The organism is Labedaea rhizosphaerae (assembly GCF_004362825.1).
Taxonomy (GTDB): Bacteria; Actinomycetota; Actinomycetes; order Mycobacteriales; family Pseudonocardiaceae; genus Labedaea; species Labedaea rhizosphaerae.
Genome location: NZ_SNXZ01000001.1, coordinates 1765101 through 1879294 on the forward strand (window position 1 = coordinate 1765101; position 114194 = coordinate 1879294).

Sequence of the window (114194 nt, forward strand, 5' to 3'; positions counted from 1 at the left end):
CGACGTGGCGATCGATGGCCAGAACGTGAACGTGAAGGGCCCCAAGGGGACCCTCTCGCTGACGGTGGCGGAGCCGATCATCGTCGAGCGCGCCGAGGACGGCACGCTCGCGGTGAAGCGGCCCGACGACGAGCGGCGCAACCGCGCGCTGCACGGGCTGACCCGGACGCTGGTGAACAACCTCGTCGTCGGGGTCACCGACGGCTACACCAAGAAGCTCGAGATCCACGGCGTCGGTTACCGCGTCCAGCTCAAGGGCTCGGACCTCGAGTTCTCCCTGGGCTACAGCCACCCCGTGAAGGTGTCCGCCCCGGAGGGCATCACCTTCACCGTCGAGACCCCGACCCGGTTCTCCGTGGCGGGCATCGACAAGCAGCAGGTCGGCGAGGTCGCCGCGAACATCCGCAAGCTGCGCAAGCCCGACCCGTACAAGGGCAAGGGCGTGCGGTACGAGGGTGAGAAGATCCGCCGCAAGGTCGGAAAGACGGGTAAGTGACATGAGCGAGACGCAGACAAAGCGCAAGCCCGTCGGCAAGGACATCTCCACCCGGCGCCGGATCTCCAAGGCGCGCAGGCACTTCCGGCTCCGCAAGAAGATCAGCGGCGCCCCCGAGCGTCCGCGCCTTGTGGTCAACCGCTCGTCGCGGCACATCGTGGCGCAGCTGGTCGACGACCTCGCCGGGCACACGCTGGCTTCGGCCTCCAGCCTGGAGGCGGACGTCCGGGCGGTCGACGGCGACAAGAAGGCCAAGGCCGCGAAGGTCGGCGAGCTGCTGGCCGCACGGGCCAAGGACGCCGGTGTCAGCAAGGTCGTGTTCGACCGCGGTGGTCACGACTACCACGGCCGCATCGCGGCGCTGGCCGACGCCGCCCGGGAAGCCGGGCTGGAGTTCTGATGATGATCGACAATGAGGGAAGGATCGCCTGATGCCGGGACGTACGCGGCAATTCGGCGGCGGCAACCAGGGCGGCGGCCAGGGTGGTGACCGCGACAACCGCGGTGACCGCCGTGGTGGCGGCCGGGACCGTCGCGACGGTGGCCGTGGCGGGGCGGCCCAGGACAAGACCCCGCACCTCGAGCGCGTTGTTGCCATCAACCGCGTCGCCAAGGTCGTGAAGGGTGGTCGTCGCTTCAGCTTCACCGCCCTCGTGGTCGTCGGTGACGGCGACGGCATGGTCGGCGTCGGCTACGGCAAGGCCAAGGAGGTGCCCGCCGCGATCGCGAAGGGCGTCGAGGAGGCCAAGAAGAGCTTCTTCCGCGTCCCGCGGATCGGCGGCACCATCCCGCACCCGATCCAGGGTGAGGAGGCGGCCGGCGTCGTGCTGCTGCGCCCGGCGTCCGCCGGTACCGGTGTGATCGCCGGTGGCCCGGTGCGTGCCGTGCTGGAGTGCGCGGGCGTGCACGACGTGCTGTCCAAGTCGCTCGGCAGTGACAACGCCATCAACATCGTGCACGCGACGGTGGCTGCGCTGAAGGGTCTGCAGCGTCCCGAGGAGGTGGCGGCCCGCCGTGGCCTGCCGCTGGAGGACGTTGCCCCGGCAGGCATGCTCCGCGCGCGGGCACAGGCTGCCAAGGGAGCGTGATCGTCGTGGCACAGCTCAAGGTCACCCAGGTCAAGAGCACCATCGGTACCAAGCGCAACCACCGTGAGTCGCTGCGCACCCTCGGACTGCGCAAGATCCGGCAGTCGACGGTGCGCGAGGACACTCCCCAGGTGCGTGGCCTGATCCACACGGTTCGCCACCTGGTGACTGTGGAGGAGGTCGACTGATGACCATCAAGGTTCACCACCTGCGTCCGGCCCCCGGCGCCAAGACCGCGAAGACCCGCGTGGGTCGCGGTGAGGGCTCCAAGGGCAAGACGGCGGGCCGTGGCACCAAGGGCACCCGCGCCCGCAAGGGCGTGCCGGCTGCCTTCGAAGGTGGCCAGATGCCCATCCACATGCGGCTGCCGAAGCTGCGTGGCTTCAAGAACCGCTTCCGCACCGAGTACCAGGTCGTGAACGTGGGCGACGTGGCGCAGTCCTTCCCGGACGGCGGCACGGTCGGCATCGCGGACCTGGTGCACGCCGGCCTGGTCCGCAAGGGCTCGCTGGTGAAGGTCCTCGGCAACGGTGACGTCAACGGCGTCAAGCTGGACGTCACCGCGGACAAGTTCTCGGGCAGCGCGGTGGAGAAGCTCACCGCCGCCGGTGGCACCGCCACCACCGTCTGAACAAACGCACACGGCAAGGGCCGGGACGCTGACCGCGTCCCGGCCCTTGCCGTGTCGGCACAAGCCCGCTGCCGCGCACAACTCGCCGACAACGCCCCCACAAGCCAACGGCGCGATCTCGCCCTTGCTCCCAGCTTCACGCGCCCGTCAACGCCGCAGCCCGTCACGGCTGCCGGCGAGCCGCTGTCGGCGTCCCGGTGCTATCTGGATGGGTTGTCGGGGGTGGTCCCTATCCTTGCCGCACCGATCGGCAGAGAGGACCGCACGTGGGTGGCATCGGCGTTCACTTCGCTCTCACGGCCGAGCAGGCCACGGCCCTGCTCGAGGCCGACGACCCGGCCGCGCTCATGGACCTCGTCGGCGCCATCGAGGAGTCCGCGGACGACGCCGAGCACCTGTCCACGGACAAGGCCTGGGACGCCATCCACCGGTGCCTGTCCGACGGCACGCTCACCCTCGACGCGGGCGAGTACCCCTTGTCCCACACCGTGCTCGGTGGCGAGCCGCTCGACGCGGGGGACGACTACTTCGTCAGCCACCTGACCCCCGAGCAGGTCAAGGACGTCGCCGTCGCGCTCGGGCCGGTGGCCGAGGACTGGCTGCGCGAGCGGTTCTTCGCCCTCGACCCCGAGGACTACGACGGCGCTCGTGACGACGAGGACTTCGCCTACACGTGGTCGAACTTCACCGAGGTCCGCGACTTCTTCACCCGCGCGGCGGGCAACGGCCGCGCGGTGATCTTCACCGTCGAGGCCTGAAGGCCCTCACCGGTAGGCGGCGAGCACCTTCTCCGGCATGGGCAGCGGCGAACCCGTCTCCAGCAACGTCTTCAGGTTGGCCAGGATGAAGTACCAGCCCGAGCTCGCCCCCTCGCCGGCGCCGGTGTGCGTCACCGTCAGGCGCACGACGTCGCCCTGCGCGGTCAGTTCGAACGTCACGGCCGACTCCGGGCGCCCGTAGCTCAGCCGCCGCGGCTCGTCCGCGGCGAGCACCCGGCCCCAGTCTTCGCCGCCCTCGTCGTAGTCGTGCTCGAAGCGCACCGGCGAGCCGGTGGCCCAGTCCGACGTGATCCGCCTGCCGTTCCAGTAGCGGGTGGTGAACTCGGGCGTGGTGAGCGCCGCCCACAGCTTCTCCGGCGTCGTCTCGATGTAGGTGACGTAGACGAACGTGTCCGTCATGGCTTGTCCTCCAAGGCTTTCTTGAGCAGGGCCAGCGCCTCGAGCCGGTCGCGCTCGTAGTGGACGATCCAGCGTTCCTGGATCTCGTTGATGGGCACGGGGTTCAGGTAGTGCCGGTGCTCGCGACCTTGGGGCACAACGGTTACCAGTCCGGCGCCCTGCAGCACGGCGAGGTGCTTGGCCACGGCCTGCCTGCTCATGCCCGTGCCCGCGCACAGGCGCACCAGCGTCTGGCCGCCTTCCTCGCGCAACCGGTCGAGGATCCGCCTGCGCGTGGCGTCGGCGAGCGCTTTGAACACGGCGTCCAGGTCGTCGGGCACGAGACCAGATTGGCAACCAAAAGGTTCCCTGTCAATCCCGCCATGTCTTCCGCCATACCGGGGTGCCGAAGCCGTATGGGTGTGCTGTTAGAGTCGTGAGCACGCTTCGGGCTCAACGCTGCCCGAGGCGTTCCTGGCTTGTCGTTGCACGGCGATCCAGGTGTGTGTTCCCTGCCGGTTACCCGCCGGCCCAGCCGTTCACCGGTGCGAGTGCCGGTGACGCCGAGGAGGTCCTTGCGTGCTCAGCGCTTTCCGCTCGGCTCTCGCGACGCCGGACCTGCGCCGCAAGATCCTTTTCACGCTCGGCATCGTCATCGCCTACCGGATCGGCGCCACCCTGCCGTCGCCCGGCGTGTCGTACCCGAACGTGCAGAAGTGTGTCGCCGACTTCGAGAACCAGGGCGTCTACCAGCTCCTGAGCCTGTTCAGCGGCGGTGCGCTGCTGAAGCTCTCGGTGTTCGCGCTCGGGATCATGCCCTACATCACCGCGAGCATCATCATCCAGTTGCTGACGGTGGTCATCCCGCGCTTCGAGCAGCTGAAGAAGGAAGGCCAGTCCGGTCAGAACAAGCTGACGCAGTACACCCGCTACCTCACGGTGGCGCTGGCGATCCTGCAGGCGACCGGCATCGTGGCCATGGCCGACCGCGGGCAGCTCTTCGGCAACTGCGCGGAGAAGGTCATCCCGGACAGCACCGTCTGGACCCTCGCCATCGTGGTCATCGTGATGACCGCGGGCACCTCGCTGATCATGTGGCTCGGTGAGCTCATCACCGAGCGCGGCATCGGCAACGGCATGTCCCTGCTGATCTTCGTCAACATCGCCGCACGCATCCCGGCCGAGGGTGGCAACATCCTCAGCAGCCACGGTGGCGTCGTGTTCGGTGTCATCTGCGTGGTCGGCCTGGTGATCATCGCCAGCGTCATCTTCGTGGAGCAGGGCCAGCGCCGGATCCCGGTGCAGTACGCCAAGCGCATGATCGGCCGCCGCATGTACGGCGGCACCTCGACCTACCTGCCGCTCAAGGTGAACCAGGCCGGCGTCATCCCGGTCATCTTCGCCTCGTCGCTGCTCTACCTGCCCGACCTGATCTCGCGGTTGGTGGGCAACGGCTCCGCAGGCTGGCAACGCTTCATCGCGACGTACCTGGTCGACCAGGGCAACCCGGTCCACATCCTCGCGTACTTCGCCTTGATCATCTTCTTCACGTACTTCTACATCACGATCACGTTCAACGTGAACGAGCGTGCCGACGAGATGAAGAAGTTCGGTGGCTTCATCCCCGGTATCCGGCCTGGCAGGCCCACGTCCGAGTACCTCAGCCACGTGCTGAGCCGGATCACCCTGCCCGGCTCGATCTACCTGGGCATTGTGGCGATTCTCCCGAACTTCTTCCTGTCGCTGACGGGATCTGGTCAGAATCAGAACTTCCCGTTCGGTGGCACGGCGGTGCTGATCATGGTTGGCGTCGGTCTTGACACCGTGAAGCAGATCGAGAGCCAGCTGATGCAGCGAAACTACGAAGGATTCCTCAGGTGACGCGTGTTGTTCTCGTCGGCCCGCCCGGCGCGGGCAAGGGCACCCAGGCCGCAGCCCTGAGCAAGCAGCTCGGCGTCCCGCACATCTCGACCGGGGACCTCTTCCGCGCGCACATCGCGCAGGAGACCCCACTCGGGCTGGACGTCAAGCGCTACCTCGACGAGGGCAAGCTCGTCCCCGACTCGGTGACCAACGAGATGGTCCGCGAGCGACTGGCCGAGTCCGACGCGGCCGACGGCTTCCTGCTCGACGGCTTCCCGCGCAACGTGGGCCAGGCCGACGTGCTGGGCGACATGCTGGCCGAGGCCGACACCAGGCTCGACGCGGTCGTGGAGTTCCGGGTGGACGAGGACGTCGTGGTCGAGCGCCTGCTCGCCCGCGGCCGCGCCGACGACACCGAGGACGTGATCCGGCACCGCCAGCACGTCTACCGCGACGAGACCGCACCGCTGCTCGCGTACTACCAGGACCTGCTGGTCACGGTGGACGCGGTCGGCAAGGTCGACGAGATCACCGAGCGGGTGCTGTCCTCGCTGCGTGCCCGGGCGTGAACAATGCGCTCCAACTCGGTATCGCCCGGATGCGGGCACGCATGATCGAGGTCAAGACCCAGGGCGAGCTCACCGCCATGCGGGCCGCCGGTGTCGTTGTCGCCAACGCGCTGGCCGCGGTCCGCGAGGCGGTGAAGCCCGGCGTCAGCACCCAGGAGCTCGACGAGATCGCCGAGCAGGTGATCCGGGACGCGGGCGCGATCCCGTCATTCAAGGGCTACAACGGCTTCCCGGCGAGCATCTGCGCGTCGGTGAACGACCAGATCGTGCACGGGATCCCCAGCGCGAACCAGGTGCTGGCCGAGGCCGACCTGATCTCCGTGGACTGCGGTGCCATCCTCGACGGCTGGCACGGCGACTCAGCGGTCACGCTCGCGGTCGGCACGGTCCCCGAGGCCGACGTCAAGCTGTCGGAGGCCACGCGGGCGGCCATGCTCGCGGGCATCGAGGCCGTGCGCCCGGGGGCCCGCCTCACCGACATCTCGCACGCGATCGAGTTGTCCGTGCACGCGTCGGAGAAGGCCCACGGCACGACCTACGGCATCGTCCGCGAGTACGGCGGCCACGGCATCGGCACCAAGATGCACATGGAGCCGTTCCTGCCCAACTACGGCAAGCCGGGCAAGGGCCCGCGGCTGAAGGTCGGCATGGCCATCGCGATCGAGCCGATGCTCACCCGCGGTACCGAGGACACGGTCGAGCTCGAGGACGGCTGGACGGTCGTCACCGGCGACGGTTCGCGGGCCGCGCACTGGGAGCACTCGGTGGCCGTGACCGAGGACGGTCCCTGGGTGCTCACCGCGCCCGAAGGCGAGTAGCGCCGACCCTGTCGGCCACCGGTTGACCGGTGGGATCATGGACCCGTGAGCGAGCAGCTCAGCAGGGTCACCCAGCCGGTCGCCAGGAGCGCCGAGCCCGCGCTCTGGCGCCAGCCGGCGTTCCTGATCATCGTCATCGCGGGCTGCTTCCACCTGTTCCGCGGGGCGGCGGTCGACGGCGTGGTCTTCCTGCTGCTCGCCGTCGGGCTCGTCGTGACCCGCCACCGGGCCATGCCGGTCGCGGCACCACCCACCACCCGCGCCAACACCTACGCCGTGGTCGGCGTCGTGCTGGGGTGCGCGCTCTACGGCTGGGTCGTCGGGCACTGGACCCCGAACACGCTGCCGGTCCAGCTGGCCGTGGCCGTGCCAGGCTTGATGGTCATGCCGTTCGCGTGGCGGGTGCCGGACGTCTCCCGCACGCTGCCGGACCGTGCCTGGCTGTGGGCGGTCGTCGGTGTGCTGGTCTGCCTGTGGGAGCTGACCTCGTTCCTGTTCCAGTCCGACCCGGCGGTGGGCACCTACGAGCACCCCACGCTCTCGGTGGTCCTCGACCCGCTGTTCGCCACGGCGAGCCTGCGCAGCGTGCTGGTCGGCGTCTGGCTGGCCCTGGGGATCGCCTTGTTCCGGCTCATCCGGGGCCGCCGCACATGAACGGCCACCTCAGCCACGTCGTCACCGTCTCGGTCTTCGCGGCCCTGGGCTTGGCGCTGGTGCTCATGGCGCTGCTCGCCCACCGGCGGTCGTCGAAGCTGCCGACCATCGGCCAGCTGGTCCGGGCGGCCCTGGGGCGCCGATCGGTGCAGGTCCTGCTGGTCCTGGCCTGGTGGTGGGTCGGCTGGCACTTCTTCGCCGCTGGTGGTTGACCCGAGGGGTTGACGCCGGGGTTGACCCCCCGAAACGCCCGGGCGCGGGGGCGCGTACACTTGACCAGTGGCGCAGACGTCTGCGCTCGTTCCGCTGTGCTCTACGTCTGTTTCATCGGCGCACGTGTCGCGGCGGGCCTGCTCGAATCCTAGAGCAACAACTGCAAAGCAACACTGTCACGAAACGCGGAGGACATGGGCAAGAAAGACGGGGCAATCGAGGTCGAAGGTCGCGTGGTCGAGCCGCTCCCCAACGCGATGTTCCGCGTCGAGTTGGAGAACGGGCACAAGGTACTCGCCCACATCAGCGGCAAGATGCGTCAGCACTACATCCGCATCCTGCCTGAGGATCGGGTGGTCGTGGAGTTGTCGCCGTACGACCTGACCCGCGGCCGCATCGTCTACCGCTACAAGTGACCGAATCCGGCCCACCCCGGGTCGGCAATGAGGAGAGACGTGAAGGTCAAGCCGAGCGTCAAGAAGATCTGCGACAAGTGCAAGGTGATCCGCCGTCACGGGCGGGTCATGGTGATCTGCGAGAACCTGCGCCACAAGCAGCGCCAGGGCTGATCTGATCACCGCGCTCGTCGCCGGCGACGCCAGCAACAAAAGAAGCACTTCCCGTACCTGCCGGGCCACTGGGGCCCGGTTCGCGCCCGGACTCCAGGCCGGGTCCCGAGACATCAGAGTCGGCTCGGGGCGGACGGGGAGCAGACCTGGGGACAACTTTGAGGAGACAACGCCGACATGGCACGACTCGTAGGCGTCGACCTCCCCCGCGAAAAGCGGCTGGAGATCGCGTTGACCTACATCTTCGGCATCGGGCGTACCCGGTCGAAGGAAATCATCAACGCCACTTCGATCAGCGCCGACGTCCGGGTCAAGGACCTCACGGACGACGACCTGACCAAGCTGCGTGACTACATCGAGGAACACTTCAAGATCGAGGGTGACCTGCGCCGCGAGGTGCAGGCCGACATCCGCCGCAAGATCGAGATCGGCTGCTACGAGGGCCTGCGCTGGCGTCGTGGTCTGCCGGTGCGCGGTCAGCGCACCAAGACCAACGCGCGCACCCGCAAGGGTCCGAAGAAGACGGTCGCCGGCAAGAAGAAGGCCGGCAAGAAGTGAGCAAGAGCTGCGGAACGGTGGTTGCCGTCACTACTCAGCGACGGCGTGGGCGGTCCTTCGTGGCCATGCCCGTCGCCTCCAGGGTTTCTCGTCCGCAGGCCCTGCGCGACCTCTACACCGACGCCGGGACGGTCATCCGGCGTGCCGCTGCAGCTGAAGCTGCCAATGCCGAAGCCCACTCTCGGTCGAAGTAGGAGACACCCGAAGACATGCCCCCGAAGTCACGCACCGGCGCCGGAGTCAAGAAGGTCCGGCGCAAGGAAAAGAAGAACATCGCGCACGGTCACGCGCACATCAAGAGCACCTTCAACAACACGATCGTGTCGATCACCGACCCCACGGGTGCGGTGATCGCCTGGGCCTCCTCCGGCCACGTCGGGTTCAAGGGCTCGCGCAAGTCGACCCCGTTCGCCGCGCAGATGGCCGCCGAGAGCGCGGCCCGCAAGGCCGCGGAGCACGGCATGAAGAAGGTCGACGTGTTCGTGAAGGGCCCCGGCTCCGGCCGGGAGACCGCGATCCGCTCGCTGTCGGCCGCCGGCCTCGAGGTCGGCACCATCCAGGACGTGACCCCGCAGCCTCACAACGGCTGCCGCCCGCCCAAGCGGCGCCGGGTCTGAGGAACGGGGAGGAGTAAGAACAGATGGCTCGTTACACCGGCCCCGCGACGCGCATCTCGCGTCGCCTCAAGGTCGACCTCGTCGGCGGCGACCAGGCCTTCGAGCGCCGTCCGTACCCGCCCGGCCAGCACGGCCGCGGCCGGATCAAGGAGAGCGAGTACCTGCTTCAGCTTCAGGAGAAGCAGAAGGCTCGCTACACCTACGGCGTGCTCGAGCGCCAGTTCCGCAAGTACTACCAGGAGGCCGCGCGCCAGCAGGGCAAGACCGGTGAGGTCCTGCTCCGCCTGCTCGAGTGCCGCCTGGACAACGTGGTCTACCGCGCTGGTCTGGCCCGCACCCGGCGCCAGGCGCGCCAGCTGGTCAGCCACGGTCACTTCATCGTGAACGGCCACAAGGTCAACATCCCGAGCTACCAGGTGTCGCAGTACGACATCATCGACGTCAAGCCGAAGTCGATGAACACGCTGCCGTTCGTGGTCGCCAAGGAGAGCGTCGGCGACCGCCCGGTGCCGGGCTGGCTGCAGGTCGTTCCGTCGACCCTGCGGATCCTCGTGCACCAGAAGCCCGAGCGTGCGCAGATCGATGTTCCGGTCCAGGAACAGCTGATCGTCGAGTACTACTCCAAGTGAGTAAACCGGCCTGGGTGTCCATTGCGGACACCCAGGCCGGACCACCCGCGGCGTCAAATAGCGGTCGCCGCAGGACCCGAAGGAAGAAACTGTGCTCATTTCTCAGCGCCCAACGCTGACCGAGGACGCCGTCAACGAGACCCGCTCGCGGTTCGTCATCGAGCCCCTCGAGCCCGGCTTCGGTTACACGCTGGGCAACTCGCTTCGCCGGACGCTGCTGTCGTCCATCCCGGGCGCCGCGGTGACCAGCATCCGCATCGACGGCGTGCTGCACGAGTTCACCACCGTGCCGGGCGTGAAGGAAGACGTCACCGACATCATCCTGAACCTCAAGGAGCTGGTCGTCAGCTCCGAGGAGGACGAGCCGGTCACCATGTACCTGCGCAAGCAGGGCCCCGGTGAGGTCACCGCGGGCGACATCGTGCCCCCGGCCGGCGTCACGGTGCACAACCCCGACCTGCACATCGCCACCCTGAACGGTAAGGGCAAGCTGGAGATCGAGCTCGTCGTCGAGCGCGGTCGCGGCTACGTCCCCGCCGTGCAGAACAAGCAGGCGGGCGCCGAGATCGGCCGGATCCCGGTCGACTCGATCTACTCGCCCGTGCTGAAGGTGACCTACAAGGTCGAGGCCACCCGTGTCGAGCAGCGCACCGACTTCGACAAGCTGATCCTGGACGTCGAGACCAAGCCGTCGATCACGCCGCGCGACGCCGTCGCGTCGTCGGGCAAGACGCTGGTCGAGCTGTTCGGGCTCGCCCGCGAGCTGAACGTGGACGCCGAGGGCATCGAGATCGGCCCGTCGCCGCAGGAGGCGGACACCATCGCCGCCTACGCGATGCCGATCGAGGACCTCGACCTCACCGTCCGCTCGTACAACTGCCTCAAGCGCGAGGGCATCCACACCGTGGGTGAGCTCGTCTCCCGCAGCGAGGCGGACCTGCTGGACATCCGCAACTTCGGTGCGAAGTCGATCGACGAGGTCAAGATGAAGCTCGTCGGCCTCGGCCTCGCGCTCAAGGACAGCCCGCCCGGGTTCGACCCGACCGCGGCCGCGTCCGACTACCCGAGCGAGGGCTGGTCCGACGCGGGCGATGGCGGCCACGACGACGGCCAGGACTACGCAGAGACGGAGCAGCTCTGACGTTCCGAGTGGACGTCGGTGAGCCTGCTTCCCACACGAGGAGCAACGAATGCCCACCCCAACCAAGGGTGCCCGGCTCGGCGGGTCCCCTGCGCACGAGCGGTTGCTGCTGGCGAATCTCGCCACGCAGTTGTTCGAGCACAACCGCATCAAGACCACCGAGGCCAAGGCGAAGCGGCTCCGCCCCTACGCGGAGAAGCTGATCACCAAGGCCAAGAACGCGGTGGCGGCGCAGGCGCAGTACGAGAAGGACACGCCGGAGGCCGACCGGACGGACAAGCGCGGCAACGCGAAGGTGGCCCCGGCCAACCTGCACAACCGCCGTGAGATCCAGAAGGTCATCCGCGACAAGGACATCGTCCACAAGCTGATCGCGGAGATCGCGCCCCAGTTCGCCGAGCGCGAGGGTGGCTACACCCGCATCGTGAAGACGGTGCCGCGCAAGGGTGACAACGCCGCCATGGCGATCATCGAGCTGGTCGCGGAGCAGACCGTGACGAGCGAGGCCAACCGGGCTCGCAAGACCCGGTTCGCGAAGGACGAGAAGGCGAAGGCCGCGGCCACCGAGGCTCCGGCCGAGGCTGCCGACGAGAAGGCTTCGGACGAGGCGCCGTACGGCGAGGGCAGCCACGCCCCGCTCGAGGACGTCAACGAGGCGCCCGAGGGCTTCCCGGTCAAGGGCAACGCCGACTCGATGCTGTACCACACGCCGGACAGCCGGTACTACGAGCAGACCGAGGCCGAGGTGTGGTTCGCCACCGCCGAAGCCGCGGAGGCTGCCGGGTTCAAGCTGCCCGCGTCGCAGCAGGAGGACAAGGACGAGGAGTCGTCGGAGGACGAGTCCTGACGTCTGGTCGTTCCACGAAAGAGCCCGCCGCCCCGATCCGGGACGGCGGGCTCGTCCGCGTCCGGCTGGACATCGCCTACGACGGCACGGACTTCTCCGGCTGGGCGCGCCAACCCGAACAGCGCACGGTGTGTGCGGTCCTCGAGGACACGATGTCCTTGGTGCTGCGCCACGACGTGCGCCTGACGGTCGCCGGGCGCACCGACGCGGGCGTGCACGCCACCGGTCAGGTGGCGCACGCCGACCTCCCGTCCACTGTGGACCCGGACGAGCTGGTCCGGCGCCTGGCCCGCGCCCTGCCCGGCGACGTCCGCGTGTCGTCCGCGCGCGTGGTGCCGGCTGCCTTCGACGCCCGCTTCGCCGCGTTGCGCCGGCACTACCGCTACCTCGTGTGCGACACGCCGTGGGCCCTGGACCCGTTGCGGCGCAACCACATCCTGGCCTGGCACCGGCCCCTGGACCTCGACGCCCTCAACGACGCGGCCGCGTTGCTGCTGGGCGAGCACGACTTCGCCGCGTACTGCAAGCGCCGCGAGGGCGCCACGACCATCCGCGAGCTGCAGCGCCTCGAGTGGAGCCGGGCGGACGACGGCGTGCTGACCGCCCACGTGTCCGCCGACGCGTTCTGCCACTCGATGGTGCGCAGCCTGGTCGGCGCGCTGCTGGCCGTCGGTGAGGGCCGCAAGGCCGCCGAATGGCCGGGAAACCTGCTGTCCCAACGCGAACGCGTCAGTTCGGTCAGCGTCGCCCCCGCGCACGGTCTGACCCTGGTCCGGGTCGACTACCCGGCCGACGAGGACCTGGCCGCCCGCGCCGAGCTCACCAGGGCCGTGCGCACCCTGTCCTGACCCGCGCCGTCCTGACCCGCGCCGTCCTGACCCGCGCCGTCCTGACCTGGGCCGCGGGCAAGAGAAGACCCGCCCGCACCGGCAAGAGAAACCGGCTCGGGCGGGTCGTCTCCGCCAACGTCAGTCCCGGCGGACGGGACCCAGGATCTGCTGCTCCTTGGGCCTGGTGACCAGCCGCAACGGGCGCCACAGGTTGCGGCCCAAGGCCACCACCTGCTCGTCGGTGAGCGTGGTGAGCTGGTGCACCATCGGCGGCGGGAGCCGCCAGATGCGGGCCGCGAGCTGCGCCTGGCCGACCGGCAACCGCTGCAGCAGGACCAGATCCGCCGCGTTGGCCGTCGCACCGGCCTGGGGGTGCAGGTACGGCAGCACGTACACCGTGGTCTGCCAGGGCGAACGGGGCGGGAACAGCTCCTGTGGGGTCGGGCCGCCGTCGTGCACGACCATCAGCGGGCCGTCCTCGGACGGACGGGGCAGCTCCACGGGCGTCAGCCTGCGGATCTGCACGACCGGCGCCGGTCGACCGTCCGGGCCGTTGCCCGCGGACTTCTGCAGCACCTGCCACGCGTCCGGGCGCCCGGTGGCGACGACCACCCACGCACCGACCGCCATGGCCCGCAACGCCACCTGGCGCGCCATGTACAGCCCGCCGACCAGCACGATCCTGGTCGGCGCCGGCCGCAGCGCGGAGATGGTCAGCGGCTCGCCCTGCAGGCCCTGGCCCAGCACCATGCCACCGCGGTCGCTCGACGCGCTGACCGCGTCGAGCATCGAGGCCTGCATGGTGAACTCGGGCGCCAGCCCGCGCCCACCACGGGCATCGAGGGTCCTGCTTGCGCCACTCATGACGTCGCTCCCAGCGGCAGCGTCGCGGCCAGCCCCGGCACCTGCAGCCCGCGCAACGGCGTCAGCGTGACGCCGAGCCGGTCGGAGATGGTGTTGAGCTGCCCGTCGGCGTGTTCCAGCTCGTTCGGGTTGCGTGCGCTCACGCGGACCAGGCCACGCAGGCCGACCTGGCCGTCCTCGGTGCCCGGCGAGATCGCCAGCGACACCGTCGCGGACAGCGCCCGCACCCCGGTCAGGGCGTTCAGGGTGCCGGTCATCCGGCCCTTGGGCCAGCCGGTGATCGCGTAACTCGCGTGCCCGATGCCGGCGGCGTTCACGCCGGTCCACTTCTCGCGCAGGCTGATCGGCCGGTTCGCCCCGGCCACCGCGGTCAGCTCGGCGGCCGCGATACCGGCCTTGAGCAGCTCGTCCGGGTCCAGCGGCCGGGTCGGCACGCCACGCGACTCGAGCGCGTTGCGCACGCGGGAGAGCGCACCGATCAACGCGCGGTGGGCGCCGACGACGCCACCACCGCGTTCGCGGACCGCCTCCGGGCAGCGCTGCGGGTCCAGCCGGACGGCCACCCACGTGGTGCGCCGCGCCGCCGCTGGCAGCGGGCCGAGCACCTCCATGTACGACGACAACGCGGGCGAGCTCTGCGGCAGGGCCGCGCTACCCGGGTAGCAGTGCCACAGCACCTGGATCGCGTCCAGCACCACGCCGCGGTCCTCCAGGCACGGCGCCAGCGCGGCCAGCGGCAGGTTCGGCGCGCCGCCGACCTGGGTGACCAGCGGCGGCGTCGGGTCGACCAGCAGCACGGCGGTCCACTTGCTGTCGTGCCACGCCAGGCCGAGCGGGCGGTGTTCGTGGTCCACGCCGTGCGCGACGACCAGGTCGGGCACGGCCAGGCGCAGCAGGTTCACCCGCGGGTCGTCCGGACCGGTCACCGTGGCGCCGTCGGACTCGTCGTCCAGCGGCTGCTCGGGCGCCGGGCGCGGCGGCTTGGTCACCCGTGCGTGCGAACGGAACATGTACCGCGTCGTGAGGCCGACCCACTGGGTGAACCAGCGGCCACGCCAGCGCAGCAGCGCGATGACCAGGCCGACCACGGCGACGCCCAGCGCGACGTACTTGAGCTTGACGTCGTAGGTCATCAGGCCGAGCCCGATGGCGAACGCCAGCTCGAACACCACCAGGTTGGACACCGGCAGCAGCCCGAGGCTCGCGCCGCTGGTGCGCCTGCGCACGCTGATCGGCGGCGGGGGCGGGGCGGTGGGCGGGACCGCCGGGCGTCCCGGGGGCGGGGTCGGCGGACCGCCGGGTGGGCCGGGCGGCCGGCCGCCACCAGCGGGCGGCTGGCCACGTCCGGGTGGTCCTGGTGGCCTGGGTGGGGGTGACCCTCCTGGCGGCGTCCCCCGACGTGGTGGTGTGCTCACGGACATCCGCTCGATCTCATCCCCTCGTCGGTACCTGGCCGTGCGATCGGGCCGGTTGGTCGAGAACCCACATCCCGGTCACCCGGTCCCGCTATCCTGCGGAACCGTACCGCGAGCGGGAGAGGCGCAGGTCGAGAATGCCGTCAACACCGACTACCAAGTCGCAAGTCCAGGCGTACAAATTCGTGCTGCGCCGGATGCAGTCCGCGCTGGTCCGCAGGGACGCGGTCATGCTGCACGACCCGATGCGCACCCACACCAGAGCGACCGTCGTCGGCATCTGCCTGGCCGCGGTCGGGCTCGTCGGCTTCCTCGTCTGGGGCCTGCTGAGCTCCTCACCGACGCTGCCGAGCCAGAACGGCATCGTGATCAGCAAGGAGTCCGGCACGGTCTACGTGCTGCTGAACAACCCGCGCAAGCTGATCCCGACCTTCAACCTCGCGTCCGCCCGGCTGCTGCTGCTCGCCCAGACCCAGCAGGCCGGCGGCGGGGCGCAACCGCAGCAGCAGAACGCGGCCACGACGGAGGTGGCCGAGCCGACCGTGGTCTCCGACAAGGACCTGCAGGACGTGCCCAAGGGCCGGCTGATGGGCATCCAGGACGGCCCGCAGCTGCTGCCCGGCCCCGACCAGCGGATCAGCGACGACTGGGCGGTCTGCGACGCCTACCAGCTCGACCACGGGCTCAACGACCCGGCGCAGAACCACGTGGTCAAGACCACGGTGCTGGCCGGCGTCCACGACCTGGGTGAACCCCTTGGCGACAACCGCGGGCTGCTGGTCCAGAGCGACCACGGCGAGAACTACCTGATCTACCACCTCACCACCACGGCGAACGAGCAGCTGACCGACACCGTCCGGGCCAAGGTCAACCTTAACGAACGGGCCGTGATCAACGCGTTCAACCTGTCGAACGCGAGCGGGCGTCCGCGCCACATCACCACGGCGCTGCTCAACGCGATCCCCGAGGTGCCCCCGCTGACCGCGCCGCAGCTGGCGGGCAAGGGCGAGCAGCCCACGCAGCGGGTCCACGACTTCACCGTCGGCACGGTGTTCGCGGTCCAGGACACGTCGAGCGGGCGCGTCGAAGAGGACTACTACGTCCAGGAGAAGGACGGCATCCAGCAGATCAAGTCGACCACCGCCCAGCTCATCCGGTTCAGCGGCTCGGAAACCCCGCCGACCATGGCCACGGTCCGGCCCGACGAGACCAACGGCATCAACCGGGTCTCGCACGTCAACGAGCTGAACATCCCCGCGACCGCGCCCGAGGTGCTGGACCAGAACTCGTTCCCGGTGGCCTGCCTGGGCTGGAACCGGCCCAACGCGCAGACCGACGGCCACACCACCGTCTACGTGAACAAGGAAAGCAACGGGGTGCCGATCCCCAAGGACAAGGTGCCGCCGGGTTACCTGGGCGTGCCGATCAGCTCGCCCAGCGCGGACCACCTCAGGGTCGACTACTTCTACATGCCGCCGGGGCGGGCGGCCGTGGTCCGGGGCGCCTCGTCGGCGCGGGACTACGGGAGCGGGCCCATCTACCTGGTGTCCGACCGCGGGGTGAAGTTCGGCGTGCCGGACGCGGGCACCGCGGCGGCCCTCGGCCTCAGCGACCAGCACCCCGCGCCGATCTCCATCGTCCGGTTGCTGCCCGACGGCGCCGGGCTGAACACCAGGGCAGTGCTGCAGAGCTACGACACCGTCCCGGTCGGGCCCGGCACCTACGAGACGCCGAACCCGTCGTCGGCGCCGAACTCCCCGCAGAGCGGCGGGGACCAGAGCGGCGGGCAGCCGGGCGGCTGAGGACGGAACCGGTGACGGGCGCCTACCGTCGTAGGTGACGGCGAGGGGAGAGTGCTGTGTCCGCGATGGAGGTCGACCCGGACCGGGTCTCGGCTTATGCGAAGACGACCGGCAAGGCCGCGACCGACCTGTCCGGCGCGCAGGAGAAGCTCACCAGCACGCACCTGAGCGGTGCGGCGTTCGGCGAGCTCGGTCGCACGCTGCGCACCAGCGAGGCGTACAGCAAGGCGTCCGGCACGTTGCTGAGCCAGCTGAACCGGGCCGTCGCGGCGCTGAGTTCCGCGTCCGAGGGCCTGGACAAGGTCGCCGACGCCCACCGCGGTTCCGACGAGGACGCCGCGAAGCACATCTCGCGCGCGCACGACCGCTGAGCGCGCCAGGAGGCAGTGTCATGCACCCCAGGAGCACGCCCGACCCGATCGACACCGACGCCGACGCGGTGTTCGCCCGGGTGATGGCCGAGCAACCGGAACCCGCGGCCGTGCCCAGCACGCCGTCACCGAACGCGGTGCTGGCCAAGGCGCCGGACGTCGCCGGTCCGCGGGTCCCCGACCCGGCCGGCGGCCCGCAGGGCCACGGCGGTCCGGACGGCAAGGACATCGAGAACGGCGTCGCGGGCTACCTGGACTACCTCTCGAACCTGGCCGAGCAGCTGGGCGTGCCCGACCCGGTCGAGGAGTACTTCGCGCCGGTGGTCGGCCGGTGGAGCGAGCTGCACAACGAGGCCGAGCGCTGGCGGGCGGCCGCGAAGACCGCTGACGAGGCGACCACCTCGCTGACCAAGCCGCTGGGCAGCCTGGACTCGGCGTGGCGCGGCAAGGACGCCGACGCGTTCGTGCAGTACATGAGCACCATGGGCCTGGCGGGCAACGACCTGTCCGACGCGATGGGCGGCATGGCGAAGGCGCTGGACAAGACCGCGAACAGCGTGCGGGAGATCGTCCAGCAGCTCGCGGGCATGCTCAGCGACACGGCCGAGACGACGTCGCAGGCCATGACCATGCCGGCCAAGGGCGACCACCGGGTGCGCATGCACCTCGAGGAGGCGCGCCGGCCCACCAAGGACCTGTTCGACCTGGTGCGGCAGGTGCTGGAAGCGTTCGTGAAGCTGTGCGAGGGCGTCGAGGGCGGCAAGTCCTTCGACAAGATCGAGATGAAGCACACCTTCCCCGAGCAGAACTTCCAGTTCCCCGACCAGCGCGTCGAGTCGCCGAAGCTGAAGAACACCGACACGGGCACGCACGCGTCGGGCACGGACGACGACGCGCAGGACAAGCAGTCGTCCGGCACCGCGTCCGGCGGTGGTTCCGGCTCCGGTGGTGGTGCGCACGCCGTCGGTGGTGGTGGTGGTGGTGGTGGCGGTGGCGGTAGCGCCGGTTCGTCCGGCGGGGCGCGGGCCGGTGGCTCGGCCGCGGCCGAGAAGCCGCAGCCCGGCGGGTACGTCGCGGCCGACGAGCACGTGTCCAACGGTGGCCAGCAGGCCGCGGCCGCCGCTTCGGCCGGCACCGGCGGCGCCCAGGGCGGGCAAGGCGGGCAGCGCGGCGGTGGCGGCTTCGGCGGCATGCCGCTGATGGGCGGCATGGGCGGCGGTGGTCAGGGCGGCGACCAGGAGCACAAGCGCAGTGCCCGGGTGGTCGGCGACCCGGCCGACATCTTCGGCCGGCCGACCAAGACGTCCCCGTCGGTCATCGGCGACGAGGAGTAGGGCTCAGCGGGCGGTCGCGACGGGCCGCCGGTTGCGGCGCACGGTGTGCACCGCGAACAACGTGATCAGCAGCAACCCGATCCCGCCGCCGGTCCCGGCCAGCGCCACCTGCATCGGCGCCCAGTCCCGCCGTTGCGCGAGCGGCAACTGCGGTCCCGGGTCTCTCGCCTTGGCCGGCGCAATGCCGTCCTCTTCCGGGATGTACGTGGTCAGCGCGGCCACCGGGTCGACCATCCCGTAGCCGACCACGTCGTCGCGCCCGCCCGGTGCGGCCGGGTGCTGCGCGGTGTGGATCAGCCGGTTCATCACCTGGCGGGCCTTGAGCTTGGGGTATCGGGCCCGCACGAGCGCGGCCACGCCGGCCACGTACGGCGCCGCGAAGCTGGTGCCGTCGATGTCCTGCCGCTTGGCCTTGTCGAAGGACGTCTGGTTGGCCAGGCCGGTGCCGGTCGGGTTCAGCGAGGTGATCTTCGTGCCCGGGGCCGCCAGCGTGACCCACGGGCCGTGCACGGAGAAGGTCGCCGGGTCACCGTTCTCGTCCATGGCGGCCACCGAGATCACGTCGTCGGCGAACCACGGCGGCAGCACGATGGTGTCCGGCTTGCTCGGGTCGGGGCCGTTGTTCTGGTCGGGGCAGGCCGCCTCGTTGAGGTTGCCGGCCGACGCCACGACCACGACGTCGTGCTCCACGGCGTAGTGCAGCGCCGCCTGCAGCTCCCGCTCGTTGTCGGAGATCACCCCGCGGTTCGCCTGACGGCAGCTGTCCACCGACATGTTGATCACGCCGACGTGCCGGTCCGTCGCGCGCCGCACAGCCTGGGCGAGGGTATCCAGCGTGCCGGCCTTGCGGGTGTCGTTGCCGCTCTGGCCGCTGTTCTTGTCCGGGCCTTTGTACAGCCCGCTGGACTGCCGGATGCTGATGATCCTCGCCTCGGGCGCGACGCCGATGAAGCCGATCCGCTGGTCGTGCGGATCGCCGGCGATGAGGCCGGCCACCTCGGTGCCGTGCCCGTCGCAGTCCTCGAGGCCGTTGTCCTTCTGGACGACGTAGTCGCCGCCGCCGATCAGCCGGTCGCCGAGGTACGGGTGCGGGTGCACGCCCGTGTCGATCACTGCGACGGTCACGCCCTTGCCCCGGGTGAACTTCTGGGCCTCCTCGACCCGCAGCCACTGCTGGCCCCACGCCTTGTCGTGCAACACGATGTTGCCGTCGTCGAGTGACCCCACGCAGGAGGTGCTGCCCAGCGTGTACGTCTCGTCCGGCTGCCCGCGGTCCTTCGGCAGGTACTTCATCTCGACCGGCGGCGGCTTGGCCCCCGCCCGGTTCGGATCGGCCTGCGTGGTGGCGGTCGTCGTGGTTTCACCCGGCTCGGCCGCCGCGGTGGTCACGGCGGGCACGGTCAGGGCGAGCAGCACACAGGTGCCGATCGCGCCGATGCGGAACGTCGGTCGTGCGGCCAACTCTTCTCGTCCCCCAGAGAATCGCCGTCAGGTGCGGTGCGCGGGTTTCGGTCCCTTGTTGCGGCGCACGGTGTGCACCACGAACATCGTTGCGAACAGCAGCCCGATGCCGCCGCCGGTGCCCAGCAACGCCACCTGCATCGGCGCCCAGTCCGGCTCCTGGGCCGGCGGCAGGCCGCCGGGCAGCTTGATCGCCTTCGCCGGCGCGACGCCGTCCTCTTCCGGGATGTACGTGGTCAGCGCGGCCACCGGGTCGATCATCCCGTAGCCCACGACGTTGTCCCGCCCGCCGGGCGTCGCCGGGTGCTGCGCGGTCTGCTCGATGCGCCGCATCACCTGCCGGGCGTTGAGCGTCTTGTACTTCTGCCGCACGAGCGCGGCCAGGCCGGACACGTACGGCGCGGCGAAGCTGGTGCCCTGGATCGGCGACAGCTGCCCGTTGATCACCGTGCGGTTGGCCAGGCCGTCGGTGGCCGGGTCGAGGGAGATGATGTCGGTGCCGGGCGCGGCCACGGTCACCCACGGGCCCTGCACGGAGAAGTCGGCGGGGTCGCCGTTCTCGTCCACGGCGGCCACGGACATCACGTAGTCGGCGAACCACGGCGGCGTGACGATCGTGCTCGGCCGCTGCGGGTCCGGGCCGTTGTTCTGCGACGGGCAGTTGTTCTGGTTGAGGTTGCCCGCGGACGAGACCAGGACGACGTCCTTGACATCCACCGCGTAGCGCAGCGCGGCCTGCAGCGTCTGCTCCGGCGCCGTGATCGGGCCGGCCGGGCGGCAGCTGTCCACCGACATGTTGATCACCTTGGCGCCGGCGTCGGACGCCCGCCGGATGGCCATGGCCAGCGTGGTCAGGTTGCCCGCCGGGACGTCTTTGGGATCCGGGTCGTCGGCCGTCGCCTTGGGTTTGCCCGTGTAGTTGGCGCTGGACTGGCGGATGCTGACGATCGTCGCGTCCGGCGCGACCCCCTTGAAGCCGATCTTCGACGGCGTCTTGGCCGCGATGATCCCGGCCACCTCGGTGCCGTGCCCGTCGCAGTCCTCGAGGCCGTTGCGCTTCTGGTCGACGTAGTCGCCGCCACCGCTGAGCCGGTCACCCAGGTAGGGGTGCGGGTGCACGCCGGTGTCGATGACCGCGACCTTCACGTCCTTGCCGGTGGCGAACTTCTGGGCTTCGGTGATGCGCAGCCGGTCCTGGCCCTTGGACTTGTAGAGCAGCTGGATGTTCTGCCCGAGCGACTTCACGCACTCGGTCTTCAGCTGGTAGGTCAGGTCCGGCTTGCCGGTGTCGTTGGGCGGCTGGGTGCCTGGCGGCAGCGGCGGCGGCGTGGCGTAGCCGGGCTCGGCGGCGTCGGTGGACGTCGCCGGCTGGGCCACCACCACGCCAGGCGTGACCAACAGGAGTCCGACAGCGGTGAGGAAAGCGGCGGCGCGCGTGGTCGAGGGCAGCATCGCCATCAGCTGGGGAAGATGTTGGCGTGGCGCAGGGCCATGTACAGGTTCATGACCGCGAGCGCGAGCGGCAGCACCAGCGCGATGCACATGGCCTCCAGGATCTCCACCGTGCGCCGCAGCGGCGGGGAGAACCGTTGTTCGGGGAACACCACGCCGAGCACCATCGAGCCCGCCGCGATCAGCACGAGCACGGCGAAGACCCACAGCAGCTTCTCGAACGCGTCGGCCCGCATCAGCCAGTCGACCAGGATGCCCGCCGCGGCAAGGATTCCCGCCGAGAGCAGTGCGACCGCCTGCGCGCCGTTGGCGTAGCTGCGCCCGCGCAGCAGCAGCACCGCGGTGGCCACGATCGACAGCAGCAGGTTCCAGATGCTGGAGTACGCGGAGATCTCGATGACCGACAGCGCGGCGACGAGCCCGGCGCCGACGATCATGCCGGTCATGTACTCGTGGGCCAGGCCCGCGCGCCGCTCGATCGACTCGTAGTCCGGGAAGCCGGTGTCCTCCTTGAGGTCCTCGGCACTGCCCGGCACGTTCGGCAGCGGCAGCTTGGCCAGCTGGATGGTCAGCCGCGGCAGCAGCGAGATGCCCGCGAGCGCGACGGCGACCGCACCGGCCGCGATGCTCTCGGACGGCACGTTGCTCAGCGCGCCGACGAAGAACGCCAGCATGCCCAGGGTGCCCGCGGTGACGGCGGCGATGAACGTGGTCACGCCCGCGCCCAGCAGGAAGATCGACGCGGCCCCGACGATCACCACGAGACCGCTGGCCAGCATCAGGTTCCACGCGCCGAGCTCGCCCGGCACGATGTAGAGCCCCGCGACGAACGACAGCGGCAGCCCGCCGGCCGCGGCGATGATCACGCCGGTGGTCTCGGCCTGGTAGCCGCGGGCGATGGTGGCGCCGAGGCCGACGGCGATGATCGCCGCGATGCCCGCGGTGACCGCGGCCGGGATCCGGTCGCCGCCGCCGAAGGGGCCGGCCAGCAGCACGGTGATCGCCGCGACGACGAGCGCGAGCCCGCCCGCGATGTGCCCGATGCGGTGCGCGGTCTGCTTGGTCCAGGGCCGGAAGCTGTCCGGGGTGGCCTCCGCGATCGCGTCGACGACGTCGTCGTAGAGGGGCGGCGGCGGGTTCTCGTTGCGCCTGCGCAACTGCAGCAGTTCACCGTCGACGACGCCGAGGGAAGCCAAGGTGCGGCTCGGGTCCAGCGGGCTGTCGCCGAGCTTGGCCAGGCACCAGCCGCCGTGGCGGGCGCCCCCATCGGGCGTCGCTTCCTTGGCCATCTCCAGCAGCATCGGCAGCAGGTCCGCCACGGAAACGTCCGACGGCAGCGCAACGTCGATGCGCGTGCGTGGTGCCACCACCGTCACCCGGCTGAACACCGTCGTCCCGGTTGCCACCGCTGGGCCACCCCATTCCTCAGTACTACGTCCCGACCTGGATCAGCGGCTCACCGGGTTTGCTCGAACAGCGTCCGGGGCGTCGGTGAGCGCCCCTAGTATGGCCGTACCGCGCAGCCGTTCACGGCCGGTTCGGCGAACACGGGTGCGCACGCTGTGCGACACGGTCGATAATCGGCCGTGCACAGCCAGGCAGGGGGTTTGGCAGTGGCCTTGCCCAACGACGAGTTCGGGGAGTTGTTCCGCCGGTGAGCACGCTGCAGTTCAAGCGGTCGCCCCGTCTTGCGGCACCGCGTCGGCCCGGCGGCGAGGTCCACCTGGAGCCGCCGCCCGAGGTGCCCAGGGTCATCCCCGGCAACATCATGATGAAGATGCTGCCCGCGGTCATGATCGTGGCCTCGGTCGGCATGATGGTCTTCATGTTCGTCGGGATGGGGCGGAACCCGACGTCCTTGCTGTTCGGCGGCATGTTCCTGATGTCGACCATCGGCATGATGGCCGGTGGTGGCGGCCGCGGTGGCGGGCAGAAGAAAGCGGAGATGAACGAGGACCGCAAGGACTACTTGCGCTACCTCGGCCAGATGCGTGATCGCGCCCGCGACGCCGCGACCGACCAGCGCGCCGCGCTGGAGTGGAGCCACCCGGACCCGCAGGCGCTGTGGTCGATGGCCACCAGCCGCCGCATGTGGGAGCGCCGCCAGGCCGACCCCGACTTCTGCCACATCCGCGTCGGCCGCGGCTCGCAGCGCCTGGACACCCGGCTGGTGCCGCCGCAGACCGGCCCGGTCGACGAGCTCGAGCCGATCGCCACGCTGGCGCTGCGCCGGTTCGTCCGCGCGCACTCGATCGTCCCGCTGCTGCCCATCTCCATCGCGGTGCGCGGGTTCGCCGCCGTCGGCTTCGCCGGCGAGCGCGAGCGCACCCGCGGCCTGGCCCGGGCCATGATCAGCCAGCTCGCCACCTTCCACACCCCCGACGACGTGCTGATCGCGGTCGTCACGTCCGGGCGGGCGAAGGACGAGTGGGAGTGGGTGAAGTGGCTGCCGCACACCCAGCACCCGACGATCGTCGACGGCATCGGTGCGCTGCGCATGATGAGCGGCTCGCTGGCCCAGGTCGAGGTGTGGCTCGACGAGGAGCTGCGCGACCGGCAGCGGTTCACCCGCAACGCCCCGCCGCAGCCCGACCAGCCGCACGTGATCATCGTGATCGACGACGGCGAGGTCACCCGCGAGGAGCAGATCATCCTCGAGGAGGGCCTGGTCGGCGTCACCCTGTTCGACCTGTCGGACTCGCTGGGCAACCTCACCGCCCGCCGCGGCCTGCGCCTGGTGGTCGAGCCCGACCGGCTCGGCGCCCGCAGCGCGAGCGGCGTGGAGTGGTTCGGCGCGCCCGACACCATGACCGTGCCCGAGGCCGAGGCGTTGGCCCGCAAGCTTTCGCCGTACCGCGTGGGCGCGCAGAGCGACCTGCCCGGCGACGAGGAGCCGCTGCTGTCCAACCCGGGCCTGCTCGAGCTGCTCGGCATCCCCGGTGACCCGATGACCTTCGACGTCGCCCAGGCGTGGCGGCCGCGGCCGATCCGCGACCGCTACCGGGTGCCCTTCGGCGTCGGCGAGTTCGGCCAGCCGGTGGAACTGGACATCAAGGAAGCCGCGGCCGAGGGCATGGGCCCGCACGGCCTGTGCATCGGCGCCACCGGTTCCGGCAAGTCGGAGTTCCTGCGCACCTTGGTGCTGGGCCTGCTGTCCACGCACTCGTCGTCGCAGCTCAACATGATCCTCGTCGACTTCAAGGGTGGTGCGACGTTCCTCGGCCTGGACAAGGCCCCGCACGTCGCCGCGACGATCACCAACCTGGCCGGCGACCTCACGCTGGTCGACCGCATGCGCGACGCCATCGCCGGTGAGGTGAACCGGCGCCAGGAGGTCCTGGCCAAGGGCAACTACAAGAACGTCTGGGACTACGAGCGGGCGCGGGAGAACGGCGCCGACCTCGACCCGTTGCCCGCCTTGTTCATCTGCATCGACGAGTTCTCCGAGATGCTGACCGCGAAGCCCGACTTCATCGACATCTTCCTGCAGATCGGTCGCGTCGGCCGGTCGCTGCAGATGCACATGCTGCTCGCCTCGCAGCGCCTCGAGGAAGGCAAGCTGCGTGGTCTGGACACGTTCCTGTCCTACCGGATCGGCCTGAAGACGTTCTCCGCGGCGGAGTCCCGCGCGGCGATCGGTGTGCCGGACGCTTTCGAGCTGCCGTCGATCCCCGGTTCGGGCTACCTGAAGTTCGACACCAGCACGATGGTCCGGTTCAAGGCCGCGTACGTCTCCGGGCCCTACCGCCCGGCGGGCATCCAGGCCGCGGGCCCGGCCGCCGCCGTGACCGGTGACCGGCGGGCGAAGCTCTTCGTGCCCGACTTCGTGGAGATCCCGAAGGAGCCGGAGAAGCCGCTCGAGCCGGTGGTGGAGAAGCCCAAGGAGCAGGACTCCAACGAACCCACCGAGCTCGAGGTGATCGTCGGCCGGCTGGTCGGGCAGGGCCCGCCCGCGCACGAGGTGTGGCTGCCGCCGCTGGACGAGTCGCCGTCGCTGGACACGCTGCTCCCGCCGCTCTCGCCGACCGAGGACCGCGGTCTCTCGCCGGTCGGGTTCTACGGCAACGGGCGGCTGCAGATCCCGCTGGGCCTGGTCGACCGGCCGTTCGAGCAGCGTCGTGACCTGTTGTGGGCCGACTTCTCCGGCGCCGCGGGTCACGCGGCCATCGTCGGCGGTCCGCAGTCGGGCAAGTCGATGATGCTGCGCACGCTGATCGCGTCGATGGCGCTGACCCACACGGCCGAGGAAGCGCAGTTCTTCTGCGTCGACCTCGGTGGTGGCACGCTGTCCACCCTGGAGAACATGCCCCACGTCGGTGGCGTCTCCAGCCGGCTCGACCCGGACAAGACCCGCCGCATGGTGGCCGAGGTGACCTCCCTGGTCAGCGAGCGCGAGCAGCGCTTCCGCGACGCGGGCGTCGACTCGATGACCGAGTTCCGCAACCGCAAGCGCCGCGGCGAGCTGCGCGACGACCCGTTCGGCGACGTGTTCCTGATCGTGGACGGCTGGATGAACTTCCGCCAGGAGTTCGAGGCGCTCGAACAGCAGGTCATGAACCTGGCCTCGACCGGTCTGTCCTACGGCGTGCACATCATCGTGACCGCGAACCGGTGGGCCGAGATCCGGCCTGCGGTGAAGGACCTGCTGGGTACTCGCTTCGAGCTGCGCCTCGGTGACCCCAGCGAGTCCGACATCGACCGCCGCACCGCGGTCAACGTGCCCGCCGGCCGCCCCGGTCGCGGGTTGACCAGGGACAAGCTGCACTTCCTCGTGGGCCTGCCCCGCATCGACGGCTCCAGCAGCACCGAGGACGTGGCCTCGGGCCTGCAGGACACGATGGCGAAGGTGGCCGGTGCCTGGCGCGGCAAGCACGCGCCGAAGGTGCGGCTGCTGCCCGACCTCATGCCCTACGAGGAACTGCTGGCCCAGGACCCGAACCGCAACACCAAGCTCATCCCGATCGGCGTCAACGAGGACGCGCTCGCGCCGCTGTACCTGGACTTCGACGCGGACCCGCACTTCTTCGCCTTCGCCGACGGCGAGTCCGGCAAGACGAACCTGCTGCGCGTGATCGTGCGGGGCATCCTCGACCGCTACACCGCGAAGGAAGCGGTCATCATCCTCGTCGACTACCGGCGCACGATGCTGGGCTTCATCCCGGAGTCCCAGCAGGACTACCTGCTGGGCTACGCGGTGTCGTCCAACCAGCTGGTGGGCATGATCAACGACGTCAAGGGCTCGATGACCCGGCGCCTGCCCGGCCCGGACGTGACCCAGGAACAGTTGAAGACCCGGTCCTGGTGGACCGGTCCCGAGCTGTTCCTCATCGTCGACGACTACGACCTGGTGTGCCCGCAGGGCAACAACCCGCTGCAGCCACTGTCGGAGTTCCTGGCCCAGGCCAAGGACGTCGGCCTGCACCTGATCACCGTCCGGCGCACCGGTGGTGCCTCGCGCGCCCTGTACGACCCGATCATCGGCAAGCTGCGCGAGATCGCGAGCACGGGCATGGTCATGAGCGGTAGCAAGGACGAAGGCGCCCTGCTGGGCACCGTCAAACCGTCGCAGCAACCGCCCGGCCGAGGCACGATCGTCAGCCGCAAGTTCGGTGATCAGCGAGCCCAGATCGCCTGGATCCAACCGGACTGACAGCCCTGAATGGCCCATTCGAGGCGCTGAGCGTCCCGGGTGGGCCATTCAAGGCACAACCGCGAGGCCAAGCCGCACCCAACGACCGCCCCAGCGAGACCAAGCAAACGTGGCGCCGCCGGGTTCGGTTTTACACGGGGCACGGCGGCCATACGCTGTCCGGCAAGCAAGGGCAGCACCGCCTGCCCCTTGTTTCGCGCTTGCCGGCCGCCGTGGGGGTCCCCGTGTCAAACCGAACCCACCACTGAAATCCAGAACCACAAACCAAGCCGCCCCAACACGCCGGGACCACAGACCAAGCCGGACCAACCCCCGGCCGCACCCAAAGATCAACTCGTCTAACCGCAAGATCACCGATCACCCGTCCGGCCCAACCGACACCGTCCAGAACATCATCTGGACTGCCCGAATACCATCGACGGCACAGCGTGACGGCGGAGCGAGGCTTATGACGGTGCGGGTGGCGGTCGACTTCGGTACGTCGAGCACCTGCGTCGTGGTCTCCGTCGACGGCCGGGAACCGCAGGTCGTCGTGGTCGACGGCCAGCCGCTGATGTCCTCCGCGCTCTACCTGGCCCCGGACGGCACCCTGTTCGTCGGCCAGGAGGCCGAGCGGCACGCCGCCCTCGACCCGTCGCGCTACGAACCGCACCCCAAGCGCCGCATCGACGACGGCCAGCTCCTGCTCGGCAACTCCGTCCTGCCGGTCACCGCCGCCATCCGCGCGGTCATCGGCCGCGCGGTGGCCGAGGCCCGGCGGGTCGCGGGCGGCGCCCCGGTCGACCAGCTCGTGGTCACCCACCCCGCCGACTGGGGTGGCGTGCGGGCGACGGTTCTGCGCTCGGCGGCGAGCACCTTCGCGCGCTCGGTGATCCTGGTTCCCGAACCGGTCGCCGCCGCGGTCTTCCACGCCGCGAGCTTCGCCCGCCAGGAACAGGGCAAGGACACCCTCGCGGTGATCGACCTCGGCGGCGGCACCGTCGACGTCAGCGTCGTGCGCCGGGTCCCGCAGGTCGGCCAGCGCATCGCGCCCGGCTACCAGGTCCTGGCCACCCGCGGCGACCCGAACTTCGGCGGCGCCGACATCGACCAGCTCATCGTCGAGCACATCGGCAGGCAGGTCAGCGGCACCGACCAGGAGGCGTGGGACCACCTCGTCGCCGGCCGCGACCTGCCCGACCGGCGTCGGCGCCGCGTGCTCTGGCAGGACGTCCGCAACGCCAAGGAGACGCTCTCCCGGCACACCTACACCGACATCCCGCTGCCCAGCCCGTTCCCGGACGTGCACCTGACCAGGGCCGATCTGGAGAACCTGATCGCCAAGCAGATCGCGGGCACGGTCGACCTCGCCAACGCCGCCATCGCGCAGGCCGGGCTGAACACCGCCGAGCTGGCGGGCATCTTCCTGGTGGGCGGCTCGAGCCGGATCCCGATGGTGGCGCGGCTGGTGCACCAGCGCTGCCACCTGATCCCGACGATCCTCGACCAGCCGGAGACCGTGGTCGCCCGCGGTGCGCTGCGGGCCACCGCCGTCATCGACCCGGCCCGTACCGGCCGGCTGCCCGCCGAGGTCGCCGAGGGCCGCCAGGACCCGGCCGTGTCCGGCCCACACCCCGTCTCGACCCCGGTCCCCACAGGCCCGCAGCCGATCCAGCCGCACCCGTTCGCCGACCCCGCGTACACCGGGCTGCCGCCCGAGCGGCCGCGCCGCAAGCGCGCGCCGGCGGTGTTGCTGACCGGCGCGCTATTGGTGATCGTCGCCCTGGTGATCACGCTGGTCCTGGTGACCAAGGGTGGCGACGGGCAGGCCAGCCCGACCTCGACGACCCCGGATCCGGCGCTGAACCGGCGGGAGATCGCGCAGTACGACTACCGCTTCGCCATGCCGCCGGACTGGAAGCAGACCGGCGGCGACCCGCAGCGGCGCGAGGTCGAGATCCAGCCCGCGGACGCCGTCGGCGGCCCGGACCTGGTCTATGTCGAGGAGGCCGTGCTCACCTACGACAGCACGGCCGACCGGATCCGGGCGGTGACCAAGCTCCGCGCCGACTTCGACGCGGCGGGGGCGAAGTTCACCGATTTCGACCCGGACGCCCACTATGCGGGGAAAGATGTCGTTCACTACCGGCAAGGGGTGACGACCAACACCGGTGCCGCGACGATCGACTGGTACGTGGTGTTCCAGAAGACCGTGCAGGTCAGCATCGGCTGCCGGCGCGACGACGCGGGCGGCGGCACGCCGCGGCGGGCCGACGCGGCGTGCGAGATGGTGGTCGGCACGCTCACCGTCGTGGGGTGAGCTGATGACGAGAGGTGCGGCATGACCAGCTTCGGCGACGCGTTCGCGAGGTTCGACGCCGAGCTGGACGCGGCCGTGAGCCGGGCCCGGCGGGTCAGCGCCGAGGCACGCGCGGACTCGGCGGCGTTCCGCGCGGAGACCGCGAAGCTCGCCGAGGCGACCCGCAACCGTTCGCTGGTCGCCCGGCCGGACGAGCTGACGTCCAAGCAACTGCGCGAGCAGGCCGTGAAGTTCCGCGACGAGCAGGGCCTGCCGGTCGAGCCCCTGCCCTCGGCCGAGGAGCTGGTCCAGGCGGGCATGGTGCGCGAGGAGCGGCCGGTCCGCCCGCCGGCCGAGGACGAGGACGACGACTTCTCCCAGGAGAAGATCATGTCCGCGTCGACGACCCGGGACGAGCCGCCGGGCGAAGAGGAGCCGCGGCCGCCCGTCGTCGAGCCGCCGGTGGCTCCGGCGCGTGGCCGGCGCCGCCCGGTTCCCCGAACGAGTGATGACGATGACGACTTTTCGCAAGAGCGAATCCTGTTCGAAGGCTAGGGAATTGCTGGTGCGAACCGGGTTCGCATTTGCATAACCGCAGGTCGTGCACGATTAACCGGACGGCTCCCCGCCTGGGCGCCGGTTTCCCGACCATGCCGTTCACCTGCGGGTTCCCTCGGTGAGCGTTCACTCTCGCAACGACCTCGCGCCGGGGAGAGACAAGTGGGAACCAAACCTGGCAGGGTCTGCGTCGTAAGCGGCGTACGAACGAAATGAACGTTCGAACCCGAACTTCAAGAAGGGGGTCACACCCAATGGCTGGCGGCTACGAAGGAACAGTTCAGCAGTTCACTGACGCGCACCAGAAGGTCGTGGGCGTCAAGGAGCAGATCGAGGGCGACCTCAAGTCGCTCTACGGTCAGCTGACCGAGCTGGAGTCGGCATGGCGCGGCATGGCCAAGACGGCCTTCGACCAGCTGATGGTCCGGTTCGCGGATGACGAGAAGAAGCTGAACCAGGCGCTGCAGGGCATCGCCGAGCAGCTGCAGGCGGCGGGCTCGCAGTACAACGAGTCGGAGCAGTCGCAGCAGGACGCCTTCTCCAACATCACCAACACGCTCGGCTGAGCTGTTCCAGACCATCCAGTAGACCTAAAGACTTAAGGGGAGTTCTCAATGTCCGAGATCAAGGTCACATTCGGCTCGCTGGAGGCGGCCGGTGGCAACATCACCAGCGCGGCCGGCAAGGTCCAGCAGTCGCTGGACGACCTCAAGCAGTACCTCGCGCCGCTGGTGAGCACCTGGCAGGGTGCTGCCCACGAGCAGTACCAGGCCCTGCAGGCCAAGTGGGACCAGGCCGCCAACGACCTGCAGCAGGTCCTGCACTCGATCGGTGTCGCCGTGCACAGCGCCAACGAGGCCTACCGCGCCGGCGAGCAGTCGAACACCGCTCGCTTCCAGTCCTGAGGTCGCGCTAGCCCTGGCTGGCTGATCGACTCAAAAGACACGCCCCGGACCGATCGGCCGGGGCGTGTCTTCGTGTTTGGGTACAGTGGCCGGGGCGAGTCCGCGCCGACCAGACCCCGGTTTGGAAGGCGCCCAAGCCACCAGGTATCTTCTTACTTTGTTGTGCGGCGCGTCGTGACGTCTGCGCGCCCGCAGTATCGAGCGTGGCGCCCAGCTTCGGCAGGACAAGCCCGCACGAACCCGAGACGCAAGCGACGATGAGGTAGACCGTGCCCACGTACAGCCCGAAGCCCGGCGAGGTCGAACGCGCCTGGCACGTGATCGACGCCGAGGACGTGGTGCTCGGCCGTCTCGCCACGCAGGTCGCAACGCTGCTGCGGGGCAAGCACAAGCCGACTTTCGCACCGCACGTGGACACCGGCGACTTCGTCGTGATCGTCAACGCGGAGAAGGTCGTGCTGACCGGCAACAAGCGTGAGCAGGCCTTCGCGTACCGCCACAGCGGTTACCCGGGCGGCCTGCGCAAGAAGTCCTTCGGTGAGCTGCTTGACTCCGCGCCGGAGAAGCTGCTGGAGAAGGTCGTCAAGGGCATGCTGCCCAAGAACAAGCTGGGCCGCGCCCAGGGCAGCAAGCTCAAGGTCTACGCCGGCCCTGAGCACCCGCACGCCGCCCAGCAGCCCAAGCCGTTCCAGGTGGAGAAGGTCGAGAAGTGAGCGAAGAGCAGACCGTCGAGGTGCCGGAGACGGAGCACCTGACCGCTGAGGTGGCCGAGACCACGGCCACGCCGGTCGAGAGCACCGACGTCGCGGAAGCCGTCGAAGAGGAGACGCCGCGCGCGCCCCGCCTCACCGCGGAGACCGCGCAGACCGTCGGCCGCCGCAAGGAGGCCGTGGTCCGGGTGCGCATCACGCCCGGCTCGGGCAAGTTCACCCTCAACGGCAAGACCCTCGAGGACTACTTCCCCAACAAGGTGCACCAGCAGCTCATCCGCGAGCCGCTGGTCCTGCTGGAGAAGACCGACACCTTCGACGTCCGCGCGAACCTCAACGGCGGTGGCATCACCGGCCAGGCGGGTGCGCTGCGGCTGGCGATCGCCCGTGCGCTGATCGAGCTCGACAGCGACGACCGGCCGACGCTGAAGAAGGCCGGCTTCCTCACCCGTGACCCGCGGGTCAAGGAGCGCAAGAAGTACGGCCTGAAGAAGGCGCGCAAGGCGCCGCAGTACTCCAAGCGCTGACGCGCCGGTTCGGGGCGAGGCGTGCTCGCGGAGAGCGCTCGCCCTGAGACCCGTCGCTGTGTCTGCCCGGGGGCCGAGCCCCCGGACCCCCGCGGTGCGAGTTCCTGCCGAACCAGCGTGGGTGCGTTGCGTCTCGACCAACGTGGCACCGCCGAAGTTGATGCACTGACACAACCTGCACATTGGTTTCGACGTCTTTACTACGGGAGCAGTGGGACCCGTCCCGCTGCTCCCGTAGTTGTTTCCGGAGTTCTTCCTCGCCTTTGGAGGGTGTGCCGACGATGGCGCGTCTGTTCGGAACCGACGGGGTGCGTGGCCTGGCCAACGCCGACCTGACCCCCGAGCTGGCAATGGCCGTGGCCGCGTCCGCGGCGCGTGTGCTTGCCCCGCAGACGGGTGGGTCGGAGGTGCGGCCGACCGCCGTGGTCGGCCGGGATCCCCGCGCCAGCGGCGAGATGCTGCAGGCGGCGGTGTGCGCGGGCCTGGCGTCGGCCGGTGTCGACGTCATGCAGGTGGGCGTGCTGCCCACGCCCGCGGTCGCGTTCCTGACCGGTGAGCTCAACGCCGACCTCGGCGTGATGATCTCCGCGTCGCACAACCCGATGCCCGACAACGGCATCAAGATCTTCGGCAAGGGCGGCCAGAAGCTGGCCGACGACGTCGAGGACCGCATCGAGGCCGGCATGGCCGCCGGGCCGGAGCGCCCGACCGGCGCGGGGGTGGGTCGCGTGTACGACCTGCCGGATGCCCAGGACCGCTACATCGCGCACCTGCTGGGCGCCATCCCGCACCGCCTCGACGGGCTGCGGGTCGTCGTCGACTGCGCGAACGGCGCCGCGTGGGCCGCCGCCCCGCAGGCCTACCGCGAGGCGGGGGCCGAGGTCATCGCCATCAACGCCCTGCCCGACGGCGAGAACATCAACGAAGCGTGCGGCTCGACGCACATGGACACCCTGCGTGAGACCGTCGTGGCCGAGAAGGCCGACCTGGGCATCGCCCACGACGGCGACGCCGACCGCTGCCTGGCCGTGGACGGCAACGGCGAGCTGGTCGACGGCGACCAGATCATGGCCGTGCTGGCCCTCGCGATGCACGAGGCGGGCGAGCTGGCCGACGGCACCCTGGTCGCGACGGTCATGAGCAACCTCGGCCTGCACCTGGCCATGAAGGACCGCGGCGTCACCCTGCGCACGACGGCGGTGGGCGACCGCTACGTGCTGGAAGAGCTGCGTGCCGGCGGCTTCTCGCTCGGTGGTGAGCAGTCCGGTCACATCGTCCTGCCCAGCCACGCCACGACTGGTGACGGCCTGCTGACCGCGATGCGCCTGATGGCCCAGGTGGCCGCGACGAACAAGCCCCTCGCGGAGCTGGCGGCGGTGGTCCGGCGGTTGCCGCAGGTCCTGGTCAACGTGAAGGTAAGCGACAAGGCCGCGGTGGCGACTTCCCCCACCGTCAGCGAAGCTGTGGCCATGGTGGAGAAGGAACTGGGCGAGACCGGCCGCGTGCTGCTGCGCCCATCGGGCACCGAGCAGCTGGTGCGCGTGATGGTCGAGGCGCCCAGCCAGGCCGAAGCGGACGCCGCCGCTCACCGCCTGGCCGAAGTCGTCGCCGCTGTATGAGCTACCTCGGCGTCCTGGAGCTGCTGATCCCCCTCCTGCTGCTGATCGGCGTGGTCATGCTGGTCGTGCGGGCGCGCAGCCGCCGCAAGCGGCAGGCGATGTACCCGCAGCAGCCGCCGTACCCGCAGCAGGGTTATCCACAAGGTCATCCACAGCCGGGCCATCAGCAGCCGCAACCGCCGCAACCGCCCCAGCAATGGCAGGGCCCGTACGGCCAGTAGGCCCGATCGGCTGAAATCCCCCGTTCGCACTCGGTGACCGAAGGTCGCTGGGTACATTGCTCTGTGCGTTCACCGCGAAACCCTGAGTGGGTCGCGGTCAGCAGGGGACAACGGGGAGGGGAACCCATGCCTGACGGGTCTGCGCCCACGGCCTATGGCAAGACGAGCATGTCGACCGAAGAGGTCGGCCTCATCGCCAACGATTTCCGGGCGCTGTCCGAAGCGCTGGAAGACGCCGCCAAGTTCGCGAAGCCGCGGATCGATCCGGCGAGCCCAAAGGAATTCGGTGGGATTCCCGAGACGAGCAAGACCGTCGAAGACCTGATGGCGATCGTCGGCCACCTGGTCGATTCGCTGGGATACGCCAGCGCCTTCGTTCACTCCATGGGCCAATCGCTGATGCAGGCCGCGGGCACCGTCGACTACACCGACGAAAGCAACGCGAAGGACCTGCAGGGCAAGGCGGAAGGTGGCGCCTGAGATGGCCGGCGGAACGTTGACGACCGACGCGTCGCAGTTGCTCGACGACCAGATCAGGGCGGGCGCGCCGGCCGATGTCGTGGACAACGACACGGGCGCCAACATCATGGAAGGCCCGCTGCGCAAGTTCTGGGACCTGATGCAGCAGTGGGGGCCGATCTACGACAAGTGGCGGAAGAGCAGTTGGGCCGGCGGTGACTGGCCGGATTCCTCCGTCAGGGGTGCGCCGGGTGGCGCGCGGCCGGAGCCGTACAACCCGACAGCGTGGGACAGCGTTCCCTACCCCAATGAGCAATGTGTGGAAAATCGGCTGCCGCAAATCGGGACGATCAATTTCGGCCTGATCTACGACATGGCGCAGCGGTTCAAGAGCATGACGAATGTCGGCGGCAACCTTTCCCAGGCGATGCGGGACGCGAAGAACTCGGTCTCGCAGGTGTGGGAGGGAAAGGCGGCCGACGCGGCCCTCGACCGGTTCACCGACATCGACACAGCTGCGTCGATGTACGCGGACTCGAACGCGAAACTGGACGCCGCCGTCCGCGGTTTGTGGGCGAACGCCCGAGAAGCGGTGAAAGAGATCGCCCGGTACGGCGACCCCGACCAGTTCGGTGGCTGGTTCGTTGCCGAGTACGGAAAAGAGGACGTCGGCGGCTGGCAGAAGCGGCTGCAGAACTTCGACATGGTGACGGAAAGGTCCGGCGCCAGGACCCTGCCGGAGCTGATCGACTACGCGAAGACCCACGGCAGGGACTTCGCGGGTGATGTGTATTTCCCCGAGTTCACCGACGACGGCATGAACTACCTGAGCGAGGCGGTGGTCAGCAAGGTCGCACTGGACAACTTCACGCAGGCGTACCACTCCGCCGCGAAGGCGTTCCGGGCGACCATCGGTACCAGTTTCGACCTCATCCTGAAGGCGTTCGGGGAGCTCCAGCCGGTGATCGACGGCATGCGGATGGGCACCGCGGGCGAGGCCGCCCCGGCCAACCCCTTCGCGAAGCTGGCTCCGCCACCTCAGGACACCCAGACCCCGCAGACCAGGACCCCCACGGGTGCGACGACCACATCGACGACCACGCCCGCGAACGCGGGTGCTGGCGGTGGCTACACCGGCGGTGGGTCCTCGTACGTCCCGCCGTACCGCCCGCCCACAGAAGCCCCCGTGGTCGGCTCGGCCACGGCGCCCGCGGCGGCAGTCACGATGCCGGACTTGAGCACGTCGTCGTCCTTGCCGGGCCTGTCGTCCGCACTGACCGCGCCTGCCGCGGCCGAACCGGAAACCGTGACGATCACCGACGGGGACCGGAAGATCAGCGTGCAGAGCCCGGACGGACAGGGCCACGTCAAGGTCTCGATCGACGACGGCACCGGCAAGGCGAAGACCTACGACATGGACTTCGGTGGCGCCGCCGGTGGCCGTCTCACGACGCCGACGAGCGGCCAGACCGGTGCGAACCCGGACGACGAGGCCGCTGCGTCCGACGACGTCGAACACGTGCCCGCCGACGACAGCGGCAAGGCGGTGATCCACGACGGCGCGACGACCATCACGGGCGAACACCCCGGCGGCGCCCCGGATCAGCTGAAGCTCACCGTCGACGACGGCACCGGCCATCCATCGACGTACAACGTGGACTACGGCGGCCAGACGGGCGCCGGCGATGTCCAGTTGACGTCGCCGCAAGCCGAATACGGGCCGCCCAGCGGCCCACCGATGGACCACGGGCACGGACACGACCCCCACGACCAGTCGGACCTGGCCTACGCCGGGTCGACGACTCCCGCCGCCCCGGGCGACGCGACCCTGGCCGCCGCTCCTGATCAAGGCAACGCCGGTCAGCAGGCCGGGGCGATGGGCGGCATGCCGATGATGGGCGGCATGGGCGGCGGAGGCGGTGGTGGCGGCGGTGACTCGCAGCGCGGCGGCGGCAGCGGCTGGCGCACCACGGGGAACCTCTTCGAAGACGAATTCGACCACGAAGCCTGGCTACGCGAGGGTGGCTGGGGCGACGGCGCCACCGTCAACGCCGACCAGCCGGGCGGTCAAGGATGAGCGAGGATCCGTCGATCCGGGCGATCACCGCGCGATTCGAGGCCGGCCGGGCCGCTTTTCGTGCCGCGCGCGACGAGTTGCAGGAGCAGCAAGCGGCACAGCTCGTGGACCTTGCGCGGCGCAAGGCCGGCGAGCGTCAGGACCAGGCGGTGTGGATGCGCGCGTTCGCTGAGGCGAAAGCGGCCGAGCAAGCGTCGGCGCCGGCCGAGGCCGAGCCGCAGAACCGTTGGCCGGAAAGGGAACGCAAGGACCGGGTGTTGTCCTTCGGTGCCGAGGACGAGCGGCCGGCGCCGCCCCCACCGCCACCACCGCCCGCACCGAGGCCGACGCCGAAGGTGCCGGAACCGCAACCGGCCACTTCGGACCGTCCGGGCAAGGGGCGCGTGCTCAACTTCTCCACCGAAGACGACGAAGACGAAGGCTTCCAAGGGTTTCGTCGTCGGCGGTGATCGGCGGCACGGAACGGGCCGGTCACCGTGCGCGTCGGAGTGTTAGTTTCGGACAAAACACCGCACATGGAACCTGGGGGTTCACCATGCCACACGGTGGTTCAAGCCTGGACATGCAGCACGAGGAGATCTCCGCCGTCGTCGCCGATCTGGCGGAGTTCCGGTCGGCACTGGACCAGGTCAAGAGTTACGCCGCCGCGGACGACCTCGCGGCGCAGCACTTCGGCAAGCTCGGCGACATCGTCGGGGTCGGGGGCACGTTCACCGGCGTGCGCGACACGTTGCGCGGCTCCTTGGACAAGCTGCTGCCGCACGTCGACCAGCTCGTCGCCGCGCTGAACGCCGCGGTCAAGACGACGACGGAAACCGACGCCGAGGCGGCCATGAACCTCGGCGCCGTGGACGGGCGCTGAGATGGGTGCCGGAGCCAACGCCGACGCCATCCGCGCGGCGCTCAAGGAGCCCGAGGTCGCCACCGGGCGCAAGTCCAACGACGTGCTCGACCACGACCCGGTCTCCGCCTTCATCAACATCATCTCCGAGCACAAGCAAGGCAGCTCCAACTACGGCGAGATCTACCGCAAGTGGCGCGGGCACCCGGCCGCCAAGAACGGCTGGGACCAGGAACCTTGGGGCACCGCGCAGGACAACAAGATCTACGGCGAGCTGCACGACAGCGAGTTTTACCGCCTCGACGCCAGCTCCCAGCGCCTCGCCGGGCTCGCCGGCTCGGCCGACGCGATGAAGACCGCGATCACCGGCATGCGCGGCCGCCTGCAGAACGCGTGGCACGGCAAGGCCGCCGACGCCGCGGCCGGCCAGTTCGACACGCTGGCCAAGGCGCTGCAGACCTACCACGACACGCTGACCACGATCAGCACCGCGCTCGGCTCGGCCTCGAACGCCAGTTGGCCCGCGGTCTTCGCCATCGCCTACAAGCAGGACGGCAACACCGCCTTCGTCGACTCGGCTCCCGAGCCGATGACGATCGCGGAGCCGAGCACGCAGATCGACCGCATCAACTACCGGCTCTACACCGAGCACAGCTACACCGTCGAGCAGATGAAGCAGTCGGGCACCGTCGACCTCAACGAGGGCGGCGGCATGTTCAGCGACACGTGGCGGAGCGACGAGACCATCCGCGGCCTGGACAAGATGTGCGACGAGTACAACGCGTCCATCCGCTGGTTCCGCGAGCGCCTGGCCGCCGCGCACAAGGCCGTCAAGGACTCGTGGACCACACTCAACGGCCAGCTCACCACCCAGCGCGACACCGGCGACATCGACCCGTTCGCCCAGCTCGCCATGCCGTCGGGCAAGCCCGACGACGGCGGCCACGACCACGACCCGGGCAAGGACCACGACCCGGGCAAGGACCACGACCCGGGCAAGGACCGTGACCCCGGCAAGGACCGCGACCCGGGTCAGGGGCGTGACGAGCACCCGGGCGTGGTCGGGCCGGGCACGCAGCAGCCGCCGCCCGGCACCACCGACCCCAGCCAGGTCGACCCCGGCACGACCGACCCGAACCAGCAGCAGCCACCGCCGGGACAGCTCGGCCAGACCACCCCAGGCCAGACCGATTCTGGTGTGCAGCCGGTTCCGGGACAGTCGACCGGCGGCAAGGAGTCGGTGACCATCAAGGACGGCGACCGCACGATCACCGTCGACAGCGAGCACGGCGGCGGGCACGTCCACCTCTCCGTCGACGACGGCAGCGGCAAGCCCAAGGACTACGACCTGGACTTCGACGCCGGCCAGGACACCGGCCAGAGCCCCGGTCAGAGCACCGCTCAGGGGGACAAGGGTTCCTTCAACGGTGACCTTTCGGGCACTGGTCACGATGGAGCGGGGAAGGTCACCATCCACGACGGCTCGACCACCATCACCGCCGAACGCGATGGCGGCGACGGCAGCATCTCGCTCACCGTGGACGACGGTTCCGGCCACCCGACCGAGTACTCCGTCGACTTCGACGACCAGTCCGCCGCCCAGGACACCGGCACCCCGGACACCCGCACCCCGGACACCGGCAACGCGGACCAGTCGCAGACCTCGCAGCACCACGACACCAGCGCGGGCGGCAATGCTAGCGCTGCTAGCTCTAGCGCTGCTAGCAATCCTAGTGACGCTAGTTCTAGCGGTGCTAGTTCTTCTAGCACTGCTAGCTCTGGCGTTGGCGGCGCAGGTGGGGGCGCTGGTGGTGGGGCAGGTGGTGGCGCCGGCGGGGGTGGCGGGGACTACTCGGGTGGCACCGGCACCGACGGCAGCCCGGGCACCAGCGGCCAGGAAACCCGCCAGCCCGGCGCGGTCACCGGCGCCTCACCGCAAGGCGGCAACCAGGGCGCGCAGCAGGCTGTGGCGCCCGCGGCGGCCGGTCCCGCGCACCCCGCCGGTGGCATGGGCGGTGGCGGCATGCCGATGATGGGCATGGGCGGCGGCCACGGCTCGGGCGGCGGCGACCACGAGCGCGGCGCGTCCCAGTGGCGCACCGAGGGCAACCTGTTCACGGACCCGGACCCGGCCGAGCGGTTCGACGGCGTGATCGGCGACGAAGCGCCGAACCGGCAGTGAGGAGGAGTCGATGAGCACGCCGGACCCGAGGGCGATCGCGGCCCCTTACGAGGAGATCGCGGCGCGGACCGCGGCGACCATGGCCCGCATCGACGACGAGTTCCAGGCCGAGCGCGAGGACATCGCCTACTACTGGGAACGCGAGGAGGCGAGGGCCGCCGCCGAGGCCGAGCCTGAGCCCGAACCGCAGATCGAGCGGACCGCGCGGCGGCCTCGGCGCGAGCCGCAGCAGGTCGATCCGTCCGAGACCGGCTACTACAGTTCCGGGTGGTTGAGCTGATCCTTTCCTTCTGGAAAGGATCAGCGCCGAAGTGGAACCGCCCGGACGCACGTCCGCGTCCGAGCCCGAAACCCACGTGAGGACGGATCGGGGAGATCGACGTGGCGGGTGGATACGGCGCGCGGACCGGGGAACTGTCCGGGGTCGCCGAGACCGTGCTGGGACACGCGGAACCCATCGGCGAGCTCGCCGACCGGGCCGCCAACGCCGAGATCCGCGAGGGCGATCTCGGCGCGGCGTTCTCGGGCGTCCCCTCGACCTACCACGCGGCCGTCCGCCGAGGCGTCGCCGACGTGTTGCGCAGGCACAGCGCGGCCACGGCGACGCTCGGCGGGAAGCTGGCCGACGCGAGCGCGCGGTACCGCGCCGACGACGAGTCCGGCGTGCGCACGGTCGGGGAGGTCGAGCTGTGATCCGCACCGACGAGGTGAACGTGGAAGACCTGGTCAGCCGCACCCGGTCCGGCGGTGGCACCGGGTTCGCGACCTCCGATGAGCTGCTCGAGCACGGCCGGGGTGGGCTGCGCTTCTTCGAGCGGTTCCTGCCCCGTTACGAGGCGTGGACCGGGCGCACGCTCGGCGGCGGCATGGCCGGCATCACCGCCACGTACGACGAGGTCAGCGGCATCCGGTTCGACCGGCTGCGGGCCGACGCCGACCGGCTCGCCCAGGTGCACGGCGACCTCACCGATCGCAATGACCAGCTCACCGGCAACGTCAGCGCGCTGCGGGGGATGTGGGAGGGCGACGCCGCGACCGAAGCCGACGACTACGGCAGCGGTTTTCTGCGTGACGCCGCCACCGTGGCCGATGGCGTCGACGTGGCCCAGACGCTCATCTCCATGAGCGCCGACCGCGCCGAGACGGCGGTCATGACCAGGGCCCAGCTCGTGTCCGGTTTGGACAGCCACCACGTCGGCGGGCTCACCCCGCGCCAGGTCGACCAGGTCATCAACGCCGCGCGCGGCAATGCCGGCCCGGTGCAACTCTTCGAGATGGTGATGCTCGCCGCGTTCGCACCCGCGGACGGCGTGCCCGCGTTCACCGAGGAGCAGAGCTTCACCGGCATGCTCGACCAGGCCGCGGCGTGGATGGGCCAGCGCGGCAAGCAGTGGCTCGACGAGGTGTTCGTGCCCAGCGTCGAGGCGAGCTACCAGGCGTTCCAGCAGTACACCTCGATCACGACGCAGGACGTCGGCGACTCGTGGACCGGCATGAACGACGGCGTCGGCGCGCTCGACCCGCAGCAGCCGGACCAGACCGCGCCGGCCGGGGTGCCCAGCTCCGCGCAGAGCCCGGCGCGCCCGCCGGTCTCGACCACGCCCGACGACAGCGCGACCGGCTTCCCCGGGTCCACCTCGCCGGGTGGCGCGGTCCCGGCCCCCGTCGAGGACCAGCCGCCGGTCCAGGTCACCACGCCGGCCTCGACCCTGCCCCCGTCCACATCGGACACCGCGAGCCCGATCGGCTCGACGCTGACCAACTCGGGCGCGCCGGCCGCGGCCGGGGACCCGCAGCTGGCCGAGGCGCCGGACATGGGCGGTGACCAGGTCGGCCGGATCGGCGACGGGCTGACCCTGTCCAAACCGGACGCCGGCGGGCGTGCGCAGCTGACCGTGCAGCACCCGGACGGCAGCGTGGTGCAGTACCCGGTGGACCTCGGCGCGATGAACAGCGGCTCGGCCGGGCAGGGGGTGAGCGGCGCGGACGGCACCGCGACCATCCACGACGGTTCGACGACCATCACGCTGCACCGCCCGTCGAGCGGCGGCCCGATCACCGTGACCGTCGACGACGGCACCGGCGCGCCGCAGAGCTACACCGTCGACTTCGGCGATGACGCGCCTTCGGGCGCCGGTGACCCGGCGCTGGCCTCGAACCAGCCGGATCTGTTGCAGCATCACAGTTCCGGCGGCGGGGCGTCGATGGCGCACGGCGGTTCGGGGGCGGTGGGCAACACGGCGGCCGACGGCTCGGCGGGCGCCGGGCTCGGTCATCTCGGCGGTGCCGGCAGCACCCCGAGCCCGGCCGCGCCCAAGCCGCAACCGGGGTCCTACTCGGGAGTCGGCGAGACGTCGCAGCTGCCCGCGGCGGCGGCCGCGGGTGCGGCTGGTGTCGTCGGCGCGCGGGCCGCGACCGGTGGCGGCTTCGGCGGCGGCATGATGCCGATGATGGGTGGCATGGGTGGTGGCCGCGGCGGCGACCACGAGCGCCAGGGCGGGCGCTACAACGCGAGCGAGGACTTCTTCGGTGAGGACACCAGCTCGTACGCCAAGATCAAGAACCTGCTGGAACCGGAGCTCCCGGAGTGAGTGATCCTCGGGCTGTTTCCGAGGCCGTGCAACGGCAGTGGGCGGCGGCGGCCGAGCGTTCGGCGCGGGCGATCACGTCGGCCCAGCGCCAGCTGGCCGAGGCGCAGCGGGCGATCCGGGAGCGTGCGGAGCGCCAGGCACAGGAGTGGGGCGCGTCGGCCCGCGCGCTGGGGCGCAAGCCGGACGTCGAGGTCGAGGAACTGGAGTTCCGCTCGGAGGAAGAACACGAGCGCCGCGAGGACCACGAGTCGCTGCTCGACCGCACCGCGCGCCGCAACCGCGCGGCGGCCGACGCCGCCGAAGCAGGCGAGGACATCCTGCTGGACGCCTTCAAAGTGGCCCCGAAACCGCTCGTCCCGAAGCCGGACCCCGCGCCCGAACCCGAGGTGGCGGCCTACCTGCCCAGGTCCATGCGCGCCCGAGCCCGCCGCCGCACCGACCCCTAACCCTTCACCCCGTGCAGGTCAACCCGGGCGTGTCCCCCGTTCCGACCGGGCGTGTCCCACACTCGGACCGGGTGTCCCACGTTCCCGCTGGGTGTGTCCCCCGTTCCGACTGGGTGTGTCCCACACTCGGACCGGGTGTGTTCCACGTTCCCGCTGGGTGTGTCCCCCGTTCCGACTGGGTGTGTCCCACGTTCCGGCCGGGTGTGTCCCACACTCAGGCCGGGCGTGTCCCACGTTCCGGCCGGGTGTGTCCCACACTCAGGCCGGGCGTGTCCCACGTTCCGACTGGGTGCGTCCCCCGTTCGAAGCGGGTGTGTTCCACGTTCGTGCCGGGTGCGGGCCGCGTTCGGACCAGGCGAGTTCCGCGTTGGCACACAGCCCGCACCGACCAAAGTTTCCGTTCGCGCGCGGAGTTGTCCACAGATTGCTCGCCGACCATTTGTGCAGGTCAAAAGCCGATAGAATGGGAACCGGGGCGCCCCCCAGCGGAGGGTGGGGGCATGCGTAAGTACCCATAGAGGGGAACGATCTTGAGGCGGCGGGAGCGCTAGCCGATCTCGGCGAGTTCTTCGAGCTTGGCGCCCTTGACCGGCTCCTCGATCAGCGGCAGGTATTCGTCCTTGCCCGCCAGGTGCACCAGGAAGAACGCCGTCAGCAACGCCTTGGCCAGCCGCTGCGTCTTGTGTTCGGCCTTGCCGGACAACAGCAACCCGCTCCAGTGCCGGCCCTCGGCGAACCCGAGGTGGCTCGCCTTCGGCAACGTGCGCAAGGTCACCGGCCCGGCCCACGCCTTCGCGATCAGCTCCGCGTGCGCGGTCGGCGGCGCGACCAGGTCCATGCTCGCGGCCAGCACCAGCCCGGGCATCGAGCAGTGGGCCGCCGCCTCGGTCGCCGGCGGGCGCGATTGCGCGGGGGCCAAGGTCGCCACGGCCTTCACTCGCTCGTCCTCGGCCGCGGCCAGGACGGCGGCGCCGCCACCGAAGGAATGCCCAGCCAGGCCCAGCTTCCCCGGGTCCACGCTGATGGCGCCCTCGCCGAGCCGCACGCCGACGCACACGTCCAAGGCGGTCCGCAGGTCGGCGGCGAAGAGGCGGTGCGACGCGAGCGGTCCGCGGTGCGTCCCCGGCGCGGCCACGACCACGCCCCACGACGCCAGGTGCGTGAGCAATCCCGCATACCGCGACGGCGGCTGCAGGAACCCGTGCCCGAACGCGACCGCGGGCAACCCGAGACCGCTCGACGGGGTGTAGACGAGGCCCGGGAGGCCGACAAGGGCCAGGTCACCACGCAGTACCGGGTGCGGGCCACGCCGGGACAGCTCGGTCAGCAGGTGCTTGGCCTTCTGCGCCATGCGCCGACCTTAGAGCAGCCGCCCGCCACCCCGCTGGAGAAGGGCCCGTGGTTACCCTGTTGCGAGTGTGCGGAATCGTGGGATACGTAGGCCATCGCCAGGCGCTCGACGTCGTGCTCGACGGGCTGCGCAGGCTTGAGTACCGCGGGTACGACTCGGCGGGTGTGGCGGTCAACGCCGGTGACGCGCTCGCGGTCGAACGCAAGGCCGGCCGCCTTGCCAATCTGGAGGCCCGGCTCGACGAGGTCGGGCGCGAAGGCTTCGCCGGGACGACCGGGATGGGTCACACGCGCTGGGCGACCCACGGGCCGCCGGTGGACCGCAACTCGCACCCGCACTCCGACATGACCGGCCGCGTCGCGGTCGTGCACAACGGCATCATCGAGAACTTCGTCGCGCTGCGCGGCGAGCTGGAGGCCGTTGGCGTCGAGTTCGCGAGTGACACCGACACCGAGACCGCGGCCCACCTGGTCTCCCGTGCCTACTCCGGGCTGGACGACTCGGGCACGAAGGGCGACCTGCCCGCGAGCGTCCGCGCCGTCTGCCGACGCCTCGAGGGCGCGTTCACGCTGGTCGTGACCCACGCCGACGAGCCGGACCAGGTCGTGGCCGCGCGCCGGTCGTCGCCGCTGGTCGTCGGGCTGGGCGAGGGCGAGACGTTCGTCGCCTCCGACGTCGCCGCGTTCATCGAGCACACGCGGGACGCGGTCGAGCTCGGCCAGGACCAGGTCGTCGTGATCACCCGCGACGGCTACGACGTGACCGACTTCCACGGCGAGCCGGCCCCGGTCAAGCCGTTCCAGGTGACCTGGGACCTCTCGGCCGCCGAAAAGGGCGGCCACGAGTACTTCATGCTCAAGGAGATCGAGGAGCAGCCCGAGGCGCTCGCGAACACCTTGCGCGGGCACTTCACCGAGGGCCGCATCGTGCTCGACGAGCAGCGCATGTCCGACCAGGACCTGCGTGACGTCGACAAGGTCTTCGTCGTCGCCTGTGGTTCGGCGTACCACTCGGGGCTGGTCGCCAAGTACGCGATCGAGCACTGGACCCGCCTGCCCGTCGAGGTCGAGCTGGCCTCGGAGTTCCGCTACCGCGACCCGGTGCTCGACCGCGACACGCTGGTCGTGGCCGTGTCGCAGTCCGGCGAGACCGCCGACACGCTCGAGGCCGTGCGGCACGCACGCGAGCAGAAGGCCCGCGTCCTCGCGGTCTGCAACACCAACGGCGCCCAGATCCCGCGTGAGTCCGACGCGGTGCTCTACACGCACGCGGGCCCGGAGATCGGGGTCGCGTCGACCAAGGCGTTCCTCGCCCAGATCGCGGCGAACTACCTGGTCGGCCTGGCCCTCGCGCAGGCCCGCGGCACGAAGTACCCGGACGAGGTGGCGCGCGAGTTCCACGAGCTGGAGGCCATGCCCCAGGCCGTGCAGCAGGTGCTCGGCACCATCGACCAGGTGCGTGACCTAGGCCGCCGGCTCTCGGACTCCCGGGCGGTGTTGTTCCTCGGCCGCCACGTCGGGTTCCCGGTGGCGCTGGAGGGTGCGCTCAAGCTCAAGGAGCTCGCGTACATGCACGCCGAGGGTTTCGCGGCGGGCGAGCTGAAGCACGGGCCGATCGCGTTGATCGAAGAAGGTCTGCCGGTCGTCGTGATCATGCCGTCGCCGAAGGGCCGCGCGGTGCTGCACTCGAAGCTGGTGTCCAACATCAGTGAGATCCAGGCGCGTGGCGCGCGGACCATCGTGATCGCCGAGGAGGGCGACGAGACGGTCCGGCCGTTTGCCGACGAGCTGATCGAGGTGCCCGCGGTACCGACGTTGCTGCAGCCGCTGGTGTCGACGGTGCCGCTGCAGGTGCTGGCCGCCGAGATCGCCCGATCCCGCGGCTACGACGTGGACAAGCCGCGCAACCTGGCCAAGTCCGTCACGGTGGAGTAGATGCGCGGGGTCTGGACCGTCGAGCAGGTCACGGCCGCCGAGGATCGGCTGCTGGCACGCACGCCCGACGGCGCGCTCATGCGCAAGGCCGCGTTCGGGGTCGCCCTGGCGGCGGCCCGGACCGGCGCGCGGCACGTGGTGTTGCTCGTCGGCGCCGGCAACAACGGCGGCGATGCCTTGTGGGCCGGGGCTTTCCTGCGCAGGCGGGGCGTGCGGGTTACCGCCGTGCTGCTGGCGCCGGACCGGGCCCACCCGGCCGGGCTGACGGCGTTGCGCCGTGCCGGTGGCCGGGTCGTCGGCGTGGACGATGCGCCGATCGAGCAGGCCGACCTGGTGATCGACGGCATCGTCGGCCTGCAGGCCCGCGGCGGCCTGCGCCCCGACGCCGCCGCGCTGGTCGACCGGGTGGCCAGCCCGATCCTGGCCGTGGACCTGCCGAGCGGGGTCGACCCGGACACCGGCGTGGTTCACGAGCCCGCGGTGCGCGCGGACCTCACGGTGACGTTCGGCTGCCTGAAACCAGTGCACGTCCTGGCCGACTGCGGCCGGGTCGAGCTGGTCGACATCGGCCTCGGCCCGGAGCTGCCCGCGCCTTCGCTGCGGGTGCTCGAGGCGGCGGATGTCCTTGCGGCATGGCGGTTTCCGGGCCCGAAGGACGACAAGTACACGCAGGGCGTGACGGGTGTCGCGGCCGGTTCGTCGACGTACCCGGGCGCGGCCGTGCTGGCGACGAGCGCCGCGGTGCTGGCGACGTCGGGCATGGTCCGCTACGCGGGTTCGGCCGCGGATGAGGTGCGCGGTGTGTGGCCGGAGGTGGTCGCGACCGGCTCGGTCGAGGACGCGGGCCGCGTTCAGGCGTGGGTCGTCGGACCGGGGCTGGGCACGGGCTCGTCGTCGGTCGAGGTGCTGCGCCGACTGCTCGGCGAGGGGGTGCCGCTGTGCGTGGACGCCGACGGCATCACGATGCTGGCCCAGCACCCGGACCTGTGGGACGCCCGCGACCCGGAGACCCCCGTGGTGATCACGCCGCACGACCGCGAGTTCGCCCGCATCGCCGGCCACGAGGTGGGTGACGACCGAGTGGCGGCGACCCGCGGGCTGGCCAAACGCCTGAACGCGGTGGTCCTGCTCAAGGGCAACACGACGGTCATCGCCGACCCCGACGGGCGGGTGATCGTGAACAAGGCGTCGTCGTCCTGGGCGGCGACGGCCGGGTCGGGCGACGTCCTGTCCGGGATCATCGGCGCGGTCCTGGCCGGGGGTGCGGACCCGGCAACGGCCGCGGGCGCGGCCGCGTGGCTGCACGACCGGGCGGCGACGCTGGCCGCCGACGGCGTGCCGACCTCGGCCTCACGAATCGCCGCGGCCATCCCGGACGCGTTGCGCGCCATCCGCTGAGCGGGTTGTCCACAGCCTGTGGACCGCGGTTGCGCACAACCCACCCATACGCCGGTCCGCGGCGCCCGCCGACTACGCGACCGAACCCGAAACCCAGGCCCGCCAACGCTTTCTGCCTCGCGCGCGCGTAGACCAAGCCCCCGCCCTCCCGGGGGCACCCCTTGGTCCCATTCTATCGGTCCACAAGGCCTGGAACGGGCTGTGCGCGGATCTGTGGACAACCGGGCGCCTGTGGAAAACCCCGGCGCCGGGACAGCATCACCGCTGGTCAAGAAGCCGCCCGGGGATCGCCGTCCACAGGAGCAATAACCCGTGTGCGAGCATTGTCGGCGTTATGGCTGAGCAGAGCGCGCCGCGCGCCGAGGTGGTCGTGGACCTCGACGCGATCAGGCACAACGTCCGGTTGCTGGCCGCGCGTGCGGCCGGTTCGGCCACGATGGCGGTGGTCAAGGCCGACGCCTACGGGCACGGCGCCATCCCTGTCGCCAAGGCGGCGATCGAGGCCGGCGCCACCTGGCTCGGCTCCTGTTCGCTCGCCGAGGCGCTCGCGTTGCGTGACGCCGGGCTGGACGTACCCATCCTGAGCTGGCTCGACCTACCCGGCGCCGACCTCGCCCCGGGCGTCGCCCACGGCATCGACCTCGCCGCGTCCAGCACCCGCGAGTTGCACGCCATCGCCGACGCCGGGCACCGGGCCGGGTCGACGCCGAGGGTGCACCTGAAGATCGACACGGGCTTGTCCCGCAACGGATGCCCGCCGCACGAGTGGCCCGCGCTGGTCGAGGCGGCCGCGAAGTCCGATGTGGACGTCGTCGCCGTCTGGTCGCACCTGGCCTGCGCGGACGAGCCGGGGCACAAGTCGGTGGACGTGCAGGCCGACCGGTTCGACCACGCGTACCGGGTCGCGCGGGAGGCCGGGCTCACGCCACAACGGCACCTCGCCAACTCCGCGGCCACCCTGACCCGGCCCGACCTGCACTTCGACCTGGTCCGCGTCGGCATCGCCATGTACGGCCTGAACCCGGTGCCGCAGGAGGAAGACCTCAAGCCGGCCATGACGTTCCGCTCCAGCGTCGCGCTGGCCAAGCGGATCGCCGCCGGTGAGTCCGTCTCCTATGGACAGACGTGGACCGCCGAGCGCGACACCACGCTGGCCCTGGTCCCGGCCGGGTACGCCGACGGCGTGCCGCGGCTGCTGTCGGGCCGGATGGACGTCTGGCTCGCGGGCAAGCGGCGGCCGGTCCGCGGGCGGGTGTGCATGGACCAGCTCGTCGTCGACTGCGGCGACGACGATGTGTCCGAAAAGGACACTGTGATCCTGTTCGGGGACGGGGCGAACGGCGGCCCGACCGCACGCGAGTGGGCGGACACGATCGGCACCATCGACTACGAGATCGTGACCGGCATGTACCGGCCACGCGTGGCGCGCACCTACGTGGGGACACGCGGATGAAGGCCGCCGCGGTGGTCGGCGGGATCATCGGCGTCGCCGCGGGTGGCACCGCACTGGCCGTGGCACTGGCCAAACGCCGCCGCGACGACCCGGAGGATCCATTGGCGGACGAGCCGCTCGGTCTGTTACCGCCGACCCGGACCTGCACCGTGGCCGCCACCGACGGCGTGCCGCTCGCGGTGGAGGAGGTCGACCCGCCCGACGGCGGCAAGCCGGCGCTGACCGTGGTGTTCGTGCACGGCTTCGCGCTCAGCCGCCGCTGCTGGCACTTCCAGCGCCGCGACCTCGCCCAGCTGGTCGATCCCCGCGTCCGGCTCGTGCTCTACGACCAGCGCTCGCACGGCCGCTCCGGGCGTGGCGACCCGGCGAGCAGCACCATCGAGCACCTCGCCGACGACCTCGCCGAGGTGCTGCGGGTCATGGTCCCGAACGGCCCGATCGTGCTCGTCGGCCACTCCCTGGGCGGCATGACGATCATGGGGCTGGCCGAGAAGGACCCGGACCTGTTCGCCGACCGGATCGCCGGGGTCGCGTTGATCGCCACGTCGGCGGGTGAGGTCGGCAAGCAAGGCTTGCCGCGGCCGCTGCTCTCCAAGCGCAGTCCTGTGGCCCGCGGCGTCGGCCAGCTCGCCGAGTGGCAGCCGGGCCTGGTCGAGCTGGTCCGCGGCGCGGGCGGCGGGCTGACCCGGCAAGCCGTGCGGTTGCTCGCGTTCGGCACCCGCGGGGTGAGCGCCCGGCTCGTCTCGTTCATGGTCGAGATGCTCAACGTGTCGTCGGTCGGCGCGCTGACCAACTTCGTGCCCACGTTGAGCAGCCACAACCGGTACGCCGCGCTCGCCGGCCTCGCGCACTGCCGGGTGCTGGTCGTCTCCGGCGACAAGGACCGGCTGACCCCGTTCCAGCACGCCGAGCGGATCGCCGCCGAGCTGCCGGATGCGGAACTCGTTTGCGTGCCGGGCACCGGGCACATGATCATGCTGGAGCAACCGGAGTTGGTGACCGGGCCGCTGGTCGAGCTGATCAGGGCCTGCGCCAAGGGGAAACGGCGGAAGTGGTGGCGGCGGGCATGAGCGACAGCCGGATCGACGCGGTGATCTTCGACTGGGGCGGCACGCTCACGCCGTGGAAGACCATGGTGCCCTTGGACATCTGGCGCTCCTACGCCGACGCGCTGCACCCGGACGACCCGGACCGCGCCGGCGAGGTGGCCGCCGCGATCCTGGCCGCCGAGGACGCGCGCTGGAACACCGCGCGCACCCGGCACATCGCGTTCACCGTGGCGCACGTGCTGCAGGACGCGGGCGTCGACGAGTCGGAGGCCGCGCTCACGGCCTACCGCGCGGCCATCGAGTTCGCCACCTTCACCGACCCGGACGCCGAGACGATGCTGCGGCAGTTGCGGGAGCGGGGGCTGCGCACCGGCGTGCTGTCCTCGACGGCGTGGCCGGCCGACTGGCACGAGGAGTTCCTGCGCCGCGACGGCATCCTCGACCTGTTCGACGGCGTCGTCTGGAGCAGCGACCTCGACTACACCAAGCCACACGCGGACGCGTTCCGCGCGGCCATGAGCGCGGTCGGCGTCGAGGACCCGGAGCGCTGCGTGTACGTCGGCGACCGCCCCTACGACGACGTGCACGGCGCGCAGACCATCGGCATGCGCGCCGTGCTCATCCCCAACAGCGACATCCCCGCCGAACAGCAGGTCCCGATCGACGTGACGCCGGACGCGGTCATCACGTCGCTCGCCGACCTGCCCGCGGTCATCGACCGCTGGCGTTGACCCACTTCACGGGGATCGTGGTGCGGTAGTCGGGGTCGACGCTGCCGACCACCGTGCCGTCGTCGCCGACGAAGCTGGCGCTGGCCAGACCCTCGTTCGGGTTCGGCAGCGCCCCCGTGGACACCCCGTTGCGCCAGGTCATCAGGTCACCGACGACCAGCCCGGAGGCGTTGATGTCGGTCGCCGTCGTGGCGCCGGTCAGGGCCTTCGGGGTGGTCGGCGTCGGCCACCAGTAGGCCGCGCTCCGCTGGGGTTCGGCGACCACAGCGGTGCCGACGACGACCCCGTTCCTGATCGCGCTCGGGTAGCTCCGGTCGAACCCGGCCGGGTTGGTCAGCCGCACCAGCGTGGTGCCCCGCAGGATCGCGGCACCCTCCTCGCTGTCGAACAGCACAGAGCCGTCGTCGTCGAGGTCGACCGGGGTTTGGGACGCCATCGTGTCCGCGATCACCACGGGCGTGGTCACGCCGTGGCGCCACAGCACGGTGGTGTCGGGGTCGCCCGACACCGAGTCCCACGCGCGACCGAGCACGTCACCGGCCGGGTTCACCGCGATCGCCGATGTCTGGCGGTAGCCGTCGGGCGCGGGCAGCCGGTGGAACCCGCCGCCGTCGTAGGTGTAGGCCCGGTAGCTGTCGACGTCCGAGCACCCGTTGGCGGTCACGGCGATCAGACCCGACGGGTTCTGGTCCTTCGGGTACACGTCCGTGCAGAAGCCGGGATTGCGCACGACGGTCGTCCGCGCGCCCTCCCACACCACCAGGTCGGTCTCGGAAGTGCCGTTGATCAGGAACGCCGTTCCGGCGTAGTCGCCCTTCCCGTCGGTGGTCAGCACCGAGAAGTAGCCACCGTCGTAACCGCCCGGGATCGGCATGTACTCGACCTGCCACCCGGCGGCGGCGCTGGCCGTCCCTGGTCCGGCGAGGCCCACCGCGGTGACGGCCGCGGCGACGAGAATTGTTGCGCGCAAAGGCATGCGTGTAACCCCCAGTTAGTTCCAATACCTCACGTAGACGCGCAAATCGGGACAGCGGTTGCCCTGAATGTCAGCGGGTTCCCGCGATGCCGCGGACGGCGCCGAGGGCGACCAGGTCCTCAGGGCGCAGGCGCAGGGCATCCGCGACGGCGGGGACCTCCGTGGCCGGGCGCTTGAGGATGGCCGCGGCCAGTTCCGGGGCGATGACGGAGAAGTACGCGTCCGGCGTGATCCACGTGTTGTCCGGCGCGGCCAACGCCAGCGCGCCGCCCGAGCCGCCTTCGCCGATCACGAGCGTGGTCACCGGCACCCGGGCCGACGCGATCGCGCCGAACAGTTCGGCGATCGACGGGCCGAGCCCGGCCCGCTCGGCCCGGTCGTCGTTGGCCGCGCCGGGGGTGTCCACCAACGTCAGCACCGGCAACCGCAACCGGTCGGCCAGCCTCAGCAACCGGGTCGCCGTGCGGAACCCGGCCGGAGTGGTCGGGGTGCCCAGTTGCGCGGCGAAGGCGATCGGCCGGCCGTCGTGCAGGCCGACCCCGCACCGCACGCCGTCGTCGACGCCGCCGCAGCGGTCGCCGCTGATCGTGCGGCGCGCGGTGAAGTAGTCGTCGAGGTAAGCGTCGGCGCGGGGCCGGACTGCCGCTCGGGTCAGCCGCACCGCGTCCCAGCCACCGGCCGCGGGCTCGGCCGTTCCCAGGGCGTTCGGCACCGGCGCGGGATCGGCGTTGCCGCGCAACAACTCCAGCCATTGCGCGAGGACCGCGGGCAAGTCGTCCGGGGTGACCACCTCGTCCACGTTGCCCGCCGCGAACTGGCCTTCCGCGCGGTAGGCGTGGTCGTCGCCCGGGGGCCGGACCCGCCGTCCCGCGAACCCGATCTGCGCCTGCGCCAAGGCGACGATCACGTCCGCGCTCGCGCCGAGCGAGGCCCACACGCCGCCGGTCGTCGGGTTGCGCAGCACGGCGACGTGCGGCAAACCCGCCTCAGCCAAGCAAGCCCGGGCGGCCGCGATCCGCTGCAACTGGCGCAGCGACACCATGCTTTCCTGCATCCGGCTGCCGCCGGTGGCCAGCAACGACACGACGGGCAGGCGCTGCGCGAGCGCGTGCGCGAACGCCCGCACCACCCGCTCACCGGCGGCCGAACCCACCGAACCGCCGAAGAAGCCGAACTCGAAGGCGATCAGGACGGCGCGCGCACCGCCGAGCGTGCCGACCCCGCACAGCACCGATTCCCGCTCGCCGGTGCGCTCGGCGGCGAGCTTGCGGGCGGTGCCGTACCCCGGCCAGTCGAGTGGGCCGTCCGTCTCTTGTGGACTGGTTGACGGCAGTTCGGCGAAGTCCGGGGCCAGGGCGACGGCCAGCGCGCGTGCCTCACCCACCCAGGGCTCGCTTGGTCACCTTGCCCATGTCGTTGCGCGGCAACGACTCCAGGAAGTGCACGACCCGCGGCCGCTTGTGCGGCGCGAGCAGCTTGGCCACGTGGTCGGCCAGCTCGTCGGCCGACGGCGGTTCGCCGGACGGCACGACCCAGGCCACGATCCGCTCGCCCAGGTCGTCGTCGGGTTCACCGGTCACCGCGGCCTCGGCCACGCCCGGGTGCTCCAGCAACGCGTTCTCGATCTCGCCCGCGCCGATCTTGTAGCCGCCGCTCTTGATCAGGTCGGTGGCCTTGCGCCCGACGATCCGCACGTACCCGTCGGCGGCGACGGTCGCCATGTCCCCGGTGCGGAACCAGCCGTCGTGCATGGCCTGCGCGGTCGCGTCCGGCCGGTTCAGGTAGCCGAGGAAGAGGTTGTCGCCGCGCACCTCGATCTCGCCGACGGTCTCGTCGTCGCGTGCCTCGACGACCGCGCCCGCGTCGTCGACCAGGCGCAGCTCGACGCCGGGCAGCGGCGGCCCGACCGTGCCGGGACGGCGTTCGCCGGCGAGCCGGATCCCACAGTTCATCAGGGTTTCGGTGAGGCCGTAGCGCTCGACGACCTGCTGCCCGGTGGCCGCGGCGATCCGCTCGTGCACGGTCTTCGGCAACGCCGCCGAACCGGACACCAGCACGCGTGCGTTGGCGAGCACACCCGCGAGGCCCTTGTCGGCCTCGGCGTCGGCCACCAGCCGCGAGTACATGGTCGGCACGCCGAACACCATCGTCGCGCCCTCGACCAGCCCGGCCGCGATGGCCCGCGAGGAGAACTTGCCGACGTGGTGCACGGCGCCACCGCGGCGGATCGGCCCGAGCACGCCGAGGATCAGCCCGTGCACGTGGAACAGCGGCAGCCCGTGCACGACGGTGTCCGCGTCGGTCCAGTCCCAGATCTCGGCCAGCGCGTCCAGGCTCGCCGCGACGGCCCGGCGCGGCAGCAGCACACCTTTCGGCGGGCCGGTCGTGCCCGACGTGTAGACGATGAACGCGACCTGCTCGCCGTCCGGTTCGGGGGGCAGGTCGCCGTCGAAGTCCGTGCCGAAGTCGGCGCAGAGGGCGGGCAGCCCGGTCGGCTGGTCGGTGTCGGCGAGCACCAGCTCGGGCCGGCTGTCGTTCAGGATGTGCGCGAGCTCGAGCTGACCGATCTTCGGGTTGAGCGGCACCACGGGGATCCCGGCCAGCAGTCCGGCCACCACGGCGACACACGTGTGCGCGCTCGGTGTGGCCCAGACGGCGACCGCGCGGCGCCCGGCGATGCGGGTGGCGAGGTCACCGGCGACGGCGGCGAGGCGTTCGTGGGTGAGCGTGGTGTCGGCGAACCGCACCGCAGGCCGGTCGGCGGGGGCGGCCATGGTCGGAAGCAGCATGCGCACGAAGGTAGTCGTAGCTCACGGCGGTCCGGTCGCGCTGGAGCCTAGGCTGGCGGGGTGGTGACCGTGGAGCCGCTGCGGCGCGAGGACCTGGAGCGGTGCGTCGAGCTGGAGAAGGTGCTGTTCCCCGGCGAGGACCCCTGGCCGTTGCACGCGTTCCACGACGAGCTGGACGCGGGCTTCCCCTACTTCGGCGCGTACGCCGACGGGAACCTGGTCGGCTACGCGGGCATGGCCCTGATGGGCGGTGGCTCGTGGGCCGAGGCGGAGATCCACACGATCGGCGTCGACCCGGCGTGGCAGGGGCGAGGCATCGGTCGCGACCTGCTGCTCGGGTTGCTGGCCATCGCCGACGAGCACCACGCGCCGGTGTTCCTGGAGGTGCGTACCGACAACGTGGCGGCGATCGCGTTGTACGAGCGCCACGGGTTCGTGCGGACCGGCGTGCGCAAGCGCTACTACCAGCCCTCGGGCGCCGACGCCTACACGATGGCGCGCGAAGCCCGTCCCTGAACCCAGGTCGCCCTGGTGATCTCGTACTCGACCTCGCCGTGCTCGGCGCCGTCCGGGGCGTCCTCGTCAGAGCACGGGAAGGCCCGCACGAACCGCAGACCGAGCTTGCTCATCGTGGCCCGCGACGGCTCGTTGACCGCGAGGGTCTGCGCGAAGATCCGATCGAGCCTCACGTCCTCGAAGCCGTGGCGGATCAGCTCCCGCGCGCCCTCGGTGGCGAAGCCCTGGCGCCACCGGCGGCGCAGCAGGCGGTAGCCGAGGTCGGCCTCGCCCGCGACTTTCGGCTGGTCAGGCCCGTGCGGTGGCTGCAGCATCCACAGCCCGACGAACCCGTCGTCGGCGAAGCCCAGCCAGATCCCGAGCCCGGGCACCTCCTGCCCGCGCGCCAGCCGCCGCTGGTGCGCCCGCACGATGTCCGCACGCGCCGGCGGCCGGCGGTCGAGGTAACGCATGACCTCGGGATCGGAGTCCAGCTCGACCTCGAGGTCGAGGTGGTCGTCGGCGAGCGGCTCGAGGCGCAGCCGTTCCGTGCCCAGCGTCGGTTGACCCATGCGCTCGATCGTCGCAACGGGGGCAAACGAAAAAATGCCCCGTTCGGCAGCGCGGCCGAACGGGGCATCTTCGTTTGGGGCTACGGCGCGAACGACGGGATGACGTTCACATCGGCCGCGTTGACGTACGCGATCCGGTGGCCGAACTGGATCTGCAGGTACTTCGTCTGGCCCTTGATCACCTGGTGCGAAGCCGTGTCGAAGGTCGTCGAGTAGTAGTACTCGTCGGCCGCGGTCTGGCCCAGGACGTACCGCTGACCCGCGGGCAGCGTGTACTGCAGCGGCGTCACCGTCTGCACCGGGACGCCCGCCGGGTACGCCGACGCCTCCGGGTACGCGCGGCCGTAGACCGGGATGCTCGTCTTGCCCGCCTTCGGCGTGACGACGACACCCGAAGCCCACTTGGCGTCCGCGGTGTGGAACCAGCCCTTCTGGCCCAGGTACCAGATCGCCGTCCAGCCACCCTGGCGCCCGGCGACCGCGTACTGCTGGCCGGTCTCCGCGCGGCTCGAGTGGTCCGACAGCAACGTCGTGCCCGGGGTGCCGTCCGGGTGCAGACCGATGTCGGTCAGCATGGGCGCGCTGTCACTGGGCTGCGTGTGCAGGATGACCGACGTCGACCCGTGCGGGGCGCACTGCGCGGTCGGGTTGGCCGAGTCGCAACCGGTGAAGACCGGCTGGTTGGTCGCGTAGTCCGGGTCGATGGTCACCATGCGGGTGTGCACCGTGCCGTTCGCGCGGATCGGCGCGCCGAGCAGGTCCATGTAGTGGTCCCAGTCCCAGTACGGGCCCGGGTCCCAGTGCATGCCGCGCACGGTCGACGGGACGGTGCCGGGCACGTTGTCGTGGCCCAGGATGTGCGCGCGGTCCAGCGGGATGCCGTACTTCGCGGCCAGGTAGCGCACCAGCTTGGTGGAGCTGCGGTACAGCGCCTCGGTGTACCAGGTCGCATCGGCCGCGAAGCCCTCGTGCTCGATGCCGATGGACTTGGCGTTGACGTACCAGTTGCCGGCGTGCCAGGCCACGTCCTTGGTCGGCACATGCTGGGCGACGTGCCCGTCCGCCGAGCGGATCGTGTAGTGCCAGCTGACGTAGGTCGGGTCCTGCGCCAGGTTCATCACCGTGTTCCACGTGCCCTCGGTGTCGTGGATGATGATGTAGGTGATCTTCTGGCTGGTCGGCCGGTTCGCGAGGTCGTGGTTGCCGTAGTCCGTCGGGTCGGAGCTCAGGCTCTGGTACGGCGCGGGCACCGACTCACAGCCCAGATCGGTCGGGCACTCGGTGCCGGGGTCGTTCGCCGCAGCGGGCGACGCGGGCAGGTTCGGCACGGCGGCGAGCGTCACGCGCTGGCCGTCGTCGGTCGTGCGGGCCATGCCGGTGCGCAGCGTGCTGAACACCTCGTCGGCGAACTCGGTGTCGCCGTAGCGCGCGACCGCGCCGAACCACTGGGCCGGGTCGGTGCTGTGGTTGCCCTGGTAGTGCGCGAGCAAGGCGGCGCCACCGCGGATGTTCTGCCGTGGATCGGTGCGTAACGTCGCGGCGTCCACGCCGGTGAGCGACGCGGCCAGGTCCACGGTGTGCAGTGCGGGCGCCGACAGGTCCGGCGTCGACTGCCGCGCGGAGTTCGGTGCCGAGCGCTGCGGCCGGGCGGTGTCACCACGCGGGTCGTCCGCCGCTTCGGAGAACGCCGGCTTGTGCGCGGTGGCCGCCGTGGCATCGGTCAGGTGCATCGGGCCGTAGCCGCCGTCGGTGCTCGGCGTGCCGCCGTGGCTGTCCCAGCGGGACTCCAGGTACGACACGGCCATGAGCACGTTCTGCGGCACGCCGAACTCCTGCGCGGCCGACGCGAAGTCCTGCTGGCGGTGCTGGTCCGCAGGCGTGGCATCGGCCTGCGGCAGTGCGAGGGTGATGCCGGCGACCAAGCTGGCCGCGGCGACCACCGAGGTGCGGAACGGACGAGGCATCGGTTGGGCCTCCCGGGGGCGGGGATCAGACGAGAAGGCCACTCTTGCCGCCGGTCAGGCCCACGTCAATAGTTCCCGCGCCGGGGCGCTAGTCCGTGTGGACTTAACGGACAGCGCCGGCCGCAAGTGCTGCTCCGAATGCCGCCATGCCGCGTGCGTTCGGGTGCAGGGGCGCCGCGGGTGCCGTCGGGAGCAAGCCTTCCAGATAGCGCTCGTCCGGCGCCGCGCAGGTGTCGTGGCCGACGCTCGTCGCCGCGAAATCCACGTAGGACGCGCCGTGGGCGCGGGCCTGCGTCGCGATCACGTCGTTCAGCTCGCCCAGCGACGCCTGCAGGTAGTCGCCGTCGCGACCCCAGATCGGCTGGGTCGGCCAGCAGCCGCCCGTGCGGATGTAGGTGCCGTAGCCGGTGACCAGCACCTTCGCGTGCGGCGCGCGCCGGTGGATCTCGTCGAACGCCGCACCGAGCTTGGGCGCCAGCGCCTGCGCCGCCTCCGCGAGCCGGTCGTGCCCACCCGCGGTGAGCCGGTCCTCGCACGACAGGCCGACCGGCTCGGGCAGCAGGTTGACGCACGCGATGACCTGCCCGGCGATGCCGATGTCGTTCGCGCCGATGGTCACCGAGACCAGGTCGGTGCTCGGCTTGAGGGCGTCGTATTGCGGTGGCTCGAAGCCGAACTGGTGCCCGGCGAAGTCGCCGGTGGTCGCGCCCGAGCAGGTCACGTCGGTCAGCTCGGCACCAAGCGCGGCCGCGGCGACGTGCGGGTAGTCGTGGTCCGAACGCAGGCAGGCCAGGTTCGGGTCCTGGCCGGGGATCAGCGGGCCGGCCGCGGCGGAATCACCCATGGCCACGTACTCGAGTGTGTCCGCCTGCGCGGGCAGCGCCGGAACCACCATCGCGGCCACCGCTGCCGCACCAACAGCCAACCGGCGCATCCCCGACCTCCGTTATCTACTTCCGGGTACTGTGTTGCAACCTATGGTCCGGGTCACAGTGGCGTGCGTGAACTGGGACTTCTCCAGACATGCGGACGGGTGGTTGTGATGGCTCACAAGGAGCTCGCCTTCGGCGGCAAGCTGCTGCGCGACCTGCTCACGTCCGGGGCCGTCGAACTCGCCCACGCGGTGGTGGACCGGCTGGCCGCCAACCTGCCGGTTTACCGGGCGCTGCCCGCCGAGGAGCTCTCGGGCGACATCGTGACGGTCGCCAAGCGCTGCATCCGCCAGTTCGCCGACGTGCTGCACGACGGCGCGCTGCCCGAGCCGGGCGACCTGGCCGAGCTGCGTGAGTCGGCCGCCCGCCGGGCCGAGGAGGGTGTGCCGCTCGACGCCGTGCTGAGCGCGTACCACCTGGGTATCCGCGTCTGCCTGGACCTGGTCGTGCCGCATGCGGAGCCGGCCGATCTGCCCGCTGTGATCGAGACGCAGCGGCTGACCTTGGAGTACCTGCGGCTGGTGGCCGCGGCCGTGTCCGCCGGGTATTTCGACGTGCGGGGCGAGGAACAGGAGGCGCGGCAGTCGCTGTTCTCGGTGCTGCTCGACGGCGGCGATGCCGAGCAGGTCGCGACCCGCTCCGGTCTGCGCCTGCCCGCCGGTTACCTGGTGCTGGGGCTGGGCGTCGGCGTTCACCCGGACGAGCGGCGCGAGGGCATCGACCGCTCGGTGGCCGCGCGCCGCAAGGTCCGCAGGCTGCGCAACGCCCTCGAGCGCGCGACACCCGAGCGCGTGCTCGCCACCCTGTCGCCCGATGGCGGCATCGCATTGCTCGCGACGAAGACCGCGACCGAGCCGACACCGCAGGAGTGGACCGCGCTGGGTGAGCTGGTCGCCCGGCTCGCCAAGGCGGCGGGCACCGACGTGCTGGCCGCCGCGGTGCCCGCGCGCCCGGCCGGGGTGCAGGAGGCAGCGACGCTGGCGGGGGAGTTGCGTGCGGTGGCGTACGCGTTCGGGATGCGGTCGGGGCTCTACCGCCTCGACGACCTGACCGTGGAGTACCAGCTGACCAGGCCGGGCCCGGCGCGTGACCGGCTGGCGGCGCAGCTGGACCCGGTGCGGGACAAGCCGGAACTGCTCGGCACGCTGCGCGCGTACGTGTCGAGCGGGCTCAACCGGCGGGCGACGGCGACCGGTCTGCACGTGCACCCGAACACCGTGGACTACCGGCTGCGCAAGGTCGCCGCGCTGACCGGGCTGGACACGACGCGGCCCGCGGAGGTGCTGCGCGTGCGGGCCGCGCTGGCCGCCTTGGACGCGACCGTGCACGGCGTCGGTTAACGTCGGTCATGTGCATGCTGTGCTCGAGATCCTGCGCTCCCGCTTGGCTTCCGGGAGCAAACCGGGCGAACGGGACGACGATGCCCGCGTGGCGCTGGCGATCGAGGGTGGCGGGAGCCGAGGTGCGTACTCCAACGGCATGGCCGCCGTGGTGGACGAGCTCGGCCTGACCCCGTGCTTCGACGCGGTGTACGGCTCGTCGGCGGGGTCGCTGACCGGCGCGTGGCTGCTGGGCGGCCAGGTCCACTGGGGCGAGATCGGCTGGGGCGATCCGCGGGTCATGCGTGGCGTGACGAACCCGTGGCGCGGTTTGATGCTGGGTCCGGTGGTCGACACCGCGCACCTGGTGCACACCGTCTACGAGGCCGTGCCGATGAACTTCGACGCCATCGTGGCCAGCCCCATCGAGTTCCACCCCTTGGCGACGGCGGGGGACACGGGCGAGGTGTTCGACCTGTACAAGTCCATTGTGGACAAGCCGAGCCTGCAACGCTCCCTGCGCGCGTCGACGGGGTTGCCACTGCTGTCCGGCCGCCCGGTCCGGCTGGACGGCCGGATCATGCTGGACGCGGGGTTGATCGAACAGATCCCTTATCGCTCGGCGCTGGCCCAGGGCGCGACGCACGTCCTGGTCCTGCGCACCCGGGCGGCGGACGACCAGCCCGGTCCGCCGTCGCCGATGGAGAACCGGGTGGTGCTCAGGTACCTCAACCGCGTGGCGCCGGGTGCGGTGCCCGCGTGGCTGGGCCGGCTCGACCGCCACCGCGAGGACGAGAAGGTGCTGGCCGAACACCCGGGCGTGCTCCAGATCCGCCCGGCCGACGGCACACCCCACGTGAGCCGGTTGTCGAGGAACACCCGGCTGCTGGCCCGCGCGGTCGGCCTGGGCCGACACGCCGCGCGCCTTGTCTTGCAGTCTTGACTGTCCTATTCGGTCAGTTCGTCGCGTGCCGACCACTGGGAGATGAGCAGACGTGCCAGAGGATGCCGCGGCGCTCGCCGCTTTCGGCTATGAGCTGGGAGTGCTGAAGCGCATCCGCCGCGCCGGCTGGTGGCACGCGGGTGTGCGTGATCCCGAGTCGGTCGCCGAACACAGCATGCGGGTGGCGCAACTGGCCGCGATCCTGGCCGCCGAGGAAGGCGCCGACCCGGCTCGCGCCGCGTTGCTCGGGCTTTGGCACGACTCGCAAGAGACCCGAACCGGCGATCTTCCACACACGATCAGCGGGTACCTGACCAAACCCGAGCCGCGCCGGATCACCGCGGACCAGACGGCGAAGCTGCCTGAACGGACTCGGGACATGGTGCGCGGCGTCGTCGACGAGTACGAGGCACAGGAGACCGCCGAAGCATTGTGTGCCAAGGACGCTGACAAGCTGGAGATGCTCCTGCAGGCAGTCGAGTACCGCGACATCGGCGTGCACCGCGTCGACGGGTGGATCGACTCAGCCCGAAGGTCGCTGAAAACCATGACGGGACAGCGGGTCGCCGAGGCGGCCGTGACCCTTTCGCCGCTGACCTGGCGTGACCGCTGACCGTCCGCACCCGGTGGCTGGATGCGTCGTCCTAGCAGAGCTCGGCGACTTCGATCAGGGTGCAGTCGTGCAGTTCGCGCACGAGGTTGTGGGCGAGCGTCCACCGGATGCGGGAGTCGGTGAGGGCGATCAGTTCGTCCCCGATGACTTGCGGGACCAGGCCTTCCAGGGTGCGAAGGTGATCGACCCCGAAGCGATCGCGGTCTTGCGTGCGCGTGGGTTGCCGGATCACGAGACCGCCGTCGAGATCCCGGCGGCGCTGTTGGACTTCGTGCCTCCCCCGAGCGGGCGGGCGTGACCCGACTGCACTTCGCCATCGAGGACTTCGCCGCGCTGTTCGACACGGTGCGGCGATCCTCGTGGCGCTGGGAGTGTCAGGGCTTCTACGCCATCGATGCCGGAGAACTCGACTCCTGGCTGGCCGGCGAGGCGGTTCCCAGCACGGCGGAAGACGAAGCCTGGGAGGAGTACGTCAGGGGCCTGCGTGCGGCAGGCATCCCGTTCGAGCGGCTGAGGGTCCTCGCGGATCCGCCTACTGATTACGAGCGCTGGATGCTCGCCGTGACCGACCGCAGCTTGGACATCGGCGAGGACGTCCGTTGGGTGGATCGTTCGGTGGTCGCCCGGCTCGGCGACGCTCCGGCCTACGACTACTACATCTTCGACGACGACCGGGTGCTCCTCCTCGAGTTCGATGACGTCAAGAACCTCACCGGCCTGGTGCTCGACGATGGGCCGGACGTGGTGGCCCGCCACCAACGGTGGCGTGACATCGTGTGGCCGCACGCAGTTCCGCACGTCGAGATGGTGAATGCCAGGAAGTGAGCATCGACAAGCGCCAGCTGCGGTTCGGCGATGCCTTGCGCCGGCTCCGCGCCGAGGCCGGCTACCGCACCGGCAAGGATTTCGCTGAGCGCATCGGCTGGCAGACCTCGAAGGTCTCCCGGTTGGAGAAGGGCCGGACGCTGCCTGCCGACTCGGATGTCGTCGCGTGGGTGGAAGCCGTGGGCGCGGATGCCGACACAGCCGCGGAGCTGCGCAACGAACTCGCCGAACTCCGCCTGGAACGGGACCGCTGGAAATCGCAGCTGCGCCTCGGGCACGCCGATCGGCAGCGCCGGGAAGCGGTCGCCGAAGGGGACGCCTCCCGCATCGTCACCGTCGAGTACTTCCTGGTGCCTGGTCTGGTGCAGACCGCCGACTACGCCCGCGCCGTCTTCTCCCTGGCCGCTGAGATGCACGAAAGCCTGAACGACGCCGACCAGGCCGTGCGTGAACGAGTGCGTCGGCAGGAAGTCCTCTATGACCCCGGCAAGGTCGTCGAGGTCCTCATCGGCGAGTCCGCACTGCGCTATCCGCCCGTTCCCGTCGCGGTCAACCGGGCCCAGATCGATCGGCTCATCACGCTGAGCGGACTCCCGAACCTCCGCCTCGGCGTCATCCCGCTCGACGTGCCGCTGCCGACGATCACCATGCACGGCTACACCATCCTCGACGACACCGTGGTGGTCGAGATCAACCACACCGAGGTCGTCGCGACCGATCCGGAGGACGTGGGCTTGTACGACCAGATCACTTCGGCGCTGTGGCGGATCGCGGCCGAGGGTGACGCCGCCCGAGCCGTTCTGGCGAACGTCGCTCGCCCCAGGTAGCGGGCTGTCTCTTAATGAGACGAGCTCACACGGCCACCCGGTTGAAGGGCTAGCACTCGCGTGGGTAGAGTGCCAGATGTACGACCACCGCACCGCCCCGGCACCCGCGACGGCGGGGTGGCAGGGAGTCGTTCGCACCGCCCGGGCTCTGCCCCAGCGGTGCACACGTAACCACTGCCGACGCTTTCGAAGACCGTGGAGGTCACACCGGTGAGCGTGAACATCAAGCCGCTCGAGGACAAGATCCTCGTCCAGGCGAGCGAGGCGGAGGCCACCACGGCGTCCGGCCTCGTCATCCCGGACACCGCCAAGGAGAAGCCCCAGGAGGGCAAGGTCCTGGCGGTCGGCCCCGGGCGCATCGACGACAAGGGCAACCGCGTCCCCATGGACGTGGCTGTCGGCGACGTCGTCATCTACTCCAAGTACGGCGGCACCGAAGTCAAGTACGACGGCGAGGAGTACTTGATCCTCTCCGCCCGCGACGTTCTGGCTGTCATCAACTGACGATCGGCTCGAACAAGCGCGAACGCCCCGGCGGCCCCTCGGGGCACCCGGGGCGTTCGGCATAGGAGAGGACTCAATGCCCAAGCAGATCAGTTTCGACGAGGACGCTCGTCGGGCGCTCGAGCGCGGGGTGAACAAGCTCGCCAACGCGGTCAAGGTCACCCTTGGCCCGCGCGGGCGCCACGTCGTGCTCGCCAAGAAGTTCGGCGGTCCGACCGTCACCAACGACGGCGTGACCATCGCGCGTGAGATCGAACTGGACGACTCGTTCGAGAACCTCGGCGCGCAGCTGGCGAAGGCCGTCGCCACGAAGACCAGCGACGTCGCCGGCGACGGCACCACCACCGCCACCGTGCTCGCCCAGGCCCTGGTCAAGGTCGGCCTGCGCAACGTCGCGGCCGGCGCCAACCCGATGGCCCTCGGCCTCGGCATCCAGGCCGCCGCGGACGCGGTGGTCGAGGAGCTCAAGGCCAAGGCCACCCCGGTCAAGGGCCGCGACAACATCGCCCAGGTCGGCACCGTCGCCTCCCGCGACTCCTCGATCGGCGCGCTGCTCGGCGAGGCCATCGAGAAGGTCGGCGACGACGGCGTGATCACCGTGGAGGAGTCCTCCACGATGGCCACCGAGCTGGTGATCACCGAAGGCCTGCAGTTCGACAAGGGCTGGCTCTCCGCGCACTTCGTCACCGACGGGGAACGCCAGGAAGCCGTGCTCGAGGACGCCTACGTCCTGCTGCACCGCGAGAAGATCTCGGCCCTGGCCGACTTCCTCCCGCTGCTGGAGCAGATCGCGCAGTCCGGCAAGCCGCTGCTGATCATCGCCGAGGACGTCGACGGTGAGGCGCTGTCCACCCTGGTGGTCAACGCCCTGCGCAAGACGATCAAGGCGGTCGCGGTCAAGTCGCCGTTCTTCGGTGACCGCCGCAAGGCGTTCATGGACGACCTGGCCACCGTCACCGGCGGCACCGTCGTCGCGGCCGAGGTGGGCCTCAAGCTCGCCGAAGCCGGTCTCGACGTGCTGGGCACCGTCCGGCGCGCCGTGATCACCAAGGACGACACCACGCTGGTCGACGGCGGCGGCTCGAAGGACGACGTCGCCGGCCGCCAGGAGCAGATCCGCAAGGAGATCGAGGCGGCGGACTCCGACTGGGACCGCGAGAAGCTGCAGGAGCGGCTGGCCAAGCTCTCCGGTGGCGTCGCGGTCATCAAGGTCGGCGCGGCCACCGAGACCGAGCTCGCGGAGCGCAAGCACCGCATCGAGGACGCGGTCGCGGCCACCCGTGCGGCGGTCGAGGAGGGCATCGTGCCCGGCGGCGGTTCGGCGCTGGTGCACGCGGCCAAGAAGCTCGAGGACAACCTCGGTCTCACCGGCGACGAGGCACTCGGTGTCGCGATCGTGCGTGAGGCGCTCACGGCTCCGCTGCACTGGATCGCCGCCAACGGCGGCATGGAAGGCGCGGTCGTCGTCTCCAAGGTCCGGGAGCTGCCCTGGGGCCAGGGCTTCAACGCGGCCAAGCTGCAGTACGGCGACCTGCTCGCCGACGGCGTGGTCGACCCGGTGAAGGTGACCCGCTCCGCGGTCGCCAACGCCGCGTCCATCGCGCGGATCCTGCTGACCACGGAGAGCGCCGTGGTGGAGAAGAAGGAAGAGGACCCCGAGGACGCGGGCCACGGTCATGGCCACGGCCATGGGCACGGCCACGGCCCGGGCTTCTGAGCCGGTAGCCGGATACGACGAAGGGCGGTCCGCTGGACCGCCCTTCGTCGTGTCTTGGTGGCTCAGCGTGTGCTGACGGCGAGCTCCCGCTTGTCGCGCTTGATCAACGCTTCCCGCTCGGATTCCGACATGCCTCCCCAGATGCCGTAGGGCTCGTGCACGGCGAGTGCGTGCTCGCGGCAGAGCCGCAGCACCGGGCACGACTGGCAGATCGCCTTCGCGCGGGCCTCGCGCCGCGCCCGGGCCGGACCGCGTTCACCGTCGGGGTGGAAGAAGAAGGCGCTGTCCATGCCCCGGCACGAACCCTCCAACTGCCAATCCCAGATGTCTGCGTTCGGGCCGGGAAGCCTGCGTGTGTCTGCCATCAGGTGACCGCCTCTCTGGCACGAATGCGGGAAGTCAATACTCCATTCGGTGCAGCAGCGCCCACGCTAGAACCGCGCCAATGCTTGTTCAAGGGTGATCCAGTTGGATCTTCGGCAATTCACCCGCTCGGCGACCCCGCGCCACCCAGAGTGGTCGGTGTTCCCAGTTGCTGACCACGGGGAGTCATCCCAACATGGTCAGGTGGCGATGAGGCCGATATCCGCGACGGGACAGGCGCAGCCCGCCGACGATCCCGAGGATCCCGACGACCCCGGGAACCCCGGCGGCTCCGCAGACCCGGGCGGCTCCGGGGATGCCGAGCCGACGCTGCCGGTCGCCGCGGTCGCCCGGCGGCTGGGCATCGCGCCGGCCACCCTGCGCACGTGGGACCGCCGCTACGGCGTCGGCCCGAGCGGTCACACCACCGGGCGGCACCGCCGGTACGCGCCGGCCGACATCGCCCGCCTCGAACTGATGCAGCGCGCGCTGTTGCGTGGCGCCTCACCCGCCGAGGCCGCCGAGTACGCCCTGCGGGCCACGGGCAACGGCGAACCCTCGGTCGTGGTCGACGCGCCGGTCCACACGGGCAACGGCGGGTTCGGCCCGGAACTGGAGTCGGCCATCTCCGCGACCGTCGCCGAGGTGGAGTCGGCGGGGCCGGTGCCCCGGCCCGAGTTCGACCAGCTCGGCCACGGTTCGGCCCGCGCGGGTGGGCGGGTGCTGCGGCTGCCCGGCGGCTCGCCACGGGCCCGGGGCCTCGGCCGGGCGGCCCTGGCCATGGACGCGCTCGGCGTGCAGCGGCTGATCGCCGACAGCATCGCGGAGCTCGGCGTCGTCGCGGTCTGGGACGAGATGATCCGGCCGGTGCTCGGCGCGGTGGCCGCGCGCTGGGCCCAGACCGGCGAGTGCGTCGAGGTCGAGCACCTGGTCCACGAGTGCACGCTGGCCGCGATGATCGGGGCGACGCCGTTGGTCGCCGCGCCGCGCAACCCGCGGCTGGTGCTGCTCGCGTGCGTGCCCGGGGAAGGGCACAGCCTGCCGCTCTACCCGTTGCGTGCCGCGCTGGCGCTGCGGTCGCTGGCCACCCAGCTCCTCGGCGCCGCCCTGCCGAGCAGCGCGCTGGCCGCGGCCGTGCGCCGGACCGCGCCCGCCGCGGTCGGCCTGTGGTCGCAGTTGCCGCGCACCGCCGACCCCGGCGTGTTCGACCGCGTGCCGCGCACGCGCCAGCACGTCCGGCTGTTCGCGATCGGGCCCGGCTGGGCCGGCGTGGAGCTGCCCAACACGGTCGAGCGGGCCGAAGGCCTGGGCGCGGCCGTGGACCTGATGGAAGCGGCGGCCGTCGTTGGCCGCTGACCTCCACGACATCGCGTTCGGTGCCGACCCGGGTGCGCCGGTGCCGCCCGCGCACACGCCACGCGAGCGCTGGCTCGCCGGGGTCGCGCTCGGCGGGCAGGGCCACTACGCCGCCGCCACGGCGCTGCTCGCCCCGCTGGCCAGCACCGCCGGTCCGGTCGCCGCCCTGGCCGGAGCGGCGCTGGCCTCGCACCGGCGCCAGCTCGGCGGGCACGCCGCCGCGCGTCGGCTCGACGGCCGCGCTCTCCTGTTACTGGGAGAAGACGAACAAGCCCGCTCGGACGTCCTGCTCGGCCTCGCCGCCGACGCGCTCGGCCTCGGGCTGACCCGCCAAGCGCATGCCCTGCTCGACCGCGCCGCCGGCCTGACCGGCTGGCGCCACGAACTGCGGCACGACTGGGTCACCGCCGAAGTCCTGCTCGCCGAAGGCCGGGCCGCACAAGCCGTGGCCCCCGCCGAGCGGGCCGCCGAACGCGCTCTGGCGTGCGATTCCGTGCGCCACCAGGTCAAGGCCGACCTGGTCCTCGCGGCCGCCTTGGCAACGGCAAGTGACCCTTCGCAACGCCCGATCGGCCTCTTGCAGTCGGTGGTCGCGAGAGCCCAAGATCATGGCTTGGCACCGTTGGTCTGGCCGAGCGCCCTGTTGCTCGCCGAGCTGGACCCGGACGGCGCCGCCACACATCGGATGACCGGCTGGGCCGCGCTGCACGCTGTGTTACACCGCACAGATCCCATCGGCAGGCGGATCGCTGAAGCCTCTCCGTGGGTGCCTACCAGGGCCATGCACTCTCTGGAACCACCGATGGCGGCATCCGGGCGAACGAGTTCTGAAGAATTACCACCAGATCGTGTCAAGGTTCGGGCCCCGGCGTCCGATAAGGGGACATAGAACGTCACTCGGCTGCAGGAAGGGGTCCCCGTGACGACGGTCTTGATCTGCGACGACCGGCGGAGCGTGCGGGAAGGTCTCACGCGCGTCATGTCCGCCGTCCCCGGTGTCAGTCGCATCGACTGCGTAGCGCACGGTGACGAGCTGCTCGCCCGCTTCTCCCGTCAGGCGTCGGACGTCGTGCTGGTCGGTACCCAGCGCGCCGTGCCCACCGGCGTCGAGGCCACCAGGCGACTGGTGTCCGCCAACCCGCAAGCGAACGTGATCGTGTTCGGCGCACCGGACGACGCGGGCAGCATCGCTGCCGCGATCGCCGGCGGCGCTCGCGGTTACCTGCGCTGGGACGCCTCGCGTCCCGAGCTGGTCGCCGCACTCGCGCACACGCTCGCGAGCACATCGGTGCCCGCGCCCCGCCAGCCCTCCGACCCCGGTGTCCAGCTCACCGACCGGGAGTTGCAGGTGCTGCGGGGCATGAGCCAGGGGAAGAGCAACGGGCAGATCGGTCGCGAACTGTATCTCTCGGAAGACACCGTCAAGACGCACGCGCGCCGGCTGTTCCGCAAGCTCGGCGTGCGCGACCGGGCACAGGCCGTGGCACACGGCTTCCGCCGCGGTCTCGTTTCCTGAACGAACAGCAGGTATCAACCGAAAGGCCCGAGGACATGCCCTCGGGCCACTTGGTTTTCCACCCCGACCGACCTATGGTCGGTCCGGTTCGCTGTTCGGCCGTGTCCGCTCGAAGGCGGAGCTCCGCACAACCGGTACGGTGGGGGTTCAAGTGCGCCCGTGGTCCTGACCTCGGTGCGTGACCACTTGTTGGCCGTTCGTACGGACTAGTAACACCAGGGCTGCTGTTTGCGATGACTTCAGTGGGGGACGGACTGGACGCTATGGTCGGCGACGCCGTCGAGGGAGATCCTCGAGCGGTGGAGCGGGTGCTGGCTTCCATTCGTCCTCTTGTGGTGCGGTATTGCCGCGCCCGGGTCGGCAGGCAGGAACGATCCTTCGCTTCGGCGGACGACGTGGCCCAGGAGGTGTGTCTCGCGGTGCTCACCGCACTGCCCAGCTACCGCGACCAAGGACGGCCGTTCCTCGCGTTCGTCTACGGCATCGCGGCGCACAAAGTGGCCGATGCCCATCGGGCTTCGGCGCGCAACCGCGCCGAGCCCGTCGCCGAAGTGCCCGACGAGCCCGAGACCGAAGCCGGTCCCGAGCAGCGGGCCATGCAGGGTGAGCTGAGCAGGCAGATGACCGATCTGATGCAGGTGCTGCCCGACAAGCAGCGCGAGATCGTGATGCTCCGGGTGGTGGTCGGACTGTCCGCCGAGGAGACGGCCGAGGCCGTCGGCTCGACGCCGGGCGCGGTCCGGGTGGCCCAGCACCGCGCTCTGGCGAGGTTACGCAAGACTCTGTCCGCGGAGGAGGTGGTCTGAGTGGCGGATCAGCAAGGACGGGACGGGCGTGAGTGGCTCGACTCGGTGGCGCACGGTTTCGACCACGACGACGACCTCTTGCCAGGTCGGTTGCACGACGACCTGATGGACGCGGAAGCCGTCGACCTGGCGATGGTCCACGCCGACGACGCCCTGCTCGACGCACTGGCCGGCCTTTCGGGTGAGGACCTCGACGCGTCCCTCGAATCGGACCTGGCCGAAGACGACTTGAACAAGCTCTTGCTGTCGTGGCGTGCCGACGTCGAGTCGGAACCCATGACCGAGATGGTCGACACCGACACCGCGGTCGCGCTGGTCCAGTCGGCGCGGTTGCGCCGCCGGCACCGCCCGCGGCTGCTGGTTCCCGTGGCCGCGGCGGCCGCGGTCCTGGCCGTGTCCTTCACCGGCGTCGGCTTGGCCGCTCGTGACGCCCAGCCCGGCAGCCCGCTGTGGGGCCTGACCAGGGTGCTGTACGCCGACCACGCCCGTTCGGTCGAGGCGGCGGCCTCCGCCCGCCAGGACCTGGCGGACGCGAAGGTCGCGCTGAAGACCGGCAACGTGAACGCGGCGGCCTCGGCGTTGAACAACGCCAAGCAGGAACTGCCCGCGGTCTCGCCGGAGGACGGCCGCGACGACCTGGTGGCCGAGCACGAGCAGCTGCTCGCGCAGATCCCGCCGCCCTCGGGTGGCACCACGACGATCACCATCCCGGTCCCGCCCTCGGCGACCGGCACGACCACGACGCCCACCGCGCCGAGCTCGCCGTCGGGCAGCGTGACCGAGGACCCGACGTCACCGAGCACGCCGCCGTCGGACACCACCCAGCCCACGGAGCCGACCACGCAACCGCCGCCGTCGAGCACCACGGACGGCACCGGCAGCAGCCCCCGCGACGACCCGTCCGGAGATGGCACCGGCACCACCGGAGATGGTGTGAGCAGCAACGGCATCACCGGCGACACCCAGAGCGGGAACGTCGACCCGGGCTCCGAGCAGACGACGTCGTCCGGCGGTTGAGCACCCCCGCACACGACGAAGAACCCCTCCCGCCACCCGGCCGGAGGGGTTCTTCGCATCTGAACAGCACTTTTTGAACAGTTATCCACAGGTCGGGTGGTTGTCCACAGATCCAGCCGGAACCCCGTTGACCAGCCAAAACGCGATAGACTGGCCTCGGGGCGGCCCCCGGGTCGGGTGGGGTTTACCTACGCGAGGGTCCAGCCGACGCGAGGGCGCTCAGCGCGCGCTTTCCGTGGCCGTCACCCCGTCGGCGAACCCACGGCAGTACTCCCAGCTCACGTACGCCGCCGGGTTGGGGTCGAAGGCCGGCTCGTGCGGCCGCATCCGCCCGTCGGCCAGCAGCTGCTCCAGCGACGCCCGCAGCAACTCCCAGTCGTGGTAGTGCGGCTGCTCGCAGTCGCCGCAGTCCACCACCACGCCGCGCACCCCGCGCGGCTCCAACAACGCCTGGTACACCGCGAGATCGGACAGGTCGTTGAGCAACTCGTTGCGGTCGAGCTCGCTCAGCTCTTCCGCCGGCTCGTCTTCCGGGTGCTCGGGGAGGGCGCGGGCGGGGTCGTCCGGGTCCTGCGCGAACGGGTCTGGGGGCAGCGCGTCGTGCGGCACGGACACGCACGGTACCCGGCTGCCGCACGCTCGTGCCCGGATACCATGGGTGAAACCCCCCGAACTCGTTCTCCCGCGCACCCGTCGGAAGGTCTGACAACCGCCATGACCAGCGAAATCAACGCTGATGGAGTTCCGCCGAAGTTCGCGACACTCGGCTTGACCTTCGACGATGTCTTGCTGCTTCCGGCCCAGTCGGACGTGATTCCCAGCACTGTCGACACCGGCACGCGGATCTCCAAGAACGTCAAGCTCCGCATCCCCGTCGCCTCGGCCGCGATGGACACGGTCACCGAGGCGCGGATGGCCATCGCCATGGCCCGCCAGGGCGGCATCGGCATCCTGCAGCGCAACCTGTCCATCGAGGAGCAGGCCCGCCAGGCCGAGACGGTCAAGCGCTCCGAGGCCGGCATGGTCACCGACCCGATCACGTGCTCGCCCACCGACACCCTCGCCGAGGTGGACGCGCTGTGCGCGCGCTACCGCATCTCCGGCGTCCCGGTCACCGACGCCGAGGGCAAGCTCATCGGCATCATCACCAACCGCGACATGCGCTTCGAGGTCGACCACACCCGCCAGGTCAGCGAGGTCATGACCCAGGGCCCGCTGGTCACCGCGCAGGTCGGCGTCTCCGCCGAGGCCGCGCTGGGCCTGCTGCGCCGCCACAAGATCGAGAAGCTGCCGATCGTCGACGGCGCCGGCAAGCTGCGCGGCCTGATCACGGTCAAGGACTTCGTCAAGACCGAGCAGTACCCCAACGCCACCAAGGACCCCGACGGCCGGCTGATCTGCGGCGCCGCGGTCGGCGTCGGCGACGACGGCTACAAGCGCGCGATGACCTTGGTCGAGGCGGGCGTGGACGTCCTCATGGTCGACACCGCGCACGGCCACTCCCGGGCGGTGCTCGACATCATCGCCCGGATCAAGCGCGAGCTGGGCGAGACCGTCGACGTGGTCGGCGGCAACGTCGCCACCCGCGCCGGGGCCCAGGCCCTGATCGACGCGGGCGCGGACGGCGTGAAGGTCGGCGTCGGCCCCGGCTCGATCTGCACCACGCGCGTCGTCGCCGGCGTCGGCGTGCCGCAGATCACCGCCATCTACGAGGCGTCGCTGGCGTGCGGTCCCGCCGACGTCCCGCTGATCGCCGACGGCGGCATCCAGTACTCCGGCGACATCGCCAAGGCCATCGCCGCGGGCGCCGACGCGGTCATGCTCGGCAGCCTGCTGGCCGGCACGGCCGAGGCCCCCGGCGACCTGATCCTGGTGTCCGGCAAGCAGTACAAGAGCTACCGGGGCATGGGTTCGCTCGGCGCGATGCAGTCGCGCGGCGAGGCCAAGTCCTACTCCAAGGACCGCTACGCCCAGGACGACGTGCTCTCCGACGACAAGCTGGTGCCCGAAGGCATCGAGGGCCGGGTCCCGTTCCGCGGCCCGCTGGCCGAGGTCGTCTTCCAGCTGGTCGGTGGCCTGCGTGCGGGCATGGGGTTCACGGGGTCGAGCACGATCAAGGAACTCCAGCAGGCCCAGCTGGTCCGCATCACCGCGGCAGGCCTGAAGGAGAGCCACCCCCACGACATCACCATGACGGTCGAGGCCCCCAACTACACAACGCACTGACGGGTACGCTCGCCCACGGCTTTGACGTGGTGAGAGGACGGTTGACGTGCGGGACCTGGTCGACATCGGGATGGGCCGGACGGCGCGGCGCGCGTTCGGGCTCGACGACATCGAGATCGTGCCGTCCCGCCGCACCCGCTCCTCCAAGGACGTCTCGACCGCGTGGCAGATCGACGCGTACCGGTTCGACATCCCCTTGGTCACCCACCCGACCGACGCGATCGTCTCGCCGCGCACCGCGGTCGCGGTCGGCGAGCTCGGCGGCATGGGCGTGCTCAACGCCGAAGGCCTGTGGGCCCGCCAGGAGAACGTCGAGGAGGCGCTCCTGCGGGTCATCGAGGCGGCCGACGAGTCCGACGATCCGGCCGCCATGGTCAAGGTGTTGCAGGACCTGCACGCCCAGCCGATCCGGATGGACCTGATCGCCGAGGCGGTCAAGCAGGTCCGCGAGTCCGGCGTGACCGTGGCCGTGCGCGTGAGCCCCCAGCGGGCCGCCGAGCTGACCCCGGACCTGCTGGCCGCGGGCGTGGAGATCCTGGTCGTGCAGGGCACGATCGTCTCCGCCGAGCACGTGGCCCGCGACGGCGAACCGTTGAACCTCAAGAGCTTCATCGCCGACCTCGACGTCCCGGTGATCGCCGGCGGCGTCGGCGACTACCGCACCGCGATGCACCTGATGCGCACGGGCGCGGCCGGCGTGATCGTCGGCTACGGCTACAGCGAGGGCGTCACCTCGACGCACTCCGTGCTGGGCATCGGCGTCCCGATGGCCACCGCGATCGTCGACGCCGCCGCCGCGCGCCGGGACTACCTCGACGAGACCGGTGGCCGGTACGTGCACGTGATCGCCGACGGCGGCGTGCGCACCAGCGGCGACATCGCCAAGTCGATCGGCTGCGGCGCGGACGCGGTCATGCTGGGCGCGCCGCTCGCGGCAGCCACCGAGGCACCCGGTCAGGGCCTGTACTGGACGGCGGCGGCCGCGCACCCGTCGGTGCCGCGCAGCCGGGTCACCACCGGCGCGGAGCTCGAGGCGGACCTGCGCACGCTGCTGTTCGGCCCGTCGACCGACCCCGACGGGCTGACCAACCTCTTCGGCGGGCTCAAGCGGGCCATGGCCAAGACCGGGTACTCCGACCTCAAGGAGTTCCAGAAGGTCGGCCTCACCGTGCGCGGTTGACGTGAAGCGAGTCGTCATAGCGAGCCGCGACGGCGTGGTGCTCGCCGAGCCGCTGCCGCGCGACCAGGACTTCCTCGAGGTCGACGCGGACGGGGCGTTCCAGGTCGACCCGGATCCGCGGCCGATGCCGTTCAACCCGACCCTCGGCAAGCTCGTCCTGCTCGACGCGCGCAGCGGGCAACTGATCGGCGATGTCGGCTGGACCGGCGTGCCGCTGGGGCCGTCGATGGCGTGCTTCGCGTTCAACATCGGCATCGACCTGCTGCCCGCCGCGCGCGGGCGTGGCTTCGGGACGACGGGCCAGCGGCTGCTCGCCGAGCACCTGTTCGCCACCACCGACGTGTTCCGGATCGAGGCGTCCACCGACGTGGCGAACATCGCCGAGCAGAAAGCGTTGCGCAAGGCGGGTTTCCGGGTCGAGGGCGTGATCCGCGGCGGGCAGCTGCGTGGCGGCCGACGCCGTGACCTCGTGCTCTTCAGCCTCCTGCGCACCGACGTCGAACAGCCGGACGGCAAGCGCGCGGTGCTCGCGAGCCGGGACGGCGTCGCGCTGGCCGAGGCCCGGCACGGCGACCGCGAGGCGGTGCACACGGTGTCCGACGGCGCCTTCGGCCTCGACGAGGACGACCGGGTCTCGCCGGTGGCGCCGCCGCCGGTCGGCCGGCTCGCGGTGACCACGGCGGACGTCGACGAGCTGCTCGGCATGGTGAGCTGGCACGCCGTCGGCTACGGCCCGGGCGTCGGGTGCGCGTCGTGGAACATCGGCATCGAGCTCGTGCCGGCCGCGCGGGGCCGCGGCGCCGGGACGACCGCCCAGCGGCTGCTGGCCGAGCACCTGTTCGCCACCACCGAGCTCGACCGGGTGGAGGCGGGCACCGACGCCGACAACATCGCCGAGCAGCGGGCGTTGGAGAAGGCCGGTTTCCGTCGTGACGGCGTGGTCCGCGGCGCTCAGCTGATGGGTGGTGAGCGCCGGGACATGGTGCTCTACGGGATCTTGCGAAGCGACCTGTAACCTGCGGTAACACGATTGGACCTGGCGGTTCGGCGCGCGCGCCCTTAACCTCGCGTTATGCAACTGGCCAGTAACTTCGACTACGACGTGGTCGTGGTCGGCTCCGGGTTCGGCGGCAGCGTGGCCGCGTTGCGGCTGACCGAGAAGGGTTACCGGGTCGCCGTGGTCGAGGCCGGGCGCCGCTTCGCCGACGACGAGTTCGCCAAGACGTCGTGGGACCTGCGCCGCTACCTGTGGGCCCCTGCGCTCGGTTGTTTCGGCATCCAGCGCGTGCACATGCTCAAGGACGTCATGGTGCTGGCCGGCGCGGGCGTCGGTGGCGGCTCACTGGTCTACGCCAATACGCTCTACCGCCCGCTCAAGGCGTTCTACGCCGACAAGCAGTGGTCGCACATCACCGACTGGGAGGCCGAGCTCGCCCCGCACTACGACCAGGCGAGCCGCATGCTCGGCGTCGTGGAGAACCCGACGATCACACCGTCGGACGAGGTCATGCGCAAGGTGGCCGCCGACATGGGGGTCGCCGACACCTACCACCAGACGCCGGTCGGCGTGTTCTTCGACCGCCCGGGCCAGACCGTGCCGGACCCGTACTTCGGCGGCGCCGGGCCCGCGCGCACCGGCTGCACCGAGTGCGGCTCGTGCATGACGGGCTGCCGCGTCGGCGCGAAGAACACGCTGGTCAAGAACTACCTGTACCTGGCCGAGCAGGCCGGCGCGCAGATCATCCCGCTCACCACGGTGACCGGTCTGCGCCAGCGCGCGCAGGGCGGGTTCGACGTCGACCTGCGCAAGACCGGCACCCGTTCGCGCCGGTTCCGCGCGACGATCACGGCCGGGCACGTGGTGCTCGCGGCGGGCACGTGGGGCACGCAGAACCTGTTGCACGCCATGAAGGACAGCGGCGCCCTGCCGCGGTTGTCCGATCGGCTCGGCGAGCTGACCCGCACCAACTCCGAGTCCATCCTCGGCGCCGCGCGGCTCAAGGTCGACCCGGACCACGACTACAGCCAGGGCGTGGCGATCACGTCGTCGTTCCACCCGGACGAGAGCACCCACATCGAGCCGGTGCGTTACGGCAAGGGCAGCAATGCCATGAGCCTGCTGCAGACGTTGTCCACCGACGGCGGGTCCGAGGTGCCGCGGTGGAAGCAGGCCCTGGCGTACGTGCGCAAGCACCCGATCACGACGTTGAAGCTGCTCAACGGTTACCGCTGGAGCGAGCGGACGGTGATCCTGCTGGTGATGCAGAGCCTGGACAACTCGATCACCACGTACACGAAGAAGGGTTTGTTCGGGCGGCGCAAGTACACGTCGAAGCAGGGGCACGGCGAGCCGAACCCGAGCTTCATCCCCGCTGCGTTCGAGGCGACCCAGCGCACGGCGGCGCACATCGACGGCGTGGCCGGCGGGACGTGGGGCGAGCTGGCCAACATCCCGCTGACCGCCCACTTCATCGGCGGCTGCCCGATCGGCTCGGACGCGTCGTCCGGGGTCATCGACCCGTACCACCGCGTGCACGGCTATCCGGATCTGTCCGTTGTGGACGGAGCGGCGATCACCGCGAACCTCGGCGTGAACCCGTCGCTGACCATCACCGCGCAGGCTGAGCGCGCGTTTTCCTTCTGGCCCAACAAGGACGAGGCCGATCCCCGTCCGGCGCAGGAGGACGGTTACCGCCGGATCGCGCCGGTCGCCCCGGTGCGCCCGGCCGTTCCGGAATCGGCGCCCGGCGCGCTGCGCCTGCCCATCGTCCGGTGACCGACGTCCAGCCGACGCTTGTGGAATAACCCCTTGTCACGCGCCGATAGCGTGGGCCCATGACCACTGGGCATGTCAACGACTACGACGGGTTCGCGCAGGAGTACGCCACGGGCAACGAGGTCAGCTCCTACAACGCGTACTACGAGCGGCCCGCGATGCTCGGGCTCGTCGGCGACGTGTCGGGTCTGCGCGTGCTGGACGCGGGTTGCGGCGCGGGCGTGTTCGCGGCCGAGCTGGCCGGGCGCGGCGCCGAGGTCACCGGCATCGACATGAGCGAGAACCTGCTCGCGATCGCCCGCTCCCGGGCGCCCGGCGAGTTCCGCCGGCACGACTTGACCGAGCCGCTGCCGTTCGCGGACGCGTCCTTCGACCTCGCGGTCGCCTCGCTGGTCATGCACTACATCGAGGACTGGGTGCCGCCGCTGCGCGAGCTGCACCGCGTGCTGGCACCGGGCGGCCGGTTCGCGTTCTCCACCCACCACGTGTTCATGGTCAAGGAGCTCACGGACAACGACGACTACTTCGCCGTGCACCAGTACGAGGACCAGTGGGTGCGCGGCGGCCGGGTCATGCACATGCGGTTCTGGCACCGCCCGTTGCGCGCGATGTTCGCCGACTTCGCCGAGGCGGGCTTCACCGTGTCGCGGTTCATCGAACCGGACCCGGACCCGGCGCTGGCCGACCGCGACCCGGAGGACTTCGCCGTGCTGGCCAAGCAGCCGCAATGCATGCTCTTCGAACTGGTGCGCGGCTCATGACCGAGGTCAACGACTACGACGGTTTCGCGCGGGACTACGCGCGCAACGCGGAAACCAACCCCTACAACGCCCTTTACGAACGACCCGCGATCCTCGCGCTCGCCGGCGAGGTCACCGGCCGCCGGGTCCTCGACGCCGGGTGCGGTCCGGGCGTGCAGGCCGCGCAGCTGGCCGCGCGCGGCGCCACGGTCACCGGCGTCGACCTCAGCGCGGACCTGCTGGCGATCGCGCGCACCCGGTCGGACGGCACGTTCCTCCAGCACGACCTGACCGAGCCCATGCCGTTCGCCGACGCTGAGTTCGACCTCGTGCTGTCGTCGCTGGTCATGCACTACCTGGCGGACTGGGTGCCGACGCTGCGCGAGTTCCACCGGGTGCTGGTGCCGGGCGGAAGGGCCGTGTTCTCCACCCACCACCCGGTCATGGACCTGCGGGCCGCCGGTACCGACGACTACCTCGGCACGTACGAGTGGGAAGAGGAATGGCCGCGCGGCGGCCGGACCATGCGGATGCGCTTCTGGCACCGCCCGCTGCGGGCGATGTTCGCGGCCTTCGAGCAGTCGGGCTTCGCCGTGTCCCGCTTCGTCGAACCGGACCCCGATCCGGCGATGGCCGAGTCGTCGCCGCGCGACTTCGCGAACTTGTCGCGCCGGGCGCAGTTCCTGCTCTTCGAACTGGTGCGTTGAGCACACCAACACGTGCAAGCTGCACTAGCGGAACCCACTGTCCGGTCACTTAGGGTGACGACGTCGGTCGCGAGAAAATCGCCCGGGTCCATGTAGAGAACGCGCGCCCGGCTCCGACCAACGGTCAAACCACGGACAAGGAGCGGACATGCGGAAGATCATCTACTGGGTGCACACCTCGGTCGACGGGTTCATCGCGGGCCCCCACGGCGAGTTCGACTGGCCGGCGATGGGCCCGGAGCTCTCCGCGTACGCCGACGAGATGGACGACCAGATCGACACGTTCCTCTACGGCCGGGTCGTCTGGGAACTGATGGCCTCGTACTGGCCCGACGCCGACAGCAACTCCGACGACTCCCACACGCGGAACTTCGCGCCGAAGTGGCGGGCGTTCCCGAAGGTCGTCGTGTCCAGAACCCTCACCGAGATCGGCTGGAACGGCCGCGTGGTCGACGACCTCGGCGAGGTCGCCGCGCTGAAGGCCACCGAGGGCAAGGACATCCTGCTCACCGGGGGCGTGCAGCTGGCCTCGTCGCTGACCGCCAAGGGCCTGATCGACGACTACCGCGTGGTCGTGCACCCGGTCGTGCTCGGCGGCGGGCCGAAGCTCTTCCCGAACCAGGACGCGCGGCTGAACCTGCAGCTCACCGACACCCGCACGTTCGACGGGCGCTCGGTGCTGCTGCGCTACGTGCCCGCCTAGCCGATGCGGCCCACGGTGGCGAGCTCGTCGTCCGAGCCGACGATCCCGAGCTGCTGCAGGACGGCGAGCCGGTCGCCGAGACCCCACGTCTCGACGACCTTCCCGTCGGCGACCCGGAGCACGTAGTACGCCTCCGAGGTGAACCCCTTGCCGGTCGGGGCGCCGCGCCGGTAGTCGCCCGTGTTGGTCGCCGAGACCCGCAACCGGACCACCACGCGGTCGTCCTCGGCGATCATGTCCTCGACGTCGAGGCGCAGGTCAGGGAAGGCGGCAAACGCTTGCTCCATGGCCTTGGCGAAGGCGCCCGGGCCCTGTGTCGGCGCGTCGACGACCACGGCGTTGTGCTCGACCACGTCCGGCGCGAGCTGGTCGAGCTTGGCGAAGTCGCGGGCGTTCAGGGCGGCGAACAGCTCTTCGGCAACGGCCTTGATCACGATCTCGTCCTTCTCTCTTACGCTGTAAGACAGACTATGCTCTTACGGTGTAAGAGAGTCAAGGGGTGGTGAGTTGGCCAAGCTGAGCCGGGAGGCGATCCTCGACGCCGCCGTGCGGTTCGTCGACGAGCACGGCATCGCCAAGCTGTCCATGCGCAAGCTCGGCGCCGAGCTCGGCGTCGAGGCGATGACGCTCTACTACTACCTGCCGAACAAGGAAGCCCTGCTCGACGGCCTGGTCGACCACGTCACGTCCAGCGTCGACCTCGTCGCCCGCGGCGGCGAGCAGTGGCCGGACTTGTTGCGCCGCATAGCGGTCAGCCTGCGCGCCGCGTTGCTCGCGCACCCCGGCGTGCTGCCGCTGGTCTCGACGCGGCCGGTGCTCTCGGGGTCGTCGCTGGATGCCGTGGAAGGCGCGCTGAGCGTCCTGTACGCCACTGGTTTCACCGCGCGCCAAGCGCTTGACGCCCTCAACATCATCGGCACGTTCACCGTCGGCCACACCCTCGCCGAGGCGGGCCGCACGCCCGGCCACGAGGACGCCGATCCCGACCTGGACGCGTTCGTGTCCGAACTGGACGGTGCGCGCCACCCCCTGTTCGCCGCGGCCGTGCGGTCCGGTGGCGGGACGAACCACGCGGAACGGTTCGCGCTCGCCATCGACATGCTGATCACCGGAATCGGCGCCGGGCGGGCGACTGGTACCGGCCACGGCAGGGCCACCAACGCCGAGCGGGCCGTGTCGCGCGCTCGACGTCCATGACCTCGCCGCCGGCGCACTCGGCCGCATCCGTCGGCGGGACTGGCCTTCGCCGGTGATCGCGGGCAGGCTGGCGGCATGGCAACGAAGCCGTTCGCGTCGAGTGCCGACACCGCACCCAAGACCGAGACGTTCGCCGAGCTGGCCGACGGCGTCTACGCGCTGACCGCCGAGGGCGACCCGAACGTCGGCGCCATCGAGGCCGAGGACTTCCTGGTCTGCTTCGAGGCGCGGGCAACGCCGGTCGCCGCTTCCCGCTGGCTCGCCCAGCTGCGCGAACGCACCGAGAAACCGATCCGCCACCTGGTGCTGAGCCACTACCACGCGGTCCGGGTGCTCGGTGCGTCCGCGTTCAGCGCGCAGGAGATCATCACCCACACGCGGACCCGCGAGCTGATCGCCGAGCGCGGGCAGCAGGACTGGGACAGCGAGTTCGGCCGGATGCCGCGGCTGTTCGAGGAGCCGTCGAGCATCCCCGGCCTGACCTGGCCGACGCTCACCTTCGACGACCGCATGGTGATCCCGCTCGGCGGCGATCGCGGTGACCTGGTGCTCCAGTACTGCGGGCGCGGGCACACGGCGGGCGACATCGTCGCGTGGCTGCCCAAGCACCGGATCCTGTTCGCCGGTGACCTGGTGGAGGCGCAAGCCGCCTTGTACACCGGCGATGCCTTCCACAACGACTGGGCGACGTCCACTTTGGACAACGTGGCCGCGTTGGGGGCCGAGCACCTGATCGGCGGGCGCGGTGCGGTGGCCTCGGGGGCGCAGGCGGTGGCCGACGCGATCGCGTCCAGCAGGCACTTCCTCGACGAACTGCGCCGCACCGTGCGCTGGGTCCACGACGGCGGCGGCGCGCTGGCCGACGCCTTCCGCGCCGCGCACACCGCATTGGTGGCCGACTACGGCGGCTGGCCGATCTTCGAGCACTGCCTGCCGTTCAACGTGCAGCGCTACTGGGACGAGTGCGACGGCATCGACTGGCCGCGGATCTGGACCGCCGAACGGGACCGCGAGGTATGGGACGCACTGCAGGGCTGAGCCCGGTCGTTGTCGTCGGCGCCGGCCCGGTCGGCTTGGTCGCCGCTCTTCTGCTTGCGCGGCAGGGGGTTCCCGTGACCGTGCTGGAGGCGGCCGCCCGTCGCGAGGTGGTCGGCAGCCGGTCCATCTGCGTGCAGCGCGACGTGCTGGACATCCTGGCCCGCGCCGGGGTCGGCGACGCGATCGCGGCGGCCGGGGTCACCTGGTACACCGGGCGGATCTACCACCGGTCCCGGCAAGTTTCCGAAATCACTTTTCCACAGGCGCCGCAGGGGAGTTATCCACCGTTCGTCAACATCTCGCAGACGGATGTGGAAGACCTGCTGGAACAACGCGTGCAGGCCGAACCCTTGATCGACCTGCGTTACGACCACCAGGTGACCGCCATCGCCCAGGACGCACACGGCGTGACCGTCCACGCGCGCGGTTGCTCGTTCCACGGCACGCATTGCGTTGCCGCCGACGGGTTCCACTCCGCGGTCCGCGAGTTGCTGGGCCTCGGTTTCGAGGGGCACTCCTACCCGGACAAGTTCCTGATCACCGACATCGAGGCCGACCTCGGTGCGTCGGTGCCCGAGCGCCGGTTCCACTTCGACCCGCCGGGCAACCCGGGGCGGCAGGTGCTGGTGCACCCGCAACCGCGTTCGGTGTGGCGGATCGACTGGCAGGTGCCGTCGGACTTCGACCTGGAGGCTGATCGCACGGGTGGCGGTCTGGACTCCCGCGTCCGCTCGATCATCGGCGAGCGCCCGTACCGCCCGGTGTGGTTGTCGGTGTACCGGTTCCACCAGCGCCTGGCGTCGCGGATGGCGGTCGGCCGGGTCCTGTTGGCCGGCGACGCGGCCCACGTGATGAGCCCGTTCGGGGCGCGCGGCATGAACTCGGGCATCGCCGACGCGGAGAACGCGGCGTGGAAGATCGCCTGCGATCGCCGTGGTGCCGGACCGGGACTGCTGGCCTCCTACGAACACGAGCGTGCCGCGGCCGCGCGTGAGAACCTGCGGATCACCGGTCGCACCATGCGGTTCCTGGTGCCCGGCACCGAAGCGGACCGCGCGCACCGGGCCGAGGTGCTGGCCCGCTGCGCCGACGACCCGGCGGCGGCCGCGCAGATCGACTCCGGGAAGCTGGCGGAGCCGTTCTGGTACCTGGACTCGCCGCTGACCACCCGATCGGGGCCGGTGGAGAACTTCCCCGTCGAACCGGGCTCACGACGTCCTGTGGTCCCCGGCGTGCTGTGCCCGGACGCCGTCCTGCCGTCCGGCAAACGCTTGCGGTCGGTGTTGAAACCTTCCTTCACCGTCGTCGCCGCGACCGGCGTCCCCAACTTCGACACGGTGATCGTCCCGGGCTGGTCGGGCTTCACCTTGGTCCGCCCGGATGGCCACATCGCGGCCATGGTCACCGATCCGGCCGACCTGATCGCGGCCCACCGAACCGCCCTCGGCTGGTAACCACGGAAGGTTCCAACGGAACCTTCCGTTCGCAATCGAGGTTGTCCACAGATCCGCCAACCCGCATTTCCCCAGCTCAAACCCCGATAGACTGGTCAAGGGGGAGCCCCCGGAGGAGGGTGGGCCCTGCGCGCAGGTGATCAATTCGCGCGAGCAAATCCGGTCGGCTCGATCGGTGGGCTTTCCCCGCTGGTGATCGAATGCTCCCAACCTCGGCCATGGGCCGTGCGTCCTCTTGGGTGGAGGTGTCGGGGACGTGACGATCAGCAGGCGAAGCTTCCTGTACGCGCTCGGTGCGGGCACGGTGGTGACCGTGGCCGGGTGCACAGGTGAGCCGTCGGGGGCCGGGCCGAGCAGCACCGGAGCCACGACAACGACGACGACCGCGCCGCCGAGCACCAGCAGCGCGCCGTCCGGGCCGCCGAACTGGAAAGCCTTGCGCGGCAAGGTGTCCGGTGGGCTGCTGCTGCCTGACGACGACGGCTACCACGCGGCGAGCCGTGCGTTCAACCCGTTGTTCGACAACCACAAGCCGGCGGCGATCGCGAAGTGCAAGAAGCCCGCCGACGTGCAGGCCTGCCTGGACGCGGTGCGCGGGCGTGGCGTGCCGATCGCCGCGCGCGGCGGTGGGCACAGCTACGCCGGCTACTCCACACCCGACGACGGGCTCGTGCTCGACTTGCGCGGCATGGCGACGGTCGACGTCAAGGGCGACCAGGTCGAGGTCGGCGCGGGTGCGCGGTTGATCGACGTCTACGCCGGTGTCGCGCAGGCCGGACGACTGCTGCCGGCCGGCTCCTGCCCCTCGGTCGGGATCGCGGGCCTCACCCTCGGCGGCGGGATCGGCGTGCTGACCAGGAAGTACGGCCTGACCTGCGACCGGCTGGTGTCGGCCCGGGTCGTCACCCCCGACGGGCAGCTCGTCACCGCGTCGGCCGACGAGCACGCGGACCTCTACTGGGCGCTGCGCGGTGGCGGTGGCGGCAACTTCGGCGTCGTCACGTCGTTCACGTTCAGCACCGAGGACGCGCCGGAGCTGGCGGTGTTCTCGCTGCGCTTCCCGGCCGGCGCGACCGCGGACGTCCTGGATGCCTGGCAGTCGTGGGTCAAGGACGCCCCGCACGAGCTGTGGTCGAACTGCGTCGTGTCCGGCGGCAGCACCCCGACCTGCCGGGTCGGCGGGTGTTACGTGGGTTCGACGTCCGGCTTGTCCTCGGTGTTGTCGGGCCTGACGGCCTCGGTGTCGCCGAGCTCCCGATCGGCCATCGGCAAGTCCTATTTGGACGCGATGAAGTACATGGGCGGCTGCTCGTCGAAGAGCATCGACCAGTGCCACCCCGCCGCCGAGGGCGGCTCCCTGAACCGCGAGTCCTTCACGGCGTCGTCCCGCATGCTGGGCAAGGCGGTTCCGGGCGCCAAGATCGTGTCCGCGATGCGTGGCCACAGCGGGATGGACCTGCTGCTGGACTCCCTGGGCGGTGCGGTGTCCGATGTGGACCCGAGCGAAACCGCGTTCCCGCACCGCAACGCGTTGGCCAGCGCGCAGATCTACATGGGTGGCAGCGCGGCGAGCGCGGTCGGCGAGGTGCGTGGCGCCCTCGGTGAGCTGACCGGCCCCAACGGCTACGTCAACTACATCGACCCGAAGATGCCCGACTGGGGCAAGGCCTACTACGGCGACAACCTGGCGAAACTGAAGCAGGTGGCGCGGACCTACGACCCGGACGGCGTGCTGTCGTTCGCCCAGTCGGTGGCGAAGGCGTAGGTCAGTCGGCGATCATGGCGTGGTCGGGGGCGATCTTGCGGGCCCGCGCAATGGCGTCACCGAGCAGCCGCGGTGGCACCCCGCGCTTCGCTCCCGCCCACGGCAGATAAGCGTTCAGCACCACTGGCAACACCTTGCGCTGGTTCGTGTCCAGCTCCCGCTGCAACCGCGCCGCCATGCCCGCGACCCGCACCGGACTGACCCGCAACGGGTCCCCGTCGTCGGTGTCGCAGCCGTAGTCGACGATCATGCGGGCGCAGCGCATGATGGCCGAGGTTCGCTTGATCCCGTTGTCGTCCAAGAACTCCGCGACCAGGGCGTCGCGCCGCCGGTCGGGCATCGCGGGCGCGCGGCGCGGGCCGGGCAAGGCGCGGCAACGGGCCAGCGCGAGCAGCCGGTAGCGCGCCACGGAGTCGTCCGGTGCCAGGCCGGGCCGGGTCGCCGTGGCCGCGAGGCCGTCCTCGATGGCGGCGCGGGCGCGCGCCGGGGGCAGCGCGGTCAGCCGCAGCGCGCCGTCGCTCGCCGCGACCTCCTCGCGCACCCCGGCCAGCACGCCCGCCGGGTCGTCGATCAGGTACAACGCTTTGGCCCAGCCCGCGACCCGCTGGTCGAACACCAGCTGCGCGACGATGCCGTGCTGCGTTCCGTTGCGCTCGAACGAACACAACACGGAAACGGTGTCGCCCAAGGCTTCCTGGTACTGCCAGCACTCACCGACGGTGACCGCGTCAAGGGTTTTCACCCAGGCCGGTGGTCGGCCACGCAGCCCGGTGAGCTGTTCGGCGGCCCGGGTGCGGTCGGTCTTGTCCTCGGCGAGCGTGCGCACCAGGTGCAGCAACGTCATGGCGTCGGACTGCTTGGCGACGACGGCGTAGTCGATCAAGGTGGCGGTGCCGCCGCACTTGCCGACCAAACCGGATAAAAGAGCTTCCGCCGCGAGCGCGTCGGCCCGCGAGAGCGAACCGGCGATTTCCCGCACCGCCGTGCCGAGGATCTGCTGGCTCTCGGCGACGGCGCTGCTGACCACCCCCGGCATCCTGCCAGTCACGCGACTCGGACGGCGTCACCCGATCGGTCAGACTCGCCGTCGCCCTTCGTGCACGATGGTGTCGGCTCAGGTCTGCCGCGAAGAAAGAGCTATCCGCACCATCGCCCAGAACTCGGGCGTCAGCGGCGCATCTTGCGCTTCAGCACCTCGTAAACGTCGTCTCGGGTGCTGATGGTGATGACCAGGACGATCAACCGTCCATCGTCGACGGAATAGCAGATCCGGTAGTTACCGACCCGGACTCGCCACACACCCGGATATCCCGTCAGCTGCCGGCAACCCGGCGGTCGCGGCTCGGCGCCGAGGTCTTCGATGGTGTCCTCGATAATCTCGGCGTCCTTCGGTTGCGACTTGTTAAGTTTGCCGAGGAACTTGTCCGCTGAGCTGGTCAGCTCGATCTCGTACGACACTCAGTTGTCCCGGTTCACCGTTCGACGACGGAAGGGGACACGAGTCTCGGTGCCGGCAGCCAACGCGTCAAGCACCTCGCGTACCTGCTCACCGTCCACGAGTTCCTCAAGATCCTCGAGGAGCTGAGCACTGTGCGCGGGCACGACAGCGGCGGTCCGGCGGCCATGTTTGGTGAGGTAGGTCGTCTCCCCGCCGTATGCAGCACGGTTGGTGATCTCGGCCAGCTCGGGACGGGCATCCGTCACTGACATCTCTCGGCTCATGTACATAATGTACATTTCTTGCCCAGGCGGGGCAAGTCTGGTTCTCCTGAGTCAGCCGTACTCCATTCCGGCGATCCTTGCTTTCGCCCATCGGCACCGACCGCCGAACCTCCTACTTTGAGTGAGATATCGGTAGCGGTGAGCGCAGGGGGCGGCATGGTGCAGTCAGGTCGGGGTTCCACCAGGCCGCAGCAAGTCGCTGCGGCGCGACGTGCCGAGCAACAGCGTCGGAGGTGGGAGGAGCAGGAGCGCAAGCGCCTCGAACGTGAGCAGGCTCAGCAGCGCAAGGCCGCGGAGCGCGAGCAGCGAGAAGCGGAGCTGCAACGCAAGATCGACGACGCCGCCGCACGGACGGCGACCGTCGAGCGCCGACTGGCTGACCTCACCGGAATCGTCTCCAGGGCGGTCGCCCGGCCTACCGGTCCGCTGGACTTCGATGCGCTGAAGCCCGCGGCCCGGGAGCCGGTGCTGGACCTGGGTGCCGACGCGAAGCCTCAGCAACCGCCACGCTGGGAGACCTTCGCCCCGAACGTCCCAGGAATGGTCGGCCGAGCATTCGGCGGCCGAGCGCGATACGACCGGCAACTGGCCATCGCCAAGGATTCGTTCGCGCGAGCTCAGCAGGCCCATGACGAGCAGGAGACAGCCCGGCAACGGCGCGTGGTTCAGGCTCGTGAGCGACACGCGGTGCAAGTCGCGCAAGCGCGACGGGCCGTCGAAGAGCAGCACCAACGCATTGATCGGTGGCGGGCGGAGGTCTTGGCCGGCGATCGGCGTGCCGTGAGCGCCTACTACCAGCGCGTCATCGACGCGGTGCCCGTCCCCGATGGCTTCCCGTCAGCCCGGCGGGCAGCGTACGTACCGGAATCGACCCTGTTGCTGATCGAATGGGATCTGCCGGGTACCTCCGTGGTCCCGGCGGAGAAGGAATACCAGTACATCAAGACCCGGGATGTCATCGAGGTCCGCAAGTCGCGGCCGGCTGAGGAAATCCGCCGCACCTATCAGAGCATCGTGTCCCAGGTGGCGTTGCAGGCGCTGCACGTGGCGTTTCGCGCCGATCCGAGGTCACTGGTCGAGACGGTGGTGTTCAACGGCGTCACCGAGGCCGTCGATCCAGCCACCGGTCAACAGATCCGTCCGTACCTGATCACGCTCAGGGCGACCCGCGAACACTTCGGCAAGGTCAACCTTGCGCAGGCAGACCCGGTGCAGTGCGTCCGCAAGCACTTCGCGGCCGAGGTGTCGGACCACCCCGAGGCGCTGACGCCGGTCGAACCGTTGTTGCACTTCGACATGGCTGACCCAAGGATCGTGGACCCGCAGGACGTGATCAGCGGGATGGATCGCAGGCCCAACCTCATGGACCTGACGCCCAAGGAGTTCGAGAGTTTCGTCCAGAACCTGTTTGACCGCTTGGGATTCGATACGAAGCTTTTCCAGGCCAGTGGTGACGGCGGCATCGATTGCATCGCCTACGACCCCACGCCGATCCGCGGTGGCAAGTACGTGATCCAGGTGAAGCAGTACAGCAAGACGGTTCCGCCCACCGCCGTTCGGGACCTGTTCGGGACGGTTCACGATCAGGGCGCGACCAAAGGCATCCTGATCACGACCAGTGGATTCGGGCCGTCCAGCCACGAGTTCGCCAACGGCAAACCGTTGCAGCTCTACGACGGCACGCGATTGCTGGGTCTGTGCAGGCAGATCGGCATTGAGGCACGCATCGTGATGCCACCCAAGGGAAAGCGGACGAAGTAGTCAGCCGGTCTCTTCGGCGAGCGTCCAGACCTGTTTGAGCGGCACGTCGCGCTGGATGTCGGCGGGCAGCTCGTGGTAATGCGCGAAGAGGCCGTCGAGCACGTCCTCGGAGGTCCACACCTTGATCGCGAACCGTTGAGTGGATAGGTAGCGTTTCGCGTCCTTGGTGATGCCACCCCACGCCACGAGCAGGCCGTGGTCAGCTGCGTGGGTCGACATGGCGCCCTGGAGTTGCTGCACAACGGGGAGTCCGACGTTGCCTGCTTCGGACTTGACTTGTACAGCGCAGTTCCTCCACGGGGAGCACCTCTACGACCCGAAGTTTCTCCCTTACGGATCGCAGTCGATCCCGCTTGCGGCTGTCTTCGCGGTGCTGGGCGTCGACGCGCAAACCGTCGGGCCAGAAAGGATCGCCCGTTGGCACTGGCCCGCGGCTCCGGAGGGCGTCACCCGATCGGCCAGACTCGCCGTCGCCCTTCGTGCACGATGGTAGCGTGACCGATCCCGCAGAGCTTCCGTTCGTCCTGGACGTCCCCGCCGACGGCGTGCACCGCACCGAGTTCGAGCACGGCGACCTTTACCTGCCCGAACCGAACGCCGAGCCGCGCCCGACCATCGTGTTCGTGCCCGGCCCGACTCCCGGCGACGCGCGCGGCTGGCCGGTGTACGTCGGCTACGGCCGGCTCGCCGTGCACCACGGCGTGCACGCGGTCGTGGCGAAGCTCGGCTACGAACGGATGGACCAGGCGGCGCAGGTCGCGGACCGGCTGCCCGGCGTGCTGGCGGCGATCCGCGCGCGGCCCGAGGTGGCTGACGCCGTGGCGCTGTGGGCGTTCTCCGGCGCTGGGCTGCTGGTCGACCGCTGGCTCGCCGAGCCGCCGCCGTGGCTGCGGGTCGTCGGGCTGACCTACCCCGTGTTCGGCGCGGTGCCGCCGCTCGCGCCCGGGCTGCCGGTCGTGCTCACCCGGGCCGAGCTCGAAACGCCGCAGCGGCTCGCGCGCGTCGACGAGTTCTCGGCGGCGGGCGGCGAGGTCGAGGTGATCCACGCGGTCGGCGGCCGGCATGGATTCGACCTGCTCGACCACACCGAGGAGTCGCGCGCGGCCGTCACCGCCGCCATGGCCGCGGTGTGCGGTCACCTCGGCGCGTAGGGAATATTCACGTGCCACTGCCCCCTGCTTCGACCGAGGATGACGCCATGACCTGGACCGCGCCCGCCGTCGCGCGCCCGACCGGCGCGACCGCCGCCCCCGAGCCGACGATGCTGGCGGAGTACGTGGACTGGTGCCGGGCGACGCTGCTGCACAAGTGCGCCGGGCTGACCGGCGACCAGTTGGCGTGCCGGGCGAACCCGCCGTCGACGCTGTCGTTGCTGGGCCTCGTCCGCCACCTGGCCAAGGTCGAGCGCATCTGGTTCCGCGAGCGCTTCCTCGACGAACCGCACGAACGCATGTACCCCGGCGACAAGGACGCCGACTTCCACGACGCCGATCCGGCGAAGGCCCAGGAGGACTACGAACGCCTGCTGGCCGAACAGCGCCGGTCCGCCGAGGCCGTGCGCGGCCACGACCTGGACGCCACCTTCGACCTGGGCGGCGAGCCGTTCTCGTTGCGCCTGGTCTACCTGCACATGATCCAGGAGTACTCCCGCCACAACGGCCACGCGGACTTCCTGCGCGAGCAACTGGACGGCGTCACCGGCGGCTGACCTCGCCGCTCTCCGCGACGAGCCACAGCTCGATGCCCGCTCGCGCGAGCACCGGCCCCACCTCCGCGGCCAGGCTCTCGTAGCGCGGGAACGACGGGAAGGCGGCGACCACCCGGTCGTCGCCGTGCTTGGCGCGCAAGCGAAGCGCGCTGAACACCGCCTCGGCCATCCAGTGCTTTGCCTGGACCGTCGGATTGGTGCGCTTCTTTTCGTGAGCCCGCGCCGGGTCGGCGTAGACCGTGGACGGCCAGCCCTTCACCTCGATGTGCAGCGTGCGACCGTCGAGAGTGGCCACGATGTCGGTCCCGCGGGCCTTGGTCGCGGTGTCGGCGACCGAACGCACGTACGCGCCGAGCCGCCCGAGGTGCTGGACCACGAGCCCGACGACCTTGCCCTCCCAGAACCACTCGTCCTGGTACCCGGAGTCCGAGCGGGGCGCCGCCGCGACCAGCGACGGCAAGGCGCCGGTGCTCCGATTCACGATCGGCCGGAACGCGTCGTCGCGGTGGATCAGCTGTTCGGCGGCGAGCTGACGGCACACCTGGTTGATGGCCGGGTGCAGGGCACCGGTGAGGCGCGCCAGGTCGGCGTCGGTCAGGCCTTCCGGGTGGTCGGCCAGGAGTCGCAGCACGTCATCGCGTCTGGTCACGCAGGGGATACCGCTGCGCGGCACCGTCCCGTTTCACCCGGGACGCGGCGGCCTTCACTCGGGGGCGGTCAGGGCGCGCAGGGTCGCGTCGATGCGCGCCGGGTCGAAGTCGCGGCCGGTGCTCGGCGATGGCTGCCGGCCGCCGAGGCAGGCGACGGGGCGGTCGTTGTCGGGCGGCTCGACCTTTTCGAACTTGATCACGTGCCGCCACTGCTCGGTGTGGTCGTAGATGTACATGAGCTTCCCGCCTGGCTTCGCCGCCACCTGCGACACCCCGACCGCCCGCTCGTCGAAGTCGAACTCCTCCAGTTCGTAGGGGATGCTGGCGATCAGGCCGTTGATCAGGAAGATGTGCTCCTGGCTGTCGTCCCATTCGAAGGCGATCTGCAGCACGATGTGCAGTTCGGCCAGCGACATGTCGCCCGGCACCCGCAGCCGCCGCCAGATCGGCGGTTTCGCCCCGGCCACGTCCACCCGCAGGATGTAGCTCTCCTGCCGGACCTCGGGCAGCCACAACAGGATCGCCTCTTCGCTGTGCTCCCGCGCGCACAACTCCGTGTCGGCCATCAGGCGGGTGCGGGCGGCCTCGGTCAGGCCGCGGCGCTGCGCCGCCCACTCGGTGAAGGCCACCGCCACCTTCGTCAGCGCCTCGATCTCCGGGATGGCCGGGTTGTCGGCCAGCGCGTGCGTGAAGAACCCGTCGACCTTCAGGACACTGGCGCGCAGCGGGTCGCCGGGGTCGGTCATGGCGCCGTACTCGATGAACCGGCGCGTGTACCGGCGAACCAGCTCGGTCGGCTCCAGGTCGGTCTCGGCGAGGAACTCCTCGGCCAGCTTCGCCTGCTCGGCGCCGGTGAGCGGCGTCGGCGCGACGGGTTCCGGCAGCAGCCGGCAGCGGGCCAGCACCAGCGCCCGGTAATCGGGCAGCGTGGCCTCGGGCGCGTCCGGATCCAGCCGCTCCGGCACGAGGTCGGTCACCTGGAAGGCGTTCTCGATCAGCCTGCGTGCCTCGGCCGGGTCGAGTTCCCGCAGTTCCATCAGGTCCCCGTCGGCGTCCTCGGCGAGCATCCGGCGGGCGTCGGCCAGGGCCTGGTCCGGCTCATCGGTGAGCCACGCGTCCGTGGCGTACCCGCCGAGCGGCTGCGACCAGTCGATCAGCACCGACAACGCGTGCGGCCCCATCGGCCCGTCGAAGCGGCAGAACACCGACATGACGTCGCCGTACGCGTCGCCCCAGCACCAGCAGCCCTCCAGCGACGCCACGCCGATGGCGTCGGCCCACACCGGGGCCGGCAGGCCGAGGCCGGCCAACTCGCGCACGGCGGCCGCCGCCTTGTCCGCGAGCTCCACCGGAGCCACGGCCGTCACCGCTGTCAGCAGCGCGCGAGCCCGCGCATCGGCGGTGGTCCGCAGGTGCTCGACCACGGAGTCGCCGATCACGCCCACAGCGTCGGGTGCGGCGAGCCACCAGGTGCCGAGCAGGCTCGACGTCCACACCTCGACCGCCATCGGGTCGCCGGTGGCGTCGACTTCGGCGAAGTCGGCGAGCATCTCGGTCATGGCCGTCGTGAGGTCCGGGTCGCCAGCGTCCATGCGGGCCCATGCTTCCAGGGCTCGTCGAGGTCCGTCCGATCAGGGCGGTCGCGTCACCACTCGGTGAACCTCGCGCGCAGCGCCGCGTCCACCGCGGCGACGTCGAACGCCTCCAGGTCGGGCACGATACCGTCGAACCACTCGAGGACCACGTCGTGGTGCGGGTGCTCGGGGTCCGCGGCCGCCGCGACCTTCGCCGACCAGCCCACCGGGCCACCGCTGTCCTCCATGGGTGCGGCCCGGCGGCCGTCGAGGCAGGCGATCGGGTGATCCGCGTCCGGTGGCTCGACCTTCTCGACCCGCAGCAGGTGCGTCCAGTTGTCGCCGTGGTCGTAGACGTATTCGAGCTTGGCTCCCGGGTTCGGCGCCACCTGCGAGATCGCGACCTCGGTCTCGTCGAGGTCGAACTCGACCGCGCCGTCCGGGTCGCCCGCGGTGAGCGCGCCGAAGGCGAACGTGTGGAGGTGGCTGCCATCCCAGTCGAAGGCCACCTGCAGCACCTCGTGCAGGTCGGCGAGCGTGAGGGTTCCCGGGACCCGAAGCCGCCGCCAGATCGGCGGTTTCGACCCCTCGAGGTCGACCCGGATCACGTAACTGTCCTTGCGTGGCGACGGCAGGTCGATCCAGCCGAAGTCACCGTCGCGGAACTCGGCCGCGCTGCGCTCGACCTGCGCCATCAGGGTCTCGATCGCGCGGTCCGGGAAGCCACGCCGCGTGGCGGCCCACCGGGTGTAGGCGATCACCACGTCCGGCATCGCCTCGATCTCGGCGGGCGTGAGCTCCGACTCCACCGCGTCCTGCAAGAACTCGTCGGCCAGCGCCGCGCTGACCCGCCGCGGGTCGCCCGTGTCGCACTCGCTGCAGAACTCGACGTACCGTGCCGCGCACCGCCGGGCCGCCCCGTCCGGATCGAGACCGGCGTCGGCGAGGAACTCGCGGACCAGCTGTTCTTGTTCCGCCGCCGTGAGTTCGGCCGCCCCGGTCGGCTCCGGCAACAGCCGGGCGCGGGCCAGCACGAGCGCGCGGTAATCGGCCAACGTGTCGCTGACCCGCCGCGGCACGAGGTCCGTCGCGCGGAAGCCGATCCTGATCAGCTCGCGCGCTTCGGCCTGGCTGATCGGCTCGATCCGCAGCAGCTCCGCGTCCGCCGACTCGCTCAGCGCGGTCCGTGCCTCGGCCAACGCCTGCTCGGGATCGCCGACCACCCACGCGTCCTCGGCGAAGGCACTCGATCCCACCCGGTTGATCAGCACGCAGGTCGCGTGGTCGCCCATCGGCCCGCCGAACCGGCAGAAGACCGTTTCCATGTCACCGAAGACGTCGCCCCAGTGCCAGCACTCGCCCGGCGTCGCGGCGCCGATCGAGTCGGCCCAAGGGGGTGTGGGCACGCCCGCCTTGGTCAGCTCTTCGGCCGCCTCAGCCGCGGCCGCCGCCAGCTCGCCCGTGGCCAGTGCGGACACGCCGGTCAGCAGCGCGAGGGCGTTCGCGTCACCCACCTGGACGGCGTGCTGGACGACGTCCCGTCCGATCGTCTCGGTGCCCGCCGGACCGGTCGACCACCACATGCCGAGCATCGCCGAGGTCGTCAGCTCGGCCTGCAACGTGTCGGGGGAGCCGACGACGTCGGCGAACGACGCCACCATCGCGTCGAACACCTCGCTGATGCTCGGCTCGCGCAGTGGCGTCGTGCGCCGCTTCTTCTTGGTCCGTTTGCGGCTGGTGGGGCTCATCGACCCAGGGTCTCAGAGGTCCAGGCCCGTCAGCACCATGACCTGGTCCTCGCAGAAGTCGGTCATGGCCGAGCGGACGCCTTCGCGGCCGGTACCGGAGCCCTTCACGCCGCCATAAGGCATCTGATCGGCTCGGTAGGACGGAACGTCTCCGATGACGACGCCGCCGACCCGCAGTTCGGCCGCCGCGCGGAAGGCCAGCTGGACATCGTGGGTGAAGACGCCGGCCTGCAGGCCGTACTCCGAGTCGTTGGCCAGGGCGAAGGCCTCGTCCACACTGTCCACAACGGACACAACCAGAACGGGACCGAACACCTCGTCGCGCACCACCTTCGCGTCCGCGGGCACGTCGGCCAGCACGGTCGGGTCCACGGTCGAGCCCTTGCGGGCGCCGCCGGTCAACAGGGTCGCACCGGCGGAAACGGCTTCGTTGACCCATTCCTCGACGCGGCGGGCTTCCTTCTCGTCGATCAGCGGCCCGACCTCGACCTCCGGGTCGTGCGGGTCGCCGGTGCGCAGGGCACGCACCGCGCCCACGAGCTTCGGGACGAAGTCGTCGGCGACGGCGCGGTGCACGATCACCCGCTGCACGGCGATGCACGACTGCCCGCCCTGGTAGTTGCCGAAGGTCGCGATCCGCGCGGCCGCGCGGTCGAGGTCCGTCCAATCAGGACAGACGATGGCCGCGCTGTTGCCGCCCAGCTCCATCACGACGTGCTTGCGGGGCGCCGAATCCATCAGCCCCCAGCCGACCGACGTCGACCCGGTGAACGAGATCACCGGCAGCCGCGGGTCCTCGACCAGCGACGACATCGCCGAGCCGCGCACCGGCAGCACCGAGAACGCCCCGGCCGGCAGGTCGGTCTCGGCGAGGATCTCACCCAGGATCAACGACGAGAGCGGGGTCGCGGACGCGGGCTTGACGATCACCGGCGCGCCCACCGCCAGCGCGGGCGCGACCTTGTGCGCCACCAGGTTCAGCGGGAAGTTGAACGGCGCGATCGCCAGCACCGGCCCGCGCGGGCGGGGCCGCACCACGGCGACCCGGCCCTCGCCGCCGGCATCGGTGTCCAGGCGCTGCAGCTCACCGGTGAAGCGGCGCGCCTCCTCGGCGGCGAACCGGAACGTGGACACGGCGCGGGTCACCTCGACCTCGGCCCACTTGAGCGGCTTGCCGTTCTCCGCGGTGATCGTCTCCGCGATCTCCTCGGCCCGCTCCTGCAGGGCGCGCCACACGTGGTCGAGCGCGGCCGCCCGCACGTGGGCGGGAGCTGCCCGGAATGCCGGGAAAGCCGCGTGGGCCGCCGCGATCGCACGCTCGACCTGGTCCGGACCGGGGACCGCGACGGTCGCCACCTCGGTGTCGTCGTGCGGGTGGGTGACGATCAGTTCGTCCTCTCCCGGTTCGGGCCGGCCGGCGATCCAGCACGGGCGGGGTTGTGGGGTGAACGCGTCCATACGCTCACCGTAGGAGGTCCCGCCCGGTGATGCGCGGTGTCGTCGCGGCCGACGGCCGAGGACTACCCGTCGAGCAGTTTGCGCACCATCTCGACGACGGCCTCGGGTGAATCAGCCGCGAGGCTGGGGAAGCCCCGTGCCCGTGGTGGCACGAGGTCCGAATTGTCGAGGTTCAGGATCCACAACCGGACCGCACCTGCCTGGTGGCGTTGCAGGGCCATGTCGAGTTCGTCAAAGCAGTACTTGCTGGCTGCGTACGCTCGGCTCCACAAGACGATGATCAGGTCCGCGGCCTCGATGGCGTCCTTGATGACCGACTGGATGGTGCGATCCGACGGCGGAGCCACTTCGTCGAAGATCAACCGCAGCTGACTCGTCTTCAACAGCGCTTCCAGCGGCCGTGCGAACCTGATGTCGGCTCGGGCGCGGCTGATGAAAACCGTGCGGGGTCTGCGCGCCGACGCGCCGAGGTCGCGCACGTAATCGGTCAGCATCGCGTTCGCGATCTTCATTGTCTCGCCTGCCGAGTTCCGTGAGGCAAGGGCCGAGACATCGATCTCGGGCTGACGTGGGTCCAATCGCGGCGCTTGAAGGCCCGCGCGGCGGCGCCTTCCAGGAAGGTGAACGGGACGAGCGGTTTGTGCCGGGCGGCGGCGAGGTGCAGGATCGTGTTGGCGGTCTTGTCGGGCTTGCCGCCGACCGCGACCACCACGTCCGCCTCCTCCATTGCCATCAGTTGGCAGAGGACCCAAGCCTGAGCGGCGGCTTCCGCGCCTTCCACCTCGGGGCCCGGGTAGTGCCAAACCTTTATTCGGTCGGCGGCGTCGCTTCCCAGCAACTGCAACATTTGACTGAACTGTTCGGAAACCCGGTCGCTGCGAGGCATGTGCATGTGGGCCGTGCCGTCGCGGCGAGGGGACTCGAAGTAGCCTGCGAGGGCATAGAAATCGGCCGAATCAGGAAACGGGCTGCAGACGACGAGGTCTGTGCCGGAATCGGCTATGTGCTTGCCCATCTCCCGGCAGAATTGCGCGAGTATGGGCTCCTCATAGTCCTTCCAGTCCGTCTCGCCGGAGACCCCGCCCAGCACGAAGACCGAATGCACGCGGTTGGTATCCCCGGGGTCTTGGTCCGGCAGCTGCTCCACGGGTGCGCCGGTCTCCGACACCAGGTCCCACAGGTGCTTGATCTTGGCCGTCTCGGCTTCGCCGGAGCGAGCAGGGACGCTCATCTCTGCGAGGGCGACGACGATGGGACGCAGTGTGGCCCACTTCGTCTTGCTGGTACCGCGGAGCACCATCCCGATGGACTCGCGGCTACCCTTCCGGTCCCGCTTGCGAACCTGGCCTTCGATCATGGCCAGGCTAGGCCGACCCGAGGCGTCGTAGATCTCGTGGATGGCTTCGGTGAGGGTCCGCAGCGGTCCGGGAGGCAGCACGTCCTCGCCGGGCATGTCGACAGCCGTCGTGGCCTCCTCGTCCGAAACCGTCCAGATTCCGCAGTGTATCGCCCGTGGGCCAACGGGCGCCGTCAACTTCCGCACCAATTTCGTCCGAAACCGATTTCGGGCCGTTGACGGCGACAGACTCGGATCGAGTTCTTCGGTATTGCTCGATCCATTCGGAGTGGAAATGTCGGTGGTCTTCAGTCTCGGTGCGTTGGTCGCGTTTATTCTCGTGTATGCGACCCATGTAGCTCTCTCGGCGAACGACAGCAAAAGGCGGTCTGACGCGTACCGCGTTCTGCGCGTGTTGTGCTGGACGGTTGGTGTGACCTGTGTCTCCGTCGTGGCACGGCTTCACGTGGCAGGGATGCTGTAGCGATGCGCTTGTGCCACGGACCTGAGCTAGTGTATTAGCTGGCTGACCGATGATGGTGGCTAGGGTTCCGCCGCCCGTCCCAGAGGAAGGGGAACGGGCGGGTCTGGTTCGAGCGCCACGGAAAACCGGTGCACCACGCGCCGGCAGGCATCTCCGGGAGAGAAACCCAGGGAGGGACCGGTCGGCACACGAACACGTGTGCCGAACAGGTTCCGCCCGGTTCGCACACCCGGAAGATGAGAGGTGAGCCGAATGTCCCAACGGCCAGTCCTGGTCGTGGACTACGGGGCGCAGTACGCCCAGTTGATCGCCCGCCGCGTGCGCGAGGCGCAGGTCTACTCCGAGGTCGTCCCGCACACCACGCCGGTTGCCGAGCTGATCGCCCGCGACCCGGCGGCGATCGTCCTGTCCGGCGGCCCGAGCAGTGTCTACGCCGAGGGCGCGCCCGCGGTCGACCCGGCCCTGTTCGACGCGGACGTCCCGGTCTTCGGCATCTGCTACGGCTTCCAGGCCATGGCCCAGGCGCTCGGCGGCACCGTCGAGCACACCGGCACCCGCGAGTACGGCCGCACCGAGCTGGCCCCGCACGGCGGCGTGCTGCACGCCGAACTGCCCGCCCACCACCCCGTGTGGATGAGCCACGGCGACTGCGTGACCAAGGCGCCGGACGGCTTCACCGTCACCGCCGTGTCCGCGGGCGCGCCGGTCGCGGCGTTCGAGGACCGGGAGCGCTCGTTCGCCGGGGTGCAGTACCACCCCGAGGTCGCGCACTCCCCGCACGGCCAGGAGGTGTTGCGCCGCTTCCTGCACGACATCGCCGGCATCCGTCCGCAGTGGACCATCGCGTCCATTGTGGAGGACCAGATCGCCGCGATCCGCGCGCAGATCGGGGACGGCCGGGCGATCTGCGGGCTGTCCGGCGGCGTCGACTCCGCGGTCGCGGCCGCGCTCGTGCAGCGGGCCATCGGCGACCGGCTGACCTGTGTGTTCGTCGACCACGGGTTGCTGCGGGCGGGCGAACGCGCCCAGGTCGAGCGCGACTTCGTCTCCGCCACCGGCGTCAAGCTGGTCACCGTCGACGCGCGCGAGCGGTTCCTCAACGCGCTCGCGGGCGTCACCGACCCGGAGCAGAAGCGCAAGATCATCGGCCGCGAGTTCATCCGGGTCTTCGAGCAGGCCGAACTGGACCTCAAGGCCACCGGCGACTACCGGTTCCTCGTGCAGGGCACGCTCTACCCGGACGTCGTCGAGTCCGGCGGCGGCACCGGCGCGGCCAACATCAAGAGCCACCACAACGTCGGCGGCCTGCCCGAGGACCTCGAGTTCGAGCTGGTCGAGCCGCTGCGCGAGCTGTTCAAGGACGAGGTCCGCCGGGTCGGGCTCGAGCTCGGCCTGCCCGAGACGATCGTGCACCGCCAGCCGTTTCCCGGCCCGGGCCTCGGCATCCGGATCATCGGCGAGGTCACCGAGCAGAACCTGACGATCCTGCGTGCCGCCGACGCCATCGCCCGCGAGGAGCTGACCGCGGCCGCGCTGGACCGCGACATCTGGCAGTGCCCGGTGGTGCTGCTCGCCGACGTGCGCAGCGTGGGGGTCCAGGGCGACGGGCGGACCTACGGCCACCCCGTGGTGCTCCGTCCGGTTTCGAGCGAAGACGCCATGACGGCGGACTGGACCCGGCTACCGTACGACGTGCTCGAGCGGATCTCGACGCGGATCACCAACGAGGTGGCCGAGGTCAACCGGGTCGTGCTGGACGTGACCAGCAAGCCGCCGGGCACCATCGAGTGGGAGTGAGAGGGGACACCGGGGTGATCGTGGACGCGTCGGCGGCGGTGACGGCGGCCAGGCACGGCGGCAGCAACATCAGCACGATGCTGATCATCGGGATCGTGCTGGTCGTGGCATCCGTGGTGGGCTTCTTCTTCATGCGCAACGCGCAGAAGCGGCTGCACGCGATGATCGGCACGGAGACGCTGACGATCCCGCAGCTCGAGGAGGCCCGGAAGATCTCCGACGAGCTGGGCAACCGCGGCGGGTTCCGCAAGGTCGCCGAGGTGGTCGGCGCCGCCCACCCGCGCCCGGAAGGCCCGCTGACCGCGGAGATCAGCAAGACCGAGTGCGTCTGGTACCGCTACCAGGTGGAACGCCAGTACGAGGACGTCGAGTACCGCGACGGCAACCGGCGCACGGTCAAGCGCACCGAGACCGTCGCGCAGCACACGTCGTTCGAGGGGTACGCGTTGATCGACGAGGCCGGTCGCACCCTCGGCGTGGATCCCAACGGCACCAACCCCGACGGCGTCGAGCAGACCGTGAGCCGGTTCGAGCAGGCGGTGAACAACCCGGGCCAGGTCGAGATGTTCGGGATCAAGCTGCCGAACTTCTTCAACTCCGGCGGCGGCACCATCGGCTTCGAGTACAAGGAGTGGGTGATCCGTCCGGGCCGCCGGCTCTACGTCCTCGGCGAGGTGCACGACAAGATCGGCCCGCTGGTGATCGCGAAGCCGCAGGAGGGCCCGTTCATCATCTCGAACCGGACCGAGGACGAGCTGCGTGCGTCGGCGACCAAGCAGCACAACCTGTTCCGGATCGGCGTGCTGGCCGCCTTCGCGCTCGGCGTCGTGCTCACCGTGCTCGGCATCGTGAAGTAGGCGCAGGAACGGCAATCGGCCCCGGTCACCTTCGTGGTGTCCGGGGCCGGTTGGTGAGTGCGGGTTGATTCAGTCAACCTAGCTGATCTTGGTTGATTCAGTTAACAGGCAGAACGGACGTTGATCGGGTCAACGCGATCGCCGGGACGCCGACGAGATCAGCAGCAGGACGCCGATCACCCCGGCCACCGCGGCGAGCACCCACCGGGGGTCCACCGAGGGCAGCCACGACGCCCCGTCGGTGAGCACGTACGCCGAGGCGAGCAACGTCAGCACGCCGAAGATCAGGGTGCCGAAATCGGGGCTGCGTCGCACTTGCTGTCCGGGTTCTCCTCGCTCAGCCACGAACAACCTCCACGTCTCCGGTGCCGACCCGCACGTCGAGCACGATCTTCAGGCCGCCTTCGCCGTCGTCGCCCAGATCGTTGTCGATCTTGACTTCGACGCCGGTGCCGTCCTGGCGCTGGCCGAGGCAGTCCACGCTGCCGATCTTGGCGCGGCAGTGCACCTCGACATCGGCGTTGGCGGGCACCCGGACGGTCGCGGAGCCGACGTTCGCGTCCACCGAGGTGTGCACGGACCGGCCGGTGTCGGGCAGTTCGGTCAGGTCGAGGTCGATGCTGCCGACCGACCGCGAGTAGCTCGGTGCCACCTGGGCGATGGACCGCGGCGTCTCGGTGCGGTCGCCCACCCCGTGGAAGCCGCCGTCCCCGGTGGAGACGCTGGTGTACAGCACGCCGATCGCGGCGAGCGGCACGGCGAGCCCCAGCAGGCCACGACCGCCGCCGGCGAACGCGCCGCCGACCATCCCCAGGCCCAGCACGGCGAGCAGCAGGCCCGCGATGTGCGGCGGGGTCAGCCAGTCGAACGTGCCCGACAGCGCCACGCACGCGGCACCGACGACGAACGCGACCCCCACGGTCATCAGGCCCACCCGGGAACGGCGCGCCCGCTGCACGGTCGGCTCGCTCTCCTGGCTCGGGCCCGGGCCCGGCTCAGGCAGGTCCCACGCGAACGGCGCCGCCCCCAGCGGGTCCCACGCCGGCGGGCTGTCCGGCTCCGTCTCCGGCTCGGCCGTGCGCACGGTCTGATCACCCGGCTCGGTGGCGAAGTTCTCCGTCGTCGGCTGCGCCGCGGCGAAGGGTTGCGCGCCGTAGGGTTGCGCGTCGTCGGGCCGGTTCAGGTGCCCCTTGCTGCGGTGCAACAAGAACAGCAACCCGAGGATGATCGCCACGCCGAGCAGCCCGCTGAACGGCCCGTCGAAAACCCAGCTGGACAACGGGATCAGGGCCAGGCAGAGCAACACGGTGAACACCGTGGAGGTCGAGCTGCGGCCCTTGTTGATCACCGATTCGAACGGTGACACCTCGTCGCGCTCCTCGGGCAGCAGCAGCCACCCGACCAGGTAGAGGAAGATGCCCGCGCCGCCGTAGATGGCCGCGACCACGAACGCGACCCGCACGATCACCGGGTCGATGCCATACCGGTTGCCGATGCCGGCGGCGACGCCCGCGATCTTGCGGCCGTCACGCGGCCGTCGCGGTCTCGTCGCCCAGAAGTCCTTGACGGTGTCTTCGACGTTCGGCGGTGTCGGCCCGCCCGTCTGCGTCTGCTGTGCACTCACGTCAACGAGAATGCAATGTCCGGCCCGCACGCACATCGGGGACGGACCCTGAACTTGGGTCTCCGGGTTTGTCCCTGATGAAGTGCACCGGTCACCATGTGACCATGAACAGGTGACAGTGGTTGAGACCGACGAGCGGAGGTCGGTGGCGACGCAGGACGCCGAGCGGACAGCTTTGGTCCCCGATGACGGCCGGATGCGCAGGCGGCGCACCGGGCGTGCGATCGCGGGCGTCGCCGGTGGCCTAGCGGACCATCTCCAGCTGCCCGTGCTGTGGGTGCGGATCGCGTTCGCCGCGCTCGCCGCGTGCGGTGGCGCCGGGATCCTCGCCTACGGGCTGCTGTGGGTCTTCGTCCGCCAGCAGAGCAACGAGCAGCCCCAGGAGGTCTCCGGCAAGGAACGCCAGCAGGCGTTCGGCCTGGTCGCGCTCGGCATCGCGCTGGCGGTCGCCGCGGGCACCCTGTCCGGCATCGTCAACGGCTGGGTGGCCGCCGGGCTCGGCGTGACCCTGGTCGGCGTCGCCGTCGTCTGGCGCGAGGCCGACGAGTCGCAGCGCAGGCGCTGGCGGGACGCGAGCCGGGCCGGTGGCGTGCGCGGGGTCGTGTTCGGCGGTGGCGGCGGGACCGCGCTGGTCCGGGTGCTGACCGGTGCCGCGCTGGTCACCACGGGTATCGCCGTCTTCGTATTCCGCGCCCTAGCCCTGGACCAGGTGCAGTTCGCGCTGGTCGCGGTGGTCGCCGCCCTGGTCGGCGTCGCCGTTCTGACCGTGCCGTGGTGGCTGCGGCTGGTGCGTGACCTGGGCGATGAGCGCACGGCCCGCATCCGCACCGAGGAACGCGCCGAGATCGCGGCCCACCTGCACGACTCCGTCCTGCAGACGCTCGCGTTGATCCAGAAGCAGCCCGACGTCTCCCGTGAGGTGCTGCGCCTGGCCCGCGGCCAGGAGCGGCAGCTGCGTGGCTGGCTCTACGGGCCTTCGGGGTACGGCAAGGGCATCGCCGCGGGCTCCGACCCGAAGAAGCCCGCGCCCGAGACGCTGTCCGGCGCGATCGGCAACGCCGCCGGCGAGGTCGAGGACAGCTTCGCGATCAAGGTCCACCACGTGGTCGTGGGCGACTGCCCGGTCGACGACAAGCTGCGCGCGCTGGTCAAGGCGGCCCGTGAGGCCATGGTCAACGCGGCCAAGCACGCCGAGGTCGGCGAGGTCAGCGTGTACGCGGAGGTCGAGACCGGCCAGGTGACCGTGTTCGTCCGCGACCGCGGCAAGGGCTTCGACCCCGATGGGGTCTCGCCGGACCGGCACGGGCTCGCCGACTCGATCCGGGGCCGGATGGACCGCAACGGCGGTACGGTTCGGTTGCGCAGCGCGCCGGGGGAGGGTACCGAGGTGCAGCTCTCGATGCCGCTGGCCACCGCGAACACATGACCGAGGAGGGGCCCGTGGCCGAGGAGACCGACGAGACGACGACCAAGCGACCGGTGCGGGTCTTCCTCGTCGACGACCACGGCCTCTTCCGCGCGGGCGTGCGGGCCGAGCTGGACCAGATCACCGACGACGTCGAGGTGGTCGGCGAGGCGGGCTCGGTGGCCGAGGCGGTCGCGGGCATCACCCACCGCAAGCCCGACGTGGTGCTGCTCGACGTGCACATGCCCGACGGCGGTGGCGCCGAGGTGCTGCGCAAGGTCCGCCCGGAACTGCCCGAGGTCGTGTTCCTCGCGCTCTCGGTGTCCGACGCGGCCGAGGACGTCATCGCGGTGATCCGCGCGGGCGCCCGCGGTTACGTGACGAAGACGATCTCGAGCCAGGAGCTGGTGCAGGCCGTCGTGCGGGTGTCCGAGGGCGACGCCGTGTTCTCCCCGCGCCTGGCCGGGTTCGTGCTGGACGCGTTCGCCGACCGGCCGGGCGCCGCGCCGATCAGCGACCCCGAGCTGGACCTGCTGACCCCGCGCGAGCGCGACGTGCTGCGTTTACTGGCCCGTGGCTACGCCTACAAGGAGATCGCCGCCGAGCTGTTCATCTCGGTGAAGACGGTCGAGACGCACGTGTCGAGCGTCCTGCGCAAGACCCAGCTGTCCAACCGGTACGAGCTCTCCCGCTGGGCGTCCGACCGGCGACTGGTCTGAAACCGGCTCGTCTGAACCCCCCGGACCTGCGGGCGCGCCCGGACCGGCGTCATCCGTCCTGCGCCAGGCTCGCCGAGACCAAGTCCCGGACGGTGTTCTTGTCGGGCTTGCCCGCCCTGGTCACCGGGAGCTCGTCGACGAAGAGCACCGACTTCGGCGTCTCGTAATCACCCAGTTCGTCGCGCACAAGCCGGCGCAGCTCGGCCGCGCCCACCTCGGCGCCTGCTCGGCGCACGACCGCCGCGTGCACGGCCTCACCGGTCCGCGCGTCCGGCAGGCCGACCACGCACGCCGCGCGCACGGCCTGGTGCGCGGTGAGCACGTTCTCGATGTCGACGGTGTAACAGTTGACCGCGTTCACCAGCACCATGTCGCGCAGCCGGTCCGCGAGGTACAGGTAGCCGTCGGCGTCCTGGTGGGCGAGGTCGCCGGTGTGCGACCACCCGTCGACCATCGTCCTGGCGGTGAGCGCGGGTTCGTTCCAGTAGCGGTTCATCCGGTAGGAGTTGCGCACCCGGATCTCGCCGATCTCGCCCGGCGCCGCGAGCTCGCCGGTCGCGGTGCGGATCTCCACCTCGACGCCCGGGCGCGGGCGGCCCACGGATCTGAGCAGGTTCGGGTGCTCGAGCCCGCGCGCGTGGTCCTCGGGGCTGAGGTGGCTGACCATCCGGGTTTCGGACTGACCGTAGATCTGGCTCATCACCGGGCCGAACACGTCGATGGCCTGCTTGAGCCGGGCCGTCGACATCGGCGCGCCCCAGTACACGACCATGCGCACGCTGGACCGGTCGATCCTGGTCGTGTCCGGGTGGTCGAGCAGCTGGTAGAGGTGCGACGGGTAGAGCGCGAGAACGGTGACCCGCTGCTGCTCGATCGCCCGCAGCGTGGCCTCGGCGTCGAATCCCGTTTGCAGCAACAGGGTTCCGCCGTTCAGCAGGGTGGGCAGCACCGCGATGCCCGGTGAGACGGTGGCTCGCACGACGCGCAGCACCCGGCAGTCCGGCGCGCGGAACGCGGCGGCTTCGGCCGTGTCCATCGCGCTGATCCGCTCCCAGGCCCGGCACAGCTCGGCGACCCGCTCGAAGGTGTAGGCCGCCGCCTTGGGCTTGCCACCGCTGCTGCCGCCGGTGAGCACCACGTCGGCGAAGTCGTCGTCGCGCCCGAGCGGCTGGAACGGCGCCGCGGACTGCGCCTCGGTGAGCGCCAGCAGGTCCGTGCCGACCTGGCCGGGGCCCAGCGACAGCGGTTCGGGGCAGGTCGGGCGGCTGGCGAGCTCGGTGACCCGGCTCGCGGAGAACGACGGCTCGTAGACCAGCGCCGAGACGCCGGTGAACTCGAGGATGCGCAGTTGTTCGACGGCGGCCGCGGGCGCGGGCACCGCGACGAAGTAGCAGCCGATCAGCTTCGTGGCCAGGTAGGTCAGCAGGATCCCGGGGGTGTTGTCGTCGATGGCGGCGACCCCGTCACCACGGCGCAGACCCTTGCGTTGCAACGCCCGCGCCATCTTGAACATCTTGTCGAGCAACTGCGCGTAGGTGATCGATTCGTCGCCGTCGATCAGGGCGACGCGATCGGCATTGCGCCGGAAGGCGTCGAGCAGTACGTCGAACGGACTCGCGGAATCGGGGTGCAAAGGCGCGGCAGACGCGTTCCCCGGCCCATTGGTGGCCGTGGACGAATGCGGCATCCGGAGGTCTCCTTGTCGACATGGGGCCACCCCGCGGACCCTGATGAATGAAAGCCGAAGCGTTTTTCGAGCTCGGACTTACCACTTGTCCCAGTGCAGGACTTCCTCGCGGCCGATGCGCTTGGCCGGCTTGAACTCCGTGCCGATGGTGAACGCGAGCGGGATCAGCGCGGTCAGCATGACCTCGTCGTACGGCGCGCCGAGGGCGTCGGCGAGCTCCCGCTCCACGGGGCCTTGCGCGGTGGTCCAGACCGTTCCGAGGCCGCGCTCGCGGGCGGCCAGCATGAAGCTCCACACCGCGGGCAGGATCGAGCCCCACGTCATCGACTGTTCGAAGGCGTTGGCTTGCTCGGTGCGGCCTTCGACGGCGGGGATGACGAACGCGGGCACGCGGTGCACGTTGTCGTAGAGGTGCTGGTACGACTCCAGTGTCCGCTTGCGTGATTGCGGGAAGGTGTTCTGCCTGCGTGCGTCCTGCTCGGTGATCCGGCCGGGTGTGCCGGTGTCGTAGGCCTTGCGGAAAAGCCGCGCCACCGCGGCTCGTTGCTCGTCGTCGGTGATCACCAGGAAATGCCAGCGCTGCCGATTGCGGCCGGTCGGCGCCTGCAACGCGAGGTCGACGCATTCCTCGATGAGGTGACGCGGCACCGGCCGGTCGAGGTCCAGGCGTTTGCGCACGGCACGCGTGGTCGACAGGACCTCGTCGACGGACAGGTTCAGGGGCACGGTGTGATTTTCACTGTGAGTGACGCGGACGGTTGTTTGAGCAACCGCAAGCTAGCCGAACACCGGACAGGCGTGTGACGTGAATGTGACTCACGCCATATGTCCGGTTCTGGTCAGGCGATTCAGGCGGGCCGGGTGGCCGCCGCGGCGTCCTCGTCGGTCAGCACCGGCGATGGCGCCCGGCGGTGCAGCCGGGTCATGCCCACGCCGATCAGCACCACGACCATGCCCGCGAGCACGCGCAGGGTGATCGGCTCGTGCAGGGTGATCGCGCCGAGCAGCACGGACACGATGGGCAGCAGGTAACCGGTGACGGACGCGTTGGTCGCGCCCTCGTCGGCGATCAGCCGGTGGTTCAGGGCGAACGCGAACCCGGTGCTGAACACGCCGAGCAGCGTGACGGCGATGATCGACGGCCAGCTCGGGTGCACCGCCTCGATCCCGGCGAACGGCACGACCACCCACGTCAGGCCGACCGCGCTGGTCAGCTGCATCGCCGACAGGGCGGTGGGGGCGACGCCGCGTCCGGAGATCCGCTTGCCGATGTAGGTGAAGCTGATCGCGTAGCTGATCGCCGCGAGCAGGCTGAGCAGCGCGCCCCAGCTCGCGAACCCGCCGGCCTCCCACGGCGCGAAGATCACCACGGTGCCGGCGAACCCGAGCAGCAACCCGCCGACCCGCACGAACCGGAGATCGCGCTCGGTGCGGATCGCGATGCCGATGGCGGTCGCCCACAGCGGCGTCGTCGCGTTCAGCACGCCGGCCAGACCCGAGTCGATGCTCCGCTCGCTCATCGCGAAGAGGGTGAAGGGCACCGCGTTGCCGAACAACGCGACGATCACCATGTCCAGCCAAAGCCTTCGGCCGCGCGGCATCCGCTGGCCGCTGGAGTAGCAGAGCACGAGCAGCACGACCGCGCCGAGCACGGTGCGGATGGCCGTGATCTGGATCGGCGAGAACCCGCCGAGCGCCATCTTGATCCACAGGAAACTCGACCCCCACATCAGGGCGAGCAACCCCATCCGCACCACGGTCCCGCTGCCACCTCGCACGGCGACCACGTTGCTCTGGACGTAGACCAAGCACAAGTGAAATGTCCTGCACCCATCATTAAGCTCCGCTACATGCTCGACGTGCGCAGGATGCAGATGCTGCGGGCCGTGGTGTCCAGCGGCTCGGTGACCGCGGCCGCGGAGAACCTCGGGTACACGCCGTCCGCGGTCAGCCAGCAGGTGGCCGCGTTGGAGCGGCAGACCGGTGTCCCGCTGCTGGAGCGGGTCGGCCGGGGCGTGCGGCCCACCGCCGCCGGCCGGTTGCTGACCGAGCACGCGGACGTGATCAGCCGCAACCTCGCCGAGGCCGAGACCGCGCTGGCGGATCTCCGGGCCGGGCGCACGGGAACGCTGTCGGTGCGGTACTTCGCCACCGCTGGTGCGGCGTTGGTGCCGCCCGCCGTCGCGCGGTTGCGTGCGGAATTCCCCGGCGTGCAACTGGATCTGAAGCTGATCGACCCGCAGGACCCGTTGCCGGAGGTGGAGCGGGGCGATGCCGATCTGGCGATCGTGGTCCGCGCGGATTCCACTCCGCCCTCACCGGCGGTGCGGCTGGTGCACCTGCTCGACGACCCGATGCGCGCGGTTCTGCCGCGCGGGCACCGGCTGGCGGCCAAGCGGGTGATCGACCTGGCGGACCTGGCCGAGGAGCCGTGGATCTGCAACGAGCGCGTGCCCGGGACCTGCATGGACGTCGTGCTCGACGCGTGCGGCGCGGCCGGGTTCAGCCCGAACTTCACCGTGCTCGCCGAGGACTACGCGACCGCCCGCGGCTTCGTGGCGGCCGGGCTCGGGGTCAGCGTGATCCCGCAACTGGGCATCGAGGGCGGCGGGGCAGTCGCGGTCCGCCGGATCCGGCGCCCGGAACCGGTGCGGTCGATCTACGCGGCGGTGCGCGCCACCGCGCACCCTTCGGCGGCGCTGAACGGGTTGATCGACGCCCTGCGCGCGGCCGCCACCGGCTGACGCTGCGCCGCTACCGGTTCTGGCGGGCCTTGGCGTGGGCGAAGTCGTCGATCATGATCGTGCCCTGGTCGTTGCGCTTCAGCACGAACACGTAGCCCTCGCGGGTCGTGCGCCCGTCCTTGGTGTGGAACTCGATCGTCGCGTGGACGCGGTTGCCCTGCGCCGTGGCCTCGATGACCTTGACCGACGCCAGGCCGTTGAGGAAGTTGTCGTAGCTCGCGCGCCCACCGGACTTCTTTCGGGCCTTCTCGGTCAGCAGCGCCCAGCCACCGTCGTGGTTGGCCGGGAGCATCCCGTAGTAGGTCCGGACGGTGTTGATGTAGTCCTGCTCGGTCGGCTGCGACTTCGTGGTCGTCGTCTCCGTGGTGGTCGTGGTCGTCGTCTCGGTGGTGGTGGTCGGCGACGGAACGGTCGTGCCTTCCACGGCCTGGCGGTTCTCCGAGGTCTGAGGCAGCTGGCCGGCCTGGCCGCTGTTGTCGTCCTTGTCGAACAGCAGGCTCGTCACCAGGATCCCGATCGCCGCCGCGGCCACGATCGCGAGCACGGTCAGGACCACCGCACGCGCGTTGGACGGCGACTTCTCCCGCGGCGGCTGCACGGGTTGCCCGTGTGGCGGTGTTGCCGGTGTCGGCGGCCGGTAGGCGGCCGGCGAAACCTGCGGGACCGGCGCGATCCGGGTACCGCCGCGCTGGGGCGTGGGCGGGCCCTGCGCGGGCATCGGGCGCGGTGGCGTGTACGCCACCGGCGCGGGGTTCAGGTTCACGGTGCGCTCGCCCGCGGGCGGCGACGGGGCGCCCAGCAACGCGGGACGTCCGGCGGCCAGGTCCGCGAGTGCGTCCTTGACCACCGGCATGCTCGGCCGCTCCCGCGGATCGGTGCGCAGCAACCGCATCAGCAGCGCGGTCATCGGACCGGCCTGGCGCGGCGGCGTGATCTTCCCGGCCGCCACGGCGTGCAGCAGCGCGAGCGTGTTCTCCGACAGCCCGAACGGCGAATGCCCCTCGACGGCCGTGTACAGCGTCGAACCGAGCGAGAACACGTCCGCCGCCGGCGTGGGCGTCTCGCCCTTCGCGACCTCCGGCGCCAGGTACGCGGGCGTGCCCGCCAGCATCCCGGTGGCGGTCACGGTGACGTCGCCGGTCGCGCGGGAGATCCCGAAGTCGGTGATCTTCACGGTGCCGTCGTCGCCGAGCAGCACGTTGGCCGGCTTCACGTCGCGGTGCACGATCCCGGCCGTGTGCGCGGCGCTCAACGCCGCGGCGACCTCGGTGCCGATCCGCGCCGCCTCCTCCACCGACAGGGTGCTGCGCTCGGCGAGCACCGTGGCGAGGCTGCGCGAAGGCAGGTACTCCATCACCAGCCACGGCTCGCCGTCGTGCTCGGCCACGTCGTAGACGGTGATCGCGTTCGGGTGCTGCAGGCGGGCGGCGATCCGGCCCTCACGCATGCACCGCTGCCGCGCCTCTTCCGACGCCGCCGCGGACAAGCCCGGCTGCAGCAGCAGTTGCTTCAGGGCGACGGTGCGGTGCAGCCGCTCGTCGTGGGCCTGCCAGACCACGCCCATCGCACCGCTGCCGATCCGATCGCCCAGCCGGTACCGGCCCGCGACCAGATCGTTCCCAGTGCTCACTTGCGGCTCCCATGGCGACGGCTTCGGCCTGCCACCGTACGTGGTGTGTCGATGCGCGGTCGGACGATCCGCGAAATCATTGCTGTCCCCGTGGAAACGGACTGCTGGGCTACGTCGAAGGTTGCGCCGATTTCGAAGTTGTTGTCGAGGTCTCAGTCGTCGTCGTGTCGGTCGTGGTCGTCGTGGTGTCGGTCGTGGTGGTGGTGGTCGTCGTGGTCGTCGTCTGGGGCGGCGACTGCGTCTGGGGCGGCTGGTGGTGGCGCGACGTCGGCACGATGGTCTGCCGGACCTCGCTGGTCGGCGTGTAGTCCACCGTCGGCTCCTGCTGCTGGGTCGTGTCCGCCCCGGCCGGCCCCGCAGGCGGCGTGACGTTGCTCCGGGTGCTCATCAGCCACGCACCCACGGCCAGCAGTGCCACCAGCACGATCCCGGCGGCCACCAGCGGCCCCCTGGACCGGGACGGCTCCGGGGCCCGGGTGGGGCGCCCGCTCATCGTCGTCGGCGCGTCCATGGGTGGCAGCGGGCCCACCGGCTTGGTCCGCGGCACCGACCGGGCCGGCCGGGTGTGGATCACCTGGGTCTGGTCGGTCATCGGGTCGACGAGCTGGGTCGCCTGGTCGGCCATGGCGTACCGGCTGACGTCGGGCACGTGGCCGTTGGCCACCTCTTCGAGCAGCTCACGCGCCTGCGCGGTGTTCGGCCGGCGCAGCGGGTCGGCGTTGAGCATGGCGGTCAGCACGCCGGTCAGCGGACCGGAGCGGCGCGGCGGGTTGATCCGGCCCGCGGCCACGGCGTGCAGCACGCCGAGGGTGTTCTCCGAGAGGCCGAACGGCGGCTCGCCCTCGGTCGCCGCGTAGAGCGTCGAGCCGAGCGAGAACACGTCCGACGGCGCCTCCGGCGGCTTGCCGACGGCCACTTCGGGGGCCAGGTACGCCGGCGTCCCGGCGATCATCCCGGTCTTGGTCACGGTCACGTCGTCGCTGGCGCGCGAGATGCCGAAGTCGGTGATCTTCACGCTGCCGTCCGCGCCGAGCAGGATGTTGCCCGGCTTCAGGTCGCGGTGCACGATCCCGGCCGCGTGCGCGGCGGTGAGCGCGGCGGCCACCTCGGCGCCGATGCGGGCGACCTCGCGCGGCGTCAGCGTGCCCCGCTCGTCGAGCGCGGCGGCGAGGCTCACCGACTCGAGGTACTCCATGATCAGGATCGGCACGCCGTCCTCGTCCACCACGTCGTAGACCGTGATGGCGTTCGGGTGGTGCAGCTTGGCGGCGATGCGGCCCTCGCGCATGCAGCGCTGGACGGCCTCGTCGGCCTCGTCGGGGGGCAGACCGGGAGCGAGCAGCATCTTCTTCACGGCCACCGTGCGGCCGAGGCGCTCGTCGTACGCGCGCCAGACGACACCCATGGCACCGCTGCCGATGCGCTCGACCAGTCGGTAGCGCCCGGCGATCAGGCGACCGTCGTCGGTCACGCCTACCTCCTGCTGACCATAGGGGCCCGGATGTCACGCTGTGTCGACCAGCGAGTCGCGCCGTGCCTGCCGTCGGCGGCCCCGATACGCCGACTGCATTAGGTTAGGCGGTCACGCTGCGTGGCTGGACATGCATGCGCCCGTGCCGTCTTGGCAGCTCAGCCGTGTTGCGCGGACAGCAACTCGGCACCGACGATGCGTAGTTCGCCACCGCCGCCGGTGCGCAACAACTGCTCGAGCCGCAGCCTGCTCCCGTCGGCCATGCGCATGCTCACCACGCTGATGACGCTGCCGTCCTTCTGCTCACGCATCTCGACCACGCGTACATCGGTTACCGAAGACCACGCCTCGACAAACCTCGTGAAGTCGGCGTCGAAGGCCTCGGGCGCCAGCAACAGGAACGCCTGGGCCGGATCGGTGGCGATGAGCTCGTAGAACTCGCGGACCAGCTGGACGGCGCTGCTCGCCTTGGGCTGGTGCCGCTCGACCTTCGCGGGTGCGGGTGTCGTCGACGTGCTGCCCGGTGTGTACGGGAAGCTGCCGGTCGCGGTGTCCTGCACCTGACCTGGCACTTCCGGCTTGATCGGGGCGGGCGTCTGGTTCGCGATGGTGGTGAACGAGTCCGGCAGCAGCGCCTGCTCGCCGGTGATCTCCAGTTTGTGGTTCGCGGGCGCGGCCGTCTGGTCGCGGTGGCTGGTGATGACCGCGGCGAGGGTCACCGAGCCGCACAGCACGCACGCGGCGAGACCCAGCCCGGCGACCCGGGCCAGTTGCGCACTGCGCGCTTGCGGACGCCGGTGGCTCGTCGGCTTGTCCTTGACCGATTCCGTGGACGCGAGCACCAGCGCGTTGGCCAGCGCTCGGTGCTCTTGGGGCACGTCGAGCTTCGCCGGCCGCTTCCTGATCAGCTCGGTCACCGGGATGGACCCGGATCGCGGGTGTCGCCTACCCGTAGTAGGGCGCTTCACTGACGCTTCCTCCAGCGGCGCTTGCGCGGTGCGCGTTCGAGGGAACACGTATCGTGTGAGTACTTGCGGCCGCAAGTCTTTGTCGGCGGATCACCGGTCCGTGTCGACGAATGTGTCCCGATATCACCCGAACAGAGCAACGTTCACCAACTGTTCACCCGGTGGTCTCGTTCGTTATCCGGGGGTCCTTGCCGGCCGAGAAGGTCAGCGTCCGGCGCTGGGTGGAGACGGTGCCGTCGCGGTGGTGCAGCCGCACGGTGTTCATAGTGCGGCCCGTGGCGGGGTCGATGGTGATCTGCTCCACCTGGACGTCGGTGACGTCCTCGTAGCGCCTCTTGATCCCTTCGGGTCCCTCGTCCTGCATGGGCCCGCTCGTCATGGCGTACGCCGCGTTCGGGTCCTCGACCACGGTGTCGTAGTAGGCCTCGGTGCGGTCGCCGATCTGTTCGGCGTTCACCGGCGGCGACATCACCAGCGGGGTCAACGTGCTGCGCTCCGGGCCGGGCTCGGTGGTGCTGGAACCGCTCGGCGCCGGCTGGGCGGACGTCGTGACGGTCGGGGCCGTCACCGTCGGGTTGCGGGGATCGGTGGCGCCACCGGCCGCGCTGCTGCCGCGCGGGCTCGAGTCGGTCCGGATCCGGTCCGGGGACACGGCCGAGGACGACTCCACCGAGCTGTTGACCGTGCTGGTGCGCGACGCCGCGCTCGACGCGGTCGACGGCAGCGTGGTGATCAGGTCGGTCGCGCCGGGCAGGCTCGGCAGCGCGTCGATGGTCGTCCACTGGCTGGGCCGGCCGACGAACGCGGTGGCGGCCGCGGCGAGCGCGATCAGCACGCCCACCGACGCGGCGACGGCGAACCACGCGGCCTTGCGCCACGTGCGCGGCGGCGTGACCGACGCGGGCACGGTGCCCAGGTCGAACGAGCGGAGCCCGGTGATCGGCACGGTGGTGATCAGGATCTCGGCGGGCTCGATCGGCGGCGAGGTCTCGGTCACGACGATGCCCGGCGGCGCGACGACCGCCTTGGCGTGCGGGTGGTGGTGACCGCGTTCGGGCAGCGGGATCCAGCTGCCCGACTCCGGCCGGTGCCTGCCAGGCCCGTGCGGCCCATGGGACGCGTGTCCGTGGGACCCGTGGTGCCCGCCGCGATGTCCGCTGTCGTGGAACGCCTCTCCGCCGGTCATGCCAGAGAGACTCCTCTCACTCCCCGTCGTGACGCGCTCACGCGCGGTTCGGCGCGGCTGGGTATCCGCGCAGAACACCAGCTCAGCGTAAGTCGTCGCGCTGAGCTATCCGGGCAGGGGAGCATGCCCGGGCCGCATGTCACTCGATCGAGTGGCGTGCGGCCCGGAGAGGTGGCTCTGTGTGGGTCAGCCGCCGGTGCGGTAACGCTGCTGGGTGGATTGCAGCGCCTTCATCGCGGCACCGCCGGATCCGGCCGCGAGGAGGATGCCGAGGATGTCCATGGTCGCGTTGCCGGACGTGAACAACCACGCGAGCAGAGCGCCCGCGGTGGTCACGCCCGCGACGGCGAACCGCGAGCGGACGTACTGCGCGATCGGCGCCCCGCCCGCCCGCTTGTTGGCCGCCGAGTACAGCATGGCCAGGTAGCCGTCGTGCACGAGCGCGCCGAGCACGCCGGCGATGGCGATGATGACGGCGATCAGGTTCAGCAGCATGGTTCCAGTGTGCCCTTCGTCGGCGGTGCCAGGCATCGGTGATGTCCCTGATCCCGCCGGGGTCAGCGGCCGAGCGGGCCCCGGCCGAGGTTGAGCAGCGCCATGGCGAGCTGCCTGCCCTCGGGGCCGAGTTCGCGGTAGCGGGCGAGGACGTCGATCTCCCGGTTGTACACGATCTTGGTGCCGCCCGCGGCCATCCGGGCCCGGCCGATCGCCTGCGACACCTCGATGCGGCGCTTGACAAGGCGCAGGATCTCCCGGTCGCAGTGGTCGATCTCCTTGCGCAGCTCGACCACCTCCTCCGGGGTGGGCAGCCGCACGCCGTCGGGGTCGGCGACCTGGTTCGCTTCGGTGGGTGACATCGGGGGATCCTCGCCTTGTTCTCTGGGAGTCGGACCCGAACCGGCAAGAAGCCCCGGGTCCGAGGACTCCGGGGCTTCGTGGTGTCTGGGTGTTGCCTAGTTCAGCGACACTTGGCGTCCACGGGAGCCGGAGTCCGGTTCCCGTAGAAAAACTCGAAGTGGCGCGTCAGCACGGCTCGATTCTGACACACGACCGGTCACGGCGTCGAACCCGCGGCGCCGCGGGTCTCACCTGGCGGACCACCGCCGTCCCTGCCAGCCGCCACCGATGACACCACGCATGCGCGCGTGGACGACCAGGCTCATCGCGAGCCAGAACATCGGGAAGGCCGGCCAGAAGAACGCCGCCCCGCCGGCCACCCAGCGCACGACGAGCACGACGGCGAAGACGGCGACGATCGCCGCGTGCACCGCGAGCGGACCGGTCGGCCTGCGGGTGATCAGGGGCCGCGCGGCCTGCGGGCGTTCGCCGGGCAGGTCGGCGGTGTACTGGGCGAGCTCGTCGCGGAACCGGGTCGCGTAGACCGAGGTGAGCCGCTCCTCGACCTCGTCGAGGGTGAGCCTGCCGTCGGCGCCGGCTTTCTGCACGGCCGTGACGACCTGTTCGCGTTCCGCGTCGGAGGCCCGCACGCGTGGGGTTTCTGGTGTCGGTGTCATGGCTTCGATGCTCCGCCGCGCGCGGGCGCCGCGCGTCGGTCGTGGATCGGCATCCGGCGTACGTCGGGAGGCGTATCGATCGCGTTGCGGCTCGGCTTTCGAACTGTGTCGGTGCGTGCGGGTAGCGTGATGCCCGATGGACACGTTGTTCGAACTGCCAACCAGTTCCCCCAAGAAGGACAAGGCCCGCGAGCTGCTCAGCGACTTGAACCCGCAGCAGCGCCGCGCGGTCGAGCACGCGGGTGGCCCGCTGCTCGTCGTCGCCGGTGCCGGATCGGGCAAAACCCGTGTCCTGACAAGGCGTATCGCCTACCTGCTGGCCGAGCGCGACGTGCACCCTGGCCAGATCATGGCCATCACCTTCACCAACAAGGCCGCGGCCGAGATGAAGGAGCGCGTCGCCGAGCTGGTCGGCCGGCGCGCCAACGTGATGTGGGTGTCGACGTTCCACTCCATGTGCGTGCGGGTGCTG

117 protein-coding genes and 1 pseudogene (2 of these 118 cut by a window edge) are annotated in these 114194 nt (G+C 70.6%); 79 read left to right on the forward strand and 39 right to left on the reverse strand.

All coding sequences use genetic code 11. The features are described from left to right. From rplF to EV186_RS08510, 6 genes are all read left to right on the forward strand, one after another. A protein-coding gene (gene rplF, locus EV186_RS08485; RefSeq protein WP_133848441.1) for a 50S ribosomal protein L6 crosses the window boundary here: on the forward strand, positions 1–496 show its 3' portion. The gene continues 44 nt to the left of window position 1, outside the view; 496 of the gene's 540 nt are visible here — the last part of the coding sequence; its start codon lies off the left edge, out of view; it ends in the stop codon at positions 494–496. Between the two features lies 1 nt (position 497). Then, complete coding sequence (gene rplR, locus EV186_RS08490; RefSeq protein WP_133848442.1) at positions 498–896, forward strand: 50S ribosomal protein L18; 399 nt, start codon at positions 498–500, stop codon at positions 894–896. A 31-nt stretch (positions 897–927) separates the two neighbouring features. Next, on the forward strand, positions 928–1584 hold the full coding sequence (gene rpsE, locus EV186_RS08495) for a 30S ribosomal protein S5 (protein WP_133848443.1): 657 nt from the start codon (positions 928–930) through the stop codon (positions 1582–1584). 5 nt (positions 1585–1589) lie between these two features. Then, a complete protein-coding gene (rpmD, locus tag EV186_RS08500) occupies positions 1590–1772 on the forward strand; it encodes a 50S ribosomal protein L30 (protein WP_133848444.1) in 183 nt (60 codons plus the stop codon). Then, positions 1769–2215 carry a 50S ribosomal protein L15 gene (gene rplO, locus EV186_RS08505; RefSeq protein ID WP_133848445.1) on the forward strand — a complete coding sequence of 149 codons (447 nt, stop codon included), beginning with the start codon at positions 1769–1771 and terminating at the stop codon, positions 2213–2215. The genes rpmD and rplO overlap by 4 nt, the downstream gene beginning before the upstream one ends. Before the next feature lie 266 nt (positions 2216–2481). After that, positions 2482–2973 (forward strand): YfbM family protein, encoded by a 492-nt coding sequence (locus EV186_RS08510; RefSeq protein WP_166659056.1) that lies wholly within the window; start codon positions 2482–2484, stop codon positions 2971–2973. A 6-nt stretch (positions 2974–2979) separates the two neighbouring features. Here EV186_RS08510 and EV186_RS40680 read toward each other — a convergent pair whose 3' ends face one another. After that, a complete protein-coding gene (locus tag EV186_RS40680) occupies positions 2980–3393 on the reverse strand; it encodes an SRPBCC family protein (RefSeq protein WP_133848447.1) in 414 nt (137 codons plus the stop codon). Next, the gene (locus EV186_RS40685; RefSeq protein WP_341814368.1) at positions 3390–3713 is read right to left on the reverse strand and encodes an ArsR/SmtB family transcription factor; all 324 of its coding nucleotides are present in this window, start codon (positions 3711–3713) and stop codon (positions 3390–3392) included. The genes EV186_RS40680 and EV186_RS40685 overlap by 4 nt, the downstream gene beginning before the upstream one ends. A 238-nt stretch (positions 3714–3951) precedes the next feature. Between EV186_RS40685 and secY the strand changes: the two genes are divergently transcribed. The 13 genes from secY (at position 3952) to truA (ending at position 12698) form a co-directional block, all read left to right on the forward strand. Beyond that, positions 3952–5253, forward strand: coding sequence for a preprotein translocase subunit SecY (gene secY, locus EV186_RS08525; protein WP_133848448.1), 1302 nt, complete (start codon positions 3952–3954; stop codon positions 5251–5253). Beyond that, positions 5250–5804, forward strand: a complete 555-nt coding sequence (locus tag EV186_RS08530; protein WP_133848449.1) for an adenylate kinase — start codon at positions 5250–5252, stop codon at positions 5802–5804. Before secY ends, EV186_RS08530 begins: the two co-directional genes overlap by 4 nt. A 41-nt stretch (positions 5805–5845) precedes the next feature. Beyond that, on the forward strand, positions 5846–6622 hold the full coding sequence (gene map, locus EV186_RS08535) for a type I methionyl aminopeptidase (RefSeq protein WP_133848872.1): 777 nt from the start codon (positions 5846–5848) through the stop codon (positions 6620–6622). Between the two features lie 45 nt (positions 6623–6667). Next, positions 6668–7276: a hypothetical protein gene (locus EV186_RS08540; RefSeq protein WP_133848450.1), complete on the forward strand. Its 609-nt coding sequence runs from the start codon at positions 6668–6670 to the stop codon at positions 7274–7276. Then, positions 7273–7488 carry a DUF6186 family protein gene (locus EV186_RS08545; protein WP_133848451.1) on the forward strand — a complete coding sequence of 72 codons (216 nt, stop codon included), beginning with the start codon at positions 7273–7275 and terminating at the stop codon, positions 7486–7488. The genes EV186_RS08540 and EV186_RS08545 overlap by 4 nt, the downstream gene beginning before the upstream one ends. 195 nt (positions 7489–7683) lie before the next feature. Beyond that, entirely contained in the window at positions 7684–7905 is a 222-nt protein-coding gene (infA, locus tag EV186_RS08550) for a translation initiation factor IF-1 (protein WP_033384191.1), read from the forward strand. A 39-nt stretch (positions 7906–7944) separates the two neighbouring features. Further along, the gene (gene rpmJ / locus EV186_RS08555) at positions 7945–8058 is read left to right on the forward strand and encodes a 50S ribosomal protein L36 (protein ID WP_009740505.1); all 114 of its coding nucleotides are present in this window, start codon (positions 7945–7947) and stop codon (positions 8056–8058) included. A gap of 177 nt (positions 8059–8235) precedes the next feature. Then, the gene (rpsM, locus tag EV186_RS08560) at positions 8236–8616 is read left to right on the forward strand and encodes a 30S ribosomal protein S13 (RefSeq protein ID WP_133848452.1); all 381 of its coding nucleotides are present in this window, start codon (positions 8236–8238) and stop codon (positions 8614–8616) included. Between the two features lie 209 nt (positions 8617–8825). After that, positions 8826–9233, forward strand: a complete 408-nt coding sequence (rpsK, locus tag EV186_RS08570; RefSeq protein ID WP_133848454.1) for a 30S ribosomal protein S11 — start codon at positions 8826–8828, stop codon at positions 9231–9233. A gap of 23 nt (positions 9234–9256) precedes the next feature. Next, positions 9257–9862, forward strand: a complete 606-nt coding sequence (rpsD, locus tag EV186_RS08575) for a 30S ribosomal protein S4 (protein WP_133848455.1) — start codon at positions 9257–9259, stop codon at positions 9860–9862. A gap of 91 nt (positions 9863–9953) precedes the next feature. Further along, the gene (locus EV186_RS08580) at positions 9954–11003 is read left to right on the forward strand and encodes a DNA-directed RNA polymerase subunit alpha (RefSeq protein WP_133848456.1); all 1050 of its coding nucleotides are present in this window, start codon (positions 9954–9956) and stop codon (positions 11001–11003) included. Positions 11004–11052: 49 nt separating this feature from the next. Beyond that, a complete protein-coding gene (rplQ, locus tag EV186_RS08585) occupies positions 11053–11850 on the forward strand; it encodes a 50S ribosomal protein L17 (protein ID WP_133848457.1) in 798 nt (265 codons plus the stop codon). 35 nt (positions 11851–11885) lie between these two features. Continuing rightward, positions 11886–12698: a tRNA pseudouridine(38-40) synthase TruA gene (gene truA, locus EV186_RS08590; RefSeq protein ID WP_243753940.1), complete on the forward strand. Its 813-nt coding sequence runs from the start codon at positions 11886–11888 to the stop codon at positions 12696–12698. Positions 12699–12818: 120 nt separating this feature from the next. On the opposite strand, the gene EV186_RS08595 is transcribed toward truA, so the two are convergent. Beyond that, positions 12819–13544, reverse strand: coding sequence for a hypothetical protein (locus EV186_RS08595; protein WP_133848458.1), 726 nt, complete (start codon positions 13542–13544; stop codon positions 12819–12821). Beyond that, positions 13541–14728 carry a type VII secretion protein EccE gene (eccE, locus tag EV186_RS08600; RefSeq protein WP_133848874.1) on the reverse strand — a complete coding sequence of 396 codons (1188 nt, stop codon included), beginning with the start codon at positions 14726–14728 and terminating at the stop codon, positions 13541–13543. The genes EV186_RS08595 and eccE overlap by 4 nt, the downstream gene beginning before the upstream one ends. A 368-nt stretch (positions 14729–15096) precedes the next feature. Between eccE and eccB the strand changes: the two genes are divergently transcribed. The 3 genes from eccB to EV186_RS08615 are packed head-to-tail and all read left to right on the forward strand — an operon-like array spanning position 15097 to position 18466. Further along, positions 15097–16761, forward strand: coding sequence for a type VII secretion protein EccB (gene eccB / locus EV186_RS08605; RefSeq protein ID WP_133848459.1), 1665 nt, complete (start codon positions 15097–15099; stop codon positions 16759–16761). A 56-nt stretch (positions 16762–16817) separates the two neighbouring features. Continuing rightward, a complete protein-coding gene (locus EV186_RS08610; protein ID WP_133848460.1) occupies positions 16818–17132 on the forward strand; it encodes a hypothetical protein in 315 nt (104 codons plus the stop codon). Between the two features lie 20 nt (positions 17133–17152). Further along, the gene (locus EV186_RS08615; protein WP_133848461.1) at positions 17153–18466 is read left to right on the forward strand and encodes a WXG100 family type VII secretion target; all 1314 of its coding nucleotides are present in this window, start codon (positions 17153–17155) and stop codon (positions 18464–18466) included. Positions 18467–18469: 3 nt separating this feature from the next. Here EV186_RS08615 and mycP (EV186_RS08620) read toward each other — a convergent pair whose 3' ends face one another. From mycP (EV186_RS08620) to eccD, 3 genes are read right to left on the reverse strand one after another with little or no spacing between them, the layout of a single operon-like run. Further along, positions 18470–19927 (reverse strand): type VII secretion-associated serine protease mycosin, encoded by a 1458-nt coding sequence (gene mycP, locus EV186_RS08620; RefSeq protein ID WP_243753883.1) that lies wholly within the window; start codon positions 19925–19927, stop codon positions 18470–18472. 27 nt (positions 19928–19954) lie between these two features. Beyond that, positions 19955–21385 carry a type VII secretion-associated serine protease mycosin gene (gene mycP / locus EV186_RS08625; protein ID WP_341814395.1) on the reverse strand — a complete coding sequence of 477 codons (1431 nt, stop codon included), beginning with the start codon at positions 21383–21385 and terminating at the stop codon, positions 19955–19957. Continuing rightward, on the reverse strand, positions 21385–22785 hold the full coding sequence (gene eccD / locus EV186_RS08630) for a type VII secretion integral membrane protein EccD (protein WP_133848462.1): 1401 nt from the start codon (positions 22783–22785) through the stop codon (positions 21385–21387). Before eccD ends, mycP (EV186_RS08625) begins: the two co-directional genes overlap by 1 nt. Positions 22786–23033: 248 nt before the next feature. Between eccD and eccCa the strand changes: the two genes are divergently transcribed. From eccCa to EV186_RS08720, 18 genes are all read left to right on the forward strand, one after another. Then, a complete protein-coding gene (gene eccCa / locus EV186_RS08635; RefSeq protein WP_133848463.1) occupies positions 23034–27029 on the forward strand; it encodes a type VII secretion protein EccCa in 3996 nt (1331 codons plus the stop codon). Between the two features lie 448 nt (positions 27030–27477). After that, positions 27478–29328, forward strand: coding sequence for a type VII secretion-associated protein (locus tag EV186_RS08640; protein WP_133848464.1), 1851 nt, complete (start codon positions 27478–27480; stop codon positions 29326–29328). A 21-nt stretch (positions 29329–29349) separates the two neighbouring features. Next, positions 29350–29862 carry a hypothetical protein gene (locus EV186_RS08645; protein WP_133848465.1) on the forward strand — a complete coding sequence of 171 codons (513 nt, stop codon included), beginning with the start codon at positions 29350–29352 and terminating at the stop codon, positions 29860–29862. Between the two features lie 257 nt (positions 29863–30119). Then, positions 30120–30431: a WXG100 family type VII secretion target gene (locus EV186_RS08650; RefSeq protein WP_279538283.1), complete on the forward strand. Its 312-nt coding sequence runs from the start codon at positions 30120–30122 to the stop codon at positions 30429–30431. A gap of 48 nt (positions 30432–30479) precedes the next feature. Beyond that, the gene (locus tag EV186_RS08655; protein WP_133848467.1) at positions 30480–30770 is read left to right on the forward strand and encodes a WXG100 family type VII secretion target; all 291 of its coding nucleotides are present in this window, start codon (positions 30480–30482) and stop codon (positions 30768–30770) included. Positions 30771–31039: 269 nt separating this feature from the next. After that, complete coding sequence (gene rplM, locus EV186_RS08660; RefSeq protein WP_133848468.1) at positions 31040–31483, forward strand: 50S ribosomal protein L13; 444 nt, start codon at positions 31040–31042, stop codon at positions 31481–31483. 38 nt (positions 31484–31521) lie between these two features. After that, positions 31522–32007: a 30S ribosomal protein S9 gene (gene rpsI, locus EV186_RS08665; RefSeq protein WP_133848877.1), complete on the forward strand. Its 486-nt coding sequence runs from the start codon at positions 31522–31524 to the stop codon at positions 32005–32007. A gap of 281 nt (positions 32008–32288) precedes the next feature. Further along, on the forward strand, positions 32289–33626 hold the full coding sequence (gene glmM / locus EV186_RS08670; RefSeq protein ID WP_133848469.1) for a phosphoglucosamine mutase: 1338 nt from the start codon (positions 32289–32291) through the stop codon (positions 33624–33626). Next, entirely contained in the window at positions 33623–33847 is a 225-nt protein-coding gene (locus EV186_RS39385) for a hypothetical protein (RefSeq protein WP_208115502.1), read from the forward strand. Before glmM ends, EV186_RS39385 begins: the two co-directional genes overlap by 4 nt. Positions 33848–33973: 126 nt before the next feature. Continuing rightward, positions 33974–34327, forward strand: a complete 354-nt coding sequence (locus EV186_RS08680) for a hypothetical protein (RefSeq protein ID WP_133848470.1) — start codon at positions 33974–33976, stop codon at positions 34325–34327. A gap of 1 nt (position 34328) precedes the next feature. Beyond that, the gene (locus EV186_RS08685) at positions 34329–36383 is read left to right on the forward strand and encodes a hypothetical protein (RefSeq protein ID WP_133848471.1); all 2055 of its coding nucleotides are present in this window, start codon (positions 34329–34331) and stop codon (positions 36381–36383) included. Continuing rightward, positions 36380–36832: a hypothetical protein gene (locus EV186_RS08690; RefSeq protein ID WP_133848472.1), complete on the forward strand. Its 453-nt coding sequence runs from the start codon at positions 36380–36382 to the stop codon at positions 36830–36832. The genes EV186_RS08685 and EV186_RS08690 overlap by 4 nt, the downstream gene beginning before the upstream one ends. A gap of 113 nt (positions 36833–36945) precedes the next feature. Next, positions 36946–37245, forward strand: coding sequence for a hypothetical protein (locus EV186_RS08695; RefSeq protein WP_133848473.1), 300 nt, complete (start codon positions 36946–36948; stop codon positions 37243–37245). Between the two features lies 1 nt (position 37246). Then, positions 37247–39406 (forward strand): WXG100 family type VII secretion target, encoded by a 2160-nt coding sequence (locus tag EV186_RS38805; RefSeq protein ID WP_166659058.1) that lies wholly within the window; start codon positions 37247–37249, stop codon positions 39404–39406. A 10-nt stretch (positions 39407–39416) separates the two neighbouring features. After that, positions 39417–39686, forward strand: coding sequence for a hypothetical protein (locus EV186_RS08705; protein WP_133848474.1), 270 nt, complete (start codon positions 39417–39419; stop codon positions 39684–39686). A gap of 101 nt (positions 39687–39787) precedes the next feature. After that, on the forward strand, positions 39788–40099 hold the full coding sequence (locus EV186_RS08710; protein WP_133848475.1) for a hypothetical protein: 312 nt from the start codon (positions 39788–39790) through the stop codon (positions 40097–40099). Further along, entirely contained in the window at positions 40096–41997 is a 1902-nt protein-coding gene (locus EV186_RS08715) for a WXG100 family type VII secretion target (RefSeq protein ID WP_133848476.1), read from the forward strand. Before EV186_RS08710 ends, EV186_RS08715 begins: the two co-directional genes overlap by 4 nt. Then, a complete protein-coding gene (locus EV186_RS08720; RefSeq protein ID WP_133848477.1) occupies positions 41994–42443 on the forward strand; it encodes a hypothetical protein in 450 nt (149 codons plus the stop codon). Before EV186_RS08715 ends, EV186_RS08720 begins: the two co-directional genes overlap by 4 nt. Before the next feature lie 547 nt (positions 42444–42990). Here the strand turns inward: EV186_RS08720 and EV186_RS08725 are convergent. Then, a complete protein-coding gene (locus tag EV186_RS08725) occupies positions 42991–43794 on the reverse strand; it encodes a poly(ethylene terephthalate) hydrolase family protein (protein ID WP_133848478.1) in 804 nt (267 codons plus the stop codon). A 65-nt stretch (positions 43795–43859) separates the two neighbouring features. Here EV186_RS08725 and glmS point away from each other — a divergent pair, with 65 nt between their 5' ends. From glmS to EV186_RS08750, 5 genes are all read left to right on the forward strand, one after another. After that, entirely contained in the window at positions 43860–45728 is a 1869-nt protein-coding gene (glmS, locus tag EV186_RS08730; protein WP_133848479.1) for a glutamine--fructose-6-phosphate transaminase (isomerizing), read from the forward strand. Beyond that, positions 45729–47126 (forward strand): NAD(P)H-hydrate dehydratase, encoded by a 1398-nt coding sequence (locus tag EV186_RS08735; protein WP_133848480.1) that lies wholly within the window; start codon positions 45729–45731, stop codon positions 47124–47126. It abuts the gene before it with no gap. 334 nt (positions 47127–47460) lie between these two features. Continuing rightward, entirely contained in the window at positions 47461–48579 is a 1119-nt protein-coding gene (gene alr / locus EV186_RS08740) for an alanine racemase (protein ID WP_133848481.1), read from the forward strand. Further along, positions 48576–49649, forward strand: a complete 1074-nt coding sequence (locus tag EV186_RS08745) for an alpha/beta fold hydrolase (RefSeq protein ID WP_133848482.1) — start codon at positions 48576–48578, stop codon at positions 49647–49649. The genes alr and EV186_RS08745 overlap by 4 nt, the downstream gene beginning before the upstream one ends. Beyond that, positions 49646–50359 (forward strand): HAD family hydrolase, encoded by a 714-nt coding sequence (locus EV186_RS08750; RefSeq protein WP_133848483.1) that lies wholly within the window; start codon positions 49646–49648, stop codon positions 50357–50359. Before EV186_RS08745 ends, EV186_RS08750 begins: the two co-directional genes overlap by 4 nt. On the opposite strand, the gene EV186_RS08755 is transcribed toward EV186_RS08750, so the two are convergent. The 3 genes from EV186_RS08755 to EV186_RS08765 all read right to left on the reverse strand — a co-directional run bounded on the left by EV186_RS08755 (position 50340) and on the right by EV186_RS08765 (position 54124). Further along, positions 50340–51335, reverse strand: a complete 996-nt coding sequence (locus EV186_RS08755; protein WP_133848484.1) for a hypothetical protein — start codon at positions 51333–51335, stop codon at positions 50340–50342. The two genes, EV186_RS08750 and EV186_RS08755, sit on opposite strands and share 20 nt — an antisense overlap. Before the next feature lie 70 nt (positions 51336–51405). Then, the gene (locus EV186_RS08760) at positions 51406–52719 is read right to left on the reverse strand and encodes a carboxyl transferase domain-containing protein (protein ID WP_133848485.1); all 1314 of its coding nucleotides are present in this window, start codon (positions 52717–52719) and stop codon (positions 51406–51408) included. Continuing rightward, a complete protein-coding gene (locus EV186_RS08765) occupies positions 52712–54124 on the reverse strand; it encodes an acyl-CoA synthetase (protein WP_133848486.1) in 1413 nt (470 codons plus the stop codon). Before EV186_RS08765 ends, EV186_RS08760 begins: the two co-directional genes overlap by 8 nt. Before the next feature lie 63 nt (positions 54125–54187). On the opposite strand from EV186_RS08765, the gene rimI reads away from it, so the two are divergent. Next, a complete protein-coding gene (rimI, locus tag EV186_RS08770) occupies positions 54188–54640 on the forward strand; it encodes a ribosomal protein S18-alanine N-acetyltransferase (protein ID WP_133848878.1) in 453 nt (150 codons plus the stop codon). Here rimI and EV186_RS08775 read toward each other — a convergent pair. The 3 genes from EV186_RS08775 to EV186_RS08785 all read right to left on the reverse strand — a co-directional run bounded on the left by EV186_RS08775 (position 54610) and on the right by EV186_RS08785 (position 58050). Beyond that, a complete protein-coding gene (locus tag EV186_RS08775) occupies positions 54610–55191 on the reverse strand; it encodes a GNAT family N-acetyltransferase (protein ID WP_133848487.1) in 582 nt (193 codons plus the stop codon). The two genes, rimI and EV186_RS08775, sit on opposite strands and share 31 nt — an antisense overlap. Before the next feature lie 80 nt (positions 55192–55271). After that, positions 55272–57155 carry an N-acetylmuramoyl-L-alanine amidase gene (locus tag EV186_RS08780; RefSeq protein ID WP_133848488.1) on the reverse strand — a complete coding sequence of 628 codons (1884 nt, stop codon included), beginning with the start codon at positions 57153–57155 and terminating at the stop codon, positions 55272–55274. A gap of 103 nt (positions 57156–57258) precedes the next feature. Further along, a complete protein-coding gene (locus tag EV186_RS08785; protein ID WP_133848489.1) occupies positions 57259–58050 on the reverse strand; it encodes an SGNH/GDSL hydrolase family protein in 792 nt (263 codons plus the stop codon). A 147-nt stretch (positions 58051–58197) separates the two neighbouring features. On the opposite strand from EV186_RS08785, the gene EV186_RS08790 reads away from it, so the two are divergent. The 8 genes from EV186_RS08790 to groL all read left to right on the forward strand — a co-directional run bounded on the left by EV186_RS08790 (position 58198) and on the right by groL (position 64835). Then, positions 58198–59427 (forward strand): PucR family transcriptional regulator, encoded by a 1230-nt coding sequence (locus EV186_RS08790; protein ID WP_133848490.1) that lies wholly within the window; start codon positions 58198–58200, stop codon positions 59425–59427. Positions 59428–59437: 10 nt separating this feature from the next. Beyond that, positions 59438–60349, forward strand: a complete 912-nt coding sequence (locus EV186_RS08795) for a patatin-like phospholipase family protein (RefSeq protein ID WP_133848491.1) — start codon at positions 59438–59440, stop codon at positions 60347–60349. Positions 60350–60401: 52 nt separating this feature from the next. Further along, a complete protein-coding gene (locus EV186_RS08800) occupies positions 60402–60962 on the forward strand; it encodes an HD domain-containing protein (protein ID WP_133848492.1) in 561 nt (186 codons plus the stop codon). Positions 60963–61029: 67 nt separating this feature from the next. Then, positions 61030–61260 carry a hypothetical protein gene (locus tag EV186_RS08805; RefSeq protein WP_133848493.1) on the forward strand — a complete coding sequence of 77 codons (231 nt, stop codon included), beginning with the start codon at positions 61030–61032 and terminating at the stop codon, positions 61258–61260. Beyond that, on the forward strand, positions 61257–61787 hold the full coding sequence (locus EV186_RS08810; protein WP_133848494.1) for a DUF6879 family protein: 531 nt from the start codon (positions 61257–61259) through the stop codon (positions 61785–61787). Before EV186_RS08805 ends, EV186_RS08810 begins: the two co-directional genes overlap by 4 nt. After that, the gene (locus EV186_RS08815) at positions 61784–62614 is read left to right on the forward strand and encodes a helix-turn-helix domain-containing protein (protein WP_133848495.1); all 831 of its coding nucleotides are present in this window, start codon (positions 61784–61786) and stop codon (positions 62612–62614) included. The genes EV186_RS08810 and EV186_RS08815 overlap by 4 nt, the downstream gene beginning before the upstream one ends. Before the next feature lie 210 nt (positions 62615–62824). After that, positions 62825–63118, forward strand: a complete 294-nt coding sequence (gene groES / locus EV186_RS08820; protein WP_133848496.1) for a co-chaperone GroES — start codon at positions 62825–62827, stop codon at positions 63116–63118. A gap of 76 nt (positions 63119–63194) precedes the next feature. Next, entirely contained in the window at positions 63195–64835 is a 1641-nt protein-coding gene (gene groL / locus EV186_RS08825; protein WP_133848497.1) for a chaperonin GroEL, read from the forward strand. A 62-nt stretch (positions 64836–64897) separates the two neighbouring features. Here groL and EV186_RS08830 read toward each other — a convergent pair whose 3' ends face one another. After that, on the reverse strand, positions 64898–65200 hold the full coding sequence (locus tag EV186_RS08830) for a WhiB family transcriptional regulator (RefSeq protein ID WP_133848498.1): 303 nt from the start codon (positions 65198–65200) through the stop codon (positions 64898–64900). A 208-nt stretch (positions 65201–65408) separates the two neighbouring features. On the opposite strand from EV186_RS08830, the gene EV186_RS39850 reads away from it, so the two are divergent. The 5 genes from EV186_RS39850 to EV186_RS08855 all read left to right on the forward strand — a co-directional run bounded on the left by EV186_RS39850 (position 65409) and on the right by EV186_RS08855 (position 69893). Further along, positions 65409–66554: a MerR family transcriptional regulator gene (locus EV186_RS39850; RefSeq protein WP_166659059.1), complete on the forward strand. Its 1146-nt coding sequence runs from the start codon at positions 65409–65411 to the stop codon at positions 66552–66554. Next, positions 66544–67443 carry a hypothetical protein gene (locus EV186_RS08840; RefSeq protein ID WP_133848499.1) on the forward strand — a complete coding sequence of 300 codons (900 nt, stop codon included), beginning with the start codon at positions 66544–66546 and terminating at the stop codon, positions 67441–67443. The genes EV186_RS39850 and EV186_RS08840 overlap by 11 nt, the downstream gene beginning before the upstream one ends. 30 nt (positions 67444–67473) lie before the next feature. Further along, positions 67474–68070: a response regulator transcription factor gene (locus tag EV186_RS08845; RefSeq protein WP_133848500.1), complete on the forward strand. Its 597-nt coding sequence runs from the start codon at positions 67474–67476 to the stop codon at positions 68068–68070. A 233-nt stretch (positions 68071–68303) separates the two neighbouring features. Continuing rightward, positions 68304–68876, forward strand: a complete 573-nt coding sequence (locus EV186_RS08850) for a sigma-70 family RNA polymerase sigma factor (protein WP_133848501.1) — start codon at positions 68304–68306, stop codon at positions 68874–68876. Continuing rightward, entirely contained in the window at positions 68877–69893 is a 1017-nt protein-coding gene (locus tag EV186_RS08855; RefSeq protein ID WP_133848502.1) for an anti-sigma-D factor RsdA, read from the forward strand. It abuts the gene before it with no gap. Positions 69894–70112: 219 nt separating this feature from the next. On the opposite strand, the gene EV186_RS08860 is transcribed toward EV186_RS08855, so the two are convergent. After that, positions 70113–70502, reverse strand: a complete 390-nt coding sequence (locus EV186_RS08860) for a DUF5319 domain-containing protein (RefSeq protein WP_133848503.1) — start codon at positions 70500–70502, stop codon at positions 70113–70115. Positions 70503–70607: 105 nt separating this feature from the next. Here EV186_RS08860 and guaB point away from each other — a divergent pair, with 105 nt between their 5' ends. From guaB to EV186_RS08895, 7 genes are all read left to right on the forward strand, one after another. Further along, positions 70608–72119 (forward strand): IMP dehydrogenase, encoded by a 1512-nt coding sequence (guaB, locus tag EV186_RS08865; protein ID WP_133848504.1) that lies wholly within the window; start codon positions 70608–70610, stop codon positions 72117–72119. A 46-nt stretch (positions 72120–72165) separates the two neighbouring features. Next, positions 72166–73299: a GuaB3 family IMP dehydrogenase-related protein gene (locus EV186_RS08870; RefSeq protein ID WP_133848505.1), complete on the forward strand. Its 1134-nt coding sequence runs from the start codon at positions 72166–72168 to the stop codon at positions 73297–73299. A 1-nt stretch (position 73300) separates the two neighbouring features. After that, positions 73301–74314 carry a GNAT family N-acetyltransferase gene (locus EV186_RS08875; protein WP_133848506.1) on the forward strand — a complete coding sequence of 338 codons (1014 nt, stop codon included), beginning with the start codon at positions 73301–73303 and terminating at the stop codon, positions 74312–74314. 57 nt (positions 74315–74371) lie between these two features. Beyond that, a complete protein-coding gene (locus tag EV186_RS08880; RefSeq protein ID WP_133848507.1) occupies positions 74372–76075 on the forward strand; it encodes a GMC family oxidoreductase in 1704 nt (567 codons plus the stop codon). A 59-nt stretch (positions 76076–76134) separates the two neighbouring features. Beyond that, positions 76135–76836 (forward strand): class I SAM-dependent methyltransferase, encoded by a 702-nt coding sequence (locus tag EV186_RS08885; protein WP_133848508.1) that lies wholly within the window; start codon positions 76135–76137, stop codon positions 76834–76836. Continuing rightward, the gene (locus tag EV186_RS08890) at positions 76833–77522 is read left to right on the forward strand and encodes a class I SAM-dependent methyltransferase (RefSeq protein WP_133848509.1); all 690 of its coding nucleotides are present in this window, start codon (positions 76833–76835) and stop codon (positions 77520–77522) included. Before EV186_RS08885 ends, EV186_RS08890 begins: the two co-directional genes overlap by 4 nt. Positions 77523–77670: 148 nt before the next feature. Beyond that, positions 77671–78225, forward strand: coding sequence for a dihydrofolate reductase family protein (locus tag EV186_RS08895; protein ID WP_133848510.1), 555 nt, complete (start codon positions 77671–77673; stop codon positions 78223–78225). On the opposite strand, the gene EV186_RS08900 is transcribed toward EV186_RS08895, so the two are convergent. Then, positions 78222–78659 carry an ester cyclase gene (locus tag EV186_RS08900; RefSeq protein WP_166659061.1) on the reverse strand — a complete coding sequence of 146 codons (438 nt, stop codon included), beginning with the start codon at positions 78657–78659 and terminating at the stop codon, positions 78222–78224. The genes EV186_RS08895 and EV186_RS08900 overlap by 4 nt on opposite strands. A gap of 73 nt (positions 78660–78732) precedes the next feature. Here EV186_RS08900 and EV186_RS08905 point away from each other — a divergent pair, with 73 nt between their 5' ends. The 4 genes from EV186_RS08905 to EV186_RS08920 all read left to right on the forward strand — a co-directional run bounded on the left by EV186_RS08905 (position 78733) and on the right by EV186_RS08920 (position 83679). Further along, a complete protein-coding gene (locus tag EV186_RS08905) occupies positions 78733–79422 on the forward strand; it encodes a TetR/AcrR family transcriptional regulator C-terminal domain-containing protein (protein WP_133848512.1) in 690 nt (229 codons plus the stop codon). A gap of 75 nt (positions 79423–79497) precedes the next feature. Further along, positions 79498–80460 carry an MBL fold metallo-hydrolase gene (locus EV186_RS08910; RefSeq protein ID WP_133848513.1) on the forward strand — a complete coding sequence of 321 codons (963 nt, stop codon included), beginning with the start codon at positions 79498–79500 and terminating at the stop codon, positions 80458–80460. After that, complete coding sequence (locus tag EV186_RS08915; RefSeq protein WP_133848514.1) at positions 80439–81914, forward strand: FAD-dependent monooxygenase; 1476 nt, start codon at positions 80439–80441, stop codon at positions 81912–81914. The genes EV186_RS08910 and EV186_RS08915 overlap by 22 nt, the downstream gene beginning before the upstream one ends. 256 nt (positions 81915–82170) lie before the next feature. After that, a complete protein-coding gene (locus tag EV186_RS08920; RefSeq protein WP_133848515.1) occupies positions 82171–83679 on the forward strand; it encodes an FAD-binding oxidoreductase in 1509 nt (502 codons plus the stop codon). A 1-nt stretch (position 83680) separates the two neighbouring features. Here EV186_RS08920 and EV186_RS08925 read toward each other — a convergent pair whose 3' ends face one another. From EV186_RS08925 to EV186_RS08935, 3 genes are all read right to left on the reverse strand, one after another. Further along, the gene (locus tag EV186_RS08925) at positions 83681–84706 is read right to left on the reverse strand and encodes a hypothetical protein (RefSeq protein WP_133848516.1); all 1026 of its coding nucleotides are present in this window, start codon (positions 84704–84706) and stop codon (positions 83681–83683) included. 140 nt (positions 84707–84846) lie between these two features. Beyond that, a complete protein-coding gene (locus EV186_RS08930) occupies positions 84847–85137 on the reverse strand; it encodes a type II toxin-antitoxin system RelE family toxin (protein ID WP_133848517.1) in 291 nt (96 codons plus the stop codon). Further along, entirely contained in the window at positions 85138–85401 is a 264-nt protein-coding gene (locus tag EV186_RS08935) for a type II toxin-antitoxin system prevent-host-death family antitoxin (protein ID WP_166659062.1), read from the reverse strand. 156 nt (positions 85402–85557) lie between these two features. Here EV186_RS08935 and EV186_RS08940 point away from each other — a divergent pair, with 156 nt between their 5' ends. Beyond that, positions 85558–87162 (forward strand): restriction endonuclease, encoded by a 1605-nt coding sequence (locus EV186_RS08940; RefSeq protein WP_133848519.1) that lies wholly within the window; start codon positions 85558–85560, stop codon positions 87160–87162. On the opposite strand, the pseudogene EV186_RS08945 reads toward EV186_RS08940, so the two are convergent. Then, positions 87163–87441: pseudogene (locus EV186_RS08945) on the reverse strand (restriction endonuclease); the annotation flags it as partial. A gap of 215 nt (positions 87442–87656) precedes the next feature. On the opposite strand from EV186_RS08945, the gene EV186_RS08950 reads away from it, so the two are divergent. Further along, entirely contained in the window at positions 87657–88313 is a 657-nt protein-coding gene (locus tag EV186_RS08950; RefSeq protein WP_133848521.1) for an alpha/beta hydrolase family protein, read from the forward strand. 47 nt (positions 88314–88360) lie between these two features. Further along, a complete protein-coding gene (locus EV186_RS08955) occupies positions 88361–88870 on the forward strand; it encodes a DinB family protein (RefSeq protein ID WP_133848522.1) in 510 nt (169 codons plus the stop codon). On the opposite strand, the gene EV186_RS08960 is transcribed toward EV186_RS08955, so the two are convergent. The 6 genes from EV186_RS08960 to EV186_RS08985 all read right to left on the reverse strand — a co-directional run bounded on the left by EV186_RS08960 (position 88857) and on the right by EV186_RS08985 (position 95753). Continuing rightward, complete coding sequence (locus EV186_RS08960; RefSeq protein ID WP_133848523.1) at positions 88857–89519, reverse strand: MarR family transcriptional regulator; 663 nt, start codon at positions 89517–89519, stop codon at positions 88857–88859. The genes EV186_RS08955 and EV186_RS08960 overlap by 14 nt on opposite strands. Positions 89520–89573: 54 nt before the next feature. Further along, positions 89574–91112 (reverse strand): plasmid pRiA4b ORF-3 family protein, encoded by a 1539-nt coding sequence (locus tag EV186_RS08965; protein ID WP_133848524.1) that lies wholly within the window; start codon positions 91110–91112, stop codon positions 89574–89576. Positions 91113–91165: 53 nt separating this feature from the next. Continuing rightward, on the reverse strand, positions 91166–92842 hold the full coding sequence (locus EV186_RS08970; RefSeq protein ID WP_133848525.1) for a plasmid pRiA4b ORF-3 family protein: 1677 nt from the start codon (positions 92840–92842) through the stop codon (positions 91166–91168). A 12-nt stretch (positions 92843–92854) separates the two neighbouring features. Continuing rightward, positions 92855–94300, reverse strand: a complete 1446-nt coding sequence (locus tag EV186_RS08975) for an aldehyde dehydrogenase family protein (RefSeq protein ID WP_133848526.1) — start codon at positions 94298–94300, stop codon at positions 92855–92857. A 62-nt stretch (positions 94301–94362) separates the two neighbouring features. Beyond that, positions 94363–94812: a toll/interleukin-1 receptor domain-containing protein gene (locus tag EV186_RS08980; RefSeq protein WP_208115504.1), complete on the reverse strand. Its 450-nt coding sequence runs from the start codon at positions 94810–94812 to the stop codon at positions 94363–94365. After that, positions 94809–95753, reverse strand: a complete 945-nt coding sequence (locus EV186_RS08985; protein ID WP_133848528.1) for a hypothetical protein — start codon at positions 95751–95753, stop codon at positions 94809–94811. Before EV186_RS08985 ends, EV186_RS08980 begins: the two co-directional genes overlap by 4 nt. A gap of 619 nt (positions 95754–96372) precedes the next feature. On the opposite strand from EV186_RS08985, the gene guaA reads away from it, so the two are divergent. After that, entirely contained in the window at positions 96373–97917 is a 1545-nt protein-coding gene (gene guaA / locus EV186_RS08990) for a glutamine-hydrolyzing GMP synthase (RefSeq protein ID WP_133848529.1), read from the forward strand. Positions 97918–97994: 77 nt separating this feature from the next. Continuing rightward, positions 97995–98774 (forward strand): E3 ubiquitin ligase family protein, encoded by a 780-nt coding sequence (locus tag EV186_RS08995; RefSeq protein WP_133848879.1) that lies wholly within the window; start codon positions 97995–97997, stop codon positions 98772–98774. Positions 98775–98903: 129 nt separating this feature from the next. Here EV186_RS08995 and EV186_RS09000 read toward each other — a convergent pair whose 3' ends face one another. Both EV186_RS09000 and EV186_RS09005 read right to left on the reverse strand, forming a co-directional pair. Next, on the reverse strand, positions 98904–99089 hold the full coding sequence (locus tag EV186_RS09000) for a hypothetical protein (RefSeq protein ID WP_341814396.1): 186 nt from the start codon (positions 99087–99089) through the stop codon (positions 98904–98906). 22 nt (positions 99090–99111) lie between these two features. Next, positions 99112–100398, reverse strand: a complete 1287-nt coding sequence (locus EV186_RS09005; RefSeq protein WP_243753886.1) for a PspC domain-containing protein — start codon at positions 100396–100398, stop codon at positions 99112–99114. Positions 100399–100543: 145 nt separating this feature from the next. Between EV186_RS09005 and EV186_RS09010 the strand changes: the two genes are divergently transcribed. Next, positions 100544–101824 (forward strand): ATP-binding protein, encoded by a 1281-nt coding sequence (locus tag EV186_RS09010; RefSeq protein WP_243753942.1) that lies wholly within the window; start codon positions 100544–100546, stop codon positions 101822–101824. A gap of 14 nt (positions 101825–101838) precedes the next feature. Continuing rightward, positions 101839–102522, forward strand: coding sequence for a response regulator (locus tag EV186_RS09015; RefSeq protein ID WP_424982302.1), 684 nt, complete (start codon positions 101839–101841; stop codon positions 102520–102522). 49 nt (positions 102523–102571) lie between these two features. On the opposite strand, the gene EV186_RS09020 is transcribed toward EV186_RS09015, so the two are convergent. The 3 genes from EV186_RS09020 to EV186_RS09030 form a co-directional block, all read right to left on the reverse strand. Beyond that, positions 102572–104209, reverse strand: a complete 1638-nt coding sequence (locus EV186_RS09020) for an AMP-binding protein (protein ID WP_133848533.1) — start codon at positions 104207–104209, stop codon at positions 102572–102574. 78 nt (positions 104210–104287) lie between these two features. Then, the gene (locus EV186_RS09025; protein ID WP_133848534.1) at positions 104288–104935 is read right to left on the reverse strand and encodes a nitroreductase family protein; all 648 of its coding nucleotides are present in this window, start codon (positions 104933–104935) and stop codon (positions 104288–104290) included. A gap of 122 nt (positions 104936–105057) precedes the next feature. Continuing rightward, complete coding sequence (locus EV186_RS09030; protein WP_243753887.1) at positions 105058–105987, reverse strand: DMT family transporter; 930 nt, start codon at positions 105985–105987, stop codon at positions 105058–105060. A 72-nt stretch (positions 105988–106059) separates the two neighbouring features. Here EV186_RS09030 and EV186_RS09035 point away from each other — a divergent pair, with 72 nt between their 5' ends. Next, on the forward strand, positions 106060–106953 hold the full coding sequence (locus EV186_RS09035; RefSeq protein WP_133848535.1) for a LysR family transcriptional regulator: 894 nt from the start codon (positions 106060–106062) through the stop codon (positions 106951–106953). A 10-nt stretch (positions 106954–106963) separates the two neighbouring features. On the opposite strand, the gene EV186_RS09040 is transcribed toward EV186_RS09035, so the two are convergent. The 7 genes from EV186_RS09040 to EV186_RS09070 form a co-directional block, all read right to left on the reverse strand. Continuing rightward, a complete protein-coding gene (locus tag EV186_RS09040) occupies positions 106964–108583 on the reverse strand; it encodes a serine/threonine-protein kinase (protein ID WP_133848536.1) in 1620 nt (539 codons plus the stop codon). A gap of 109 nt (positions 108584–108692) precedes the next feature. Next, complete coding sequence (locus EV186_RS09045) at positions 108693–110054, reverse strand: serine/threonine-protein kinase (RefSeq protein ID WP_133848537.1); 1362 nt, start codon at positions 110052–110054, stop codon at positions 108693–108695. 158 nt (positions 110055–110212) lie between these two features. Further along, complete coding sequence (locus EV186_RS09050) at positions 110213–110971, reverse strand: hypothetical protein (protein ID WP_133848538.1); 759 nt, start codon at positions 110969–110971, stop codon at positions 110213–110215. Between the two features lie 205 nt (positions 110972–111176). Then, a complete protein-coding gene (locus EV186_RS09055) occupies positions 111177–112208 on the reverse strand; it encodes a hypothetical protein (protein WP_133848539.1) in 1032 nt (343 codons plus the stop codon). Positions 112209–112394: 186 nt separating this feature from the next. Next, the gene (locus EV186_RS09060) at positions 112395–112703 is read right to left on the reverse strand and encodes a hypothetical protein (RefSeq protein WP_166659063.1); all 309 of its coding nucleotides are present in this window, start codon (positions 112701–112703) and stop codon (positions 112395–112397) included. 62 nt (positions 112704–112765) lie between these two features. Next, positions 112766–113065, reverse strand: a complete 300-nt coding sequence (locus EV186_RS09065; RefSeq protein WP_133848540.1) for a chorismate mutase — start codon at positions 113063–113065, stop codon at positions 112766–112768. Between the two features lie 228 nt (positions 113066–113293). After that, positions 113294–113722: a DUF1707 SHOCT-like domain-containing protein gene (locus tag EV186_RS09070; RefSeq protein ID WP_133848541.1), complete on the reverse strand. Its 429-nt coding sequence runs from the start codon at positions 113720–113722 to the stop codon at positions 113294–113296. 136 nt (positions 113723–113858) lie between these two features. Between EV186_RS09070 and pcrA the strand changes: the two genes are divergently transcribed. Further along, positions 113859–114194: the start of a DNA helicase PcrA gene (pcrA, locus tag EV186_RS09075; protein WP_133848542.1), read on the forward strand. The gene runs 2073 nt beyond the window's last position; the window shows 336 of its 2409 coding nt (coding positions 1–336); it begins with the start codon at positions 113859–113861; its stop codon lies beyond the right edge, outside the window.

Coding starts and splice junctions, on each gene's coding strand:
- eccB (WP_133848459.1), top strand. CDS start 15,097: ATGCCGTCAACACCGACTACCAAGTCGCAAGTCCAGGCGTACAAATTC.
- EV186_RS08655 (WP_133848467.1), top strand. CDS start 30,480: ATGTCCGAGATCAAGGTCACATTCGGCTCGCTGGAGGCGGCCGGTGGC.
- map (WP_133848872.1), top strand. CDS start 5,846: ATGATCGAGGTCAAGACCCAGGGCGAGCTCACCGCCATGCGGGCCGCC.
- infA (WP_033384191.1), top strand. CDS start 7,684: ATGGGCAAGAAAGACGGGGCAATCGAGGTCGAAGGTCGCGTGGTCGAG.
- EV186_RS08615 (WP_133848461.1), top strand. CDS start 17,153: ATGCACCCCAGGAGCACGCCCGACCCGATCGACACCGACGCCGACGCG.
- EV186_RS09020 (WP_133848533.1), bottom strand. CDS start 104,209: ATGCCGCATTCGTCCACGGCCACCAATGGGCCGGGGAACGCGTCTGCC.
- EV186_RS08725 (WP_133848478.1), bottom strand. CDS start 43,794: ATGGCGCAGAAGGCCAAGCACCTGCTGACCGAGCTGTCCCGGCGTGGC.
- rplR (WP_133848442.1), top strand. CDS start 498: ATGAGCGAGACGCAGACAAAGCGCAAGCCCGTCGGCAAGGACATCTCC.
- groL (WP_133848497.1), top strand. CDS start 63,195: ATGCCCAAGCAGATCAGTTTCGACGAGGACGCTCGTCGGGCGCTCGAG.
- EV186_RS08695 (WP_133848473.1), top strand. CDS start 36,946: ATGCAGCACGAGGAGATCTCCGCCGTCGTCGCCGATCTGGCGGAGTTC.
- EV186_RS09070 (WP_133848541.1), bottom strand. CDS start 113,722: ATGACACCGACACCAGAAACCCCACGCGTGCGGGCCTCCGACGCGGAA.
- EV186_RS08790 (WP_133848490.1), top strand. CDS start 58,198: ATGGCTCACAAGGAGCTCGCCTTCGGCGGCAAGCTGCTGCGCGACCTG.
- EV186_RS08780 (WP_133848488.1), bottom strand. CDS start 57,155: ATGCCTCGTCCGTTCCGCACCTCGGTGGTCGCCGCGGCCAGCTTGGTC.
- EV186_RS08970 (WP_133848525.1), bottom strand. CDS start 92,842: ATGAGCCCCACCAGCCGCAAACGGACCAAGAAGAAGCGGCGCACGACG.
- EV186_RS08940 (WP_133848519.1), top strand. CDS start 85,558: ATGGTGCAGTCAGGTCGGGGTTCCACCAGGCCGCAGCAAGTCGCTGCG.
- EV186_RS08545 (WP_133848451.1), top strand. CDS start 7,273: ATGAACGGCCACCTCAGCCACGTCGTCACCGTCTCGGTCTTCGCGGCC.
- guaA (WP_133848529.1), top strand. CDS start 96,373: ATGTCCCAACGGCCAGTCCTGGTCGTGGACTACGGGGCGCAGTACGCC.
- EV186_RS08640 (WP_133848464.1), top strand. CDS start 27,478: ATGACGGTGCGGGTGGCGGTCGACTTCGGTACGTCGAGCACCTGCGTC.
- guaB (WP_133848504.1), top strand. CDS start 70,608: ATGACCAGCGAAATCAACGCTGATGGAGTTCCGCCGAAGTTCGCGACA.
- EV186_RS08880 (WP_133848507.1), top strand. CDS start 74,372: ATGCAACTGGCCAGTAACTTCGACTACGACGTGGTCGTGGTCGGCTCC.
- EV186_RS08890 (WP_133848509.1), top strand. CDS start 76,833: ATGACCGAGGTCAACGACTACGACGGTTTCGCGCGGGACTACGCGCGC.
- rpsK (WP_133848454.1), top strand. CDS start 8,826: ATGCCCCCGAAGTCACGCACCGGCGCCGGAGTCAAGAAGGTCCGGCGC.
- EV186_RS09055 (WP_133848539.1), bottom strand. CDS start 112,208: ATGACCGGCGGAGAGGCGTTCCACGACAGCGGACATCGCGGCGGGCAC.
- EV186_RS08910 (WP_133848513.1), top strand. CDS start 79,498: ATGGCAACGAAGCCGTTCGCGTCGAGTGCCGACACCGCACCCAAGACC.
- EV186_RS08680 (WP_133848470.1), top strand. CDS start 33,974: ATGCCTGACGGGTCTGCGCCCACGGCCTATGGCAAGACGAGCATGTCG.
- EV186_RS08935 (WP_166659062.1), bottom strand. CDS start 85,401: ATGAGCCGAGAGATGTCAGTGACGGATGCCCGTCCCGAGCTGGCCGAG.
- EV186_RS08980 (WP_208115504.1), bottom strand. CDS start 94,812: ATGAAGATCGCGAACGCGATGCTGACCGATTACGTGCGCGACCTCGGC.
- EV186_RS08885 (WP_133848508.1), top strand. CDS start 76,135: ATGACCACTGGGCATGTCAACGACTACGACGGGTTCGCGCAGGAGTAC.
- EV186_RS09065 (WP_133848540.1), bottom strand. CDS start 113,065: ATGTCACCCACCGAAGCGAACCAGGTCGCCGACCCCGACGGCGTGCGG.
- EV186_RS08830 (WP_133848498.1), bottom strand. CDS start 65,200: ATGGCAGACACACGCAGGCTTCCCGGCCCGAACGCAGACATCTGGGAT.
- EV186_RS08775 (WP_133848487.1), bottom strand. CDS start 55,191: ATGGGTCAACCGACGCTGGGCACGGAACGGCTGCGCCTCGAGCCGCTC.
- EV186_RS08785 (WP_133848489.1), bottom strand. CDS start 58,050: ATGGTGGTTCCGGCGCTGCCCGCGCAGGCGGACACACTCGAGTACGTG.
- rpsM (WP_133848452.1), top strand. CDS start 8,236: ATGGCACGACTCGTAGGCGTCGACCTCCCCCGCGAAAAGCGGCTGGAG.
- rpsE (WP_133848443.1), top strand. CDS start 928: ATGCCGGGACGTACGCGGCAATTCGGCGGCGGCAACCAGGGCGGCGGC.
- EV186_RS08965 (WP_133848524.1), bottom strand. CDS start 91,112: ATGGACGCTGGCGACCCGGACCTCACGACGGCCATGACCGAGATGCTC.
- EV186_RS08645 (WP_133848465.1), top strand. CDS start 29,350: ATGACCAGCTTCGGCGACGCGTTCGCGAGGTTCGACGCCGAGCTGGAC.
- alr (WP_133848481.1), top strand. CDS start 47,461: ATGGCTGAGCAGAGCGCGCCGCGCGCCGAGGTGGTCGTGGACCTCGAC.
- EV186_RS08750 (WP_133848483.1), top strand. CDS start 49,646: ATGAGCGACAGCCGGATCGACGCGGTGATCTTCGACTGGGGCGGCACG.
- glmM (WP_133848469.1), top strand. CDS start 32,289: ATGGCGCGTCTGTTCGGAACCGACGGGGTGCGTGGCCTGGCCAACGCC.
- EV186_RS39850 (WP_166659059.1), top strand. CDS start 65,409: ATGAGGCCGATATCCGCGACGGGACAGGCGCAGCCCGCCGACGATCCC.
- EV186_RS08895 (WP_133848510.1), top strand. CDS start 77,671: ATGCGGAAGATCATCTACTGGGTGCACACCTCGGTCGACGGGTTCATC.
- EV186_RS40680 (WP_133848447.1), bottom strand. CDS start 3,393: ATGACGGACACGTTCGTCTACGTCACCTACATCGAGACGACGCCGGAG.
- EV186_RS08705 (WP_133848474.1), top strand. CDS start 39,417: ATGAGCACGCCGGACCCGAGGGCGATCGCGGCCCCTTACGAGGAGATC.
- EV186_RS08690 (WP_133848472.1), top strand. CDS start 36,380: ATGAGCGAGGATCCGTCGATCCGGGCGATCACCGCGCGATTCGAGGCC.
- EV186_RS08955 (WP_133848522.1), top strand. CDS start 88,361: ATGACCTGGACCGCGCCCGCCGTCGCGCGCCCGACCGGCGCGACCGCC.
- EV186_RS09035 (WP_133848535.1), top strand. CDS start 106,060: ATGCTCGACGTGCGCAGGATGCAGATGCTGCGGGCCGTGGTGTCCAGC.
- EV186_RS38805 (WP_166659058.1), top strand. CDS start 37,247: ATGGGTGCCGGAGCCAACGCCGACGCCATCCGCGCGGCGCTCAAGGAG.
- mycP (WP_341814395.1), bottom strand. CDS start 21,385: ATGGCGATGCTGCCCTCGACCACGCGCGCCGCCGCTTTCCTCACCGCT.
- EV186_RS08975 (WP_133848526.1), bottom strand. CDS start 94,300: ATGGACGCGTTCACCCCACAACCCCGCCCGTGCTGGATCGCCGGCCGG.
- EV186_RS08765 (WP_133848486.1), bottom strand. CDS start 54,124: ATGCTGCTTCCGACCATGGCCGCCCCCGCCGACCGGCCTGCGGTGCGG.
- EV186_RS08995 (WP_133848879.1), top strand. CDS start 97,995: ATGCTGATCATCGGGATCGTGCTGGTCGTGGCATCCGTGGTGGGCTTC.
- EV186_RS39385 (WP_208115502.1), top strand. CDS start 33,623: ATGAGCTACCTCGGCGTCCTGGAGCTGCTGATCCCCCTCCTGCTGCTG.
- EV186_RS08850 (WP_133848501.1), top strand. CDS start 68,304: ATGACTTCAGTGGGGGACGGACTGGACGCTATGGTCGGCGACGCCGTC.
- EV186_RS08595 (WP_133848458.1), bottom strand. CDS start 13,544: ATGAGTGGCGCAAGCAGGACCCTCGATGCCCGTGGTGGGCGCGGGCTG.
- EV186_RS09060 (WP_166659063.1), bottom strand. CDS start 112,703: ATGCTGCTGAACCTGATCGCCGTCATCATCGCCATCGCCGGCGTGCTC.
- EV186_RS08755 (WP_133848484.1), bottom strand. CDS start 51,335: ATGCCTTTGCGCGCAACAATTCTCGTCGCCGCGGCCGTCACCGCGGTG.
- EV186_RS08735 (WP_133848480.1), top strand. CDS start 45,729: ATGCGCGGGGTCTGGACCGTCGAGCAGGTCACGGCCGCCGAGGATCGG.
- EV186_RS08915 (WP_133848514.1), top strand. CDS start 80,439: ATGGGACGCACTGCAGGGCTGAGCCCGGTCGTTGTCGTCGGCGCCGGC.
- EV186_RS08745 (WP_133848482.1), top strand. CDS start 48,576: ATGAAGGCCGCCGCGGTGGTCGGCGGGATCATCGGCGTCGCCGCGGGT.
- EV186_RS08985 (WP_133848528.1), bottom strand. CDS start 95,753: ATGCCCGGCGAGGACGTGCTGCCTCCCGGACCGCTGCGGACCCTCACC.
- EV186_RS08650 (WP_279538283.1), top strand. CDS start 30,120: ATGGCTGGCGGCTACGAAGGAACAGTTCAGCAGTTCACTGACGCGCAC.
- rplQ (WP_133848457.1), top strand. CDS start 11,053: ATGCCCACCCCAACCAAGGGTGCCCGGCTCGGCGGGTCCCCTGCGCAC.
- EV186_RS08685 (WP_133848471.1), top strand. CDS start 34,329: ATGGCCGGCGGAACGTTGACGACCGACGCGTCGCAGTTGCTCGACGAC.
- rpsD (WP_133848455.1), top strand. CDS start 9,257: ATGGCTCGTTACACCGGCCCCGCGACGCGCATCTCGCGTCGCCTCAAG.